At 35.6% G+C, this 115343-nt stretch carries 106 protein-coding genes, 4 pseudogenes, 3 riboswitches and 1 other annotated feature (2 of these 114 running past the window's edge); of the genes and pseudogenes, 21 read left to right on the top strand and 89 right to left on the bottom strand.

The features are described 5' to 3' along the window. From accD to ACYQ73_RS06580, 5 genes are all read right to left on the bottom strand, one after another. Positions 1 to 142, bottom strand: partial view of an acetyl-CoA carboxylase, carboxyltransferase subunit beta gene (gene accD, locus ACYQ73_RS06560; protein WP_460011733.1) — the 5' end (the start) only. Its footprint begins 707 nt before the window's first position; 142 of the gene's 849 nt are visible here — the first part of the coding sequence; it begins with the start codon at positions 140 to 142; its stop codon lies beyond the left edge, outside the window. 35 nt (positions 143 to 177) lie between these two features. Beyond that, positions 178 to 381, bottom strand: coding sequence for a hypothetical protein (locus ACYQ73_RS06565; protein WP_460011734.1), 204 nt, complete (start codon positions 379 to 381; stop codon positions 178 to 180). A 98-nt stretch (positions 382 to 479) separates the two neighbouring features. Next, positions 480 to 800, bottom strand: coding sequence for a FadR/GntR family transcriptional regulator (locus tag ACYQ73_RS06570; protein WP_460011735.1), 321 nt, complete (start codon positions 798 to 800; stop codon positions 480 to 482). Positions 801 to 1388: 588 nt separating this feature from the next. After that, the gene (locus ACYQ73_RS06575) at positions 1389 to 2258 is read right to left on the bottom strand and encodes a PhzF family phenazine biosynthesis protein (RefSeq protein WP_460011736.1); all 870 of its coding nucleotides are present in this window, start codon (positions 2256 to 2258) and stop codon (positions 1389 to 1391) included. Positions 2259 to 2288: 30 nt separating this feature from the next. Continuing rightward, the gene (locus tag ACYQ73_RS06580; protein WP_460011737.1) at positions 2289 to 3335 is read right to left on the bottom strand and encodes an ornithine cyclodeaminase family protein; all 1047 of its coding nucleotides are present in this window, start codon (positions 3333 to 3335) and stop codon (positions 2289 to 2291) included. A 140-nt stretch (positions 3336 to 3475) separates the two neighbouring features. Between ACYQ73_RS06580 and ACYQ73_RS06585 the strand changes: the two genes are divergently transcribed. The 3 genes and pseudogenes from ACYQ73_RS06585 to ACYQ73_RS06595 all read left to right on the top strand — a co-directional run bounded on the left by ACYQ73_RS06585 (position 3476) and on the right by ACYQ73_RS06595 (position 6109). Further along, the gene (locus tag ACYQ73_RS06585; protein WP_460011738.1) at positions 3476 to 4927 is read left to right on the top strand and encodes an aminotransferase-like domain-containing protein; all 1452 of its coding nucleotides are present in this window, start codon (positions 3476 to 3478) and stop codon (positions 4925 to 4927) included. 620 nt (positions 4928 to 5547) lie between these two features. Then, positions 5548 to 5879, top strand: a pseudogene (locus tag ACYQ73_RS06590) (site-specific integrase). A 53-nt stretch (positions 5880 to 5932) separates the two neighbouring features. Then, a complete protein-coding gene (locus tag ACYQ73_RS06595; RefSeq protein WP_460011739.1) occupies positions 5933 to 6109 on the top strand; it encodes a tyrosine-type recombinase/integrase in 177 nt (58 codons plus the stop codon). A 222-nt stretch (positions 6110 to 6331) separates the two neighbouring features. On the opposite strand, the gene ACYQ73_RS06600 is transcribed toward ACYQ73_RS06595, so the two are convergent. Next, a complete protein-coding gene (locus ACYQ73_RS06600; protein ID WP_460011740.1) occupies positions 6332 to 7387 on the bottom strand; it encodes an ankyrin repeat domain-containing protein in 1056 nt (351 codons plus the stop codon). A gap of 430 nt (positions 7388 to 7817) precedes the next feature. Here ACYQ73_RS06600 and ACYQ73_RS06605 point away from each other — a divergent pair, with 430 nt between their 5' ends. After that, positions 7818 to 8288, top strand: a complete 471-nt coding sequence (locus ACYQ73_RS06605; protein WP_460011741.1) for a hypothetical protein — start codon at positions 7818 to 7820, stop codon at positions 8286 to 8288. A gap of 265 nt (positions 8289 to 8553) precedes the next feature. On the opposite strand, the gene ACYQ73_RS06610 is transcribed toward ACYQ73_RS06605, so the two are convergent. The 4 genes from ACYQ73_RS06610 to ACYQ73_RS06625 form a co-directional block, all read right to left on the bottom strand. Next, positions 8554 to 8733: a hypothetical protein gene (locus ACYQ73_RS06610; RefSeq protein ID WP_460011742.1), complete on the bottom strand. Its 180-nt coding sequence runs from the start codon at positions 8731 to 8733 to the stop codon at positions 8554 to 8556. 301 nt (positions 8734 to 9034) lie between these two features. Next, the gene (bluB, locus tag ACYQ73_RS06615; protein WP_460011743.1) at positions 9035 to 9676 is read right to left on the bottom strand and encodes a 5,6-dimethylbenzimidazole synthase; all 642 of its coding nucleotides are present in this window, start codon (positions 9674 to 9676) and stop codon (positions 9035 to 9037) included. Between the two features lie 1152 nt (positions 9677 to 10828). Continuing rightward, the gene (locus tag ACYQ73_RS06620; protein ID WP_460011744.1) at positions 10829 to 13135 is read right to left on the bottom strand and encodes a glycoside hydrolase; all 2307 of its coding nucleotides are present in this window, start codon (positions 13133 to 13135) and stop codon (positions 10829 to 10831) included. 910 nt (positions 13136 to 14045) lie between these two features. Next, complete coding sequence (locus ACYQ73_RS06625; protein ID WP_460011745.1) at positions 14046 to 14999, bottom strand: DUF1266 domain-containing protein; 954 nt, start codon at positions 14997 to 14999, stop codon at positions 14046 to 14048. 803 nt (positions 15000 to 15802) lie between these two features. On the opposite strand from ACYQ73_RS06625, the gene ACYQ73_RS06630 reads away from it, so the two are divergent. Next, the gene (locus ACYQ73_RS06630; protein ID WP_460011746.1) at positions 15803 to 16078 is read left to right on the top strand and encodes a YqhV family protein; all 276 of its coding nucleotides are present in this window, start codon (positions 15803 to 15805) and stop codon (positions 16076 to 16078) included. A 1787-nt stretch (positions 16079 to 17865) separates the two neighbouring features. Here ACYQ73_RS06630 and ACYQ73_RS06635 read toward each other — a convergent pair. The 4 genes from ACYQ73_RS06635 to ACYQ73_RS06650 form a co-directional block, all read right to left on the bottom strand. Beyond that, on the bottom strand, positions 17866 to 20022 hold the full coding sequence (locus ACYQ73_RS06635; protein ID WP_460011747.1) for an ATP-dependent helicase: 2157 nt from the start codon (positions 20020 to 20022) through the stop codon (positions 17866 to 17868). A gap of 395 nt (positions 20023 to 20417) precedes the next feature. After that, positions 20418 to 20915, bottom strand: a complete 498-nt coding sequence (locus ACYQ73_RS06640; RefSeq protein WP_460011748.1) for a DinB family protein — start codon at positions 20913 to 20915, stop codon at positions 20418 to 20420. Positions 20916 to 21422: 507 nt separating this feature from the next. Further along, positions 21423 to 21767, bottom strand: a complete 345-nt coding sequence (locus ACYQ73_RS06645; protein WP_460011749.1) for a hypothetical protein — start codon at positions 21765 to 21767, stop codon at positions 21423 to 21425. A 610-nt stretch (positions 21768 to 22377) separates the two neighbouring features. Continuing rightward, positions 22378 to 23553: a PepSY-associated TM helix domain-containing protein gene (locus ACYQ73_RS06650; protein WP_460011750.1), complete on the bottom strand. Its 1176-nt coding sequence runs from the start codon at positions 23551 to 23553 to the stop codon at positions 22378 to 22380. Positions 23554 to 23976: 423 nt separating this feature from the next. Between ACYQ73_RS06650 and ACYQ73_RS06655 the strand changes: the two genes are divergently transcribed. Both ACYQ73_RS06655 and ACYQ73_RS06660 read left to right on the top strand, forming a co-directional pair. Beyond that, on the top strand, positions 23977 to 24090 hold the full coding sequence (locus ACYQ73_RS06655) for a YjcZ family sporulation protein (protein ID WP_460012310.1): 114 nt from the start codon (positions 23977 to 23979) through the stop codon (positions 24088 to 24090). A 225-nt stretch (positions 24091 to 24315) separates the two neighbouring features. Then, the gene (locus ACYQ73_RS06660) at positions 24316 to 24423 is read left to right on the top strand and encodes a YjcZ family sporulation protein (protein ID WP_376070299.1); all 108 of its coding nucleotides are present in this window, start codon (positions 24316 to 24318) and stop codon (positions 24421 to 24423) included. 256 nt (positions 24424 to 24679) lie between these two features. Here the strand turns inward: ACYQ73_RS06660 and ACYQ73_RS06665 are convergent, their stop codons facing one another. After that, a complete protein-coding gene (locus ACYQ73_RS06665) occupies positions 24680 to 25285 on the bottom strand; it encodes an undecaprenyl-diphosphatase (RefSeq protein WP_460011751.1) in 606 nt (201 codons plus the stop codon). Positions 25286 to 25609: 324 nt separating this feature from the next. Further along, the gene (locus ACYQ73_RS06670) at positions 25610 to 26032 is read right to left on the bottom strand and encodes a hypothetical protein (RefSeq protein ID WP_460011752.1); all 423 of its coding nucleotides are present in this window, start codon (positions 26030 to 26032) and stop codon (positions 25610 to 25612) included. Between the two features lie 347 nt (positions 26033 to 26379). On the opposite strand from ACYQ73_RS06670, the gene ACYQ73_RS06675 reads away from it, so the two are divergent. Next, a complete protein-coding gene (locus ACYQ73_RS06675; protein ID WP_460011753.1) occupies positions 26380 to 26628 on the top strand; it encodes a hypothetical protein in 249 nt (82 codons plus the stop codon). A 671-nt stretch (positions 26629 to 27299) separates the two neighbouring features. Here the strand turns inward: ACYQ73_RS06675 and ACYQ73_RS06680 are convergent. The 7 genes from ACYQ73_RS06680 to ACYQ73_RS06710 form a co-directional block, all read right to left on the bottom strand. Then, positions 27300 to 28553, bottom strand: a complete 1254-nt coding sequence (locus tag ACYQ73_RS06680; protein ID WP_460011754.1) for an ATP-grasp domain-containing protein — start codon at positions 28551 to 28553, stop codon at positions 27300 to 27302. A 14-nt stretch (positions 28554 to 28567) separates the two neighbouring features. Continuing rightward, entirely contained in the window at positions 28568 to 29812 is a 1245-nt protein-coding gene (locus tag ACYQ73_RS06685; RefSeq protein ID WP_460011755.1) for an MFS transporter, read from the bottom strand. 222 nt (positions 29813 to 30034) lie between these two features. Next, positions 30035 to 30199: a hypothetical protein gene (locus ACYQ73_RS06690; protein WP_460011756.1), complete on the bottom strand. Its 165-nt coding sequence runs from the start codon at positions 30197 to 30199 to the stop codon at positions 30035 to 30037. 20 nt (positions 30200 to 30219) lie between these two features. Beyond that, the gene (locus tag ACYQ73_RS06695; RefSeq protein WP_460011757.1) at positions 30220 to 31038 is read right to left on the bottom strand and encodes an SPL family radical SAM protein; all 819 of its coding nucleotides are present in this window, start codon (positions 31036 to 31038) and stop codon (positions 30220 to 30222) included. A 31-nt stretch (positions 31039 to 31069) separates the two neighbouring features. Beyond that, entirely contained in the window at positions 31070 to 31603 is a 534-nt protein-coding gene (gene adaB, locus ACYQ73_RS06700; protein ID WP_460011758.1) for a methylated-DNA--[protein]-cysteine S-methyltransferase, read from the bottom strand. Continuing rightward, complete coding sequence (gene adaA / locus ACYQ73_RS06705; RefSeq protein ID WP_460011759.1) at positions 31587 to 32225, bottom strand: bifunctional transcriptional activator/DNA repair enzyme AdaA; 639 nt, start codon at positions 32223 to 32225, stop codon at positions 31587 to 31589. The genes adaB and adaA overlap by 17 nt, the downstream gene beginning before the upstream one ends. 241 nt (positions 32226 to 32466) lie before the next feature. Beyond that, positions 32467 to 33180: a 2OG-Fe(II) oxygenase gene (locus ACYQ73_RS06710; RefSeq protein ID WP_460011760.1), complete on the bottom strand. Its 714-nt coding sequence runs from the start codon at positions 33178 to 33180 to the stop codon at positions 32467 to 32469. 166 nt (positions 33181 to 33346) lie between these two features. Here ACYQ73_RS06710 and ACYQ73_RS06715 point away from each other — a divergent pair, with 166 nt between their 5' ends. Continuing rightward, entirely contained in the window at positions 33347 to 34258 is a 912-nt protein-coding gene (locus tag ACYQ73_RS06715) for a DNA glycosylase (protein WP_460011761.1), read from the top strand. Positions 34259 to 34576: 318 nt separating this feature from the next. Here ACYQ73_RS06715 and ACYQ73_RS06720 read toward each other — a convergent pair whose 3' ends face one another. Continuing rightward, positions 34577 to 36049, bottom strand: coding sequence for an aldehyde dehydrogenase family protein (locus ACYQ73_RS06720; RefSeq protein ID WP_460011762.1), 1473 nt, complete (start codon positions 36047 to 36049; stop codon positions 34577 to 34579). 605 nt (positions 36050 to 36654) lie between these two features. Between ACYQ73_RS06720 and ACYQ73_RS06725 the strand changes: the two genes are divergently transcribed. Both ACYQ73_RS06725 and ACYQ73_RS06730 read left to right on the top strand, forming a co-directional pair. Then, the gene (locus tag ACYQ73_RS06725) at positions 36655 to 38073 is read left to right on the top strand and encodes a VanZ family protein (protein ID WP_460012311.1); all 1419 of its coding nucleotides are present in this window, start codon (positions 36655 to 36657) and stop codon (positions 38071 to 38073) included. 579 nt (positions 38074 to 38652) lie between these two features. After that, positions 38653 to 39251, top strand: a pseudogene (locus ACYQ73_RS06730) (IS3 family transposase); the annotation flags it as partial. A gap of 158 nt (positions 39252 to 39409) precedes the next feature. On the opposite strand, the gene ACYQ73_RS06735 reads toward ACYQ73_RS06730, so the two are convergent. Continuing rightward, positions 39410 to 40099: a DUF6060 domain-containing protein gene (locus tag ACYQ73_RS06735; protein WP_460011763.1), complete on the bottom strand. Its 690-nt coding sequence runs from the start codon at positions 40097 to 40099 to the stop codon at positions 39410 to 39412. 82 nt (positions 40100 to 40181) lie between these two features. Here ACYQ73_RS06735 and ACYQ73_RS06740 point away from each other — a divergent pair, with 82 nt between their 5' ends. Then, the gene (locus tag ACYQ73_RS06740) at positions 40182 to 40625 is read left to right on the top strand and encodes a hypothetical protein (protein ID WP_460011764.1); all 444 of its coding nucleotides are present in this window, start codon (positions 40182 to 40184) and stop codon (positions 40623 to 40625) included. A gap of 476 nt (positions 40626 to 41101) precedes the next feature. Here ACYQ73_RS06740 and ACYQ73_RS06745 read toward each other — a convergent pair whose 3' ends face one another. The 9 genes and pseudogenes from ACYQ73_RS06745 to ACYQ73_RS06785 all read right to left on the bottom strand — a co-directional run bounded on the left by ACYQ73_RS06745 (position 41102) and on the right by ACYQ73_RS06785 (position 49513). Next, on the bottom strand, positions 41102 to 41995 hold the full coding sequence (locus tag ACYQ73_RS06745) for a cation diffusion facilitator family transporter (RefSeq protein WP_460011765.1): 894 nt from the start codon (positions 41993 to 41995) through the stop codon (positions 41102 to 41104). A 521-nt stretch (positions 41996 to 42516) separates the two neighbouring features. Beyond that, positions 42517 to 43320 carry an arsenite methyltransferase gene (locus ACYQ73_RS06750; RefSeq protein ID WP_460011766.1) on the bottom strand — a complete coding sequence of 268 codons (804 nt, stop codon included), beginning with the start codon at positions 43318 to 43320 and terminating at the stop codon, positions 42517 to 42519. Between the two features lie 14 nt (positions 43321 to 43334). After that, positions 43335 to 43616 (bottom strand): Fe-S cluster assembly protein HesB, encoded by a 282-nt coding sequence (locus ACYQ73_RS06755; RefSeq protein ID WP_460011767.1) that lies wholly within the window; start codon positions 43614 to 43616, stop codon positions 43335 to 43337. Then, positions 43613 to 45382, bottom strand: coding sequence for an arsenical pump-driving ATPase (gene arsA, locus ACYQ73_RS06760; RefSeq protein WP_460011768.1), 1770 nt, complete (start codon positions 45380 to 45382; stop codon positions 43613 to 43615). Before arsA ends, ACYQ73_RS06755 begins: the two co-directional genes overlap by 4 nt. A 1-nt stretch (position 45383) precedes the next feature. Beyond that, positions 45384 to 45743: an arsenite efflux transporter metallochaperone ArsD gene (gene arsD, locus ACYQ73_RS06765; RefSeq protein WP_460011769.1), complete on the bottom strand. Its 360-nt coding sequence runs from the start codon at positions 45741 to 45743 to the stop codon at positions 45384 to 45386. Position 45744: 1 nt separating this feature from the next. After that, positions 45745 to 46164, bottom strand: a pseudogene (gene arsC / locus ACYQ73_RS06770) (arsenate reductase (thioredoxin)). 12 nt (positions 46165 to 46176) lie between these two features. Continuing rightward, a complete protein-coding gene (gene arsB / locus ACYQ73_RS06775) occupies positions 46177 to 47235 on the bottom strand; it encodes an ACR3 family arsenite efflux transporter (RefSeq protein ID WP_460011770.1) in 1059 nt (352 codons plus the stop codon). Then, positions 47235 to 47555 (bottom strand): ArsR/SmtB family transcription factor, encoded by a 321-nt coding sequence (locus ACYQ73_RS06780; protein WP_460011771.1) that lies wholly within the window; start codon positions 47553 to 47555, stop codon positions 47235 to 47237. Before ACYQ73_RS06780 ends, arsB begins: the two co-directional genes overlap by 1 nt. 296 nt (positions 47556 to 47851) lie before the next feature. Beyond that, positions 47852 to 49513 (bottom strand): hypothetical protein, encoded by a 1662-nt coding sequence (locus ACYQ73_RS06785; RefSeq protein WP_460011772.1) that lies wholly within the window; start codon positions 49511 to 49513, stop codon positions 47852 to 47854. Positions 49514 to 50153: 640 nt separating this feature from the next. On the opposite strand from ACYQ73_RS06785, the gene ACYQ73_RS06790 reads away from it, so the two are divergent. Then, positions 50154 to 51104, top strand: coding sequence for a LysR family transcriptional regulator (locus tag ACYQ73_RS06790; RefSeq protein ID WP_460011773.1), 951 nt, complete (start codon positions 50154 to 50156; stop codon positions 51102 to 51104). A 100-nt stretch (positions 51105 to 51204) separates the two neighbouring features. Here ACYQ73_RS06790 and ACYQ73_RS06795 read toward each other — a convergent pair whose 3' ends face one another. From ACYQ73_RS06795 to ACYQ73_RS06845, 11 genes are all read right to left on the bottom strand, one after another. Then, entirely contained in the window at positions 51205 to 52710 is a 1506-nt protein-coding gene (locus tag ACYQ73_RS06795) for a succinate CoA transferase (RefSeq protein ID WP_460011774.1), read from the bottom strand. A 32-nt stretch (positions 52711 to 52742) separates the two neighbouring features. Next, the gene (locus tag ACYQ73_RS06800) at positions 52743 to 53378 is read right to left on the bottom strand and encodes an HD domain-containing protein (RefSeq protein ID WP_460011775.1); all 636 of its coding nucleotides are present in this window, start codon (positions 53376 to 53378) and stop codon (positions 52743 to 52745) included. A 446-nt stretch (positions 53379 to 53824) separates the two neighbouring features. After that, positions 53825 to 54889, bottom strand: coding sequence for an enoyl-CoA hydratase/isomerase family protein (locus tag ACYQ73_RS06805; protein WP_460011776.1), 1065 nt, complete (start codon positions 54887 to 54889; stop codon positions 53825 to 53827). Positions 54890 to 54902: 13 nt separating this feature from the next. Next, positions 54903 to 55688, bottom strand: a complete 786-nt coding sequence (locus ACYQ73_RS06810) for an enoyl-CoA hydratase-related protein (RefSeq protein WP_460011777.1) — start codon at positions 55686 to 55688, stop codon at positions 54903 to 54905. 27 nt (positions 55689 to 55715) lie between these two features. Then, positions 55716 to 57374: an acyl-CoA dehydrogenase family protein gene (locus tag ACYQ73_RS06815; RefSeq protein ID WP_460011778.1), complete on the bottom strand. Its 1659-nt coding sequence runs from the start codon at positions 57372 to 57374 to the stop codon at positions 55716 to 55718. A 36-nt stretch (positions 57375 to 57410) separates the two neighbouring features. Then, the gene (gene prpB, locus ACYQ73_RS06820) at positions 57411 to 58325 is read right to left on the bottom strand and encodes a methylisocitrate lyase (protein ID WP_460011779.1); all 915 of its coding nucleotides are present in this window, start codon (positions 58323 to 58325) and stop codon (positions 57411 to 57413) included. Between the two features lie 76 nt (positions 58326 to 58401). Further along, the gene (locus ACYQ73_RS06825) at positions 58402 to 59835 is read right to left on the bottom strand and encodes a bifunctional 2-methylcitrate dehydratase/aconitate hydratase (protein WP_460011780.1); all 1434 of its coding nucleotides are present in this window, start codon (positions 59833 to 59835) and stop codon (positions 58402 to 58404) included. A gap of 98 nt (positions 59836 to 59933) precedes the next feature. Further along, complete coding sequence (gene mmgD / locus ACYQ73_RS06830) at positions 59934 to 61055, bottom strand: citrate synthase (RefSeq protein ID WP_460011781.1); 1122 nt, start codon at positions 61053 to 61055, stop codon at positions 59934 to 59936. A 192-nt stretch (positions 61056 to 61247) separates the two neighbouring features. Next, a riboswitch (cobalamin riboswitch) is annotated at positions 61248 to 61442 on the bottom strand. 879 nt (positions 61443 to 62321) lie between these two features. Continuing rightward, positions 62322 to 62603: a hypothetical protein gene (locus ACYQ73_RS06835; protein ID WP_460012312.1), complete on the bottom strand. Its 282-nt coding sequence runs from the start codon at positions 62601 to 62603 to the stop codon at positions 62322 to 62324. A gap of 10 nt (positions 62604 to 62613) precedes the next feature. Then, complete coding sequence (locus tag ACYQ73_RS06840; protein ID WP_460011782.1) at positions 62614 to 63003, bottom strand: SHOCT-like domain-containing protein; 390 nt, start codon at positions 63001 to 63003, stop codon at positions 62614 to 62616. Between the two features lie 13 nt (positions 63004 to 63016). Next, a complete protein-coding gene (locus ACYQ73_RS06845; protein ID WP_018393054.1) occupies positions 63017 to 63382 on the bottom strand; it encodes a DUF2089 domain-containing protein in 366 nt (121 codons plus the stop codon). A gap of 198 nt (positions 63383 to 63580) precedes the next feature. Between ACYQ73_RS06845 and ACYQ73_RS06850 the strand changes: the two genes are divergently transcribed. Both ACYQ73_RS06850 and ACYQ73_RS06855 read left to right on the top strand, forming a co-directional pair. Next, positions 63581 to 63826 carry a hypothetical protein gene (locus ACYQ73_RS06850; protein ID WP_460011783.1) on the top strand — a complete coding sequence of 82 codons (246 nt, stop codon included), beginning with the start codon at positions 63581 to 63583 and terminating at the stop codon, positions 63824 to 63826. 68 nt (positions 63827 to 63894) lie between these two features. Continuing rightward, complete coding sequence (locus ACYQ73_RS06855) at positions 63895 to 64809, top strand: C40 family peptidase (protein ID WP_460011784.1); 915 nt, start codon at positions 63895 to 63897, stop codon at positions 64807 to 64809. Positions 64810 to 65081: 272 nt separating this feature from the next. Here ACYQ73_RS06855 and ACYQ73_RS06860 read toward each other — a convergent pair whose 3' ends face one another. The 5 genes from ACYQ73_RS06860 to nikA all read right to left on the bottom strand — a co-directional run bounded on the left by ACYQ73_RS06860 (position 65082) and on the right by nikA (position 70119). Continuing rightward, positions 65082 to 65882, bottom strand: coding sequence for an ABC transporter ATP-binding protein (locus ACYQ73_RS06860; RefSeq protein WP_460011785.1), 801 nt, complete (start codon positions 65880 to 65882; stop codon positions 65082 to 65084). 12 nt (positions 65883 to 65894) lie between these two features. Then, positions 65895 to 66668, bottom strand: coding sequence for an ABC transporter ATP-binding protein (locus tag ACYQ73_RS06865; RefSeq protein ID WP_460011786.1), 774 nt, complete (start codon positions 66666 to 66668; stop codon positions 65895 to 65897). A gap of 10 nt (positions 66669 to 66678) precedes the next feature. After that, the gene (locus tag ACYQ73_RS06870) at positions 66679 to 67479 is read right to left on the bottom strand and encodes an ABC transporter permease subunit (RefSeq protein WP_460011787.1); all 801 of its coding nucleotides are present in this window, start codon (positions 67477 to 67479) and stop codon (positions 66679 to 66681) included. A 1-nt stretch (position 67480) separates the two neighbouring features. Then, positions 67481 to 68434 carry a nickel ABC transporter permease gene (gene nikB, locus ACYQ73_RS06875; RefSeq protein ID WP_460011788.1) on the bottom strand — a complete coding sequence of 318 codons (954 nt, stop codon included), beginning with the start codon at positions 68432 to 68434 and terminating at the stop codon, positions 67481 to 67483. A 71-nt stretch (positions 68435 to 68505) separates the two neighbouring features. Beyond that, complete coding sequence (gene nikA, locus ACYQ73_RS06880) at positions 68506 to 70119, bottom strand: nickel ABC transporter substrate-binding protein (RefSeq protein ID WP_460011789.1); 1614 nt, start codon at positions 70117 to 70119, stop codon at positions 68506 to 68508. 149 nt (positions 70120 to 70268) lie between these two features. Further along, a riboswitch (cobalamin riboswitch) is annotated at positions 70269 to 70461 on the bottom strand. 293 nt (positions 70462 to 70754) lie between these two features. Here nikA and ACYQ73_RS06885 point away from each other — a divergent pair. Beyond that, on the top strand, positions 70755 to 70880 hold the full coding sequence (locus ACYQ73_RS06885) for a hypothetical protein (RefSeq protein WP_460011790.1): 126 nt from the start codon (positions 70755 to 70757) through the stop codon (positions 70878 to 70880). Positions 70881 to 71197: 317 nt separating this feature from the next. On the opposite strand, the gene ACYQ73_RS06890 is transcribed toward ACYQ73_RS06885, so the two are convergent. Both ACYQ73_RS06890 and ACYQ73_RS06895 read right to left on the bottom strand, forming a co-directional pair. Beyond that, complete coding sequence (locus ACYQ73_RS06890) at positions 71198 to 71320, bottom strand: NUDIX domain-containing protein (protein ID WP_460011791.1); 123 nt, start codon at positions 71318 to 71320, stop codon at positions 71198 to 71200. Between the two features lie 49 nt (positions 71321 to 71369). Next, a complete protein-coding gene (locus ACYQ73_RS06895) occupies positions 71370 to 73178 on the bottom strand; it encodes a M3 family oligoendopeptidase (RefSeq protein ID WP_460011792.1) in 1809 nt (602 codons plus the stop codon). Positions 73179 to 73645: 467 nt separating this feature from the next. Here ACYQ73_RS06895 and ACYQ73_RS06900 point away from each other — a divergent pair, with 467 nt between their 5' ends. Further along, the gene (locus tag ACYQ73_RS06900) at positions 73646 to 73762 is read left to right on the top strand and encodes a YjcZ family sporulation protein (protein ID WP_132362314.1); all 117 of its coding nucleotides are present in this window, start codon (positions 73646 to 73648) and stop codon (positions 73760 to 73762) included. A 476-nt stretch (positions 73763 to 74238) separates the two neighbouring features. On the opposite strand, the gene ACYQ73_RS06905 is transcribed toward ACYQ73_RS06900, so the two are convergent. The 26 genes and pseudogenes from ACYQ73_RS06905 to ACYQ73_RS07030 form a co-directional block, all read right to left on the bottom strand. Next, a complete protein-coding gene (locus ACYQ73_RS06905; protein WP_460011793.1) occupies positions 74239 to 74928 on the bottom strand; it encodes a Dph6-related ATP pyrophosphatase in 690 nt (229 codons plus the stop codon). A 120-nt stretch (positions 74929 to 75048) separates the two neighbouring features. Continuing rightward, the gene (locus tag ACYQ73_RS06910) at positions 75049 to 78219 is read right to left on the bottom strand and encodes an ATP-binding cassette domain-containing protein (protein WP_460011794.1); all 3171 of its coding nucleotides are present in this window, start codon (positions 78217 to 78219) and stop codon (positions 75049 to 75051) included. Positions 78220 to 78547: 328 nt separating this feature from the next. Continuing rightward, entirely contained in the window at positions 78548 to 78964 is a 417-nt protein-coding gene (locus ACYQ73_RS06915) for an SRPBCC family protein (protein ID WP_427110614.1), read from the bottom strand. Beyond that, a complete protein-coding gene (locus ACYQ73_RS06920; protein WP_460011795.1) occupies positions 78961 to 79287 on the bottom strand; it encodes an ArsR/SmtB family transcription factor in 327 nt (108 codons plus the stop codon). The genes ACYQ73_RS06915 and ACYQ73_RS06920 overlap by 4 nt, the downstream gene beginning before the upstream one ends. 550 nt (positions 79288 to 79837) lie before the next feature. Beyond that, entirely contained in the window at positions 79838 to 80368 is a 531-nt protein-coding gene (locus ACYQ73_RS06925) for a hypothetical protein (RefSeq protein WP_460011796.1), read from the bottom strand. A gap of 123 nt (positions 80369 to 80491) precedes the next feature. Next, positions 80492 to 81199, bottom strand: coding sequence for a WGR domain-containing protein (locus ACYQ73_RS06930; RefSeq protein WP_460011797.1), 708 nt, complete (start codon positions 81197 to 81199; stop codon positions 80492 to 80494). 264 nt (positions 81200 to 81463) lie between these two features. After that, entirely contained in the window at positions 81464 to 81658 is a 195-nt protein-coding gene (locus ACYQ73_RS06935; RefSeq protein ID WP_460011798.1) for a hypothetical protein, read from the bottom strand. Positions 81659 to 81923: 265 nt separating this feature from the next. Further along, a complete protein-coding gene (locus ACYQ73_RS06940) occupies positions 81924 to 82556 on the bottom strand; it encodes a type 1 glutamine amidotransferase family protein (protein ID WP_460011799.1) in 633 nt (210 codons plus the stop codon). A 74-nt stretch (positions 82557 to 82630) separates the two neighbouring features. Further along, positions 82631 to 83593, bottom strand: coding sequence for a helix-turn-helix transcriptional regulator (locus tag ACYQ73_RS06945; RefSeq protein WP_460011800.1), 963 nt, complete (start codon positions 83591 to 83593; stop codon positions 82631 to 82633). A gap of 63 nt (positions 83594 to 83656) precedes the next feature. Further along, positions 83657 to 83800 (bottom strand): annotated as a pseudogene (locus ACYQ73_RS06950) (helix-turn-helix domain-containing protein); the annotation flags it as partial. Between the two features lie 118 nt (positions 83801 to 83918). Further along, complete coding sequence (locus tag ACYQ73_RS06955) at positions 83919 to 85583, bottom strand: Imm51 family immunity protein (protein WP_460011801.1); 1665 nt, start codon at positions 85581 to 85583, stop codon at positions 83919 to 83921. Positions 85584 to 85597: 14 nt separating this feature from the next. Beyond that, positions 85598 to 85822, bottom strand: a complete 225-nt coding sequence (locus ACYQ73_RS06960; RefSeq protein ID WP_460011802.1) for a hypothetical protein — start codon at positions 85820 to 85822, stop codon at positions 85598 to 85600. A gap of 332 nt (positions 85823 to 86154) precedes the next feature. Further along, a complete protein-coding gene (locus tag ACYQ73_RS06965) occupies positions 86155 to 87459 on the bottom strand; it encodes a hypothetical protein (RefSeq protein ID WP_460011803.1) in 1305 nt (434 codons plus the stop codon). A gap of 617 nt (positions 87460 to 88076) precedes the next feature. Further along, positions 88077 to 88229, bottom strand: a complete 153-nt coding sequence (locus ACYQ73_RS06970) for a hypothetical protein (RefSeq protein ID WP_460011804.1) — start codon at positions 88227 to 88229, stop codon at positions 88077 to 88079. Beyond that, the gene (locus tag ACYQ73_RS06975) at positions 88226 to 88654 is read right to left on the bottom strand and encodes a hypothetical protein (RefSeq protein WP_460011805.1); all 429 of its coding nucleotides are present in this window, start codon (positions 88652 to 88654) and stop codon (positions 88226 to 88228) included. The genes ACYQ73_RS06970 and ACYQ73_RS06975 overlap by 4 nt, the downstream gene beginning before the upstream one ends. A gap of 281 nt (positions 88655 to 88935) precedes the next feature. After that, positions 88936 to 90618: a DUF6138 family protein gene (locus tag ACYQ73_RS06980; RefSeq protein WP_460011806.1), complete on the bottom strand. Its 1683-nt coding sequence runs from the start codon at positions 90616 to 90618 to the stop codon at positions 88936 to 88938. Positions 90619 to 91015: 397 nt separating this feature from the next. Further along, positions 91016 to 91537: a CbrC family protein gene (locus tag ACYQ73_RS06985; protein ID WP_460011807.1), complete on the bottom strand. Its 522-nt coding sequence runs from the start codon at positions 91535 to 91537 to the stop codon at positions 91016 to 91018. A 67-nt stretch (positions 91538 to 91604) separates the two neighbouring features. Continuing rightward, on the bottom strand, positions 91605 to 91847 hold the full coding sequence (locus tag ACYQ73_RS06990) for a hypothetical protein (RefSeq protein ID WP_460011808.1): 243 nt from the start codon (positions 91845 to 91847) through the stop codon (positions 91605 to 91607). Between the two features lie 34 nt (positions 91848 to 91881). Next, complete coding sequence (locus ACYQ73_RS06995; protein ID WP_460011809.1) at positions 91882 to 92265, bottom strand: hypothetical protein; 384 nt, start codon at positions 92263 to 92265, stop codon at positions 91882 to 91884. A 434-nt stretch (positions 92266 to 92699) separates the two neighbouring features. Then, positions 92700 to 94136: a proline--tRNA ligase gene (gene proS / locus ACYQ73_RS07000; protein ID WP_460011810.1), complete on the bottom strand. Its 1437-nt coding sequence runs from the start codon at positions 94134 to 94136 to the stop codon at positions 92700 to 92702. Positions 94137 to 94200: 64 nt separating this feature from the next. Next, positions 94201 to 94420: a binding site (T-box leader), on the bottom strand. Between the two features lie 232 nt (positions 94421 to 94652). Continuing rightward, on the bottom strand, positions 94653 to 96356 hold the full coding sequence (locus ACYQ73_RS07005; protein ID WP_460011811.1) for a putative bifunctional diguanylate cyclase/phosphodiesterase: 1704 nt from the start codon (positions 96354 to 96356) through the stop codon (positions 94653 to 94655). Positions 96357 to 96740: 384 nt separating this feature from the next. Continuing rightward, positions 96741 to 96911 carry a transcriptional regulator gene (locus tag ACYQ73_RS07010; RefSeq protein ID WP_460011812.1) on the bottom strand — a complete coding sequence of 57 codons (171 nt, stop codon included), beginning with the start codon at positions 96909 to 96911 and terminating at the stop codon, positions 96741 to 96743. Positions 96912 to 97171: 260 nt separating this feature from the next. Then, positions 97172 to 97321 carry a hypothetical protein gene (locus tag ACYQ73_RS07015; protein WP_049665318.1) on the bottom strand — a complete coding sequence of 50 codons (150 nt, stop codon included), beginning with the start codon at positions 97319 to 97321 and terminating at the stop codon, positions 97172 to 97174. A gap of 175 nt (positions 97322 to 97496) precedes the next feature. After that, entirely contained in the window at positions 97497 to 98027 is a 531-nt protein-coding gene (locus ACYQ73_RS07020; protein WP_460011813.1) for a hypothetical protein, read from the bottom strand. 310 nt (positions 98028 to 98337) lie between these two features. Continuing rightward, positions 98338 to 98850 (bottom strand): DinB family protein, encoded by a 513-nt coding sequence (locus ACYQ73_RS07025; protein ID WP_460011814.1) that lies wholly within the window; start codon positions 98848 to 98850, stop codon positions 98338 to 98340. Between the two features lie 69 nt (positions 98851 to 98919). Beyond that, complete coding sequence (locus ACYQ73_RS07030) at positions 98920 to 100032, bottom strand: Gfo/Idh/MocA family protein (protein ID WP_460011815.1); 1113 nt, start codon at positions 100030 to 100032, stop codon at positions 98920 to 98922. A 244-nt stretch (positions 100033 to 100276) separates the two neighbouring features. Between ACYQ73_RS07030 and ACYQ73_RS07035 the strand changes: the two genes are divergently transcribed. Next, positions 100277 to 101146: a LysR family transcriptional regulator gene (locus ACYQ73_RS07035; protein WP_460011816.1), complete on the top strand. Its 870-nt coding sequence runs from the start codon at positions 100277 to 100279 to the stop codon at positions 101144 to 101146. A 60-nt stretch (positions 101147 to 101206) separates the two neighbouring features. Here the strand turns inward: ACYQ73_RS07035 and ACYQ73_RS07040 are convergent, their stop codons facing one another. Both ACYQ73_RS07040 and ACYQ73_RS07045 read right to left on the bottom strand, forming a co-directional pair. Then, entirely contained in the window at positions 101207 to 102184 is a 978-nt protein-coding gene (locus ACYQ73_RS07040; protein WP_460011817.1) for a tyrosine recombinase XerC, read from the bottom strand. 349 nt (positions 102185 to 102533) lie between these two features. Beyond that, on the bottom strand, positions 102534 to 102947 hold the full coding sequence (locus tag ACYQ73_RS07045) for a hypothetical protein (RefSeq protein ID WP_460011818.1): 414 nt from the start codon (positions 102945 to 102947) through the stop codon (positions 102534 to 102536). Between the two features lie 174 nt (positions 102948 to 103121). On the opposite strand from ACYQ73_RS07045, the gene ACYQ73_RS07050 reads away from it, so the two are divergent. The 3 genes from ACYQ73_RS07050 to ACYQ73_RS07060 all read left to right on the top strand — a co-directional run bounded on the left by ACYQ73_RS07050 (position 103122) and on the right by ACYQ73_RS07060 (position 106447). Then, entirely contained in the window at positions 103122 to 104612 is a 1491-nt protein-coding gene (locus ACYQ73_RS07050; protein ID WP_460011819.1) for a circularly permuted type 2 ATP-grasp protein, read from the top strand. Further along, positions 104566 to 105531 (top strand): alpha-E domain-containing protein, encoded by a 966-nt coding sequence (locus ACYQ73_RS07055; protein ID WP_460011820.1) that lies wholly within the window; start codon positions 104566 to 104568, stop codon positions 105529 to 105531. The genes ACYQ73_RS07050 and ACYQ73_RS07055 overlap by 47 nt, the downstream gene beginning before the upstream one ends. A gap of 61 nt (positions 105532 to 105592) precedes the next feature. Next, the gene (locus ACYQ73_RS07060; protein ID WP_460011821.1) at positions 105593 to 106447 is read left to right on the top strand and encodes a transglutaminase family protein; all 855 of its coding nucleotides are present in this window, start codon (positions 105593 to 105595) and stop codon (positions 106445 to 106447) included. A 232-nt stretch (positions 106448 to 106679) separates the two neighbouring features. Here ACYQ73_RS07060 and bioF read toward each other — a convergent pair whose 3' ends face one another. From bioF to speD, 9 genes are all read right to left on the bottom strand, one after another. Continuing rightward, a complete protein-coding gene (bioF, locus tag ACYQ73_RS07065; RefSeq protein ID WP_460011822.1) occupies positions 106680 to 107849 on the bottom strand; it encodes an 8-amino-7-oxononanoate synthase in 1170 nt (389 codons plus the stop codon). A gap of 3 nt (positions 107850 to 107852) precedes the next feature. Beyond that, positions 107853 to 108584 (bottom strand): 6-carboxyhexanoate--CoA ligase, encoded by a 732-nt coding sequence (gene bioW / locus ACYQ73_RS07070; RefSeq protein ID WP_460011823.1) that lies wholly within the window; start codon positions 108582 to 108584, stop codon positions 107853 to 107855. Further along, positions 108565 to 109068 carry a hypothetical protein gene (locus ACYQ73_RS07075; RefSeq protein ID WP_460011824.1) on the bottom strand — a complete coding sequence of 168 codons (504 nt, stop codon included), beginning with the start codon at positions 109066 to 109068 and terminating at the stop codon, positions 108565 to 108567. The genes bioW and ACYQ73_RS07075 overlap by 20 nt, the downstream gene beginning before the upstream one ends. Before the next feature lie 720 nt (positions 109069 to 109788). Then, positions 109789 to 110517, bottom strand: coding sequence for a 7-carboxy-7-deazaguanine synthase QueE (queE, locus tag ACYQ73_RS07080; protein WP_460011825.1), 729 nt, complete (start codon positions 110515 to 110517; stop codon positions 109789 to 109791). Further along, the gene (gene queD, locus ACYQ73_RS07085) at positions 110510 to 110983 is read right to left on the bottom strand and encodes a 6-carboxytetrahydropterin synthase QueD (RefSeq protein WP_460011826.1); all 474 of its coding nucleotides are present in this window, start codon (positions 110981 to 110983) and stop codon (positions 110510 to 110512) included. The genes queE and queD overlap by 8 nt, the downstream gene beginning before the upstream one ends. Positions 110984 to 110986: 3 nt before the next feature. Then, positions 110987 to 111646, bottom strand: coding sequence for a 7-cyano-7-deazaguanine synthase QueC (gene queC / locus ACYQ73_RS07090; RefSeq protein ID WP_460011827.1), 660 nt, complete (start codon positions 111644 to 111646; stop codon positions 110987 to 110989). Between the two features lie 266 nt (positions 111647 to 111912). Further along, a riboswitch (PreQ1 riboswitch) is annotated at positions 111913 to 111959 on the bottom strand. A 155-nt stretch (positions 111960 to 112114) separates the two neighbouring features. Then, positions 112115 to 113989, bottom strand: a complete 1875-nt coding sequence (locus ACYQ73_RS07095; RefSeq protein ID WP_460011828.1) for a leucine-rich repeat domain-containing protein — start codon at positions 113987 to 113989, stop codon at positions 112115 to 112117. A gap of 336 nt (positions 113990 to 114325) precedes the next feature. After that, the gene (gene speE, locus ACYQ73_RS07100) at positions 114326 to 115180 is read right to left on the bottom strand and encodes a polyamine aminopropyltransferase (protein ID WP_460011829.1); all 855 of its coding nucleotides are present in this window, start codon (positions 115178 to 115180) and stop codon (positions 114326 to 114328) included. Next, positions 115180 to 115343, bottom strand: the final stretch of a protein-coding gene (gene speD, locus ACYQ73_RS07105) for an adenosylmethionine decarboxylase (protein ID WP_460011830.1). It continues 271 nt past the right edge of the window; 164 of the gene's 435 nt are visible here — the last part of the coding sequence; the start codon falls outside the window, past its right edge — the gene reads right to left on this strand; it ends in the stop codon at positions 115180 to 115182. Before speD ends, speE begins: the two co-directional genes overlap by 1 nt.

Raw genomic sequence — 115343 nt, forward strand, 5'->3', positions numbered from 1 at the left:
TTGTACACACTTTATGATTTTTTTCTAATTCCTTTGTTAACTGAATGTGACGACATTCTGGACATTTTGTCATAAGTCCTTTTGGAAATCCCTTTTCTTGTCCGTCCTCTTTCTTTTTACTAAATAAGTTACGTACTGCCATGTTTTACACCTCCTATGTTTGTCTAAATGCCTTGTTCAGCATTTATGTAAGTAAGCTTTTAATACTTCTTTTTCATAGCCAAGCTGCATCAATTTCAACATAGTTTGAATGATTAATTTTTCTTCTTCTGTTGAGTTTCGATTTAAACGGTCACCGGCATAAACTGCTAATTGAAACCAGACTTTTAGTAAAAAACGATTTCTGACGTGATGATTATTTCTCGTAAAACATCCAGACAATTAATCGTACCTCTATCTCTAGCTTTACAAAAAAACTGTCCCTCACAGGTAGTGTTCGCAGATTCACTGTACAACTTATAACGCGAATGGCTTCCATTTCATGGATTTGTCGCGTTAATTCGACATCCTTTTTTTGATTTTTCATCTTCTAATATAAATATCGACAATATTTCTACGAGCCGATGCTTTTGTGTAGAAGCTAGAAACGTACCTTCCCCATGTCTCGTTTCAATAAGACCTAACAACTCTAAACTTCGCAATGCCTCTCTCACAGAGGATCGCTCGACACCTAGACGTTCTGAAAGGACTCGTTCGGAAGGTAACTTTTCACCAGCCTGTATTTTTTCTATTTTAATAAGTTGTCGTAATTGTTGGACGATATCTAAAAACACTTTCTTTTGTTCGGTTTTTTTATCCATACGATCAACTCCTCGGTCAATCTATTCGCCTTGGAATAATTATTGCTGTCGCTTTCCTTTCGCGCAGATAAACAATGCATCCAAAGGCTTTATCTTTATTCAGTATCTTCATTCAGTAGGTGTTTGGATACCTACTAAAAAGAAACAAAATCCACCACCTTCAGATGATGGCGTCTCTTACTGAATGAATTCAAAAGTGGTCTGGCCACTTTTGGAGTTGGCTTTATCTTACAAAATAATTATTTGAAAGTAAAGAAAAAACTGCATAAAAATTTATGCAGTTTCTAAAATTCCCTTCAATTTCATATTCTTTTCGTCGTTTGTGTATGTTTTACTTTCACTTGAGGTCTACCAAAGCGTTGCAACATATCCATTCAAAAAAAACCCCATTTCTGTACCGTTTATCTTCTTCACAATCTCTAACAATATAACATATATATTCATTTTTGGAAGTCTTACTCCATTAAATGGTCCGTTTGCGGGGAAATATTATATTACCTTAAGAAAAAAACAGCCATACTAGATGTAACATAACACCTAATCCGGCTATGTTATTATTTCAATTTATTAGAAATTTATATTCTACAATTATATTTCAACCTCTGTTTCAGACAAATTCAATGCTTTTCCGCCTACCTTTACCTCAATAATTTCTTTCCCTTGAGTGGTTAACGCTATAACTATTTCTGAAGGTTTTTTCATAGAGTAACCTTGCTCAACAGATATATTAATAACATGTTCAGGTTTGATTTTACCATATTTATATAGATAACATGAAAGGGCACCATTGGATGTACCAGTTGCAGATTCTTCTGGAATTCCATATAAAGGTGCAAAATTTCTACAGTGGGCATTTGAACCCTTTAGTGATTCAAGGGTAAAAATATGATAACCAATGGTATTATATTTACTGCTGATATTTGTTACTTTTTCAAAATCTGGCTTTATAGAATTTAATATATCTAAGTTTCTAATCGGTACAAGTATATCCCTAAGGCCAGTAGATACAATTTGCACTGGTAGATCCCCGAACATTTCATCTATAGTAATATTTAAGGAATCTGCAATTACCTCCTTGTCTATTATTTCATAATAGCTTGGAGCATTTTGATCCATCATAATTGATAGGTCTTCCATTACTTCTACATTTAAAATTCCAGCCTTTGTTTCTTGAGAATATTTTCCTGGTTTAATATATCCTTGGCTTGAAAGTGTATAGAACGCTGCTATCGTTGCATGGCCACAAAGATCAACCTCTTCATTAGGTGTAAAAAATCTAACCTTGAAGTCAGCAAGGTCTGACCACATGACAAAAGCAGTCTCACTAAAACCGATGATACCTGCTATTTTTTTCATGTCCTCTTCTGATAGATAATCAGCGCTAAGTACTACTCCGGCAGGGTTCCCTCCCTCAATGGATTTTGCAAATGAATTTAATGTATAAACTTTTATCTTCATAATGTGATCCCTCCAAATTGTATATCGATTTTATATTTGCACGATTGTCCCAATATTCATTTCTTCTGCTTTTGATACAATATATTTTGAAACTGCAAGATCCTGCAATGCTATGCCAGTACTATCAAAAATCGTAATTTCTTCATCACTTGTACGTCCTTTCGCATTTCCAAGTATGAATTGTCCGATTTCAGTCAAATTGTTTTTGCCTAATATACCAGCCCTTATAGCACTTTGTGTTTCTCCGACTGTCGATGCTTGTGTAATATCATCTACATATACAGAAGCTACCTCAAAGATTTTTTCATCTATTTCCTGTTTTCCAGTCATGTCTGCCCCCACACAGCTGAAATGTATGCCTGGCTTAATCCACTCCTTAAAAATCAGTGGTTTTTGCGAAGGCGTTATTGTAATTACTGCATCGGTTTCTTCCAAAGCTTTCACTGGATTTTCTACAGCTACAAACTGAACTGACTCAATTCTTTGTTTCCAGCTCTTATTATAAGTATCTTTGATATCATTTTTGATTTTTTCTAGTTCCGTCTTTATTGAATACTGTAATTTTGATGCATTTTCATATTTTACGGGGTCATATATATATACCTTGGTTATTGTCTGAACTTGAGATAGAGTGGCTGCTATTTGAAAAATCGCCTGAACTCCTGTACCTATAATCATTAGTGTTTTTGAATCTTGTTTTGATAGGTGTTTCACGCCTATTGAACCTGCTGCTCCAGTACGCATTCCTGTTAAATAACTTGCGTTGATCATTGCCGTAGGAAATCCATTCTTCAAATCAAATAACATATTCAGCCCTGTTATAGCTGGAAGTCCTTGATTTTTATTATCACCAAACCATGAAACGAGTTTTAATCCAAACACATCTTCTTCATTAAGCATCCCTGATTTAATATCCATTTCTGCCCTACCCTCAAAAATCACCTCGGATACCATGGAGAATAGTCTCGCCTGATTGTTGGCTTTAAGCGCATAGGCTTTTTCTACACATGCTACTGTATTCTTGATATCAAGAATGTTCTTAACATCAGTATCACTTAGAATTCTTATTGGTACCATAGTTATCATTCTCCTTTAAAATTTCAATATCTGTTAATGTAATTGTATTTGAACAACAACAAAAAGTATCCAACCATTCTTGGTTGTTATTTAACCAACCAAATGATAAAGTACAAGTACTATGATTTTGGAGGAATTTCATGTTAGATATCAACTGGAGACCTGATAGAAATAATCCTACTCGATTGAATTTACAGATTGTTAACTTCATAAAGGACAAAATAGCAACTGGAGAATGGCCGGTTGGTTTCAAATTGCCAAGTCAGCGGACACTTTCTGAAATTTTCAGTGTAAACAGAAGTACCGTAGTATCCGCCCTTGAAGAGCTGGCAGCTGAAGGCCTTATTAGCGGTAATGCTGGTGGTGGTACAAAAGTAATAAACAATACATGGACATTAATGTCCATTAATCAATCACATAATTGGCTTCCCTATATATCTTCGGGATTACATCAAACAAATCAAAATATAATGCAGCAGATCAATCAGGCTGAATTCCAACCTGATATCATCCGAATGGGGTCCTGCGAACCTTCCCCTGAATTAATACCTAACAAAATGATTCAGGGCGTACTAAAAAAACTGTCTAAGTCTACGGGATCGCTGGGTTATGAAGAACCAAAAGGAAATATCCATCTAAGAAGAGAGGTATGCACATACCTAAAAACAATAGGAATAGAAGCTGATCCATCCTCAGTTTTGATTACCTCTGGTGTTTTGCAGGCACTGCAGCTTATTTCCCTTGGCCTTTTGCACACGAACTCAGTAGTATATGTTGAAAAGCCATCCTACCTATACTCTCTTAGAACCTTTCAATCCTTAGGAATGCAGCTTTCGGGAATTAAGCTGGATGAAGAAGGCATAGAAATAAAAGAATTGATTGATCGACATGGGCGGAGAAAAGGAGCAATGCTTTTTACAATACCTACTTTTCAAAATCCTACCGGAAGCGTCATGTCACTTGAAAGAAGAAAAACGCTTGTTGATGCGTGTGATAGGGAACGTTTGCCTATTATCGAGGATGATGTATATAGGGAGCTTTGGTTTGATGAACAACCTCCACAGCCAATAAAGGCATTTGATAACAATGGACTTGTATTATACACTGGTGGGATATCGAAGAATTTAAGTCCTGGTCTTAGGATTGGATGGATTGTTGGATCAGAAAAAGTCATTGAAAGATTGGCAGATATAAAAATGCAAACTGATTATGGAACCAGCTCACTCTCCCAGAGTGTAACCACAGAACTATTCTCTAGTGGTCTTTATTATCAGCATAACGATATAATGAGGAAAAATGTTAAGCTCCGAAGAGATGTTGCTCTTGAAGCATTAAAGAAATATTTTACCGGCATCGGTACATGGAACATCCCTAGGGGCGGATATTTCATCTGGCTTAAGTTAAATGAAGGTATATCCATGTACCAGCTTTTTACTAAAGCCTTAAGTCGGAAAATACTTGTTCACCCTGGAGATTTGTATGAGTTTCACTCTGATCAATATTTAAGAATTTCTTATTCTTATGCATCCTTAAATGAAATTGACTATGGAATTAAAACTCTCTCAGAATTGGTAGCAGAACAAATTTTTTAAGTTTTATTTATATAGAGATTTAAATATTGTAGATAATTATAAAAATGAATATTGAATTACCACTGTATGAGATTCGAAAGCATCATCAACTCCTCTAGTTCCTGAAGTTTTGAATCATTAATTTCTTTAATGTTGCTACCAACTAATTTGACTAAACTATCCACAAAATCATTTCATGATAATAAAAAAGTTGATAAGGAGAAATACTCCATATCAACTTTTTATCTTTTGTTAAGATATAGTATCAACCAGCTTATTTGTTCACTCTTATGAATATTGGACAAATCTACATTAAACGATAATTAGCATTATTTAAACGAATAATCCCCTTTTGAACGATAAATTATAGGAACCATCCGATAATTAGAAAGTTGTGACCAAGGTATTTATATTATGTAAACTAAAATTATTTGGCGTGGAGGAGGGCCTTGATTCATCAACTACCCATAATATCTGTACTTTTCGACTTGTAATTCTGAAGTTCCTTATAATTTTCATGTGAACGATAACTCTCCTTTTTTACGATAATGGGATGATTTTGTACAGATAATAATTATTGTTTAATACGATATCTGGAGGTTTTATATTTGCAACTACATGCTGCCATTGATGAATTTGTTTTGTATATCGAGATTGAAAAAAATTACTCGGTTAATACAGTCACTAGTTATGAATACGATTTACAACTCTTCTTAACCTTTTATCGGATCATGGCTGTTCAACCTGTTTAAACGAGATCACCAAGACCCAAGTACGTCGCTTTATCCAATATCTATTAGGATCATTAAAACAAAAACCTCGTTCGGTGAACCGAAAAATCTCTTCCTTAAAATCGTTCACCAAATATTGTTTAATTGAACGATACCTTGCTAATGATTTTACGCACGGGATTGAATCGCCAAAGACCGATGATAAACTTCCTGTCTATATGACATTAACGGATCTAAAGTAGCTATTGGCTATTTAGAACGCGACCAATCACGTTTTTCGATGCGAAATGAGCTAATGTTTAAATTGTTAGCAACAACAGGTCTGAGACGATCTGAACTCGTTTCATTTACCTGGGAACAAGTTGATTTGGTAAATGAAACAATTCGAATTGATGGAAAAGGGAAAAAAGAACGGATATTGCCCCTTCATCCACACTTAATGCCGCTTCTGGTATCCTATAAAGCTTCTTAAAGAGCATATCAAATTTATCCATTAGAACCAGTTTTCCTAAATAAAAATCGTAAAGCATTAGATCCGCCTGGGTTACATGTAATCTTTAAAGATGTGTTTAACCCACCTACCCGCTTCACACTACATCACTTACGGCATACTATCCCCTTTTTTTAGCCGTTAAGTGCTTAGAAAAGGGAATAGTATTGTTTATAAAATTGCTTATTGGATTCGTTAAATATGTTAGCGCTTATATTCGGGCTGTTCTAAAATAATCGGATTCGGATTGCTAAGTACCCATTGCACTGCCAACTCGCAAAGTCTCGCAGGTTCCTCATCTCCATCGCCTTTGTGAAGTTCTTTCGCTAAAGTGATAGACTCCTGAAGTACAGCGGGATGTAATGGTGTACCTAAGCTAAAGTAATGGTTCAAACTTTTGAGCATTTTACGAAAATCATTATCCCAGTTGATGCCGCCGTTATCTAAAATTTCGTATGAGACTTTACCAGTAATACGAATGACCTCTCCTTGTACAGTTTGCGCATGTCCTTGCGAAGGAATTAGTAAATTCCAAAGTTCATTATGTTGCGCCTGCCAGCCCTTTGTAGATACTGTTATTGGAGACGTACCATCATGCGTTTTTCGCTTCTCTACTGGTGGAACATCAAATAGCTCATAAAGACGGGAAAGTGCCTCATCCGTTTCGTTCAAATATTCTTTATTAAAACCTTCTCTGTGAAATTCAAAGTCTTTTCCAATTCGCTTAATAGAATTTTTCATTTCCGGCGTTACAGCTATACCCGCGCTCAGAAAAATCTCAGAAACTTCTACTAGATCAACAATATTTATATTTCTACATACTGCTAAAGCTTTGTCCAAAGGCGTCTCATTCATCATATTTACCGCGCTAATATTTGCGCCTTTAGAAATCAATGTGCGCACCGCATTTGGTTTAAAAAAAGCAGCCGCAGCAAATAAAGGTGTTTCGTTTTGATAATCCAAGGCTTCTATATCTGCACCTAACTCAAGAAGCAATTCAATATTCCCCCGCCAACTTTTTGCCTGATTATGTAAAGCTGAACTTTTGTAATTGTCTCTCGCATTTATATTTGCCCCCTGTTCCACGAGCCAGCGAACCAATTCATCCGGTACATTGAAAAAACTTAAGGCTGTTGTTTTACTATAACCACCATATGCATCTAGCTCGCACTTTGTAAATACCTCTTGTAATGCCGCAATATCACCTGCTTCAATTAGTTCATTAAAATTTTTCGGTAACGTTTTTCTCTTCCTCACCAAATGTATTTTCACTCCTTACATTAGATTATTGAATATAGTTCATCATGTCATTTACCATATATATCAATCTATATTCTACCATGTTATAATTTCTTTGCTAAGAGAGTTTACAGAAAAGAGGTTACACTTATGCAACCATTTTGGGAAAATGACTATAAAGAAGATGGGTATTACGCTTTTGGTAATCCAAAATAAAGTAAAAGGTCGTTTAAACATTCGTGTTTTTTTCCTCCTCTCGGCGAGAAAGCTTTAGAGTAATTACGCTTATGACAGTATCCGTGACTCCAAGTAGGAATATGATTCATATAACTCTAACGGGCAGTATAACGTGGTATAATTTGTACGTAATAGTGATGAGGTGATCGCTTATATGGGAAACACAATAACTTTATGTGACAATTGTAATGAAAAAATTGTTGAGTCACTCTCTATGTCCAATGGCGCCACTAATGTGCTTCTCGATGTACTAGCATTAAGTGGGTCAGACATAGCATTAACAACTAGAGAGAAAGAGTTTATCGTTTGGTTGAATCAAAGAGATCAATCAGTTGTAGGGATTGGAACTGTGGGTTTTAGCATTAGTGAGATGCCTTGGACGAAAAGAGATTTTATCGAGCTAAAGAGATTTTTGTTGTCAGTTATTGATGGTGCAATTAATAAGTGTAGATGGGAAGATTTAAATTACACCCCAAATGAGTACATGGTAGTAAGGATTTTAAATCATTTATGTTTATTAATAACTAATTTTCATGAAGAATTTGTAGATGAGAGTTATTACACTTACTGGGTTACAGACGAGTCAGATGAGGAACCTACAATACCTATTGGTTTCCCAAAATGTTCGAACCATAAAGTTCTTCTATCTTGTCATGGTTGCCTATTATGCAATAATGGCATGTAGTCTTACGCTAACAGGCACGATAGTTCATTCAGGTAAAAGAAAAAGAAGGGGCTAATTGACCCTATATCGAGATTCAGTAACACGTACCGTTGCCCATCTCGATCACTCTCACAGCACACAATAAAAGTATTTCGCGTTTCCTGACTTTGCATAATCTAGGGTGAACACCTCATTGATTTTCTACAACTATAAATGTTCATAAGAAAAGCCAAGAAACGTTAATTTAACAACATTTCGTGGCTTTTTGGTGTGTTTCCAAACTATTTTATCCGACTTTAGATTGAATTTTTTTAGTGTTCTTTTTTAATCCCGTTGCAACCCCAATCATACAAAATGTTATTGCAAGAGAAGAACAATCGAAAATGCCTAGCATAACTAAATCATAAGTAAAAATGATAATAGCAAGAACTGCGATAGTGTAAAAAAAGTAAAGTAATAATTTCATAAGAAATACCTCATATATTAATATAATCCTACAGATTGTAACATTATTCCTTTTTTTGTTTCTATATCAGTCAAATAATTTCTAAACAAGTTCCAAAACGTCGTTTAGAAAGCTTTCTTCGTAGAGTCACCAAAGTCTGATTCGGGAACGTTATTAGGTTTATTTATGTATAAGTTATAAATCCTTGTTGCACTAAAGCCTCCGTTACTTTAAGTACATTGCTTTACAATCTTTAAGGAAGAATTAGCTTTTTTTGTGTTTCCAAACTACCCATAACGCACCCTGATAGATTAATAAGTTTTTAGTTTTGTCCCCATTTATTTTCAAAAATAAGATGTTCTAAAGAACGCCTTTTTTCCCAATTAGCTAACTCTAAAATGGGCTTTTCCGGGTAATTTTCAGTATAACCGATTGATATAAGAGCAATGGGATCGATGTGTGGTGGTATTTCTAAAATGTCTCTAATATCATTCTTTTTATAAAAACTTACCCACCCCATTCCAAGTCCTTCAGCACAAGCTGCTAACCACATATTTTGAATAGCACAAGCTGTTGATAATATATCTGTTTCAGGAATTGAATTTCGTCCTAATACATGGGAACCTCCTCTTGTAGGGTCACATGTAACACAAATAGTCATAGGAGCTTCTTTTAAACCCTCAATTTTTAAATCAAGGAATTTCATTTTTTTCTCCCCATCATAATGAACAGCTAATGCTCTGCTTTCTTTTTCTGCTGCCCAAGCCAATTTTTCTTTAATTTCGTCAGTGGAAATCAAAATAAAGTTCCAAGGTTGCATAAATCCTACTGAAGGTGCATGATGAGCTGCATTTAATATTCTATGTATAATGTTTTCAGGGATAGGAGTTGATAAAAAACTTCGTATATCTCTCCTATTATAAATAACTTTATAAATAGACTCTCTTTCTTCATTAGAAAACATAAATTTCTCCCCTTTTCTTTACAAAAATATTTATTTTTAATATTAACTAATTTTTCATTATTCTGCCACGTAAGTTGAAGTAAAAATACACCAAAAAGCGTGGTTTGGGTATGTTTGTCCTTATCGTTGTATCCGCATAAATCTGACTTCACCTCTTCTTACTTCGGATTAACATTCGTCAAATCGATTACCACATTTCCTTTTAGTTTCATATATGGATAATGGCATCATTAATAATAGACCGGTTTAAAGACACCTTTTGCAGATTTCACAATTGCCTTTGGCTGCTGAATCGATAGTCGTTCTAATAGCCAACGAAGCTCTTGCTGTGAGAAAGTTCATACTTCAGCATGTTATCAATTTAATGTATAAAAATGAACGAAGGATATAATTCATTAAATATTTCTATGGGATAGGAATAATTGATTGGGATGAATTATTTATTTTCCGGATTTGGCTTAATTCAGATGTAACGAAGTTTATTCGTGGAAAATGTAACAGTTTTTCAATTACATCTAACGCCGAATCTAAATCTTCATCAAAATGCGCTTTTTATACTAGAAATTCAGATTCCATCTATACTAGTATTTCTGCAATCCATCCTAGATGTTCACAAATCTATTTTACAATGTAATTCATATGTTTATTAGCAAAATCCTTTCCTTTTAACTCATAAAGTAATGGATCTTCTGGTGATTTTCCTTTAGCATATTCACAAAGTACAGCCATTTGCATCACTTACGGCATACAATCCCCTTTTCTTAGCCGTTAAGTGCTTAGAAAAGGGGATTGTATTGTTTATAAAAATGCTTATTGGATTCGTTAAAAATGTTAGCGCTTATATTCGGGCTGTTATAAAATAATCGGATTCGGATTGCTAAGTACCCATTGCACTGCCAACTCGCATAGTCTCGCAGGTTCCTCATCTCCATCGCCTTTGTGAAGTTCTTTCGCTAAAGTGATAGACTCCTGAAGTGCAGCGGGGTGTAATGGCGTACCGACAGCCCTTTATTCCTCGATTCTTTTCAATGAACCCCGCAATGGATAAGCTACTTCTATGTCTTTTTGTAAACTATTCCTTAGCGTTTGGATATAGCCTCATGAAGATTATCTCAAGGAAAATTATTAGCAGTTTAACTATTGCGAATTTGCTTATTTTTCCGGTGAATAGATAGTATTACTATTTCCATCAATAATTAACACTGATTTTCCTGGTATTGTCTTGCCTTGATAGTTAAATTCATCTTCTGAAAAATTTGCGACTACTCTTAATGCTTCACCATATTCAGTCATTTGAACGAGTCTATCATCTGATATAATTTTAAAATCTGTCATTTCTTTCGTTATTGCTTTTTTGCTAAAATTTGACCATACCTTTGAATGCCTTACAATTGTTTCTTTATGTTTTTCCCACTCATGTTTATCTATATGATATAAAGGAGGAACATTATAAAGTATCTCATACAACATTCTATTTGTTATTTCGTCTTTAAATTTTAAGGTTCCCCATCCCCACCAATGAGTTGTGATCACTGAATCGTTGTAAACCAACTTATACAATGGGATCGTGTAGTTTGAATCCAAAAATAACTTCTTGTACTTATCCTTTAGTGGTATTTGTTTAGAAAACATTTCGGGAACTCCACTATTACTCGAATAGTATCTCCCTACGTAGTACTCACTTTGTTTGTTTTTTGCCATATCCTCGTCCATCCAAGAAAATGATGGCGTTTCTATTCCATGTGCAAAGGCAATAGATTTGCTAGCAAAATCATTTCCGCCCTCAGTTCCTACTACCATATCCCATTCTTTTTGCAGATACTCCATTCTCTTAATCCTAGCCTGGATATCTTCCTTTTCAGTAGTAATATGTTCTGGCGAATAGTCATCGAAGATTTCTCCAGTGCCATCTGTGTCTAAAAACCATGAGTTAAATGCTAAGCCAGTATTTAAAATCGAAGTTACTCTTTCTTTTACACTAGGCATTGCAAGCGTCGGATTCAACTTTCTACCTGCACCTTGGAATCCTTCAATCTTTTCTCCATTTTTATTTGTTACAGTTGCATTCTCGTAAAGTGAAGCATCCTTAAACTTAGCAGTTTCCCACTTCTCTTTACCTGGTTCATGGATTGAATGATATGAATCATAGGTACCAAATAGATAGCCGAATTCTTCTCCATCTTTTACTAACTCAGGTTTAATGAATCCTTCCTGCCAATCATCCAAGCCGATCCACATATTTTCTAGCCCAGAATCCTTCATGTCCTTTATCACATCTACAGTATTAGCATCTGCCCACTTCTTTATTGGGTCAACTACATCTCCAAGTATGCTTTTTAATAATCTCTTATTTAGGTCAATTAATTCAACGGGATTTAATTTTTCTATTCCTTTGTTTAACAGCCTCTGAGTATCTTTATCTGTTTCAGTAAATACTTCCGGATTATAGAATTCATTTAGTTGCATTACTGCACTTAAGGATTTTATTATTCTTTTCTTATTGTATTTATCTACATAATCTAAGCTTTTTAAATCTTCAAAAGCTGATGAAAGCTCTGATCCATCCTCAACATTAGTAGTTAATAGCCCCTGAATCCATAATTTCAGTTTTTCGGGAAAAATGTCTCTCAGCTTTGCCCATTTAATATTTTCTTCTGAAATCACAGTTCTGTCCCAAAAATAAGCATGAGGTGCTCCATAAAGCTTTTCAATATTACTATTTTCTTTAGCCTTATCCGCCAAGCTTTTGAAGTCCCCCTGTTCAATCAAATAATTTTTATAGGTTTTTGCAACATCTACTGGATTTTTTTTCGTTAAATATATTCTGAAACCATATTCCTTCTCTTTATTAATAGTTGGAAACTCATGATTAAAAGTAAACTCAATATCGTTTTCTGTATTATAAACAATTTCACTATTATAAGGGTTTTTAATTATATATACTAGTGAAAACCCACTTTTATCAACTGCAAAAAATTGCATAGATAAAGCCTCAATTACCTTCATTTTTTCTTCACTTAAGTAATTTTTCCAAATTGAATCATTGCTTGGAATATACTTCCCTTGATTTAATGGGAGCATATATCCGTCACCTTTCACTTTTGGCCATGCAAACATGTTGTCTTCATCCTTGCTGGATTTTATGGTTACATCAACATACTTATCTTTTTTTTCGATATCAACATTAATTCCCTGTTCTGAATAGGTCCAGCTAATGTTATCTCCACTGTCTTTTAAATTTGAAACTTTCATTTTCCCCAATGGTTCAGATAATTTCTCAGTAATTCCATTGGATTCCACCTCAAGCGCAAGTGTCTCAGGATCCACACTAAAGTTAAAGTCTAAATTATTTATTTGTGGCTTACTCTCTATACCTGTATTAATTTTTTCTTTCTTACATCCCGTAAGAACGCTTGTTAATATTGCAGCAATTAACATGATTGATAGAATTTTTTTCATGTAACACACCTCCATACCTAGTGTAATATCGGTTTGTTACACGAATGTCACAAAAAAAATCTAACTTATTATTTTTTAATTCAAAAAAAAGGCAAGCCCAAATCCTTAGTAGCAAGCTCCTTATTAGAAATCTCGTCAATCAGATTTTGGTTGACCGTCACATCTTCCCTCATTCAGGGTCAGTTTAACTCAGTGACCCCTTTTATAATTTCTATTCTCAGATAAAGAATAAAGACCCAGTTCCAAAAGCCACTTCAATTATTTCCGATATGTAAAAATATTGATTGCCATTAAATTTAACTTCTGCGTTACAATCCTTGACCCTTATTACCTTTACACCTAACTCTTCTAGCGCTTCTCTGCTGCATCTGTTGGCTTAGGTTAGATTATTGTCTGACAATTGGAAGTGCAATTAATTGTTACGATGAATATTTTATTCGTCTTAAGGAGAATCTAGATTAAACGATAATTAGTATTATTTAAACGAATAATTCCCTTTTGAACGATAAATTATAGGAAGCTTTTAATAATAAGAAAGTAGTGACCAAGGTATTTATATTATGTAAACTAAAATTATTTGGCGTGGAGGAGGGCTTGAATACGTCAACTCGCCATAATTGTATATGGACAAGAATTTCCAGACAAAATATTCTCTACTTTTTGGACAAGAATGTCCATACCATTTTGTGAATTGTACTCTTTTGTACTTTTTAAAAGGATAATAAGATGTTGATTTAGAATAATGTTTGATTAAAATAGAACTACAAACGTTGATTTATCTGTTGATTTATATATAGAAGAAAAACTCACATTTTGAAAAAAGATTGTTCAAAATGTGAGTTAAACTTGTTATTAGATAGTTATTTTTTATAAATGAGTTTAATTTCACTGATTTCTGAATAGCACCTTTTTACCAGTCTTTTTTCAATGGAAGATGAAAGTCTAAGCTATAAGGGCCGTTTTTTAATTTTAATAACATTTCATGAATATCTTTGCGTTCTCTTGCATCATTCGTTTTTCCATTCAAGTCCTGTTTAGACCAAAAACTATATCCAAGCAAGTAGCTTTGCCCCATATCATCAAAACTCGAATAAACTCTTTGCAGTATTTCTGCAGCTTGTAAACATAGATCCAATGCTTCTTCTTTCGTATAGATGCCTGAAATATAGCACATGGAAGCTACATGTATAAGTCTAACTAAATCCCAAGCAAAAACCCCTTTATCGCCCATTTTTTCTTTTATAACATGACACAATTCATATCTAAATGGGTCTGCTACTTCTTTGGATTTTTTTAATTCTTCTATGTACTGTACATTCGTCTTGCCGGAAAATAATAATTCCATAACTTCATCTGCTTCTTCTCTAGATTCAATTCCCCAATCTGCTGCTATAATAGAAAATTGCTCTTCTTTAGCCCCTTCGGTAGGAACCACTCCGCCAAACAGTCCCAAATCCCTCCAAGATGCTACAGCAAAAATAGCATACGCCGCATTAAACCATTTAATTGTCTCACTTGTTTCTTTATTGCTTAATAGTGGCCTCCATTCTTGATCCAACAATTTTTCAAGCTTTTCTACATCCGTGCCTAGTAAAGATTTCGTTAAATCTAATCTCCATTCTTCTCCAATGGAATTTTTAAATAATATAACAATGCTTTTTTCGCTTAATCTGTAAGGCTCTGCGATGAAAATATTAATTATATTCTCGAAGTTTACTTTTTCGCTAATGAAGTTTTCTTTCTCACTAATACTTGGGTTGTGAAAATAGAAACCGTCATTGTAGGCGATAAAAATGATAGGTTTCCTAAAAAATCTTCTTCGCTCTAATTTAAATATCTCTTTGCTGATTACACTGGTTACCAATTCGTCATCTCCTTTTAAACTTGTTCACAAAAATCAATTGTATTTGGATCGGTTTCTATTTGTAATCAATGTTGGTATTCTAAATTACTAAATAAATAAACATTTCGTTTTAATTTATTGCTAAAAGATTCCTAACTGTTGTTACAGAAGTATCAATGGTTTATACAAAAACATCACCCGCTTATACAAAGTGAATTTCCTGAAAATATTTTATATGGATATTCTCGACCTTATTATACAAAATATAGACATTCTTGTCTCTGAATTTAAACAAGAATGTCCATATTAAAAAAATGCCATTATGTAGAATATTTATTTTCTGGACATTCTTGTCCACATACGACATGCAATTGGGAAGTTCCTTATAATTTTCATGGGAACGATAACTCTCCTTTTTTACGATGATTTAAAAGCTGAGAAAATATAATTTTCAAATCATAATTAGGTTCTCATTCACGGATAAATTCTTTGGAATCATTTTTCGGTTCAATTGAGATATTTGTAAAGCTTGCATCTTTTATAAGTACTATCTTTCCCATAAATCTTTAGGATTTTATTATATGCACCTATACTATCTCCTTTTAAAAACAGAAAATGGATTAATAAAACTGATTCTATTAATAAATTCTTTGAACTTTTAATTAGAAAATCACTTATTAAATTAATACTATAAAGCATAATATAACAAGAATATTTGATACGAATCATACATATATTGATTTTAATATTTCATTAAAACAGAAATCTATAATTATCCTAATGATGGAATAATAATATAAGCGAAAATTTTCTATAAAGATAGGATGATGACAATTATTGAAAAATCGGTTCTTGCTATGGTTATTTTACGCGTATTGTCTGGAAGTATTGAAGTAAGTGCTGGATTGTTGATGCTAAAGTTTAATAGTTTAGAAAAAGCATTCTATATTAATACAATGCTTGCTTTGGTTGGTCCAACAGTTTTAATCGTAACGACTGCAATTGCATTATTTGGACTAGCTGATAAAATTCCTGTGACGAGAATCATTTGCCTATTTACGGGAATTACACTTATTATTATTAGCTCACATATTAAGTAATAATAAAGTATTCCTAAAATAATAATAAAATTCTTCAAAAAGACATTATTATAATAGGTAGAGCTTATAGATTATGATTTTCCTATTAATGTTTCTTTGCAGTTACTAGAAATTCTACTTTGCTGTAGCGTTTGACGACGCTGCGTTTTTTTATGTATAAGTAACCTTTATCTGCACAAAATTATATTGAGTGTATCGCACGCACTTATTCGGTTGTGGCGTTGGTTGACCGTCACAACCTCCCTCATTCAGGGTCACCTTAACTCAGTGACCCTTTTATAATTTCTATTCTCAGATTGTTTATTAACATTACACTGCATCAGGTAGTTTTCTACTTGAAAAAAGAATGAATCTTTAAAGCAACTTCTTTCGACTTAACATCGATCGACAACATTTTTTCGACCTCTATCTTTGTTTTTGTCAGTGTACTCTTCATCTTCCCAGTTCCATAATCCCCTTCAAGAATATCTCCTTACTTTGTGAAACATCAGTAATAACCCAACAATCTTAGTGAAGTACTAGTATTTTTAGTAAAATAAGTAGCGATAGTTCTTCGGTCAAGACTACACGATTTTTGAGAAAAACAGCCTTTATTAGATCTTTGGTTTTACAGATAATATTCGTGTTTTACTAAATTAACGAAGTATCAAGCTGATGGACGAATAGCATTTTTGTTATTAAAACACGAACGATTTAAGTATTTTAAAGTATGATAGTACGTTAGTTGCCATCGGTTAGAATTTTTGCAAACAATCGTCTCTAACTATATATATCACTTTAATCCTCTTTCTTTCTAAACGATGCTTCTGAAGGATATTTGCTTTTGTTTTAATGTTCTATTTTAGGTTTAAGAGATTTATGTTTCATTATTCATATTGCTAATAGTAATATAAAATCTGCAGCCAAAATAATTACATTTCCAATAAGCCGAATTTTCTAAGTATAGCAACAATCTGTACGAAAAGAACATTTCTCAAAGAAGGGAAAACTGCTTCATATTTTCAGAAAGTTAATATAATATTTGCTACGTACGTAAGTATTACTTATATGAAGATTTTTTAATATTTGGCAAATATACTGTAAACGATTATTAGCACAATTTGTATGAATAATCCCCTTTTGAACGATAAATTATAGGAACCATCCGATAAAAAATTTATGAATAAGATATTTATATTATGTAAACTAAACCAATAGAATTGTATAAAAAATTAGACATTTAGTTTAAAAATAACGCTATGAGGCGTATCGAGATTCCGTTACACGTACCATTGCCCATCTCGATCGCTCTCACAGCGCACAATAAAAGCTACGGAAGAAACTTATAAAGATAGTAATTTTCAGCAACAGGTGTTTTTGCAATCTTTAATTTACAAATAGTTCGGTATTTTAGAACAATTCTAAAAGTTCTGCTATGTAACATAACTAAAGAGAAATATTACTGAGGCTCCCTATTAAAACAAAATCCTTCAAATCTTAAACAATTGAGCATTGTATATAGTATCTTCTATTTATAGCTATGCCAACTTATTAGTCCCGATATTTATCGCTTGTTGATTTAAGTTCGTTACGGTTTTAACTCCTCCAAGTACTAAATGAACGCCATCAGGTTCAAAATTTTCCAGATGATTAATCGCTTCGGAATGCCAATCAATTAATGTGGGAAACAAATATTTTCATTTGGCGGGAAGAACATGATGATCAATGGTTTATTTCCCCATTAAGGAACCACTATAAAATAGTACTACAATAAAAGCGTATTCGAAAATTTCTCGAATACGCTTCATTTAATCTTCCATCGTTTCTAAATAGCCTTGTTGTAAACATGTATCCGTCAAAAACTTCTTAAGCCCCGTAGCAAATGACAATTCAATCGTGCTACTCGTAACGGCTAATATTTCCCCTTCTCCAAAGATCACATGATTTACTTTTGAGCCAACGATTAACGCTGACTCGGTTGTAATCGTCCGTTCATTACGGTATCGCTTCAGTGCTTTACTCGGACTTTTCGGCGCTTTAATTAGCAATTCCTGGGGTGTGACGATTTGTTTTAACGCCTTCATGAAAATCGATGGCACTACACTTGTTTTAAAGCGCTTGCTATACGAAATTAATTCCAAATGGCGAATCGCACGCGTGATACCGACATAAAAGAGTCGCGTTTCTTCCTCGATTTCTTCTTCTGCCTCACTAGGTAAAATCCCCTCAATTAAGTCAATCAAATACACACGGTCAAATTCCAAGCCTTTTGAACTGTGCAATGTTGTCAGTGTTATTGCATTCAAGTCATTTTTTATATGAGACGATCGAGCTAAATTTTCAAGCTGCTTCAAACGACCCGCAAAATCGGTCATCGTCGGCGTATGACGAGCAATTATACCAAGTACATCCACAATATCTAGTAAATTTTCATAATTAAAACCGAGTTCCTCACTCATTTTCTTTAAGGTACGCTCATAACCAAAGTCATAACGGATATGCTTTAGCATGGCTGTAGGCGTCGTTTTATCAAATTGTATGCTATCATACGTTTTGCGAATTCGCTTAATATACTCAGGTTGATAATCCTTTAACTCAACATGCTCTAACAACTGTGTGAATACACAGCCATCCTCCTGCACTTTCTGTAGTGCCTTCAATTGCGTTGGTGTAATATAAGCATTCATTTTTCTAAAAACTTTTTCAAATACCGTAATATTTTTTGTATTGTACGCTAGACGCATGAAGTTCATAATATCCTCCACGACCCAATGCGTGAAAAAGCGAATTGTGGAATCTTTCATATAGAAAGGCAAACCTGCTCTGTCAAACGCGTCCATAAGCGGAATGGCTGATGTATTATTTCGATATAAAATAGCCGTTGAGCCGCGATTAGACAGATTTTTCAACTGGTCCACTAAATATTTGGCCTGTAAATTGTAATTCTCTAGGGTTTTAAACGAGATTGGCTCTGCTGCAGGGTTTTCCGTAAACATTTGTTTGTTATAACGCTTTTTATTTCGCTGAATGAATATATTGGCTGGCTCTACAATCGTTGCAGATGAACGATAGTTTTGCGTCATAAGTAAAACATGCGCCTCCGGATATATCTTTCGGAAATTCAACAAATAATCTGGCTCTGCACCGCGCCAGCTATAAATGGCCTGATCCTCATCTGCAACGACGCATAAATTTTGATGGACTGCGACGAGCTTCGCGATGATCGCATGTTGAACTGGCGATGTATCCTGACTTTCATCCGTTAAATAATAATCGTAGCGACGTTGGTACTGCGCCAAAACCTCTCGATTTTTCGTGAAAATATCATTCGCCATTAATAGCATATCATCAAAATCAATTAACAAACGGTCACTACCTGTGCGTTTATATTCCTCATAACGCTTTAAAATCTCGACTTTTCTTGGTACCTTTACTTCTACACTTGCCCATTCCTGTTCAGGCAGCATTTTATTTTTGATAAACGTTATGTACGTTAGTAACTCGTCTAACTGATCTTCGGTAATTTTTGAGCCATTTAATTGTTCAAAAATCTCGCGAAGCACTCGTTTTTTTGAAACAACACCAGGCTTATCCGATTCTTCAATGACCCCGTAAGAAATGCCCTGACGTTCAAGTGTCTGCCGCACAACTTGAAATGCTAAACTATGAATCGTCGAAAAATCAACCGGTGGCAAATGCGGAAAAAACTTTGCAAAACGTGCCTTCATATCATTTGCCGATGCCTTACTAAACGTGACAGCCTTTATGCGAGAAGGATTCACACCAAGCGCCTCAATCATATAGCCAATACGCATAATAATCGTCGTCGTTTTTCCTGAACCGGGAGATGCCAATAGTAACAGTGGGCCATTCGTTTGCAACACCGCCTGCGTCTGCACATCATTTAGACGTACGCCAAGTGAACGCTCCTTTTCCTCAAAATACGCTTTTTGCGCTACATTCATATCAATCGCTCCGTTCTAAAAAATCTACACTGTATTATACCAAATGATGAGGATTCATCCGAGGAAAGCCGCACAATATTAAGGCGAAGAAAGAATAAAGGTAAGCGTCAAATAGCGCCCACCTGTTGTTTAGGGGACGCTACTGTAATTTAAATCATTAAAGATAGTCAGAATCCTCTCTGATCTGAGCATGAGCGTATCTAACGCCGCGGTGTCCTGCAAATTGATTAATGGTAGTTGCTCTAGCATATTGAATAGCTATTTTACAATCCAATATGGATCAAAGTTGTTTTTTTGATATAACTGTCCAAGGTACTTAAAAGTGGCATACATCTGTATTAAATATGAGATTTTATACATAAGTCCATTACATTTATCGGATCAAGATACTTAGTTCATTGGGCTTCCTCGTCGGCCGAGGGACCGTAGATGCCCGGCACCGGAATATCAAGTAGGCGCAAGTATACCCCGAGCTGCGCCCTGTGGTGGACCATGTGGTTTAATCCGAAGGTGCGTAACGCAATTGCTCGTGGCTCACGGCGGATGATATGGTCACCGTGGCGCAGCGTCCATTCCTCACCGAGCGTTTTCTCGTCACATTCAGCTAGCAAATTTTTCAATTTGCCGAGGTTTGCGTCAAACTCATCCAGAATGTCAGATTGTTTTTCCAAAGACTGCCGTCGCAGCGGCACGGTCGAAAGATCAAACTCAGGGTACTGAAGAATTGCAATTTGCCAGTTCAGCAAGTTAATCAGGTGCGTGGCCAGCTCGCCAAGCGTCATTGATTTTTCATGTGGTCTCCATGACATATGCTTATGGGGTAAGCGTTCCAGAATGCAACGCGTAGTAGCCAATTCATGCGTTGCGTCACCGACGATCAATCGTTTAACCATAAATGCCTCTCCTCCTTATGGTTAGCATACTATAAATTCCATTCGAGTAGAAAGCTCTCAGGTTAACGGACTATGATATTGAGCTATTTCACCCTAACTTAAGTACAATCACTTTTTTCTCAGCCATTCCAGCTATTTATTAAAACAAATTCGACCATTGTTCTATTTTGTAAATTCCTGTTCTTAAATCTTATGTATTTATTCTTTAATAAACATGTATCGTGATTCAGTAACAACCAGCTAAGTTTATCTCTCTTAGGAATAATTTTTATAAATATTGGACAAATCTACATTAAACGAATAATTTCCTTTTGCATGATAAATTATAGGAACCATCCGATAATTAGAATGTAGTGACCAAGGTATCAATATTATGTAAACTAAAATTATTTTGCGGGAGGAGGCCTGGATCGTAAAATACTCATATGTACATGGACATATTGTATATGGTCAAGAAATATCAAAAAGCATAAGCTTTTTACGCCTACGCTTTTCCAAAAAATAATGTTAAGATAACGTTGTTATTCTTTTACAAGCTATTTTTGCTGCTGGAATTTGAACACCAGCACCAAGTGCTGCATCTACTGATTCTCCCCAAGAACCACTACTAGCCTTTATTTCTTTCCCTGCTGTCAAAACTCCCTCTGCTACAATTTCAACACAATCATAATAGTCTGGATTAGGATTACTTTCAAGATACTGTGCAGCTAATTCGTCTGCTTTCTTTTGTATTGAAAGTCGACCTTGTTCAGCCAATGAACTAAAAACACTCTCAGCTTGCCCACCAAAATGTACTATTTCGTCGTTAATGTCTTGACCAGTACGATGTATTTCTCCCATTTCAGATGACATATATAGTCCTCCAAATCCTTGAAATTTGAACTTTTTAAGTTCACAAATATTTTATCCAACTGAGATTGATCTTATCCATCGACAACTATTTCTTATTGTTTAATGACTTTTAGGTTGTCTGTAGATTCATGTCCACGTACAATATGTACTTTGATGTCAAAAAAGCTTAGACTTTAATGTCTTCTTTTATTCCTCAATTAAAATTGTTAATCTTCTTTTTTAGCTGATAATTCTCACGAATGTTTTTAATTGAATTTACTAATTTTCACAATAACGCTATAAAGTGAATCGAGATTGAGTAACACATACAGTTGCCCATCTAAATCGCTCTCACAGCGCATAATAAAAGCCATCCGTGTTTTACGGATGACATGGAATTAAAATTTAAATGAGATCTGGTTTTATTCAATAAGATTGTGGTTCTCTCAAATGTTTTTACTATAATAAATAAGAAGAATCCATTTTAAAATGGATTCTTCTTATTCAAATGTGCAGTTTAGTTTTTTTAGAAAAATTGAAATATCGTATGCTTCTATATCTTCTTTTAAGAAAGTGTATATATTTTCTTATATACTTGTATTAATCTAATGAAAGTTCCCTATATATGTGTTTATGCTACGGCTCTCGAATCGATTTTCTGTTTCCGTTTGTTCTTGTTTCTTTTCTTATACCACCACATATAGACTCCAGTGAACATCAGTATAGTTGGAGTAAGACCACCGATAGCATACAAAATTTTAGTAAATAAACCACCAAAACTACCGGTATGTAATGGTAGGTGCCATGTTTGATATATAAGCCCACTTTTTACATGTGGATCTAGCTTGCCCACTACTTTTCCGCTATACTGATCTAACCATACTTTTACATTTCCATTGCCTGGATCATATGAATTGCTAATACGAAATTCCACTGCGCCTTCTTGGTTTCCACTTTCCACCTTTTTGGGCATTCTAACTTGCATAAGTGTTCCCTGAGGTACTTCTTTTTCAGCCATACTGAACAATTCATCAAGTGGAAGCTTACCACTCGGAAGGGCTTTTGAAATAAGCTGCTCTTCTGGAGGCATCACCTTTGCTTTTGCACCAAACCAACCAAAAATCATGTCATCATACGCAAAAAGTGCTCCTGTTAATGAAACAACCAATAAAAACGGAATGGAAACTCCACCAATGACTTTATGTAGATCATATTGCCGTACATAACGGTTGGCATTACGTCTTACAATAAACCCACGTGCCCATTTTTTAATCCCTGGCCACCATAAATATAATCCTGATAATGTAATGAAAAAGAAAATAAATCCAATCATACCGATGATTTGCTCACCATTGAAATCTTTTAACAGCAACTTTTCATGAAACTCCATTATTTGGTTAAATATTGCTTTATCCCCTAATGTTCCATTTATGTATCCTGTTCCTGGATCTACAAATATGTTTAGTTGTTCTTCTCCTTCTTTAAGGCGGAATAAATAAACTCCTTGAGCTTTAGGTTCACTTGGCGTGTATACCCGATCAATTTGACCTTTTGGATGTGCTTCTGAAACAACCTGCAAGGCTTCCTGGTACGTAACTTTTTTACCTTCCGTTATTTTATACAAATTAGGATGCAGCATCCCGTTTAATTCAGGTTCAAAGACTAGCAAACTTCCTGTTAAGCCAATGAGCACTATAAAAACCCCTGCTATCATACTAAGCCATAAATGAATTTTTGAGATGATTCTACGTGTTTTAATAAAAATGCCTTCTTTCCAAAAGTAATATGAAATTATGATTGTAGTCAATAATATAAAAGAGAATGATTATCATTGTCAATGAAAAATATTAAAAATATGCTAATATATTTTTAAAATTTATATTTATTAGTTATAAATGTTCAAATAACCAATTGTTGATTTGGTAAATTAGTATTAACATATGCGTTTTCATTAGGTTGGATATACTTAGTCAACAAAATCGTTCTCTTAGTACATTCCTTTTTCTTCAAGTTATAGTTTATATAGATTTACGGAAATTAATTTTTTTGTTAGGTGATATTGACCTTTCTAACTTTGGTGAGCCATTGCTATCTATTCGATTTTGTAAAAGGTCAAATGCTTTAAGGACTAGCTTTAAATCGAACTTTTGAAATGTTACATTTTACATAGAAAAAAAACCATACCCGATTGGATATGGCCTATTCCTTTTGTTAACATTATTTTTAACCTATCATCCTTTTTTTAGACGGCTCATTATACAAAGGCAATAACGGCTCAACATTCGTTCTAATTGTCTTTCTATTTATTCTTTTAATCGTTGTCGGCGCTACTTTCATGTATTAATCTAAAGAGCCTTAGTTAGTACCACTTACAAATAGCGAGAATAATATATAAAGCTTATTTAGCCTTATATGACCATTCATTAATGGTCATTTTTACAAGAGTGACTTTTTTTCATTAAAACTCATGATAAAATCGAAAAAATTTTTAAAAAATTAAGTAGATGATTATCGCAATCCAAATTGTAAATTTTACATATTATAAATTATAGAAAGGAGGGTAATCATTATGTCTGAATATTATGGTAGTGGCACAGGTTCAGCATTTGCGTTAATTGTTGTTCTATTCATTCTTTTAATTATTGTCGGCGCTACTTTCATGACTAAAGGTTATTAATACCTAACACCGCCTCTAATGCTCATAACTATTGTAAGGTAATACTAATAAAACCTTTCACCTTCAAATAAGTACTAAGGGTCACAATCCTCCGGTGACCCTTTTAATATTCTCCTCTTTTAATGTCATACTCAATCTCCTAAGACATAATAAAAAGCCACACTTAATGTGACTTTGTTTATAGTTCCCTTTATTATCTTTAATTGTATCTATTTCTTTTTAACACAACTCATTGTCAGCTTTTGTGTTTATCTATCTAAACTTTAGATTTTTTAGCTTCATGAAATTTGTTAGTGATTACTTTTTCAATGGATTCGTATTTAGTAATTACGGTTGTTATTATTGTTAATTTTGGAACTGTAAAGTACATTATTACAGCAGAAGTAATACCAATAAAAGCACCAACAAGAACATCTAATGGGTAATGAACTCCCACCCAAATACGTGAAACTCCAACTAATACCGCTAACAAAACCCAGACAATCCATTTTCCTTTTTTAAACAACCAAAATGACATACAGAATGAAAAAAATAATATGGTATGATCGCTAGGAAAAGAATTATTTATTGCTTTATCTATTAACTGATTAGTATTTGAAAGTACCGCAAATGGTTGTTGATTAAAATGCAATAATCCTGCTAATTTTCCAATAATCTCAGCCAAGATGAAAGCCATACCTGCGCTAATGAGCATTACTTTGTTTTCACTATTTTTAGTAAACCAGTACAATATAACAAAAATAGCTAAGCATAAAACAGTATATTCAGCAATAATAATCATTGGTAAATTGGTGAATGGCAACTCTTTCCCTAGATTATTAATTATTCTGAATAAGTTAATATTTATTTCCGATATATTCAATATACTCTCTCTCCCTTGATCTTTATATATCTAGGATAAGAAAAGAGATATCAATGAACCATCGTTTAAGATGACATAAAAGAGTATAATCTAACATTATTGTCACTTTGACACAAAATTTAGCTAATGAACTTTAGGGCAAGCGTCTTTTATTCTAGAATTTGTTCTATCCATTCCTGCTCCCCTCTCTAAATTTAAGCATTGAAAAGGATACAATCGTATTGCAAGCTAAACTAAATTTTCTTTCACATAACTTTTACTTGGTTGTAATGTCTGCTAAATAATTCAAAAAGTTTAGGATAGAACGATGTTACTGACAACATTCTATTTTTTATTACGAATAACTACTTTTTCTTCTTCTCTTTCCCATTTAATTTGAATAGGTACACTATTAGGAAGGGCATCACACGGTCCACCGCAGTTTACATGAATTTCAAATTCCTCTTGATTTTTAAATTCGCCATCGCCAAATGTTGGGTTGTGTGAAGATTCATATATTTCATATTTAAAATTTAATGGTTTATTCCCTTCTCCAATATAAGAGATGATATAGTTCCTGTTGCTATCCATTTCGCTTACCATTTTTACATACCAATTATCACTTTTTCCTTCAAAATATTGTTTTTTAAATTCTGACTGACTTGTTTTTTTTTCATTTATACAAGCACCAAGTATCATCATTAATACAAGACATCCAACCAGCAATAAAATTTTCTTAATGTCTACTCCAAAAGAATGGCTATTCATAATTGGCCTTCACCCTTCCTGATGAGAGAAATAAGTACTATTAATGGCTCTGTGCTGTATGAAAAGCAGCTTTGCAATAAGGTCAACTAAATATTTTCTTTCGTTCTACTTACTGTAAAAATTTCTATTTCAAATGAATAACTACATTTCTTTATTTATATGTCAAGCATACGTCGTTTAAAATCCCAAAACAGAAAGTTAACACAATGTTTTCAACTTATGTATGTATATCTACAACAGCTATTTAACTTTTTAGAACGCTACTAAACACGTTTTTCTATACGAAATGAGATACAACAGGTCTTAGACGATCTGAACTCGTTTCATTAACCTGGGAACAAGTTGATATGGTTAATGAAACGATTCAAATTGATGGAAAAGGTGAAAAAGAACGTATATTGCCCCTTCATGCACACTTCATCCCGCTTCTGGTATCCTATAAAACTTTTTTAAGAGCATATCAAATTTATCAATTAGAACCTGTTTTCCTAAATAAATATCGTAAAGCATTAGATCCGCTGTTGAAAAAAGCAGGCCTCTCACCTACCCGCTTCACGCTACATACTCATGTTGAGTTTGAACAGAAAAAGAAGTAATTGATTCTTTTTGAATATAAATAAGAGCTAATTACCCAATTATGGGTAGTTAGCTCTTATGAAAATTTCGTTACCGTTAAAATGTGTGGGATAATTTAGGTTGATAATGAATAGTTGTTAACTGCGGTAGCAAAGGATAATTTAAACTTGTTGAAAGTATTGTAGATCCTCCTAGTTGAAGTTTCTTAAAGAGTGCGTCATTAATAATTTAATCGTTTCACGAGGAATCCCCACTATATCGTTACTTGTACAACGGCTATAGATTTACTACTTAATAAAGTCAACATAAAAGTGATACGTCCTTCTTCGGTCAATAAAGCAACGATTTTTAAAAAAACAAACTTTATTATTTACGTTTAGATAACTTTCAAATACAATATTCGTGTTTTGTTCAAACAATAACGGATTCAGCCGATGGAAGAATAGCACTTTTAGGATTTAAACACGAACGATTTAAGTGGTTTTATTTGAAATGGTTCGTTAATTAGCTTTTGGTATATAAACAATCGTCTCTAACAAGGGACTTTCAAGGATACTTAACTTTGTTTAATGATCACTTTTATGATGGTGACGATTTATATTTCGCTTATTCCCATTACTAATCGTTAACTGCAAGAATGAGTTAAATTGTCCTTTATCTTGACATAGACCCGTCATGTGCAATATTCATTTTAAAATATTTTGTTAAAGGAAGGTTTCCATTCTGACAAATCCTGATAAACAAACGTTATATTGTCACATATTTTATCTGCAACTTCGTACATATGATTTATATCATTAGCCGTAAATAATATATATCCTTTGCGCCCTGTGCTGTCAACAATAGTTGGTATGGTATCGCCCTCTTTTACTAATAGATCAATTAATACGATCTCGGATATGTTAGCTAACCCTTCATACTTGATTTCTTTTAAGCAACCTGGTTTTGGTATCAAGCTTAATGACATAGCTTGACATTTTGAAGGTATACATCTAAATTCATCTATCGTCTTAGTAGCTAACGCATCATAATAGTATCCAAATTGAGATATGCCGGTTGTAAGTTCTACCATTTTCCAAATGTTGCCTCCGCCAATCCTGACTTGAGACTCTATGATTATTGGCTTCTTTTGTTTGTCTAACTTTACCTCTGTATGAGTAATGCCGTTTTCCAGATGCATATCGTCCAAAAATAGCATTACTTTCTCCATGATTAATTTTTTTTGAGATTCGTCTATAGGTGCCGGCATAATAGTATAGTTTATTAAAAACGTATCTTCTTTAAATATTTCAGCTGATACAGCTAGTATAGAATGTTTTTTGTTATAAGAAATGGCTTCGACCGTATAAACTACGTCACCTTCTACGTACTCTTCCACTAAAACAGGTAGTTGAATACCGTTATCTTTAATAAATCGTTCTACGTCATCTCCTATGACTAGCTTAGATACTCCTATACTACCTGCGCCAATCGGGGGCTTTATTATAATACTATCTTTTTTCTTCAAAAATTCATCAATGTCTTTTATGTTGTTGCTAACGATCGATTCTATCGAAAAGTCTTTGCCTGCTAGAATTTCACGCATCATGTCTTTGTTGCGGGTTATCATATTAGCATTGTAAGAAAATCCTTTAGCATTAAAAATCTTCGCAATTATGGAAGCCGTATCCAATGCTGCTTCGTTGAAAGATACAACCACATCAAACGGTTTCTCTTTGTACAATTCTTCAGCATAGTACACACACGTGGGTATGTTTGTTGTGTCTATTTCTTTTTGATAGAAACACTTATCTAAGATCGTTCCATCGAAATAGATGTGTTTAGTGTAAGACCCTATATACGAAACAGTATATCCCCTGTCTAAAGCATCTTGTATAGGCTTTGTCCATCCTCCTATAAATAAAATATGTGGTGTATTTTCAGTTCCTTTTGATATCTTGTACATAATAAACATCTCCTCTAAATTGAACTCGTATATTCAATGTTGTTTCCTTTTGATATGCCTCGCCTTAACAATACTATTAAACACAATGTTGTTCCGAACCCCCCTATAAATAACGTAGTTTGAAGCCCAAATTTAGAAACTAAAAATGCACTAGCAAAACTTCCTAATGCCCAAGCTCCCCAATTAAGGGTACGCTGTACAGCATTTACTCTGCCTAGCATGTGACTTGGTGAAGCAAGTTGTCGTATAGTTGCAGCATAAGGGCCAAATACACCTTCTCCCATTCCATGTAGGATACTTGCGGCTACAATACCGTAAACGGTCCCCAAATATCCCATTATCGGTATAAAGGACAGACCGATAACGGATACAGTAGCGCTATAAATAAGCATTTTTGTATTATTAATTTGTTGAGCTTTTTTTACGAGTATCGAATTGCCTATTAAAAATCCGACTGCTGCCGAACCTACAACAAAGCCTATTTCGAGTTCAGATAGACCCATTACCTTATAAAGGAATATTACTAAAATGCTATTTAGTATGTATTTAAAAAAACCGTAAACAGCGCCACAGCTTACAATTGGTTCCAATACAGGGTGGCTTTTAAAATATATCAAACCTTCATATATGTTTTTATATATCGATTTTATATGTACGTTTTTTAAAGAGCCTTCTGTATGCGGTTTAAACCTTGAAATAAGTAATACACACAAAAAACAAACAAAATACGTTACTGCGTCAACAGTGAATAAGCCTGTTAATCCAACTAGAGTAATAACGATTCCTGCTAACATAGGACCAATTACAATAGAAAGAGACTCTGAAAGGGCTAGTTGAGCATTTCCTTTTTTTAAGTTGTCTTTATCTGTTACTATTTCAGGTAAGAAAGAAGGAATTGCAATGTTGTAAAACGTGGTGAATATTCCGTTTAAAAACATGAGACACACCAATAAAGGGAACGTTATTATATTTGTTACAGTCAGTATGAATACTGATAAAAATAAAACGCCTTGACATATACTACAAATTAACAAAACCTTTTTTCTATGAAGGATGTCTATCAAAGCACCGGCTACTAATCCGAAAATTAGGTAGGGGATGAATACAATCCCACGAAGCATTGCAGCATTCGCCTCACTTGTTTCTAGCACCTCTAATGCAAAAAGAGGCAAAGCTACTACTGTAAACTGGGTACCTAACAAACTTATAGACTGTCCTAGCCAAAGCTTGTGGAAATTAAAATGTTTGTTATTTTTCATAATACACCTCCATTAATTCTTATTTATAAAATGTTGATTCAATATCATAATATTTCGAAATTTCATCATGCGTTTTATACATTTTCATTATCCCTCTTATCTTTTCTTTTTCTTCCATCTTACATATTTCAGACATGTAAACTGCACATGGCCTGAAATATGCTGGGATAGCCGTCTGTTCATCGGCAAAAAACACGCCATGGTTAACGTATCCACCTTTTGCTATAGCTCTAACGCTGAGGGACAATCTACTTTTCTATATAATTTACTCGGTCGATCCCCACCAAAAATACCCGGAGTATCACTTTGATAGGGATGCATATCGGTACCCAATAGGGTGAGTGCCTTTTTTCTATTTTCAGCACTTTTTTTATTATCCTTATACAATACATTCACTTCCTATTTTTTTACGGTCCAAATCCAGCCTGGCTCACATAAACGTGATTTTCCGGAAAGACTTCAATAAATCTGTTATATACTTTTTTAATTACATGTGGTCCATACCATTCTTCTAAACCAAGTTGGGCATATTTTTTCTCAATACCAAGTTTTCTTGTGCGTTTTCCACCACTGCCATCGCCCATGAAATAGTCATCAATACATATCCGATCGACGAACGGCTTCAATTTCTCTGGAAAATATTCCCCACTCGGTAAAATGGGGGCTATAGTAGCTTGGGTCGGTATTCCCGCAGCCACTAATTTTTCCAATGTCTTAAAACGCGCCTGGATTGGGGGTGCCTTTGGCGTAAAATGTTTACGTATCGTTTCCGAATCTGTCTCAATAGTCATACTTACCCGAACTTTATCTTTAAAATGTTGCAGCAAATCGATATCTCGACTTACAAGTGGGCTTCTAGTTTGTACTAATAGGAAGTCAGGAGGATCTTCTACCATAACTTCTAGTAAAGATCTCGTCACTTTTTCCTTATGCTCTATTGGTTGATACGGGTCTGTACTTGATGACATAAAAATAGTTACATTCCCTTTGGCTTTGGCGCGATGGAGCTCCTTTTTTAATAAATTCGCAGCGCCGTTTTTAACATCAACCCAATCTCCCCATTCTCCTTCTCGAAAAAGAGATACAGGCATTTCGCGTACATAACAATAGGAACACCCAAATGAACAACCTGTATAAGGGTTTAGTGAATGAGTATATCCAGAAAGAAAGCCAGTCCCTTTATTCAGAATGGTTTTCGGACTTTTATAGCATAATTCACATTTCATGACGGAACCTCCATTCATTGTAGGGCAATAATTACTCATTGCTAGATGAAACTCGCTTTTCCAAATCCAGAAGTAGTGTCTTCATTTCTAATCCGCCCCGATAGCCTGTTAATGAGCCATTCTTTCCTATTACACGATGGCACGGTACAGTAATTAATACCGGATTAGCCCCAATAGCCGCTCCTACAGCACGAACAGCTGCTGGTTTATTGATATCATTTGCAATGTCGGAATAGGATGACGTCTGTCCATAAGGAATATCACAAAGTGCATTCCAGACGGCTAGCTGAAATTGCGTGCCTACGTACTCAAATGAAACAGTAAAGGTTTTCCGATTTCCTTCTAGATACTGAGTGATTTCAACGACATACGGTTCAAGCTTTTCATCATCTTCAACAAGAGGACTTCCTGGAAAGCGTCTGTTAGCCCATTCGAATAATTCCTCGAATGGTTTGTTTTGTGAACCTACAAACACAAGCCCCTTTGTAGTTGAAGCAATATAAAAATTCCAATTCTTAAATTTTAGTAAAGACCAATAAAGGATTGGTTTATTCTTTGTTTCCATTGTACTTTTCCTCCATTTTACTCATTTGACGAAATTGTGCTGGTGTCTGTCCAGTTTTCTTTTTAAATAAAGTAATAAAATAGGGCGCGTTAGCCATACCCACACATATGGCGATATCTCCAATCGCTTTATTTGTCTGAATCAAATACTTTTTAGCCGCGTGTACTCTAACTTGTTGTATATACTCAACCGGCGTAATGCCTTTAATCTTTTTAAATGTTCGATGCATATGATAGGGACTCCCGTGACAAATAGTTGCTAATGATTCGAGCGTTAATTTTTCTGTGAAATTTTTATCAATGTATTCGGTAATTAAATCAACCCACTCGCTATCAGGCAGATTTTCATTAGTGGGCTTGCACCGTTTACAAGGGCGAAAATTTGCGCGTAGGGCTTGTTCTGCGTTTGAAAAAATGCATACATTTTCTTTTTTCGGAACGCGAGATTTACAGGATGGTTTACAGAATATCCCTGTCGACTTTACAGCGTAGAAAAATTGATTATTATACGCTGTATCATTATTTATAATTGCTTGCCACTTTTCATCTGTTATCATTTCTACATCATTCGAAATTCTATGATCATGGCTTTCTTTATGTCCGTTATTGATACTATCTGGCATTTATCTCACCTCTCCTTACAATATACTCCCTACAAAATCCGAATGTACAATTCTGGGAATGGAATAGCAAGATATTGAAGTTATTTTTTTATCCCGCATTAACGGGCTGTAAGACTCCCACCTCAAAACTTAGAAAAATCGGAGCAGTTTAGGTGGGAGATGAACAGCCCGTAAAGGCCCGATTGGTTTAACTAATGATCAGTGGGGGATGAAGAAAACCCCCACTGATCAAAGTTTCACTTTATTTAGAATCGTGAAAAATGATTCCAAGACCGTATCGTTCACCAGAAGTAACCGTGCTTACTCCGTGACGAACCGTATTTTTGTAATATCCTTTTTTACCTAGAACAGGTCTATGGTTCGTAGGAAAGATCAGCGCACTGCCTTGTTCTAAAGTAATTACATATCCCCTACTCTGAGCACGTGGAATTTGTTCCACTAATAGAGATTCTCCACCATAAAAGTCTTTATCTCGTTGATTTAAGACAAATACTACTTGAAACGGGAAAAATATGTCGCCATATAAATCTTGATGCAAACAATTAAACCCGCCTGTTTCATATTTTAATAGTAAAGGTGTCGGTCTAGTTTGTTTATATTCTTCACAGGTGTTCAAAAAATCTTGAAGATGATCTGGAAACTGTTCGGTTTTCTTTAAATAACCCAACCATCGGTTAGCTGTTTTTGCTAATTCCGGATAAAAGGACTCTCTTAAACTTTGGATGATTTCAGGTAATGGATAGGAAAAATATTTGTACTCCCCATTCCCAAAGCGATATCTCGTCATATTGATTGTCGTTCTGTAGGACTCTTCCTCACAATACGATTCTATGAAGAATTCACATTCCTCTTTTGTTAAAATCGCTGGAAGCTTTGCAAATCCTTGCTCATCTAATTCATTTTGAATGGAATCCCAATTTAAGTTCTCGACACGTGTTTTTATATCTTGGACCATTTTTATCCACCCCTTTAGCATTCTTGATAATTAACACTATAACCTCATCAATAGAAAAAAATAAGGTGTTTAGAATGTAATAGCAAGATAACAAAATTAGTAAAGATTATTATGTGATAAAGTAAAATTACAATAGAAAATCGTAATAAGGTGAGGAGAATGAAAAGTGACATGGCAAGAAATCAATGATGATATTGTAATTACATTACCTGATAATTTCGACATGAATGCAAACCTAGGCTATCTAACAAGGGAAAAAAATGAATGCATGTATGAAATAGAGAACGATATAATGACAAAAGTTATAGCCATTTGGGAAATTCGGTCCTTAGTACAGGTAAGCATAATCAATAATAAACAAATGGTTGTTCAATTTCTAAATGATTCTAGACCTATTGAAAAGTGGAAACGGGAAGAGATTGTAAAATATATTCATGAGTGGTTTGATCTTGATAACGATTTAACGCCATTTTATGAAATGGCAAAAGCAGACCCATTACTTAAAATGCCTGCCCAAAAATTCTATGGATTGCGAGTTATCGGCATTCCCGATTTATTTGAAGCTTTATGTTGGGGAGTTTTAGGGCAACAAATTAACTTAGCCTTCGCGTACTCCTTAAAGAGGCAATTTGTAGAAGGATTTGGCGAGTCCATCGAATGGAATGGTAAAAAGTATTGGGTGTTCCCATCGTACGAACGAATTGCCCAGTTAACACCAAACGACCTAGCAGATATTAAAATGACGGTAAAAAAAAGTGAATATATTATTGGAATTGCTAAATTAATGGCAAGTGGAGAATTATCGAGGGAAAAATTAATGAAGATGAACTATAAAGATGCTGAAAAAAACTTAATTAAAATACGAGGAATCGGTCCTTGGACAGCCAATTATGTTCTAATGCGTTGCCTCAGGTTCCAGACAGCTTTTCCAATCGATGATGTGGGTCTTATTAATTCGATAAAAATATTACGTAATATGGACCGAAAGCCTACGAAAGAGGAAATCTTAGAAATATCGTTACCTTGGAAAAACTGGGAATCATACGCTACCTTTTATTTATGGCGTGTCCTTTACTGAATAATTACAACTTATAGCGGAATATACTCAATAAAAAGAATTATCGAGCGGTTCGGACCATCCATCGGACACGTACTGATCACCAGAATGACCGGCAATCTGTGGAGGTGGAAGCTTATCTCGGTGCGGTCGTCGTGTGCTGTGAGGGATAGAGTCACGAAAGGAGATTTCTCGATGGGAGCATCGAGATAACCTGAAGACGAGCCGTTCGAATTGTACAACGTCGAGCACCATCAGGATAATCCAGATAGTTCTGATACATTAGTGTATATAAAAGAAGTAAGGGAACAAGCATCTTGCTTCTTCCCTTACACTAGTTTAAAACGGATATTTTCTTGTTTCTTTTTGAATAGAAACCCATTTCATCGTTGTAAACTCTTCAAGTGTCCACTCGCCACCAAATCGTCCAATGCCAGAAAATTTCTCTCCACCAAAAGGAAGAGTTGGTTCAACGTTCACCGGCTGATCATTAACATGTGCCGTACCACTCTCGATTTCTCTTGCAATTTTTTCTCCTCGTTCTATATCAGAAGTAAAAACAGCTGCACCTAATCCATACTCTGTATCATTCGCCGCATCTATAGCCTCCTGCTCTGTATCGAATGGAATAATCAGAGCAACAGGTCCGAAAATTTCATTTTGAGCGATTGTCATCTTATTCGTAACATCTGTCAGGATAAAAGGAGTAAGAACATTCCCTACTCGTTTTCCTTCTAACGCAAAATTTGCCCCCTCTTTTTTCGCAGTGTCTACAAGTTTTAGAATTCTCTCAATTTGTTTTTCGTTAATAATAGGTCCAATAATTGTAGACGGATTCTTTGGATCACCATAAGGGAGCTCTGATACTCTTTTCACAAATGCTTTTGTGAAATCATCGTACAAACTACGATGAACGAATAAACGATTAATACTCATACAAACTTGTCCTTGGTGAATAAACTTTCCAAATACAGCTGCATCCACTGCTTGTTTAATATCCGCATCTTCTAAAATAATACATGGACTATTTCCCCCTAATTCAAGGGATACTTTTTTTAGGTTTTTCCCAGCAATAGATCCTATATGGCGACCTACTGGAGATGATCCTGTAAAGGATACAACCTGCGGAATTGGATGTTCAATAAGGTAATCACCAATTTCCATGATGTCCGTAATGATCACATTAAGAACACCTTTTGGAAGGCCGGCTAACTCGAATAATTTTGCGATAATAGCTCCCCCTGAAATAGCTGTTCGTAAATCCGGTTTGTGTACAACAGCATTTCCGATAGCAATTGCTGGAGCAATGGTACGTAACGATAGAAAGAATGGGAAGTTAAATGGGCTGATCACACTAACAACCCCTGCTGGTTCACGATATACATAGTTCACCTTACCGGGAATAACCTCAGAAGGCATCGTACGAACCCCCATTCGATTTGGGAAGGTCATAGCCTCTTTTAAAATACTTATAGTTAATTGAATTTCAAAATTTGCTTTAACAAAAGAACTTCCGACTTCACGTGTTAATATATCCATGAATTCATCTTTATTCTTTTGTAAGATATTAATTACATTTTCAAATACCTTTACTTTTTCTTCAGCTGAGGTACTTGCCCACTGTTTTTGTGCGATTTTCGCCACCTGATAAGCCTCGTCGATGTCCTCTTTTGTTGCAAGAGAGACCTCTGTTATTACACTATTATCAAACGGATCGTAAATAGTACCAACATTACTAGACTTACCTTCTTTCCATACACCATTAATGAATTGTTTGTTAATTTCATTGAACAACTTTGTTTTAATTTTCATTTCTATTCTCCCCTTTTTTAGTATAAATAGTTAGACTATGTTGATAAAATTCGAGAGCTTAATAAGTTATTCACGTTAAAAGTAACACTCTTTGTATAAAAGAAGTAGAGTCAATTTTATTCTTCCTGGGTAAACGGGACATCTTTGTGTCCTTTTACATAGTAATTGTACTTTTCAACTTGCAATTGCGAAATTCCCGTGTGAACGATAACGCTCATTTTTTACGATAATGGGATGATTTTGTACAGAAGAGCTATTAGATTGTTCGGTTGTTGCTGTCACTGCCACTGCCACTTGTTCAACGTCTGTAGCTGTTCCTTCCGATACTGAGTCAACGGTCTCTATTGATTCATAAAATTTATGAGCTCCCTAGTCTTTCCTTTATTGATGATTTAAAGCGCAAGAAAGCATAGCAAGTTCTTAAGAAATTCTTCATAAATAACCTACCTAATTATTAATAATTTCCATTTACAATAACAAAGGTCGACAATATTACCTAAAATTAAGCCAAAGGAATTAATAGTAATGAAATATTAAATGGTCTCTTTTTTCGTGTAGACCGAAAAATATCAAAATAAATAAGTTAGGAGAGTCTCATCTTGGGAATGACAGAGATTTTTAGTAATGTTCGGTATTTTATGTTGCCGGTATTAATGATTATTGGAATAGAGTTTATACTTATCGCACTATATTATTTCTTTTATTATAGAAAACAGCCGTTAGATCGAAAAAAACAGTTTCATATAAAGAAGCTTGTTCTTGGTGCAGTCTTTATCGGATATATTATTTTTGTGTTGGAGTTAACTATTTTTGGTCGTGGCACTTCCCATTACCTGCAGATGAACCTTCAGCCGTTTAGTGGTTATATTGATGCGTGGAAAAAATACTCTTTACGTGATCTTCAAAATTGTATTTTTAATATCTTAATGTTTGTTCCGCTAGGTGTTTTTTTACCTTTAATGAACTCTAAATTCAAAAATTTTAAGTGGCTTCTTCTTGTAGTTATAAGTGCTACGTTATCAATAGAAACATATCAGACACTTTCAGGAGCCGGGATTTTTGAGCTTGATGATTTAATGAACAACTCATTGGGTGGTATTATTGGATACCAGTTATACAGACTAGGGGCTTCCATTGCGCATCACAAAAAAGTAAAAATAAAAAGTCTAGTCGGAAACCTTGCCATACCTCTATTGATGGGTTTGATTTTTGTTGGGATGAATATTGTCTACGCCCAACAGGAGTTTGGTCATCTAGCAATAAACGCCTATACAAAATCGAATATGTCAGATGTGCATGTATCAACTTCACTGGAATTAAGCTCATTACCTACAGTTGCCCCAGTATATAGGAAAACCATTAAAAATGATGGAGTTGAAGCCCTATTGCAACAGAAATTAGGATTATCAGAGTTGAATGAACATGTCTATAGAGGTGATCGTGAGATTCTATTGGAAAACAAAGCAGGGTCCCAATACACGTTGTTTATAGGTTCAGAGGGAGACTGGTCATTAAGAGAGAATAATTATACGCCAGGGCAAACTTCTTTTTCAGGGGACTTAATGGTTGACAAGGCAAAAGCAATGATGGACGAATTTGCCATACTACCTCAAGATGCTGAAATGACGGTATTGGAGACTGGGGAATTTGAATGGAATCTTCAGGATAGTACTAATTTAAACACTGATTATTGGACTGGAGATATAATGCTTGATCTTAAACAAGATGGTAGTGTTTCTTCGTTAGCATATAATTTACATAAGAATCAATTTAAACGAGAAGTGAACATACTGTCTCCTGCGGAAGTGTATGAGCGAATAAAAAATGGGGAATTTCCCCAAATAAAATATAATGCACTGGTCAATGAGGAAGATCTTGTTATAAAACAAGGAGATCAACTTGATATAGATTTAATCGAGCTTTCGTATATGTACGATACGAAAGACTTCTATCAGCCAATATATAGAGTTTCCGGAAAGTATAATGGAAATGATTGGTTTACCTTAATTCAGGCAAGACGGTAGCAACGCTTAATATAAAGCATTACACATGCCCTTTTCTTATGTAACTACCATGGCTCTTACAATGTTCTATTAAAACGTGTCATGACATTGCCAAAGTATCCTTTGGCTAGAATACAATCGTGTGACAGCACACTAGAATTTGAGCGTTAACTAGAAGCGCTAACTAATCATAAATATTATTATTATAAATCTATACCTCATATATGAAATAAGGTGAAGGTTTATATCTCACACCGTCTTAAAACAATCTTCAATCATAAAACTTCCTAAAATCAGAACCACCAGTATAATGAAGTGACTCCTAAAAGTTTGACACGGTTATTTCATTAGGCAGCGGTTTGGGCATGAGTCTGATATTGTATCGGGCTCATGCCTTTTAAATTTTGCCTTAATTCTTTTTGTATTGTATTACGTTATATATTTTCTAATTATAGAGATTTGCGGTAGCCCCTTTACTTCCTTCACCCTTGTACTGGATAGGATACACTAAGTTAGACAGATTCTATAAGGGCTAGTACACTATAATGACTAACCTAAAGGAGCGTGTTTTATGTTACGTCAACGTCGAACTTTTACAGCCGGCGAATTAGTCGCATCATGAAACAGCTAGGCCTTGTCTCGAACTACACGGCCGCCTATTTTAAACCGCAGAAAAATCGTAGTAATGAAGCACCAGTAGCCAATGTGCTAAATCCTGAATTTGAACAAGAAAAAGAATTAGTCAGTGATTTAACATACGTACGGGTCGGGAAAAAATGGCACTATGTATGCTTATTTGTCGACCTCTTTAATCGTGAAATTGTCGGTGCAAGTGCTGGACCGAATAAAGATGCGGCGCTTGTCTATAAAGCGCTAAGTAGTATTAAAGGGGACTTAACAAATATGCAACTTTTTCATACAGATCGAGGTTCAGAGATTGATAATAAACTAATGACCGAAGCAACTGAAACGTTTGGAATCCAACGTTCACTAAGTGCGAAAGGATGTCCGTATGATAATGCCGTCGCAGAAGCTACATACAAGAGTTTCAAAGTTGAATTTGTCTATCAACGTATTTTCTTAACCATGGAACAGCTTGAGCTTGAACTGTAGATTTTGTGAATTGGTTCAACAATATTCACATTCACCAAACTCTTGGTTATCTTACACAAGCTCAATTTAAAAAGCTGTATATATAAATGCCATCGAAGAACGGCTTTACATGGAGTGGCGGGCATGATAGGCAGAGCCAGTTCTATGAAGCTGGTTCCTTGGCGTAATTTTATGATACTATAAATATAGGTAAATAAAAACTGCTATGGAACATTATTCTATAGCAGTTTTTAAATAAATATATTTATTTCCTCACTGTATATACAAAGTAGAATTCTCCATCTGCGCTACCATTTGAAAGTACTTTTGGTGCGTCTGCAGTAGCATTCTTTGTATCTAACAAACCATCCCAGTTAGAGTACCTAGATAATTTACCCCATACTCGGTTCATATAAGGCTTGAAAGCCACATAACCTTTTTCGCCATTTTTTAGCCCTTCAAAACTAAACGTAGTAGATCTTGTAGCAGTGTTTGTCCATGTAAACCCTGCATTTGCTTTGATAGCATCTTTTTCAGCTGTTAGGCCGACGCTGTAAGATGCTGATACAGATGCTGAAACACTTTCACGAACAGAACATTTAGGTGTAGTACAACTAATATTAGCTGTAACTTTTTGTACTGGTCCATCGACAACTGAACGAGCAGTACTTACAAATTTATAATATTCATAATAATCTCTTAAAGGAGCAATATCTACTAGTTGGGAATCATTCATTGGAGGTTCTGCTTCGTTAATAACGTTAATTTCTGAAGGTGAAGTTTCTGTCTCTGTCTTTAGAGGTACCACATAAGCATCTAAGCTTTCATCAAAGATTGCTTCCTCTTGCGATAGGTCGAGAGTAACATTTTCTTCAGCGGAAGCATTAGATAAACCTAAACTTAGTCCAATACCTACAATCAATAAACCAAAGATATTTCTAAAAACTTTTTTCATTATTAACATCATCTCCTTTTTTTTATTTCATAAACATAACATACTAATATTTACAAATAATCAAACAAATAGAGGAATTTGTATGTCAAAAAGATTTATTACCATTTTCGGTTTCATCTTTCTTGTTTTTATCTTTATTGGAATATACGTATTTTTTATGCAAAAGCCCAATCTACAAATTAAAGAATTTGGTACTGGTTCAGGAGATTATGAAGTCATTGCGTTTAAAATCGATAACAAAGGCCCAAAGGATTTAATAATAAAAGAAATTTCCATTGATAATAAAAATATTAATGAAGATACAAGAATTATTAAATATACAGATGAAATAGTTATCACAGAAGATTTTAATAATCCGGATTTAATTGAGGTTAAAGATTTCAAGTTGGAAGGAAAAAGTTTATTTGGTAGTGAAAAAAAACCTAATAATTATGCTTTATTAATTCGTTACAAATCAACAAAAAACAACTTAAAAATAAAATATCAATATAACAATAAGGAATATTATCAAGATTTAATTCAATAACATTTTACTTGCTTTTTTGAGAACCATGCGACATTTTTTGGGAGTTATAGGAAGAAAAATAGCTGATTATTGCTTATATTTGATACTCGATTAACTACGACAACTATTTATATTAGAAGTTTTTGGCTACTGTCAGCATGCTATTCATGAGTGGGAAGCGGTTAACTTTGAGGGTTGTATGCAAGACAGTAGTACCTTATTATAAAGCATACACTCAAGCCCTTTTCTGCTTTTTATACTAGTCGATACAACTTTAAATAATTAAGAATGTATTTTTTTTACAAAAAAGAGGCTGGGACAAATGTGTTTCAGCCAACAAAAATACCGAACTATCCAATGAAACTCTCATGAAGTGTTTCGGAATAGTTCGGTTTTTCTATTTATCGTGTTTTGTTCATTTAGAGATTATTCGGCTTTATGAAGGAACCATTTAGTTATGTCCCAGCCCCTTTTTGTAAGTTTCGTTTGATTAAGTTCTATTCTATATAGTAAGGATTTACATGAATAAGGACTTCCCCTACATCTGGGTATTTATTTAATATTTCATTTTTTATATCACGAGCTATATCATGGCCTTGTTTAATTGTTAAATCATGATTAAGTGAAAGACGCACGTCTAGAATCTTATAGTGACCGTGTTCTCTTGCACGGATTTTGTCTATTCGTTTTACTTGATAAAACTCATGAATAGTAGCTTCATAACCGTCTAAAAGATACTGATCCACGCTTTTTTCCATTAAAATATCAACAGAAGGTCTAACTAATTCCATTGCGATTCTAAAAACAAAATAAGCTACTAAAGCACTTGCGATAGCGTCCGCGTATAACAAAAATGTCCATCCAATTGCATTGCCTATAATCGCTAAGAGGACTCCAATAAATGCTGCAAGGGAAGCAATAATATCACCTTTATGATCATAAGCAATCGCTATTATAGCCTTACTATTCCACTTTTTCCCCTGTTTTATGGAGTATCTATATAATATTTCTTTCGCTATGTAAGAAATTATGGCTACAATCAAAGCACTGTACTGTGGTACACCGGGTTTATCAAAAAATGCTAAAATTGCTTCTACGAATATATATAGTGAAACTAATATTAAAATAATTCCAACGATCGCTTCACTAATCACCTCTGCCTTACCATGCCCAAAGGGATGATCCTTATCGGGTGGTTTATTAGAGATACCTACAACTGCTAGCACAGCAATCGAAGCTACTACATCTGCCCCAGAGTGAATTCCGTCTGCAAATACAGCCTCACTATCTCCAAAAAGGCCAAAGAAGATTTTACCTATCATTAGAATTAGGTTGGATACAAGTGCAATCCATGCAACTTTTTTGCTAATTTGTTCTCTCTCACTAACCATTTGTTTCTCCTCCGATTAAGAGTTTTATCACTAAAAATGAGCGAAGAAATTCTCCTCAAATACCCTTAACCTTCTTCCTTCAATCAATACTCAACTATGATATCAAACGAATATCGAGTGGGTCTACAACAACCTTTTTTACCATCACTAAATAAATTTAGAGCGTAAAAATAAGTTGCCTCAGACCAAATTAGTAACTCGTACTTAATGTGATTTTCTCTTTCGGAATATCCTTCAAATGGATTCTTCATAACGGTGTAATTGCAAACATAGTATGATAGATTTTTAATTGGGATATATTAAATTTCGCGGAATTGTAAGTATGGATAGAAATATCAACTATTAACAAGAAAAATGAAATTCCAACCTCTTATTTATCGAACAGCCACGGCGGACCTTATGTAACGTTAAGTATTTTCATCAATAAATCCTTCTTCTCTATAAATCTTTAAATATAAGCACTCTCTTATATATTATGTATTTTTTACGTCTAGCATTAAGCTAGACGTAAATTAATCCTTCTATTTCACCGCTTGAATAATAGCTGAGACAATATAATTTTCTAAATCATAATTAGGTTCCCATTCACGAATAAATTCTTTTGAATCATCTTTTGGTTCAATTGAGATATGTGTAAAGCCTGCATCCTTTAAAAGTGCTTCATATTCTTTAATCGTAATAGCACCAGAGATACATCCGGAATATAAATTCATATCTGTTAAATAACTTTCTGGTAAGGCTGCTGTTAATACAACATCTGAAATCGCTAAACGACCACCTGCTTTTAAAATACGGTAGGCTTCTTTAAATACTTGTTGTTTGTTTGGCGATAGATTGATCACACAATTTGAAATGATTATATCAGCTGTATGATTCGCAACAGGCATATGTTCAATTTCACCTAAACGAAATTCTACATTTTCAAAGCCTGTTTTTTCTGCGTTACGGCGTGCCTTTGAGATCATTTCAGGTGTCATATCAATGCCAATTACTTGACCCTCTTTCCCTACCTTTGGTGCAGCTAAGAAACAATCGAAGCCACCACCAGAACCTAAATCGACAACAGTTTCTCCATGCTTCAAATCCGCGATAGCTTGTGGATTGCCACAGCTAAGCCCCATATTGGCTCCGTCAGGAATAGAAGCCAGTTCTTCTTTTGTATAGCCCATTTTTTGCGAAATTTCCTCAATGGAAATATTTTGATCCTCATTCGGATTACAGCAGCTAGTAGCTGGTGTACAGCATCCTTGTGTGCTGTTTAATTTCAAGGCTACTTTTGCATAATTTTCACGTACATTCGCACGAATATCGTCTTCTCTTTTCATGATAAAATCACCTCTTAGCAAGATTTTGGTGAATATCCTACTAACACTAAACCTAGTTCACCATTCTCTTCTTCTGCATGAATTGTGACTTCTGTTAATTGATTTGCAATATCAGGATGAATAGCAACTTCGATCCCTTCAATTGTCTCTACAGCATCTTCATTTGTTGGTGCTTCTAAGCCCACACCTAAATTAACGCCACAGCATCCTGGAATGCCGAAGAAACGCAGTGTTTTAACCTCTGAATCTGCTATTACTTGTTCTAAGTAATTTTTACCTTCTGGACTCATTTTCATTTGATTTTCTCTCCTTTAAGTTCATGTAAACCTTTAGTTCCTACTGGTGGTGTTTTTACCCATGGGATTGCCACGAATTGATTGTTGCTGATGGATTTGATTTCTTCTAACCATTTTGTTTCAGCTTGTTGCTTTTGTATTAATGTAGGACTAGTTGTTTCAATAGATGAAAATGTCTGATTGACAACCCACCAATCAACGGATAATCCAGCACGTTGTAAATCTTCCTGTAAACGTGTTGCTTCAAAAACAGGTGTTGCTTCAGGAAGTGTTACGATTGCTACACTTGTATAACTCGCATCACGTAATCGTGGTAACAGGTTTGAAACAGCTGGAGGGATGTCACCTTGCGAACGGCTTATTTCACGATGATAAGCCTCTGTCGCATCTAATAACAACAACGTATGGCCAGTTGGTGCTGTATCAATAATAATGACTTCATCTTGGTGATTTTCTACAACATAGGCAAATGCACGAAATACGGCAATTTCCTCTGTACAAGGAGAAGCTAAGTCTTCTTTGACAAATGCTAAGCCTTCTTCATTCATTGTTTCACTTGCTTTTGCAAGCACTTCTGCCTCATAATTTGCAATTTCTACTTTTGGATCAATACGACTTACCGTTACATTTTTAACTTTGTCATCACCGAACGTCCAATTTAAATGCGCCGCTGGATCAGTCGTAGTTAAATGTACGTGCTTGCCTTCTTCTGCTAAGCGTAGGGCGATATACGAAGCGACCGTTGTTTTGCCAACACCACCTTTACCCATTGTAAAAATAATCTTCGGTTTACGTTCTAAATAATCGGCAATCATTTCTTCTACTTCAGGGACCGTCATACCTTTGTCTGCTTCATTTTCATGTGTGATATCTTGATCTGTCATCCATGCTTGCATACGCTCCATACTTGATAATGAGTATGGTACAAACGGTAAGTAGTATTGTTCAAATTGCTTTAACTCTTTAGGGATCAACTCTAAGGCTGCTGTTTGGCGTGTAATGAATGCTTTTTCCACTGCATCCATAGAATTAAGATTTTTCATATAACCATTAACTAGTAAAATCTGATTTTGAATGCCGATTTCAAACAGTTCATGAGAAGCACGTGTTGCCTCTTTTAATGGGTTTACGTCTGGACGTGTCACAAGCATTAGTGTCGTTTGATTAGCGTTTTTTAATCGTTCAACAGCCTCTTTATAGATTTCACGTTGCGGCTCTAGTCCTTTTAATGGACCTAAGCAAGAAGTACCAGTAGTGTTGTCATCTAAAAACGTAGACCATGCTGAAGGCAGCTGTAACAAACGTAACGTATGTCCTGTTGGTGCCGTATCAAATACAACGGTATCAAAATTTTCAATTACTGAAGTATCAGTCAATAGTGTAGCAAATTCATTAAAGGCAGCAATTTCAACTGTACAAGCACCTGAAAGTTGCTCCTCCATATTTTGTAGCACCACATCAGGCAGTTTCCCACGGTACGGACCAACCATTTGCTCTTTGTAATGTTGTGCTGCCTGTTCTGGATCTAAATTTAATGCAAATAAATTATCGATACCATCTATTTTAGTCGGGGTATTAGAAAGCGTTTGACCGAAAATATCTTGTAAATTGGATGCGGGATCTGTACTAATTATCAGCACCTTTTTACCTTCATTTGCAATGGCTATTGATAAGCTACAAGCAACTGATGTTTTTCCAACACCCCCCTTCCCCGTGAAAAACAAGAACGGGGTATCAGGGAAATGACTTCTTGTAAAGCGTTCCATTTTACGCATCTCCTTTTAGTGATAGGCGTACTTTTGGTTTTTGTAATAGTTCTTCTTCTGAAAGTCCTGACCACTGTGAAAATTGTTCATTTGTAGGATACTTTCCTTTACAAAGTAACTCCCCATCTACAAATGTTGCAGGCAATGCATCCATTCCTTCTGACATTAGAAGCTGATTGATGGCTTCATTTTCTACAAAGGCATTTGGTTCGTTTGTTAAATTAAATCGTTCTGCTTCTATATCTGTTTTCTTTAAATTATTCATTACAAATGACATACGTAATAACTCTGGATCAATAGAAGGTCCACATAAGCCCGTAGAACAACACATTGCTGGTTCATAAATATGAATTATTTTCATTTTATTTCGACTCCTCTGCTACAAATTGTTCAAGACATTTTTCCAATAGCATCACGTACGTTTTGGAAAACTGTCTATTTCTCTTCTTCTGTACCTGTTGCCTTTGCTGGATCTTCAAATCCCCAATGCTCACGACGAACGTTAGGTGGTGTCATCGGACATTTATCTGCGGCATCTCCGCAAAGAGTAACGACTAGTGTTACATTGTTAAATGTCTCAAAATCAATTAGATCAGATGTATGATTCGAAATATCAACTCCTTCCTCTGCCATAGCTTTGATCGTATTCAGATTTAATCCATGTGCTTCAATGCCAGCACTTTAACTGTCCGATCAGTAGGCAATAATTTCCTTGCCCATCCTTCAGCCATTTGACTACGGCAAGAGTTCCCTGTACATAAGAAATAAAGTGTGTTTGTCATTAAAAAGGACTCCTATAATTTAATGGTTTTAAAATATTTCTTCTGCCAACGTAAGGCAACCCACACAAGTCCAATGAGTACCGGTACTTCAACAAGTGGACCAATAACAGTGGCAAAAGCTACTCCACTATGAAGTCCAAAAACGCCTACAGCTACAGCAATGGCTAACTCAAAGTTGTTGCTAGCAGCTGTAAACGACAGGGCTGCTGTGACAGGATAAGATGCACCTGCTTTACGAGAAGAAAAGAATGAAACAGCAAACATCACAACAAAGTAAATGAATAATGGGACAGCGATTCGTACAACATCGAGTGGTAGTTCGACTAATTTTTCACCCTTTAATGCAAACATCATCACAATGGTGAACAGTAGTGCAATTAAAGTAAGTGGTGAAATCTTGGGTAAGAACCTTTCCTCATACCACTGCTTTCCTTTTGTTTTGATACCTATCAATCGTGTTAGGAATCCAGCTGCAAATGGTATTCCTAAGTAAATAAGAACACTTTTCGTAATTTCCCACATGGAAATGGACACATTAAAATTCTCTAAACCAAACCAACCAGGTAATACATTTAAGAAAAGGTAAGCAAAAATTGAATATGTTAAGATCTGAAAAATGGAGTTAAATGCAACTAGACCAGCTACATATTCTCGATCTCCACGAGCTAAATCATTCCACACGATAACCATCGCAATACATCGAGCTAAGCCAATCATAATAAGTCCAGCCATGTACTCTGGATAATCACGTAAGAAGATGATCGCTAAAAAGAACATTAAGAATGGTCCAAGTAACCAGTTTTGAAAAAGTGATAGTAAAAGCACCTTCCAATCCTTAAATACTCGCCACATTTCCTCATACTTAACTTTCGCTAAAGGTGGATACATCATCACAATTAACCCTATAGCAATCGGTATGGATGTTGTACCAACCGACATGGATTCTAGTGCTTCACCAATATTGGGCATTGTTATACTTAATAAAACGCCAATACCCATCGCAACAAAAATCCAAAGAGTAAGGTAGCGATCTAAAAACGAAAGCTGTTTTGTTAAAGAATCATTACCCATTAATTTTCCTCCCTTATAGGTGTACAGTCAGTGCCACAAGTGCATCCCTTTACAGGCTCAATTTGTTCTAAGATACCTTTCATAAGTAGCGTTTGATCCTCCACTAAACGATAATGTTTCCAAGTCCCTACTTTTCGTTCAGTAATAATGCCTGCCTCCTTTAATTTTCTTAGATGTTGACTAACTGCTGGCTGTGAAATTCCTAGAACATCCACAAAATCACATACACAAACCTCCCCATTCTTCATACATGCAAGTAATTTAATGCGGTTCAAGTCAGCTGCAGCTTTTAATTGTTTTTCAATTAGTGTATTTTCCATATGTCTGATCTCCTTATATAATCATTTGCTTATATATTATTTAAAATAAAAACACCCAACCAATTACAGGTGATTAAATTTTTATATAATTATAAACTTATATTATGCTTGTTAAATAATAATTGCAATAGATTTTTCATTCAAAAAAAAATTCCAAGGCTGCCTTTTTCTTCGAAAGAGATAAGAGCATGTTTTGAACAATATATTTTCAAAACATGCTCTTTATATTTGTTCCTACAACGAGGCTGTTTTTGATTTTGCTTAATAGTATTGGACCATATCGAGTAAGAAGTTGATTAAAACTTAGAAATATTATTGTATCCTTCAATGATATCCCCAAATCCTTGGTCGATGAGAAGGTTCGCTACCGATTGAAGAATTTCTTGTTTACTTTCCACGAGATATTGTGCTTTTGAGCGAATGAGTTGATCAAACATTTCACTTCGTTCTTCTCCAACAGCTTCCAAAAACTGTTGAGATTTCAGTAAATCTCCTAACGTCAAGAGAGGATAATCAATTCCTTCAAAAGTGAAATCACCATTCACTTGATACCACACATCCCCGTTCTCTCGCAACCATTTTTCTCCGATGTTTTCAATACCCCATCTCATATTTCTGGCTACGTCTAAATAGGATTCTTCTTTTGTTTGTTGATAGGATTCTAGTAAGAAATTCATTTCTCCTAAAGCATGATTTAACGATGTATGTGTCTTCTTTGTCTGCTGGGGAGAATAATAATCGGTCACAAGGTAACCACCTTTTGGCACTTCGATTACGTTTCCGTTTTTCGTCTGATCGACCAAAAAGTCTGCATAGGTGATGGTCGAGGTTTTGAGCTCTTTGATGTCAAGCATGTCCCCTGTTTTTTTTAGAAATAGCGCGACATTCTCGTTATGCCTAGTATCGGTATAGGGAGCTTGGATTCCGTAATCTTTTTTCAACCACGTACTTGTATACTCCGTTTCCCATAACCCTTTTTTATCTCCTTGAAATATAAATAAGTTCGCAACAGAATTTAATAGCAAATCGTAGAAGTATCGCTCCTGTGTGGTTTCATAGTAATTTAATGCTTTTTTATCTTGGACCCTCACTAGGTTTCGCCCATATCCTAATTTTGTTTCAGGTTCGATCGACCATGGGAGTTTTGTATAAGGCCCTTCTGCTGTATACCATTTGTTCATTTCTTTGTATTGTTTAGTACTTTGACTTATCCATTCATTGAGCGCTTCTTCTTTTTTAAACAGAGGCTCTTGTGACACTAACACCCAGTTTTCAGATAAATCATTCCCCTCTGATTGCAGTGGGAGAGTTACAGTAAGGCCATTATCATCATTCATTATTTTCATGTCCTTATTTTCACTCGTCAATTCCCGGACCACACTCTTGTCCCCGTTCTCATAGTTGGTGATCAGTTCTTTCGATATGTAGTTGCGGCTTATCATCATATTGGTCACTAAATTTTCGTGTTCCTTTACTTTTAACAGGCCAATTGGGTATGTGGTTGGGTCTACACCGTATACATGATCGTGCTCATGTTGAATTTCCTGTCGTTCGAAATCTGTTAAATCATACTTTATATTTCCGTTGATTGGGTACGATATTGAGGCACTATAACCTTTGCTGCTTTTGTTTTGTAATTGAGTGAAAATGAAGAAATCGCCATTATCGATTTCTCGTACAGTGACCTTGATAGAACCCATGTTTTCCCCATCTTCAAATAAATTATAGACAGTTGATTGATCCGTTGAACGAATATATGATGTATTCGAACTTTTGGTTTTTTGTAGTAGTAAACCATTGGCTTCCAAATGTAGTTGTGTGGAGTTTGGTAATTCTAGTGAAACGCTCTCAACAGGTTCAATTTCTTTATTTTCATTTTCTTTTAAAGAACATGAAGTCAAGATCATGACCGTTAACACGAGACATAAAATGCTGATCCAAATTTTTATTTTAATCAAATTTCCCCTCCAAAATTGTAGCAATTCTTCTAAATAAAGTTACCCAAATTATACCAGGATAAAATAAGAAAAACAATTTTTCGTACATAACTAGTTAACATAAATATAATTTTAAGAAATAACTAAAGAACTAACCTATTAGAGGAATGGGTGGCTATTTGCAGTTTTTACTCGTTATTTAACCTAAGCACAAACTATATGTAACGCTAAAATCCCTATCTATAAGAAGTGGTCTGCATTGGTTGATTTGTAGTGGCTTTTCCGCTTCATGTGCTGCTATCACTTATTCGAAAAATACCATTAGTAAAAAAGACAGAGACTAACCTCCACCTTTCCTTCACTTATTTGTGAATTCTAATTCCTCATCGGATTCTTGGACATCTTCAAAATCATGAATTACTACATCTAGAGGTTTACTTACTATCAGGTAAAGAAACAACTCCTAACACTTCTAATGTATTAACTCATCTCCCAAATCTTACAAAACCAATTATAAGTTTCTTTGTAACATTGAAATAGAAGCTGTTGGTTCTTTAATAACTAGCTAAAATTTGATTTTATTTCTCAGGGGATTTATACGGTTCTCTATTTGAATAATGATATAATAGTAAGAAATAATTTTATTAAAGAAGGTACGTATATGGAGATACGACAGCTTGAATACTTTTTAGTACTGTGTAATGAGCTTCATTTTACAAAGGCTGCCGAAAAATTGAATATTTCTCAACCGACGCTTAGCCATCAAATTAAAGTATTGGAAAATGAACTGGGCATTCCACTATTCGATCGTCTAGGGAAAAAAATAGCGATTACAGATGCTGGTAAAATATTGCATGAACAATGTACTCATATTTTCCGCGCAATTGATAATACAAGCAATCAGATAATTGAACTGAAAGAATTAAAAGCAGGGAAATTAGTGATTGGTACTTTACCTGGTGAATTAACAAATTTAGTGTCGGACTATTTGTTAGACTTTCATCTTGACTATCCAGATTTACAAATCTGCATCAATAGCTCGGATGATTTATTAAAACAGTTTAAAGACAATAAAATCGATTTTGCGATGTCCTATAAACAAGAGTACTTCGATTATGAGGAAGAACAGCTTCAGATCATCCCATTGTTTACTGAAGAACTACTATTCGTTGCTCATAACGATCATCCACTACTTGCCTCTAAAAAAATAGCCTTACAAGATGTTTTAGAGCTTCCGCTTATATTATTTCCACCTATCCATCAATGTAGGAAAGTAATTGATAGTGCAGCTCGCAAAGAAAAGCTTCATGTGAAACCTAAAATAGAGACAGCTAGTGTTCAAGCCATTTTTAATCTAGTTGAACAAAATGTCGGGGCAACAATTATTTCGAAAACACTGTGCAACCTCTATAAAACGAATACTATTTGTGAGCGACCGATCTATGCGCCACCATTAACGCGAGAAATTGTACTTCTTTATAGAAAAGATAAATTCATTAATTTTGCGGCGAAAGCTTTTATTCGTTTAATGGTTGAGGGACTTGAAGAAGCTGGCTTTTCAATTTCAGAAAAGAGTCGACAACTAATTCAATCATTATTAAAATCTCAATAAACAAAACAATAAGAAATCCACTAATCACAGCAATACTTTGGCCGTAATTAGTGGATTCTATTTTTCTAATGACTAAGCACTATGCCTAGTTATCATTTCCTTATTTTTTCATTGTCTTAGCTTTCGCTAGATGAACATGCCAAGACAGCGCCTCTTCTAATACGTGAGGTGTGTGATGATGACCAGTCTTTTCTACAGCAGCATTATAATATGCCCACAATTGCGGACGATAATCAGGGTGTGCGCAATTATTAATTAATAGAGGCACCCGTTCTTTTGGTGCTAAACCACGTAAATCAGCTACCCCGAACTCTGTAACAACGACGTCCACATCATGCTCTGTATGGTCTACATGAGATACCATAGGGACAATACTTGAAATATTACCACCCTTTGCATAGGATTTTGTGACGAATATTCCTAATCGAGCATTACGAGCGAAATCACCGGAACCTCCAATGCCATTCATCATTTTAGAGCCTGAAACATGTGTCGAATTTACATTTCCATAAATATCAACCTCAAGTGCTGTATTAACGGAAATTAATCCTAAACGTCGAATAATCTCTGGATGATTGGATATTTCTTGCGGTCGTAAAATTAAACAATCTCTATAGTTTTCTAGCTGACGATAAACTTGCTCACCACGTTCCTGTGAAAGTGTAATAGACGTACCGGAAGCGGATTTCACTTTTCCTGCATCTATTAATTCAAATACGGCGTCCTGTAACACCTCTGAATATATTTCTAAATCCTCAAACTCTGATTCTAGAAAACCATTTAAAACCGCATTTGCTACGGATCCTACGCCTGATTGGATAGGTGCTAATGTTTTTGTTAAACGACCAGCCTTAACTTCATCACGTAAAAAATTGAGTAAATGCTCGGCCATTTTAGCGGTTTCCTCATCTGGCTGTACAATTGTTGATGGAGCATCCGTTTTTTCAGATAGCACTATGCCACGTACCTTACTAATATCTAACGGGATACCAATAGTTCCAATTCGCTCCCCTGCACTATTTAAAGGAATAGGACTTCTCTTCCCTTGTACATCAGGAATATAAATATCATGAATTCCCTCTAAAGAGTCAGGATGCGAAACATTTAGTTCAATAATAATTTCATTAGCCATTTGCATAATAATTGGAGAGTTTCCAACAGAAGTTGTTGGTATCAGCAAGCCATCTTCGGTAATTGCAGTAGCTTCAATTATAGCAAAGTCAATAGGTCCTACAATTCCTTGACGAATTAACTCTGCATTATGTGAAACATGCGCATCCGTGTACAGTATTTCTCCATTATTAATCATACGACGAATAGCTGGATCACCTTGATAGGGTGCTCGCTTTCGAATAATACCAGCTTCAGCCATCTGTTGATCTACCTCTGGACCAAGTGAGGCTCCTGTATAAACATCAACTTGGAATTTTTCCTCTTTAGCTTTTTCTACAAGCGCTAGTGGTACTATTTTTGCATCGCCTGCCCTTGTAAAGCCACTCATTCCTAATAACATCCCATCTTTTATCCAAGTGGCTGCTTCTTGAGCAGATACAACACTATTTTGTAAGGCAACGTGACGAATTTTCTTATGTGCTAGTTTTAACATACTATATGAATCCCCTTATCTACTATCGATTTTTATTCAGACCAAGGTGAGTGCAAGACGCAATCACAAAAGTTCTTAGATTTATAATTTGGAATGAACAATGCACAAACATCAGATTTTATATTGCCAAATGTCGTTTCGGGTTTATGTTTGAATCCCTCAAAAAATGCTGGCAAAATATTTTGTTTAAACTGGTTACGCGGGAAAGCATTGATAATTTCATTTCGTTCTTCATTCGTCAAATCATGATAACCGTCTCCCATTACATCAAGGCCTACTCCGGCATACAGCAATGCAACTTCATTTTCTTTATGCTCAGCAACACCGATCGTAGTATGTAGTGCGATGGCATCCCAAACAAGTTGTATTGAGTCATCATCAATATGATGGTGAGCTAGAAATTGACGTGCTGCATTTGCGCCATCTACCTCAAAGCGTTTATCTACGCTACTATATTGTTTTGTTAAACCTAAATCATGAAACAGAGCACTTACATAGAGCAGCTCTTCATCATATGTTCTCTGTGCTTTTTTACCTTGAAGTGCCCCAAACATATAAACACGATTTGAGTGATTCCATAGCAATTCAGAACCATGTTCTTTTAATATATCCTGAGCTTCTATTGCCAAACGGCTGTCAGGAATTTTAATGCCCGCAATATTTGTCATCAGTAGTACCTCCCTTATTTAAAGTAGCAACTATTGCTTATAAAGAATTATAAGAATCGATTTTCTATATATCAATTCTATAATTTCTATGATAACCATAGATTTTATCTATGATCTTTCATTTAATAGATACTTACTTAAATCTTTTCGGCAAGTAAAACATGAGATAATAAGATATATAACTTGTCTTAAATGATCTGATGGGAAAAGATCTATTATGAAAAAGTTGCCGTTAACATACCTCAACCGTTCTTTCCTTTTAAACAAACTCACCTAGTAAAAGTAACCTTCGATTTTAATTTCGAAATTGGTTGAAAAAAGGAATAAGAAATTGTTACGTATTCTAGACAGACAAATTTTTTTAAGAAATAACTACGAACAAGAAACCATCTACCTATTAAATAGTAGATGGTTTCCGTGTTTATTGATATTATATTTAATCGTTCTTACTTCGTTACTGTCTCATTGTTATCTTGAAAGAACTTTTTCATCTCGTCATCTGTAAATTCAGCTAATGATTTATAGGTATACTGTGGATTTCGATCTTTATCAATGACGACAGAACGTACACCTTCAAAGAAATCGTTATGTTTTAAAAAGTTTTTAGCCAAGATTAAATCAGTCGCAAAGCATTCTTCTAATGTTTTATGTCGCGCATCTATAAGCCGCTTTAACGTAATTTTTAACGATGATGGAGATTTCGACAGAAGTAACTGCTTTGTTTCATGTGAAAATTTACTTGGGTCATTGTCTAAGGACTCTACTATCTCTTCCGCTGTGAATTTTGAGAAGTGTTGATCTATTTCATTTTGAATGCTGGCAAGTTTACTGTTTCCAAATGTTTTACTTGAATATGTCTCAATTAATTGCTTTAAAGCAGTATTCGTTTCCTGTGCATGCCAGTCTGTCTGTTCAACGCGTCCAAGAAATTTTTGTAGATTATCGCTCGTCATATAGCTATCAGCAGCATTGGCAAAGAGCACGTCCGCAGCTTGGATGACAGATGCGGTTAAAGCTAAATAGTATCCTACATAGCCTGGTGCTTTGTTTAGGAAATAGGCAGCTCCAACATCTGGAAAGAAGCCAATATTCATTTCTGGCATAGCCCATTTTGTCCGTTCAGTAACGATTCGGTGACTAGCCCCATAGGTTAAACCGACTCCACCTCCCATGACAATGCCATCGAGGCAGGCAATAATCGGTTTAGGATAGTGATAGATAGCCATATCTACTTGATATTCTTCTTCGAAAAAGACTTCGGCATTTTTTGAAGCTACCTGACTGGAGCGAGCCTCATAGAGTGTTTTAATATCGCCGCCAGCACAAAATCCTTTCTCACCAGCGCCTCTTAGGATGATTAGGTGAATTTGATCATTGGCTTGCCATTCCTTCAATTTCTCTCCGATGGGCTTTAGCATTTCAGTTGAAAGTGAGTTTAAAGCTTTTGGTCGATTCAGCGTAATGACGGCTGCTCCACCGTCACTGACCGAAAATATTACTTCGTTTTCCATATTGGACCCTCCCTTAAGAATGTTTAAAGTTTGGCTGTCTTTTTTCAATAAACGCCTGGACGCCTTCTTTAGCATCCTCTGTTAAAAATAGCTCAGCAAAACGTATTCGTTCAAGTTCCAATCCTTTTTGAAGATGATCTTTCCTGCCCTGAATTATACATTCAATTGTACGGGATACACTTGTCATACTTTTACCATCAACAAAGGATTGAGCAACAGCTTTTGCAGTTGGTAGAAGTTCCTCAGGTTCTGTCACCATTTGAATAATACCTAGATGTTGGGCTTCATCGGCACTTAATTGTTTGCTTGTTAAAATTAATTGTAGAGCCTTTGCTTGACTCGTCATTCTGCTAAGTCGTTGTGTGCCTCCAAATGTTGGAAGTAGCCCGAGTTTTAATTCTGGTAAGCCAACAATGGCATTACTAGAAGCGATTCTAAAGTGGCAGCCTAACGCTAGCTCTAGTCCACCTCCGAGTGCTGGACCATTAATGGCAGCAATAACAGGCTTTTTCATGGCTTCAATTTCATCACATAGAGCTTGTCCTGCCTTGGCCATTTGCAGTGCTCTTTCCTGTTGCCCAAAGGCAGAAACAAATTCCTTAATATCTGCACCAGCGGCAAAAAATCGCCCGGAGCCTGTAATAATGATGACGTTTGTTTCTTCGTCCTCTGCTAGCTCTTTGAAAATAAAACGAAGATTTTCAATAGATGCGGATGACAAAGTATTTGCTGGTGGATGATCTAAATGAATGGTTGTGATGGAACCTTCTTTGCTTACATTTGCAAATGTATCGACCATAATCGTTTTCCTCCTGTTTTATGAGAATTAGCTAATAGACTTTGGTTTGTTGATGATCATTCTCGCAATCTCTCTCTTCTTCATAAAGAGATTCTGATGTAGCGGGATGTTTAAGTGTTGAATATCATCCAGCCATGTTTTTCGTATTTGCTCATTTGTTTCAGCAGCAGAAATAATGTCAATTGTACTTTTTTCTATTTTACGATAGCCTTCCTGGCACAATATTTCGGTCATCAAGTTTTTCGTTTTTTCATGTGCTGCCTTTTCCAATCTCAGCAAAGAGGATTCCATAATATAAACATCTTTTGCCATATCAGCCAACAGACGCATGTATTCCTGCTCTTGCTCCAGCTTAATCTGTGCATTTGCAATGACATCAATGGCTACTTGTATTAAGTACTTGGAAAGCTGGATGTATTGGTGATTGCTTTCTGCGGGTTGATAAGCTACTGAAATTTTATCTGTAGAAGCTGTTTGCGCTTGCTTTTTATATAACATTTTTGCGATTGTTAAACGATTGATTTCATTCGTTCCTTCAAAAATACGGCTAATTCTTGCGTCACGATATAAACGTTCTACCTCGTAAACCTGCATATAGCCATATCCGCCATGTATTTGTACAGCTTCATCTACAATTTTTCCAAGTGCTTCTGAGCAATTGACTTTATTGATTGCGCATTCTATAGCGAAATCGGCTATTTTTTGAACTATTGACTCTTTACTAGCTAACTTAATGACATCATCCAATTCACCAGCTGTTCGGTATGCAGCACTTTCTGCACCGTAAATTAAGATCGCCATGTCAGCAAGTTTTTCCTGTATCATTGTAAAATCAACAATTGGTTTTTGAAATTGTTTCCGTTCTTTACCGTAATTCACGGCTAATTGTAGTGCCTGTTTGGAAGTTCCAATGTTTGAAAAAGCTAGCTTTAGACGCGCCATATTCAATATATTCATGGCAACCTTATGTCCTTTTCCGACTTTGCCAAGAACATTGTCACGCGGTACTTCAACGTTCTCTAAAATAAGTGTAGCCGTCGAAGACCCTTTAATGCCCATCTTCTCTTCTTCTTGCCCCACAGATACCCCTGTAAAGGTACGTTCTACAATGAAAGCAGTCATTCCCTCGTTTGTTTTCGCAAAAACAACAAAGATATCTGCTAGCTGAGCATTGGTAATCCATTGCTTTTCACCGTTTAATACCCATGCTGTGCCACCCTCATTCAAAATCGCATTTGTTTTTGGACGTAAGGCATCTGAACCCGCTTCTGGCTCCGTCAGGGCATAGGCTCCAATCCATTCACCTGAGGCCAGCTTTGGTAAGTACCTCAGCTTTTGTGACTCATCCCCAAAATAGACATAGGGCAATGTGCCAACTCCTGCATGAATATTGTAGGATACGCTAAAGGAGCTCCCATAACCCATCCTTTCTGCAACTAGCCCTGATATTTTTTTATTGAGTTCAAGACCCCCATAGGCTTCAGGGATTTCAATGGCAAGTAAACCAAGGTCACCTGCTTTTTGAAATAATTGACGAGTGACATCATATTGATGCTGCTCAATAGCTGAAATATTAGGTGAAACATCCTGTTTAATGAACAGCTCTGCAGTTTTTGCTATGAGTTTTTCCTCATCCTGAAAGTCCTCAGGTGTAAAGATCGTCATTTTGTTTTCTAGTTTATCCATACTAGCCCTCCTTGAAAGAAAGAGGAGAAAAGCAAATTACTTTATTTCCTCTTTAGGTAAGACGGTTTTCGTCAACTCACTATCTAAATCTTCGAATTTATAATAAGAGATTGATTCATATAACTCACTTCTAGTTTGCATATCCTCGATAGCTTCTTTTTGAGTCCCTGTATTTTTTATTAAGTCAAACACTCGTTCATATGCTTTGGCTGCTACTCTCATGGATGTAACGGGATAAATAACCATCGAATAGCCCATTTTTTCGAACTCCTTAGCCGTATAATACGGTGTTTGTCCAAATTCAGTCATATTGGCTAATAAAGGAGCATCTAACTCACTTGCAAATTGTTTAAACTCTTTTTCTGATTGTAGAGCCTCTGGGAAAATAGCATCCGCTCCGGCTGCTACATAGGCTTTGGCTCTATTGATAGTCTGTTCTAAACCTTCTACAGACCTTGCATCAGTTCGGGCAACAATAACTAAAGTAGGTGCTATTTGTTTAATCATTTTTATTTTTTGTATCATTTCCTCTTGGGAGACGAGTGTTTTACCATTCAAATGACCACATTTTTTAGGAAGATTTTGATCCTCAAGCTGTACAGCGGCCACCCCTGCCTCTACCATTTCACGAGCTGTGCGAGCAACGTTTAATACACCACCAAAGCCAGTATCGATATCCACTAGAATTGGTAAATTAGTAGCTCGGATAATATCGCTAGCACGCTGAGCAACCTCATTTGAATAAATCATTCCTAAATCAGGTAAGCCTCTACTTGCAGTGTAGGCAGCTCCAGAAAGATATAATGCCTCAAAGCCAACTTTTTTAGCCATTAAACCAGCCATTGCATCATGAGCTCCTGGTATTTGTAAAATGGTTGAACGAGTTATGAGAGCTCGAAACTGTTGTGCCATTTGTTTTTGTGAAATTGCTTCGTTCACAATCCACGCCATCTATAAAAACCTCCCAATAATCAATTATGCTGCACAAAGAACTTTTTTCTGATTCCGTGCCATCTGCGGAATGAATTTAAACGAATAAATCTACAAATTCATGAACATAGCTATTTTCGACAAGCTCTTTATCAGCACAAATCTGATTAATTTTATTGAATTGTTTTTGAGAATAATGTGTACCAATGTTTTGCTGGAATTTATCAATGATTTGAGGGAATGCTTCCTCACGACGGAATCGATGTCCTAATGGATATTCACACTCAACTAGCTCTGATGATGTGCCATCTTTGTAATAAACTTGTACAGCATTGGCAATCGAGCGTTTTTCCGGGTCTAAGTAATCCATTGTATATTGTGTTTTTTCAACGACCACCATTTTATTTCTCAAGTCATCGATACGTGGATCTACGGCCACATCATCTTCATAGTGGTCTGCTGTAATGTCGCCATAGATGAGACCAATTGCTATAATGTATTGAATACAGTGATCACGATCAGCTGGGTTATTGAGAGGTCCCTCTTTATCGATGATGCGAATGGCAGATTCATGTGTAGTAATTTCAATTTTTTCAATTTCATTTAATCGATTTTTCACTTCATGATGTAAATGCACTGCGCATTCCGCGGCGGTTTGTGCATGAAACTCGGCTGGATAAGAAACTTTGAATAAAACATTTTCCATGACATAAGATGCAAGTGGTCTCGCAAGTTTTAATTCTTGTTTATTAAAGAGAACGTCTTGGAATCCCCAGCCAGGTGCTGAAAGGGCAGTTGCATAACCCATTTCGCCTTTCACAGCCATCATAGCTATTTGCACTGCCCTACTTGTTGCATCTCCAGCAGCCCATGATTTTCTTGAACCAGTATTAGGTGCATGTCGATATGTTCGTAAGCTCGAATTATCAATCCAAGCATTTGACAACGCATTGATAATTTCTTGATGAGAGCCACCTAATGCCTTTGTCACAACGGCTGTTGTCGCAATTTTGACAAACAGAACATGATCTAAACCTACACGATTTAAGCTATTTTCTAGTGCTAGAATGCCTTGTATTTCATGGGCTTGTATCATCATTTCTAAAACGTCTTTCATTTTAAGAGGCTCTTTACCCTCTGCAATACGTACGCGACTCAAATAATCTGCAACAGCTAATATCCCACCTAAATTATCTGATGGATGTCCCCATTCAGCCGCAAGCCAAGTATCGTTATAATCCAACCAACGAATCATACAACCGATATTGAAGGCGCCTCTAACTGGATCAAGAACATAGGAAGTTCCTGGAACACGTGTGCCATTAGGGACGACTGTATCTGGTACTACTGGACCAAGAAGTTTCGTACACTCAGGATACTGTAAGGCTAAAATGCCACAACCCAAAGTATCCAATAAAACATAACGTGCTGTTTCGTATGCTTCTTCACTTGTAATCGTTGTATTTAATACGTAATCGGCAATATCAGTTAGTAATTGATCTGTTTTAGAAATTTCATTTGTTTTAATCATCTATATCTTCCTTTCATTGTATAATTTTGCCATACTAGTATACTGATGGACATTGGTCAGAATGCCCATCAGCTCTATGGTGAGTTGTTAAAACTTGATTATACTGATAATTCTTCAAGGTTATGACGCTCGCCAATATAATTGACACGAGGTCTAAATAATCTATTATTATCATGCTGCTCTATCACATGAGCACATAAGCCAATCGTTCGTGAGCCAAAGAAGATTGGTGTAAATATTTCAATCGGCAAACCAAGCATGTAGTACACTGGTGCCGCATAATAATCTAAATTTGGGTATAATCCTTTTTCCTGTACCATCACTTTTTCGCCAGCTTCACACATGTGATATAAACGGTCATCCCCTTGCTCCAAACATAATTTGTGCAAAGCCTCTTTCATAATTTGCGCTCTTGGGTCCATCTTTTTCATATATACACGATGGCCAAAGCCCATAATCTTTTCTTTATTTAGTAGTTTATTTTTCAGCAATGTCTCAAAGCCTTCTACTGTTTTGGCTTCAAGAAGCATATACATCACTGCCTCGTTTGCCCCACCATGTAAATTACCTTTCAATGATGCGACAGCCCCAGTTAAAGCACCATACAAATCAGAATGTGTAGAGGCAATCACACGAGCTGTAAACGTTGAATTTGGCATCTCATGTTCACTATATAAAACGAGTGACTGATCAAAGATTTCTTCTTCTAACGCAGTTGGTTTTCTGCCAGAAATCATGTAATAAAAATTAGCACTATAGGAAAGCTGGCTATCAGGCTCCACGACGTCTTGACCATTTAATACTCGATAGCTATTCGCTACGATGTTTGGCATGCCACCTAAAAGTCTATATGCTCGCATCAAATTCATTTCAGTAGAACGATTATTGATTTGCTCATCATAGCCTGCTAAAACAGAAATTCCTGTTCTAAGTCCATCCATAGCATGTGTCCCATTAGGCAATAACTTGAAAATTTGAAATATCTCCTGTGGAACCTCGTAATTAAATTTCAACTTGTCCTGTAAGTCATTTCGTTGCTCGGTAATTGGTATTTCCCCATGTAACAATAAGTAGACAATGTCTAAATACGAATATCTCTGTGATAATTCAATCAAATCATACCCTCGAATAACAATTTGACTTCCTACAGTGTCTAAAAAAGATAGCTTTGTTTCAGCGGCAATGATTCCATCGAGACCTGGTGAATAATTTAACTCCATTCATTACAACCCCTTTGTTTAATTATTCTTGTAAGCGTTACCATTCAAACACGAAAGAACAACAAAAAAACAACTTCTACCCCTTTAGAAGTTGTTAATCTACAAAAGCATGACAGAGCAAAAAAACAGTGAATTTACATGAATTCACAAAGATCATGCAGTAGCTAACACCTCCCTATCCTCGTAGGTCAATTGATGCTTACCTTAGTGGCAGGTCTCCTGACTTATGATCAACGCTACAATAACACCTTCCCATTTTGACAAACAAAACAGTGGCCTTGTTATCGAACTCCTAAATACAGTTGCGGGACAGTGTTGGACTCTCACCAACTTCCCTTTTAATCAAATGGAATCCAATCCATTTGAACCACCAAAATTCAGCATATTCAATTTGTCTATTCACCTTAACATAGAGTTTTCAAAACAATCAATATAGTTGAAATTTAGAGAAGCCTGATCATAAAAAGCTATTTTTCGTTTTTCAAGAACTATCCTACATTTTTTAGCACTATTTCGTACAAAAAAGATTGTTAATGGATATCAACAAAGCCATTTTCAAAGCTTGTAAAAAGAAAAGAGGCTTCTTATTTAGTAAATGCTAATACTTATTGCAAACCAATTATAAGCACCGAATCGACAATTCCTGTGGGAAACGATGACAAGAAGATACTCTTTCAACATCGTTCGGATACGTTAGATTGGGGGATTATCTGGGGGCTTGATGGAACTAAACGAAACTTTAGAGGAAGTTGCAAGCCGTGAAAGAAGTAACTCGTGGACATTGAGGATAAATCGAGGGATTTACATAGCTATTTTACATATGACTAATTTAATAATAATTCAAAAAAGTGTTGCATAAACTTTTCTATCAAATTATATGTAATCATTCGTTTTCTTTAAATAACAAAGAGCATGTTTTTGATAAAAAACATGCTCTTTTTATTCACGCTTGAGTATAATTAAACCCTCATCCCAATTTGAGAAAGTTTCCACTAAATCATACATGATTGCAAATCGTGGGAATAAATAGATAGGTTATTTATTCTTTCGTTTGATTAAATTTACATTTCTATAGTGGCGATTTATGAAGTATCAAGGATTGTGATCGATTCGCCAAAATAATAATACTTGCTATAACACGTTCTAAATTAGAGCCGATTATGCTCGTCTGTGAATTTTAAAATGAAATAACTTTATTGATTTTCTCGATATTGTAAGCAAGAAAATTAGGCTTTTTACTTCAAAATGCTAATAAGGAGTTGTAAATTATAGTTTAACCTTAACCTCAGTACCGTCTTTAGCTTTGACATCGACTAGCACGATTCCCTTATAATTTTTCAGTTCCTTGACAATAGGCTTTAGCGCTTCTTTGTCAATTAGCGGAAAGGTAAAGTTCAGTTTTTTTCTTTCGAAGTGCTCTTTTGTCCATTTGTTTGCTTTTTGCTGAACAAATTTTGAAGACAAAATTGAAATAACAATGTTTAACATAGCGTATGGAACTGGAATGGTAAACCGAACGTCTTTAGCTTTCACTTTTACATACATCATAAGCAAATCACTATTCAATAATGACCGAAACGGTATCCCCGTTAGCCGATTTAATATCAACAATTTGGCCATCTAATTCATTTTCGATTGCTTCGATAATAAGGTTTATGTCTATATCTTTAACGTATTTTTCCGATTGAGGGATACTCGCTGCGATGCTGTGTCCAGCCATTAATACAACCTTGACAAGCTTTAAAGGCAAATTGACCGTGACGTTATCATTTTCGGCTGATACAACACGAATTTTTAAAGTTTTATCTAAATATTTAGTCGGTGTTTCTAAAAGGTTTTCCTCTGTTTCTGCTTTCTCTTTTAATACTTGAATTAGTTCCGATGCCTTATCTGCATCAATCTTACCTTCTTGAACCATTGTTAACACTCTTGAGATTTCCTCTTTCATAATAAATTCCTCCTTATTCTTCTTTTAAGAGTTTAATGGCTTCTTCTGGTGTGATTTCGCCATTTTCCAACATAGTGACAACTTTTTTCTCGTCTACTTCATTTTTCTTCTTCTGCACATAGCCAAGGGATGAAATGATGTCTGTTAGCTTTCCTCGAACTGTTGGATACGAAATCCCCAGTTCCTTTTCAACTTCTTTGATATTCCCTCTGCATGTTAAAAATACTTCCACAAAATGAAGCTGATCCTTTGATAAGGATGCCAGCTTAGATAATTCAAACTCATTTTCAATCGTCGTGTGACAATGAGAGCACTGTAACTTTGTAATTTTCAATGTTTTACTGCAGACAGGACAATTTGTGATTACTTTATAAGCCATAGTTAAGTCCTTTCCTTTTAATTGATTTGATTATATAACAAATAATTAAAAATGTGAACAATAAAATTAATTTTTATAACACCTAAAATCAATAATGTTAATTCGATATTCAATATTATTGATTATCCGCATTCTTCGACTAGAAAAACTCCAACTCTTGAGTATGCGATCTGACATAAAACGTGATGCTTATAAAGCATGACAGATGAAAATGCAAGCAAGCTAATAGTGGTAATAGCAACAATTATTGAGAAAACCTTCAACATATATAACGGTTTGTCTGTTGGATTAAACATCCAAATCAACACTTTAACCCCTTTTCATCCAATTATTCTAACTATTTTTAGTAAAATTGCCCATGATTGTTGCAGAAGTTTTACACAGTTAAAATTAAGGTTTCAATTTTGCTGTTTAAGGGGAATCGGTAATATTAATGAAAAATAACTCATGCCTGTTTCATGCTATTCTTACTTTATTCAATTGCGAAAGCTTTTTGAAAGGAGTAGGTTTAATTGAAGAAAAGATGGTTATTACCGATTTTCGCATCGTTTATGTTCTTCACAGGTGTGGGTGTGCATGATGCAAAAGCGGCAACGATAGCAGATTTAACAAGTACAGCAAAAGCATATATAGGTGTTCCTTATCAATATGGAGGAACAGATATTAAGACAGGTATAGACTGTTCAGCATATACACAAATTGTTTTTTCTAAGTTAGGGATTTCACTACAACGTACATCTACAGCTCAATATCAGCAAGGTACTTCGATTACTAAAAATCAGTTGAAGACTGGGGATCTTGTATTTTTTAATACTTCGGGGAGCGGTGTTTCCCATGTTGGCATATACATAGGTGACAGCAATTTTATTTCAGCTACTACAAGTTCTGGGGTTAAAATCGATAAAATTAATGATCCTTATTACTGGGGATCTCGTTACGTAGGGGCAAAACGCATTGCAAACTTCACTGAAAATGATTTGGGAGAAGTAAAAGGCACTGAAGTGGACTTTAGCGTATATGCATCGCGTGGAGAGGTAGCTCTTAAACTGGCAAATCAATTACATTTAGATACTAGTAATACCAATTCAAGTTTTCCTGATGTAGGCCCATCGTCTAAATATGCAGGTGCTGCGGAAGCACTAAAAAAACTTGGTGTTTTTACGGGTGATGTAAACGGAAAATTCAATGCAGGTTCTCCTATAACACGTGGTCAATTATCGAAAGTTTTAGTGGAAGCATTCCATTTAAAACAACAAGGGACAGCGTTACAATTTGTTGATGTTCCAAGTTCGCATTGGGCTTACAATTATGTAGCCATCCTCTCTTCCAATAAAATTACGATTGGTAAAGGTAACAATATGTTCGGCGTGGAAGACAATGTCACACTAGTACAATTAGATACCTTCCTCCAACGATTAGCTCAATAACTTAAAGAAAAGGTGTTTCATCTATGGATGAGATGCCTTTTTTCGTTCTTTTGCTTCTAGGCAATATCATTTCACACTCCCCCATACTTTCAATCACTAGACGTATAAATAAGCCAGTACTAATTGTACTGACTTAAAAATTATTTAGGTTGTTTGATCTGGAACAAATAGCGTTAAGATAAATACGATGATGGTTAAGATTGTCTTGAAACAATAGGTATCTCTGACCCCAAAATGGCAGCAAGTGTGCGAATAGTTGCTGCCGTAATAGTTTACGTATTTTTGATAGTTCTTTCTCGAGGATGCGATGGCAAAATAGCATTGTATAGTTCTAGAGATGCGGGATGCTTGTATGCTCCATCTTTCCCAATCTCCTCAACTAGCTGACCCTGTTGCATCACGAGGATTCGGTCTGACATAAAACGTGTTGCTTGTAAGTCATGAGAGATGAAAATGTAAGCAAGTTGCATGTCTTTTTGAAGTGTTTGTAGCAATTGTATAATATGCTTCTGCAAAATCATATCAAGACTATTAATGGCTTCATCCAATACAATCAATTTCGGATTTAAAGCAAGAGCTCTGGCGATGTTGACACGTTGCTGTTGCCCACCACTAAGTTGCGAAGGATAGTTTTGAGCAATTGTACTTTCTAACTCCACGCAGTCTAGTAATTCTCTTACTTTTTGTTGTCTCTCTGTTTTGCTGAAACGTTCGAAATTAAGGAGAGGTTCTTCTACTATTTCAAAAATCGTCTGCTTCGGATTAAATGAATGATAACTATTTTGAAAGACAGCCTGTAAATCTCTACGTATTATTTTTTTGTGTTTACTTGTTGTTTCGTAAAGATTGATACCTTGAAATAGAACCTCTCCTTTAGTTGGTCGTTCAATTCCTAAAATAATGCGACTTAATGTACTTTTGCCTGAACCACTTTGACCGACGATTCCTAAACATTCACCTTCCTGAAGTGAAAATGTAACATTTTGTAATACAGGAGCTTCCTGTCCTCGTTTGAACATGAATGGTTTGTGAGCAAAATGCATCTCTATATTGTTCACTTCTAGCAGCGTCATATTTTTTCACCTCTAAAACATTATTCTTGATTGTAAAAGTTTTTTTGTATAGGGATGCTGAGGCGCATCAAAAAAATCATAGACATTTGCGTGCTCAATAATCTCTCCTTGATACATCACGGCCACATCGTCAGCTAGTTCAGCAATAACACCTATATCATGCGTCACAAGAATAATAGCGGCCTCCGTTTCCGAGCGAATACGATTAAATAGTGTTAATACTTGTTTTTGATTGACTGTGTCAAGAGCTGTCGTTGGTTCATCTGCAATATATAAAGAAGCTTGTATCGCCAATGACAAAGCAATCATTACTCGCTGTAGCATCCCGCCACTTAATTGGAAAGGATAATAGTGCAAAAGCTGCTCTGGATTGGGTAAGTTGACTTTATACATGGCATCAAGGGCAATCTGTCTCATTTCTTTTTTAGTCATCACAAAATGAGCTTTTAATGATTCTCGAAAATGACTTTCGATTGTTTGAATACGATCAAAAGCTGTAGATGGATTTTGCATAATCATAGACAGATGCCTTCCGCGATACGTTCTCAATTTAGCGGCTGATATGTTCAATAAATTTTCTTGTTGGTAAATGATTTGGCCTTGTGTGATCTGTGCCGAAGCCGGTAATGATTGCATGATGGCTCGACAAAGCATTGTCTTTCCACTACCACTTTCCCCTATAATCCCTAAGACACGCCCTTTATAGGCTGTTATATTGATAGAGGTTACTATATTTTTCTCACCGATTTTTACCGTTAAGTCTTGCACTTCTAAAACTTTCTCCATAATTACCCCTTTACTGGTCAAGCTTCTTAAAACTACTTGCCAAATGATTCAATAATAGCACAACAAGGACGATGGCAAGTCCAGGATAAAGCATTAATTCAGGATGTTGGCGGATGTATTGCTTTCCTTCATTCACCATCATCCCCCATTCAGGGATGGGGGCCTGCACGCCAAGTCCAATAAATGAAAAGCCTGCAATTTCTAAAATAACCTTTCCTATATCTAATACGACAATTGTTACGATAGGTGGCAGTAAATTGGGGATATAATGGCGTAAGATTAATTTGATTCCAGAAGTGCCACTGATTCGTGCTGCTTGAATAAAATCTTTTTCATTCATCCCAATAAACAAACTTCTTATCAATCTTGAATAATAAATAAGCTGTGTAATAATAAGCGCGATTAACACATTTTTTAAGCTAGGACCTAATAAACCTAAAAGTCCAAATGCAAGGACAAGTGTAGGAAAAGCTAATAAAATATCACATATTCGAATAAATAAGAAATCTATCATCCCTCTTTTTAGCGCAACAAATGCACCTAGTAAGATCGCTAAAAGAATGGCTACTATTTGAATGACGAGCGCTGATCCTAAAGAATAGCGAATGCCTAAAAGCAATCGTGAGAAAACATCTCTTCCTAAATGATCTGTACCTAACGGATAGTCCCATGTTGGACTTAAAAATTTCTTTGATATATCGACTGCTAAAGGGTCATGGGGCATTAAAATTGGCGCAAACAGCCCTAACAAACCAATGACCAGCAGTATCGTTAGACTAAATAATCTTCGTTCTTTATGTAATAGGCTCACTTCAATCTCTCCTGTCCTTCATCATCAGATGAGGATCCAATAGACGATGCAATACATCTGTGCATAAATTTGCAAGCACATAGATGACTGCAATAATCAATACATAGCATTGTACAACCGGGTAATCCCTGTTAATAATGGATTCTATTAAATACCTCCCGAGTCCTGGCCAACTAAAAACCTGCTCCACAATTACTGCACCACCTAGTAAATTACCAAGCGTCATACCTAACACAGTAGATAGCGGAATAACAGCATTTCTCAAAACATGGCGTACAAGGATCACAGAGTTTTTTAATCCTCTTAGCTGCGCGTATTGAACATAATGCTGTTGTAATTCTTCAATGATGGCTGTACGGATAAACTGCACGAACAGTCCAATTGTCTGTAAAGCTAATGCGAGTGCAGGTAAAACTAAATGAGCTAGTGTGCCCTTTCCATTTGTCGGGAAGATCCCTAATTTCAAACTAAATACATATAGTAGTAAAAAACCTAACCAAAAAGTTGGAATGGATACACTCATGATAGTCAATAGTCGAATTATTTTATCGATGATGGAATGCTTATACAAGGCACTTATGATCCCTAATGGCATACTTACTCCTAAAATCAACACAAATGCAGCAACAGCTAATTCAATGGTTGCAGGTAATTTAGCGAATAGCTCATGTGCCACGGGCAATTTACTAACAAAAGATGTCCCAAAATCTAAATGCAAAACGCCTTTTATCCATAGCAAATATTGAATAAAAAAAGATTTGTCTGTTCCAAGTTCTTCACGCAATGCTTGAATGGCTTCTGCTGTTGGCGCAACTCTCGCCAATCTAAGAATGACCTCAGCGGGCTCTACTGGAACGAAACGAATAAATACAAAGGTCAAGATGGATACGCCCAATAATACAAACGGCAATGTTAAAATTCTTTTTAAACAAAACATCCATGTCGATTCATACATGCTGTCACTTCCTACTCAATCCTATGATAAAGAGAGAGCTGTCTTTAATCGACATACTCTCTCTTTTACAATTATTTTTCTTTTTCCATTTGTGCATATGGAATATCATATTCAGATGCACGTGGAGCAAAATTTTTCATATATGGCTGATAAATCACGTTATTTGTTTCGTAAGATATAGGATAGAATAGTGCTTGGTCATGGAACTTTGTTAAAATATCCGTATAAAGTTGCACTCGCTCTTTTTCATCTGTACCTACTAATAATTGATGAATTTTAGTATCGATTTCTTTGGCATTTGGTAAGCCTAATTTCGCTTCATAGACACCATTAGCGTTTGGTGTAGCTGATTCATTAGCAAAGCTATGTGGATCTGTTGGTGGTCCATTTGTACGCCAGAAATTTATATCGACCTGATTATCCATTAATTTTTGCAAACCTACCATCACATCTGCGCCTTCTAAATTCAATTGTACCCCTATTTTTGCTAGTTCACCTTGCATTAGTTCCGCCATAGGTTTTTGTATCGCATCTGTTGCAATGTAGATTAAATCTAATGTTAGTGGCTGTCCGTTTTTAGAGCGAATTTTTTCACCCTTCTGTAGCGTCCATCCCGCTTCATCTAGCAATTGTTGCGCTTTTTTCGGATTATATAAAATTGGAGCTAAATCAATATTGGCATAAGGCACAGCATCCCAAAATAGTGTATTGGCCACTTTTTCAGTACCATGTGTAATACTGTCAACCATTTGCTCCTTATTGATTGCATATTGAATCGCTTGACGTACCTTTAATTCTACTAACGGACCTGACTGTGTATTAAACAGTAAAGCACGCGTAGACAAAGGTTCAGACGTAGCCGTTTTATATTTCCCACTATCTTTTAAAAACGTATAGTTATCTAAACTAATGATGCCGCGACCATATATTAAATCTAATTCTTCGTTTTCAAAGGCCAACGAAATAGATTCTGAATCAGGGATAATTTTTACTTTTATTTGTTCTACAAGAGGTTTTTCTCCCCAGTAGTTTTCGTTGCGACTAAATAAAGCATATTCATCCTTTTTGTAATCTGTTAATACCCATGGGCCTGTCCCAATAGGCGCTTTAATTGAATCTTGCGTCGCATCACCTTCAGGGAATCCATTATCACCTAAAAAGCGGAAAGGTCTTACAAAGGCAAGTTCGTTTAACACAGGATAATAAGGTTCATCCAATTGCAAACGAATTGTAAAGTCATCCACTTTCACAACCTCTTTAATATGATTGACCATGCCCATCCAAGAATGCATATCACGATTAGCTAAAACTGCATGAAAGTTACGAATCACATTGTCTGCATTAAAAGCCGTTCCATCAGAATACTTGACATCTTTTCTCAAATGGAAAACATAAGACGTTTTATCCTTTGAGATATCCCAACTTTCTGCTAGTTTCGGCGTAATTGTTCCATCATCGTTATATTCAACCAATGATTCATAGACCATTGCTTGTGCTGTCATTTGATTTGGTAAATATGTATGGGGATTTAATGGACCAACATCTAATGGCCATCCAATCGTTATCATTTTTTCGTCTGTCTGTTGTTTCGATGCTGTCTCTTCCTTTTCAGTGCTTGTACAGCCAGTGAGTAAACTGAACATCAAAATAAGTGTGAAAGGAAGTAAATACTTTGTCAATCTCATTTTCTGTCTCCTATCTTTGTTTGTGGTGCACTAAATGGAGAATCTACTGATTGATAGAAGGCATAAAAAAACCTTATTCCAAAAGAATAAGGACAGAATAACTTACTATGAGCAAGCACCCATCCATCTCCCTATCTTTCGTAGATCATCAATGAATCTCCTTACAAGCAGGCATTCTGGCTCATGAATCATGATTTTGCTTCACCTTCCCAAGTAATCACTCAGTGGTAATCGAAACAAAACTCCTCATTTACAGCTGCGGGACAGCATGGGATTTACACCCATTTTCCTTTTAATTGAATGAAAGCTTATTTCACTCAAACTTGTAATGGTTGCTATGAAATTAGTATTAAACATAACATGCTCTAATGTTCGCGTCAATTTTATTTTCTGAATATAATAAAAACCTGCTAGTAATGACTAACACAACAAGGCCAGGTATCTTACTCTGGCCTCGTTTACCTTCTTTTTATGTTTAGTCACGCTTTCTTCAATGAAAACAGCGTATAGATCGTATCAATTTCATGGGATTCTTCCAAAACCCACGAGGATGACGAAAAAATTGATTATACAAATGATTTAACGAGTGTTGGTACTTCTCCTTACCCTAAAAAAGAGTTTTTACAAATAATTTTATGCTTATTAAAGATAAGGAGAGAAATGTTACCCTACTATTAGTGATAGGTTGGAATAGTGACCAAACAAAAATGAATGCAGTGGGCTTTAATGCTTCAACAGGAGAATACATTAAGCCTAATTAAGTTTAATTCCTTATTCTGAGCTAACAAGGCCTTTAGTGAAATAAGGAGGATCGAAATCAATCTTTTTTTATTCAAAGCGTGATTTCTTATATGTAAAAAAATAAGACTTTTAAATTGATAAATTCAAAATGCACAAACAAAGCCAACTTCTTAGCATACAAGAAATTGGCTTTCGTTTTTTCGAAATTCGCTAAACATGGGATATATATCATTTGGTTGGCGAGACCCCAAACGGTAACCCACATTAATAAAATATGAATTGTTCACCTAATTGTTTATTTTAAATAATAATTGAATGTACATTCTCTACTACTAAGTTATCTGCCATTTGCTTTAATACCGTTAGCTTTTACATCAAAGCCCATTTCCTCGTTCACATCCCTACGAGCTGCATGGATGATGTTTTCACCATATTCAATACGTCCACCGGGAAAGTTCACCCACTAATGTCAGTAGGTTTATTTTCTTTTATTAAAGATTTCGTCATCTTTAAATAATGATACATTCACTACTTAATTTGATAAATTCATCCACATCGTTAATGCATAATTCAATTCCTTTTTTCCAAAAAGTTTCCGAAGTGATATCTTCACCTAAATGTTTCATCACTAAATCTTCTGTGCACATACTCCCTGAATCGCGAAGCAAATCTAAATAACATCTTTCGAATTCTTTACCTTCTTCTTTTGCCTTTGCAAATAAACTCAATGCAAACAAATATCCGAATGAATATGGAAAATTATAAAAAGGAGATTGTGTAATATAATAATGTGGTGTCCATATCCATGAATGCACTGAAGGATTATCAAGAGAACCATCATATCCTTCATCTATTGCTTCTTGCATAATTTCGTTTAAGCGTGAGGATGAAACAATTCCTTCTTTACGTTCTTCATAAAATTTCTTTTCAAATAAAAACCTAGAATGAATATTCATGAAATTCATGACACTACGCTTTAATTTCTCATCAAGTAAAAATAATTTTTCATTAGTAGATTTAGCTTTTTGCATTGCCGCATCTAATATAATCATCTCTGAAAATGTTGAAGCAGTTTCAGCAATGCTCATTGGATATTGTTTATTCATTCCATTAATAGATTTCATTGCATCGTTATGGAAGGCATGTCCTAATTCATGCGCAAGTGTTAATACATCTGTAATTGTACCGCCAAATGTCATGAAAACTCTTGATTCTTTCGAAAGTGGAAAACCTGAACAAAATGCAACAGCTGACTTATTTGCACGATCTTCAGCTTCTATCCACCCTTCACTAAATGCCTTTCTAGAGAAATTTTCTAATTCTGTACCGAATTCACTGAAATGCTCCAATATAAAATTAACAGCATCTTCGTATTTAATTTTTTGTTTTTTTGTTGTAATAGGTGCCCAAAAGTTAAATGATTGCATCTTTTTATAGCCATTTAGTTTTGCTTTTTGATTTAGGTAGTCAGTGAAGGGTTTTTTAAATTTATTTACTACAGACCACATCGCATGAAGCGTTTCCTCCTTCATCCGATTTTTAATTAAAGATTCTTGTATTACATTATCCAGGCCACGCTTCTTGTAAACTTGTAATCGAAAGCCTGCAATATGATTTAATATTTTCGCGAATAGTTCTTCATTCTCTTTCCATGTATCTTCTAAAGCAATATGGGCTTCTTTACGAACATCTGCATTAGGATGTGAACGTAAGTTGATAGCTTGTCCTACGGATAAATTTTTTTGTTCTCCATTTATTTGAACTTTAATCGTAATAGTATTCATAAAAGAATTATAAAATTGCCCCCAAGCATGATATCCATCTACCATGAGGTCTGATATTAAATTTTGTTCTCCATCTGAAAGGATTGTCTCACCGTTTTCACGCCATTCATTCAGTATAAACTTAAAGTTTGCTAAAACATCAGTATTCAGTAGACCTTGCCACAAATGGTAATCAATTTTCACCAGAGTATTTTTCACTTTTTTCAATGCAGATTCAAAACGTGTATTTATGCTCGTAATTTTTCCTTGTAGAATTATAGCATCCTGATCTTTTGGATTTTGAGCAAGAAGGCAGGTTATAAAAGAATTTGCTTGAGAAATATTAGTTCGAATGTCTCCTATGTATTCAACTAAAACCGCAACATTAATTGATTCATTTATTGTTTGTGGAACATTAAAGGAATTTGTTTTTTCTTCAAATTCAGAAATTTCTTTTTCTAAATATCTTATATGGTCATGTAATTGAGATGATTTACTTCCACCTTGGAACAGACTATCTAAGTTCCATACTTGGCTATACTTTGTTTCGCCCAATTATTTCTCCCCCTTTAAATTTAACTATTCAGCAATAATCAAACATACATTCCCATCTTATCACATCATGGAACATTAGTGAGTGTTATTTAACAATCTTGTGCAATTGCTTCAGTATATTGTTAATTTACTAATATAACCAAAATCAAATGGTCAATATATACGTTACTTCCCTCTTTGGCATAGTTAAGGTATAAAGAAAGGCAGGTTTAGGTATGCGCGTGTTAATACGCAAAATCAGTCGTTATCACTTCAGTTTGATGCAATTGTCGAAGTACAAAGCATTCATTGAAATCATGGAAGATTTTGAAGCAAAAGATATTCTTTTAGTATTCCTGCAAGATAAAATTGACAGAACAACTGCTATGGGAAGGTTTTTTTAAAATTTATATTCAATGAGTAGATAAATATCGCAGTTCCTTTTAACAACTATTCATATTATAGATTGTAGAAAGGAGGTAATAACTATGTCTGAATATTGCGGTAGCGGTAGTGGTTATGGTACTGGTTCAGCATTTGCGCTAATCGTTGTGCTATTTATTCTATTGATTATTGTCGGCACTAGCTTCATCGGATTCTATTAATACCCAATACCGCCATCTATCCCATAATTTTTAGGATAATATAAAGTTATCCTTTCCCTTCGAATATTTACTAAGGGTCACAATCCTCCGGTGGCCCTTTTAATATAAATCAAAGTTTAGTATTGAGTCGCATCTAAAGAAGCACTGAGTGTCGTTTTTGTGCCAGAAGAAAACTCCTTATTCACATTCTATTATTGGCAAATGAAATGGTCGTGTTTTATTTAATTAGCGACGTTTTCAGCTGATGGTGGAATGGCATTTCTACTACTTATGTTCGTTATTAATACGGATGATAACGAAGAAACCTTATTGATCCCCAACTACATATAGTTAGTCCAACATTGAAACATTCTTTGCAAGCAGACAAAAAAATAACATGAGACCCCATCTAAAATAGATAGATGATGTCCCATGTTATTTTCTGTTTTTTATTCCGCTATCAACTATACTCTTTTGCACGTATCTGCAAGATTTAGTTAATGATCTAGTTCTAAAGGCAAAAAAGCATATTCTCCATTTCTAATAATCGCACATTTACGAACAGAAATAGGTTGTTTGAAAATTGGTCCACCTAATACTGTAGTATGGAACTCTCCACCTTCTCCGCAAGGGTCAACACCCCGAGCTTCAAGCTCCTTTATGTATTCAAGGGTTAACGTCCGCCCTAAATCTTCCTCGCGCATACCCAAGGATAAATTAACAGTTACAATGATTGTAACAAATCCTAGGTTTATGAACTCTTCAACAGCATCACGATGATCCATCTCCCATAAAGGCATGCCTAGCTTTAACCCAACATTTTTCGTAACCTTGTCATGCCAGCAGCCATGTTCAGGCATATCTAAGTCTCCTGTTACTAACACTTCTGCCCCTTGATTTTTAGCTTTTTCTAAAAGGCGCATAAATACTTTTTCATAGTCTGTCCAGCTGGCTGCTGCAGTATAAACAGGTAAACCTATAGATTTCGCTTGAGCATGTATGAGTTCCGGAGGCATTCCGTGAGATCTGGAACGCTCTCCTTCTTCCTCCAACATGACGATTAATCCAAGCGCTTCTCCAACCTTCATTGCTTTAAATAAAGCTAAGACACTATCCTTTCCTCCGCTAAAAGAAGCTATAAATTTATGCCCTCGAGCATTATTTTTCCAATCCATTAATTGTGCCATGCATTTCTTTCCCCTTTAATTTCTAATGACTATTTTATAAGCTCCTCCTCAGAATATCATAAAAACTCATTTGCAATTTTATTATTGCAAATGAGTCTATCTGAAGTAGCTTTCCTTATTCTAATTGTTTTGCTCTAGGCATTGATAAATTGCCATCATATCTCGTTTATTCAATTCACGAATACGGTTGAAAATTGGAATTTCTGCGACAGCCTCCGTGATTAAGCTTTCTTCCACAACGTCACTTACTTTGCCAGTTAACCATGTTTGCACGTCTACACCCTCGACAATTTCCTTACGTCCTTCATCATTGATACCACTTGCAGAGCAACTAACACATGGTACGGATAATTTATAGACGCCATCATGGAGATTATCTTCTGAAATGACTTTCTTTCCATTACAGAATGGACATTTATGACTTGCTTTAATTTTATTAATTTGTGTCACAATTTTCTTGTAGCCAAATGCTTCATAGACGTACGTTAGTTTTTTGTATTTTCCATTAGTGAAATATTGATCAATGATGGTTTCTCTCGTTTCGTTTATGTTGGCAAAATCACAAATTGTAATTAGATTTTTGCTGCTTATTGCTTCGATATTGTCTTTAATTTTGTCCCAGAATGGTAAAACATTATTTAGTACTATTTCATAACCAGCAAAGCTTGCTAGATCTAATTCAAGCATTTTCAACGATACTTGTGTTTCTCTAGGAAGTAAGGAGACATCTTCCGTAAGAGTCATATCGCCGCCTACAATTGCTTTTAGTTTTTCAAGCTCTGGTAAGTTCCCTACAGTTTTTATGACCTGATCGATAGGTTGATGAATTAGCTCGCGAATATCAGTGTCTCCAAACGTTAGTTTTTTCTTATGGTTTAGCACAGCTCCTTGACAAATTGGACAGGCAATCATTTCTTTTGATTCTTTCATTTGCTCTTTAATAATTGATTTCGAAATAACGATATAACGTCCAAGGATAAAATTAAAACCTTCCCATTTTTTTGAGGACTTACTTGCTTTATCATAAAATGATTTTTCCCAATAACCATATAGGAAGGTATGTCTTTCTTCCTCTGTCATCTCATTGTAGCTTTTACTAATATCTTGACCCAGTTCATTCTGAATCTCATCAAAAAGGAATTGCAATTTCGGATATTGATAATATTTTAATACTTCCATCACGTCTGGATGTAATAAGCCATTCCAAAATAGCACTGTTTTGTCTTGTATGACGATATCGAAATCAAATTTTTCAATTTGCAGGCGACCTGAACAGCTAGGGCAATGATTTTCTTGGCTGAAGAAATCGAAGCTTCTTGTATCTTTATTCGTCGGATGTGCAGCCACGATATGGTTGATCAGTCCACCGATTTCATATAAAAAACTATACTGACTATACAAGTGTCTTTCTAGATCAATGGCAACGACGGGTGCGATTGTTGCGGATTCATACTCCCCATAAATTAAACGGGCCATTGATGACAAGCTTTTTAAAATACCGCCTTTATAAATATTTTCGGCATTTTTAAAATAGCTAATATGATTGTCTTCTAAGTAATGAATACCATTTTTTGAAGCTAGTGTTGACGATATATGCAATGAAGCATCACTATTTGTACTGTTATGCTGATTGAAATAATCATCATGACTAACAACATCAAGATGTCGAACAGGTTCCTGCTGTCTCTCCCCAAAATCAACGATAAAATCAGAGTTGTCTATCATATAGGCATTATGTTCAATCATCATAATAGAGACGGATTCATCTTGTAGAATGTCCCTAACACTATCAATGAATTGATTTAAAATATTTTGAGATAAACCTTTTGAAGGCTCATCAAAAATAAACAAAGTATGGGGGTTTCTTGCGTTCGAAAACAGCTCAGAAACTAAATGAACACATTGAAATTCACCTGTCGATAAAGATTGTGTTTTTCTTTCCAACGTTAAATAACCAAGCCCAAGTTTGATTAGTAAACTTAAGCGTTTATGAGCGATATCTTCATTTGGAAGCTCCTCAATAATGTCTTCAATGGAACGTTGGAAAATATCGTCAATGTCGTCACTGTATTTCGTCATTTTCTTTTTAATATCAAGAAACGTTGCAACAGTTGATCGGCTAGTTATCGATTGGTTGCGATCTTGTCCTACCATGACCAGTTTATCTTTTGGATATCGTTTTAAGAAATCCTTAGAAATACACTCATTGACAAGGGTCGATTTCCCGCAGCCAGACTCACCTGTAACGGTTACTAGTCTATTTTTAGGAATGTGAATGTCAGCCATTTCAATATTACGACAGTAAAGATCATGAAATTGATAATAGTCTGTAGGTATTGTCCGATTTCGTTCACAATGGATTGGCTCTGGACGTGGTGATTCTTCGACGATTCTGCCGCCGTATTTCCCACTGCCTGGCCCGAAGAATAGTTGCTCATCCGCTGTATCGAGCACCGTATCAGAATGATCAATAAGCCAAATTTGGTTTTTATAGCCCAATTGTTTAATCTGTTCCAAAATTTTCAACAGCGTTTGGTGATCAAGACCAACAGAAATTTCATCAATAATAATCACGGTATTTTCACTAGCGGCCATAAATTCTGCCAAGTACAGTCGAGTTAATTCTCCTCCAGACAAGGTACCCATGATCCGATTTAAAGTTAAATAACCAATGTTCATATCGATAATATTTTTAAGAATATGTTGTCTCTCTTCACTAATATTTAATTCCTCTGAAAGGGAGTAAATCGCCTCAATATTTAAATTGTTAATATCCGAAATACTAAGTGGTTGATTCCATATTTCTAGTTTATACTGCTCAACTTCCGGACTATATCGCTTGCCCTCACACTTTTTGCATTCGACATTTTTAGTTGTTCCACGTCCTTTACATGCAGGACACCAGCCTAATGTATTATTAAAGGAAAAAACCTCTGGCGAAAGATCAAACTTATCTGCAAGCTTTTCACGAACCTCTTTAAAAACACCTGTATGGGTTCCGACCGTTGAACGTGGATTAGTAGAAATTGATGATTTCCCGAGAAAAAGGACTAAAGGCATCTCTTCCATCTTAATGGCACTGAAATTCGTTTCCATAATAATAGGAAACAAATACTGATATTCAGCCTTTGGCAATAATGAAACGAGACGCTTCTTAGATTCTTCACCAATTGTTTGACAAAATGTAGTTTTGCCAGAGCCGGACAATCCAGCAATTCCTAAAGATTGATCTTCCGACAAGTCGACATCTAATCGGTTTATATTGTTAGCAATTAATTGATTTATTTTCATCGGATATTCTCTCCATTCCATCTAGTATTGTCATGTTAGCACAACTACAACTGGATTGTTATGTTTATGACATGCCATCAATTATGCCTCGGCATAATTGCGTCCGGAATCGGCTTTGTGCAAGCACAAAGTACTCCTTTCCGATTCCGTGACATCCGCCGGAGGCTTTAACTTCTTTCAGCCTTTGCTGAAAGAAGTTAAAAAAATGACGCTTTCCGTGTTCCGAAAGCGTCCAATTGTTGAAGAACAGTTTATTTTATTCATTTCCTATTTGATACCTGCTTTTGATCTTACTAAAAGCAGGTATCAAGATGAAGAAATCATATTTTTACAGTTCTGCTAACACTTTTTCAAGCTGATTACCATTGTTAATCCAAGCGTATTTAGCTCCTTCGATTGCTCCTTGACGAGCTTTCGTTGCTTCACTGAATCCGCTTTGATCAAGATGTAAATGTGTAGTTCCATCTGAACCTTCTGTCAACGTCCATGTCACAGTAGTTGTTTCTCCGGCACTTGCCCAAGTGTAAGATAATGTATGAGGTTCTTCCACTTTGAGCACCTCGCAATTGACAATTCCATCCCACCATTCATTTGGCTCAGCTCGGAATTGGAATTTATGTCCTACGATTGGTTTAAAGTCATTTTTCCATATCCATTTTGCAAGAGTGTCTGAATCCGTTAATGCGTTCCAAACTTTCTCAATTGAACTTGTAAATTGATAATCTAAAGATACATCTGCTGTCATTTTTCTTCCTCCAATAAAAGATTTAATATAGCCATTCTTTCTTTCCAGAATCCTTCGTAATACGATACCCAATCTTGAATTTCCTTCAACGGACCGGCATTCAACCGATACCTCGTTTCTCTACCAACCCTTCGAGCAATTACGAGATCGGCATCTTTAAGGATAGCCAAATGCTTAGAAACTGCTGTACGCCCCATTTGAAATTGAGACGTTAATTCGTGAAGAGGTAATTCTTCCGCATCCGCCAACAAGCGTATTAATTGGCGTCTTGTTGGATCAGCAATAGCAGCATAAACATCACGCTCTTGAGTCTTGTCGCTCAAAATCCCCCTCCCCCTTATTAATCGGACACTAAATAGTGTCTTAATTATATGACACCATCTAGTGTCCAGTCAATTTTTATTTTGAGATATTTGCATTCGTTTTATTCTTCTATCATTAATACAAATAAAATTTACTGAGCTTGTCCTCCACCGCGTACTTGTATTCAGGATGCTTTTTTAAAAAATCTAATGTATTAAATTCAAATATTAAAAATAAGCTTGGACATATCAGTACTTCTTTGGATTGCTTGCTTTTGTTTTATACTCCTGTCCAAACTACCTCTACTTGAAAAAGAAGTATCTACTTTGACGTCCGCGTTTATGGACATGAAAGTAGATACTTCTTTTCCTTTTTTATAGCCTTTATTCCGTGTGGTATTATTTTCCCTTTTCACTTCTAGTATGCCTGCTGCATTTCCGCAAGAATGCTACAAGAAGTATATTATGTCTCTTCTTTCACTCTTTTATAGATGGTACAACTTTATTTCAAATCTACATCATTTCTTTTTTTATATTCTCTGTTTTAGATTTCTTCTTTTCAAATTAAGATCTAGCTTTCATGAGAAATATTATATACCTCAAAATTTTCGTCAAAGTATACAACCAAAAGCTGGTCGCTATAATTTACATCCAGAGAAAAATCAAAAACACAGTCGAGATGATGCTGTTGATTCGCACTAATCCGAATACATCTCGGTTGCAACACATCGATTAATGCTTCGTTTGTTATTTCCTCAACAGTTACCATACTGAGAGTCTCTAACAAATATTTTTCATATTCTTCATCTTCATCAATTACTTCCGTCACATATTGAATAAAATAAGTAATCACTGTATCATTATGACAATTAGCTAAAAGTGTAGACTTTGCTTTTTGATACATTTCAGGAATATGCTCAAGAAATTTTTGTACAATTGCTTGATTATCACCATTTAAAAAGCCCTCAAAAATATCAAGGCTTGTTTCAATCTCTTTACCAGCCAGTGTAATTGTAAAATCTTCAAAAAGCCCTTTATCAACAGGCACGTCTAATTCTCCAAATAATGTAGTGTGAAATTGATAATTTTTCAATGGAATCATCTACTCTCCTTATAAAAAAGAAAAATTTGCAGCCATTCATTGCGAATCGAACAGCTCAGCATCTCGTTCCTCTAAATACTGGTCAATCGTGCTATAATCAGTCTATTTCTTGTTGACTTCAATTTAAAACGCAAGTAAATCATTATACATTGTCTGCTGTGTTTCCGTTAATTGTCCATCAGAATTCATGATAGCAAAACGCTTCAATGCTAATAGTGCGTTCTTCTTCAAAGCTGGATCTAGTTTCCCAGTAATTTTAATTTGACCAAAGGCTGTTGCATAGGTAATCATGTCACTTTGCATCATATCCATTTCATGCTCTTTTGCCATATCACGCACAGCTTTTTCATCCAATGTGTCAACTGATATATAATGCATTCCCCATATATTCTCTATTAAATGCTTCGGGAAAGTAACAAAGTCAATGATGTGCTTCTTTTTTATAACTTCTTCCATTTCATAAAGTGTATCAAACCCTTCATCACTACCAAAAGGTGCTTCTTCATCACCACAATCATAATAAAATTCTTCTGCGAAATGAGCGACATAACGTGGGTGTGACGTTTTTGGATGTGGACCATATTCCCCTATATCAAAGTAAAGACAATTATCAAAATCAAATGTAGGAATTTCTTGATACCCTTTTTTTATTTTACTGGCAATTAACTTTTGGGCTTCTTTTTCACACATTTCTTGTGACTCAAATTCTTTCATTTCATACTTCCCAATCGTTCCATTTTTTCCGTAATGCACACATATTGTCATCCCGAAATAATCAATTGTCCAAAATTTATTTGATTTTTCGTCTTGATATATAAAAGCTTTTTTCATCTAACTGTACATCCTTTCCAGTGTTGTCTTTATTTCAAACTTTCGTAATACTGTTACACACTCTTTTATGGAAGCAAAGCTGTTTTTAATCCATTCACCAAAATGCTTCTTACTATCGCATAATCATTAAAATCACGCTATATCAATTAATACTTTGAGAAATATTCCTTGTATGGATGAAAGCACGCAATTTGTTGGGAATGTATAAGTCGTCTCACCCTTATTGGGGAAATAAAGCCATTCGAAACGGGTGGCTTTTTACTATTATCTTTTTAGAAAAGAATGCATACCTACTATGAGTGTAACAATAGGGAAAACAAACCATAGCGAACTTCTTTCAAAAATATATTTAAATTCTGGTATAAATACAAGATTCTTAGAGATATACATAAACATAAAAAAAGAACTTATTAATAAAATAGATTCTGGAACATTTATAACTTTCTTCTTTTTCTCCATTAATAGTACCCTCCTTTTTGTTATATTCTCCATCTATTAAATGAAAATGTAAATATAACATAAAATCCACTAATATATGGTACAATAAATTTAATCATAAAAACAATACTAAAAAGCCCAACTTCACCGTTAATTAATAGAGAAATTGGGCTTTTTCATTACTCCATAAGCATTTTTAAGTTAAATTCAAAAACCATGCTTTGACATTGTCTAAAGCATGGTAAATATTTAAACTAATATAAATCTGCTAAGTTGATTTTTTAGCTCAGCTATTTATTGAATTCATTAACCGGAAGAAGTATTCAGGTTTATGAGTCTTATTTAGGTTATACCATGAATGTAATGTGTCAGGTGCAAATACATCTAATTTTTTCAGTACTTCCATTGCAAATTCCAGAGGAGCTATTCCTGATGCAGTAACTAAATTCGCATCAGATACCGCAGATCCCAACTCATAGAACTTTTCTCCTTTATAGTTAGGACATACCATTTTAGTATATTCTAAATTATTACTTGTATGCTTTCTAGTATCTAAGTATCCCATATTCGCAAGGGCCTCAGTTGCACCACAAATTGCAGCAACAATAGTCCCAAGCTTTAAAGCTTGGCCAATTCTTTCCAAGATAGGTTGATGAATTTCTTCGCTCCAAGTAGTCCCTCCTGGTAAAATTAAAAGATCTTTACTCTCAAGAGTACATTCATCTAAGGAAATATCTGGTTTTATGCTCAGTCCTCCCATAGTTGTAATCATTTCTTTATTAGCTCCTACTGTAACTACTTTTAAAGGTGCTAAATCTTTTTTGAAATATCTTCCTGAGTTTAGTTCAGCAATTAAATACCCATATTCCCAGTCCGACATTGTATTAAATACATATAGAAAAACTTTTTTTGTTTGCATCCAATAACACTCCAATCACAATTGATATAGCTATTATAATATAACTTCCCTGACAGTTAACGTCAGGGAAGTTATCATACTTGATGAAATTTTATTAATTCCGACAGAACTTCAATAAGTCTTTTCTTAAGACTTATTGGCTCAATAACTTTAATAGATTTATTGTACGGTAAAAGTAAATAAGGTACATATGTATGTATCATATCTTTTTCAAGAAGAAAAACTGCTTGATTCGAAGTCCGTTCTTGTAAATAATGTCCTAAAAACCAATGTTGGCAAATATCAGCCAATACACTTTTATCCCCATTAATAACCAAAGAAATAATCCCTTCCTTATCTTCTATAGTTGGAAGAAGATTTTTTATAAAAAAGTCACGTGCTGAAAAATTTTCTGGCCGGTTAAACTTATTTTCGGTTAGCATTAGATTTTCAATTCGATCTACTCTAAAACTACGGATATCATTCCTAAGATGACAAAATCCAATCACATACCACTTATTATTCCAATAAATAATTCTGTACGGATCAACCAATCTATATTTTGATTGATCTTCGCCACTTTTATGGTAAAGAATTTTTAAAGAGTATCCGTTAGCTACGGCCTGCTCCAACTCCTTCAAGAAAGGTTCCATAGAGAGGGAACTTAATCGACTTATTACTTCAAGACTGGTCAAATGTTGGTTTATCTTTTTTTCCTGCTCTTGATTTGAATATTTGCTTAGCTTTGAAATAGCCCTATTTAGTGCTTCACCACCATAATATCCAGCTTCTTCTGCAAAAACAGCAGCATGATAAAGTGAAGTTTGCTCCTCAAAATCAAAAAAAAGAGGAGCCTCAATAAAATTGTTCAATAAAGTGTATCCACCGTTATGTCCTGGTTCTGAAATTATAGGTACGCCACTTGTTGAAATTGTATCAATATAACGATACACAGTCCTTATATTCATCTCTAACTTTTCTGAAATTTGTTTTGCAGTAATTTTTTCACCTGAACGAAGCATCCATAGAATTGCTAACATATTGTCAATTTTAGGCATATAATTCCACCTCTATATGGAATTTATTTCCTATTATATATTTCCGATTTTTGGTATAACTCATCAACTGTTCCTTTCCGATAGCTTTCTATATAATGAGGCCCTAGACACATTTGTAATTTCACAAATTTGATTTACTGTCATATCTCCCTCTTTATAAAGCTTTACTGCATAATTCATTCCTACATGATTTTTATGGTACTTTTTAGTAAAAAACCCCTCTATAAAAGCCTTTATAATATAGAGTATTGCGTAGATCATCGTAACAGTTATTTTAAACATAACTCACTACCATGCATGTTCCTTAATGCGTCTTCAATATTCATTAATCCAATATCGCCCTAGAAAATAAATCATGTATCTTTTCATCATTTTCACACGCTTGTTTAAATCCAACAGCGAATCGCAACAATGCGTCCTTTTCGCTGGCATATGCACAGAACATATCTGCTTCTGGGTCGAAACGTACAATGCCTTCTAGCTCTGGTAACTTCTCTTGCAAATACACATCCGCAAGCGAGCACCAATCGTAGCCGTTACCTTGGAATCCTTCGTCTGCCCGTGTTTCAAACAATTCCTGTTTATAAATGCCTACTTCTAACAGGAATGAAATATTTCCATTATCATGTTCAAGCCAACTAAAAGGTTTTAGTTCTTCATTCACCATTTGAGCATGTAGACTAGCTAGCTTATCCGCTGTAAAACTTAATATCCCCTCTTGACTTACAATTTCCCCCTGCTTTATGCGTTCATTTAACCAACTTGAAACAAAGTCTGGGGCATATCCTCCTGTACTGAAACCTTGTGCAAGTGCAATGATATTCTTGTAATCCGCTAAATATTGAGCTTGAGTCACCTTCGAATTAGCACCCGTGTACAACCAAAATTGGATATCATACATCAGCATGGATATCTCGTCTGCATGTAAAGCAAAATAGCCTTTGTCCGCTACAATTTGCGTACAAATACCTCGAATAAATGCTTCTATCCGATTTCCCTCTCCAGCTTTCTCACATAACGACTGTAACAAAGGAGAGAAGGGTACATGTTTCACCATATCCAAATCGTCAAGTTTATCTTGTTCTGATGTATCGAATACTCCCTCATTCACCAACCCGACAATAAAAGTCGCAAAGTTCGGCGCAAGGAAAGTAATATAGTAATCTGCCTCTTGGTCTACATGTACAACAGCAGGTTCACCATCTGCACCACATGCACGATAATCAAGCATAATGACATCATGACCTGCTGACGGGCAATCGGCTATGACAACGCCAATATTTGGGTAGCCCCAATCTTCCAACATAAAACTGCTTCCCAAACTACCACACAAACTATTTGCCTTTTCGCGACCAATGCCCATAATTCCTGTAATCGCCACATGATCTTCTGCCCAAGAAGTCGGCATAGCCGTTGGAAAACAAGTGTTTACTGGTATACCGCCGTTCTGTTGTTGCATAAACCAAATATAATCTGCTGGCAATTTATAGCCAAGTTCCTCTTCTATAGAAGCAATCATTTCAGTAGTGGGGGATACTTCTACATAATTTTTATCCGCATAATCGCTTTTTTCCCAAAATTGACTGAAATCACGCTCATGAAAAGGTACAAGCTTGATATCATCTAGCGCTTCCGCTGACTTTTTCATAGTATTCCGACAGGCTACTATATACTCTTCAGTTCTAGTATCAAACTGTAATTCCTTCGCTTTTTCAAATGCAGCCAGTGCTTCTTGCCATTCCTGGATATAGAAATAAGCATAGCCAACACGCCAATGCCAATCCGCATCTAGTTGCCCCTGTTTTTTTACTGTGCATAACTGGGACAACGCTTCATGATAACGCCCTAAATTATTAAGCGCACGACCATAATGACCTACTATTTCATAATCTCGCTCTGGCTTAGACAATTGTTCAATCGCTTCTACAATTTTTTCATGTTGATTTTCTTCATACCATTTTTCTAACATATTCAATAATTTTTTTTGCATAATCCAACTCCCTCTCAATCTTGTAATTCAGCTAAACAAGTATCTTGTATTTCTTCTGATGTTTGGCTAACAATAATGCCTTCCTCATGAATCACTAAATCAATCAATTCTTTTGCTTCCTTTAAAGAACATCCTGATAAGTCTATCAATTCTTTCATAAAAGGCAGATAATAACGTTTTGCAAATTTTTCTCTATATTTATCAGAATCTATTGTTGTGTTGCCAATCGGATAAAACATACTTTCACTTCCTTAGATATTAAAAAAATTATAAAACAAAAAACATTTGTTCTTGTTCGACCTATTATTCTATAAATCTCTAAAGTGAACCGTTAGCTGTAAGTGAGTTTCATTTTCATAAATAGATGATATTAAGTATTCGTAGTAATCTTCTTTACTATCTTCAACAAGAGTTAGATCTACATTGTAAAATCTAACTCTTGTTCCTACCCAAATCTTTTCTTCATCTCAGATGTTTAATTAAAGGAATCCATATAGATGTTTCCATCGTGACACCTCTAGCATACATAGGATGTTGATAAATATAGTTTCGTCGAATTTGCCTATAAAAACTACCAGTACAGTGGCTGTTGAGTATCCCAGAAGATCCAGCGGTACGATTCACGTATTGAACTTGTGCTAATCTCATACGGACTTGGCTCTGTACTAGTCAAATCAAGTATATGTAGCATTCCATTGTATGTACCGACAAGCAATATTGTCTCGTCAGAGTTTAATGCCATGCCACTGATTGTCCCAGATACGAAGTAACGCCAAAGTTCATTCCCCTCCAAATCAATCTTTCGTAAATAACCATATGCGTCACCCATAATGTTGCCCCCTTGCACTGCAACACCGGCATATACACGCATACTTTCATCTATTGAAAGGGGTTCTTCATTATTGTCCGGTTCAAGATCATGGAGTGCAATACCTAGCGTACATCCATTGTAAAAATGACATGCATTGAACCAAACATGCTCATCATCGGCACTGAACAAGCTGTAATGGGGATAACTCGACATCGGTTCAAATGAGCGCATAACATAATTTTCCATATCTAACAACAAATGATCGCTGTCTTGACTTCCATAAGCCAGCCATCCGCCGCTTCGCGAAACAGCTCCATGCGGCATCGCTAAACTTGCTGTCAAGTCATCATCTTCCTCAGCCCACTCCCTTATACTTTCCACTGACGGGTGCAACAAGAGGGGACCTGATTCCTCAATCAAATAGATACCATCATGCGACACCACCAACAACTTCGTGCCATCAGCGAATGGAATGACATCTGCGCTTCGATAGCTTTCTGGCTGTAAGGTCTCAATGTCGGGGTATTTTCCGCGCAATTGGTCGATGATTGTCGCCCATGTGTATGTAGCTAGCAGAGCGCCGTTTAACTCTCGATCAGGCTCTCGTACAATACGAACTCCTTGCTCATCCATCAAAGCAATGTCGCGCCCATCCGCAGAACAACTTGCCGCTCGTACATGCTCGATACGGTTTGCTTCGTGTTTATCCATCACATAGACAGTGCGTGATAAATCTTCATTTTGCGCTGCAACGAGTAATGCACTATCACGTAGAAACGCAATTGGATAAACTGCTCGCATCAGTTGGCTGTGCGTTTCCTGAAATGGCCAAGAAGCAGCTGGAAACTGTTCACGGAGCGTTTCCAGTTCTTTTGTTCTATTCGCCTGTTTAATAAACTTGTACACTTGCGAAGCTAATTGTCCACGTGAATCTTCAGACGGCTCCTCTCCTGGTGCTTCCCAGTTGCTTTCTAATCCTCTGCGCACGTAGGCATTAATCTCACTTGCATAACGTAACCCCTCATCTCGCCATTTCTGGGATAATTGTAAAGTATCATTTGTCATTGTAGTAGTCTCCTTATTAATTAACTAATCTGATCATGTTTTACGGTTTCCACATTATTCTGAACGCATCCTAACCGAAGCCAACTATCCGGCTAATGACCATCCCATTAAAATCAAAGTCAGATGCCCCAGTGCTAAGGAGCATAAGCGTTGATCTTCAGAAATATTTTCATATAAAAGATGCCCCTCGGAAATAGTGATTGCCTTAGAACTTGCTTTCATAGTTCAATCGTGTCAATGTATATAACAGGTTATAAACTTGGTTCAATAATTGAAAGATATTTCTCGAATTTTTGTGGGAACTGTAATGTCATAAAACGAGCTCCTCGATTCAAGTTAAGTCTATTATAGAACGAATGTTCCTGTTTAAGCTAGTCTAAAATACAAAAGGAGATGTCTGAAAAACTCTTTTGAGACATCTCCTTTGCGACGAGGATAGTAACAATTTGCTTTTGACACTTCTCTTTCGCGCAAAAAGCATCACCTCCTGCGATTACTCGTCGCAGAAAACAACTATTGTAACTACCGCATGAGCCGTGTTTTCCAGTACCAGAAGGACAGTGAAAGGTACAATGGTTCTTGGCGAATATTTTAGATACATGATTGAGGCTCTTTTTCTAAAAGATAGAAGATGCCAAGTCGCGTCCATCACTCAAGTCAAGAGCCCGTAGTCCCAATGCAGCAAACGCTACACTCCAACCATCACTGACAAGTACACCTTCTTTCTCTAAATCAAGCCACAAACTATGCCCTAGATTGCCGGGTATCACTGTGCGCCTGCGGAGTGAAACATCTGCATTCCTTCAACATTGGGTAAATCGCCTCGTTCGTAACTTTCCTTCATTTCCAAAACAAAAATGTTAACTCGGCCCGTCACAAGGAAACCAACAATCAGCCTTACATCATCGGATGCATAGGCGGCTAGGTCAGAGTGACTAGTCTGTTCAATGATTGTTTCGTAAATTTGCTTACTGGTGCGATCCTGAAGCATCTCTATCTTCTTTCGATCCGCCACCAACATACTGTCAATGATAGCTGTCAGATCGCCATGTGCAGCCATCCATTGTGAATCAAACGGATCGGCATCCCGCTGATCCAGGTATTGATCAATGACATCAGTATTGCCATATTTCGGATTGACTTTATAGGTGGACAACAAATCGATCCAAGCAGTTGTCTGATTAATATCTAACAATAAAATCCTCCTCTTTCTTGATTATTCTCCAACTCGAAGGTGGTGAACAAATCTGATTTTTTATCAAAAGCAACTGCGATTTTAACTATCTTGCAGCTCTTTTGCCCTCTATTTAAGCAATGCTTTAATATCATCTATTTTCATCTGAAACATGACAGCTAATAAAAATGACATTTTAGCTAGCATCTCCTCAACATTGCACTTCCTACTTTACAGAGAAGTCCTGTCTTTTAAAGAACTAAGGAAAGGAAAGGAAAGGAAAGGAAAGCTAAGCTAAGCAATTAGTAATCTTCCATCCAACCTACTAATTTTTCTAGCATTTCTTGGATTGGCGCTGATTCTTTTTCAATGCGCTGTGCTAGATTTTCCATACTACCAAAAATTTGATATAACACATAGCTACGTTGGTAATCTTCTTTGTTCTCCAGTTGATGTATCAATTCAGCTAGCAATTCCAGTTTATCAACTTGAATTCCTTTTAACTGCTCGAGCTCCCCCTCATTTGCGCTAAGTAAAATGTCAATCAGTACAGGCATCCGTTCCACTGATAGATCGTGCATGTTAAGAAAAGCTTCCGCATAGTTATTTTGTACAAGTTGGTGCTCTGAATCAACAAGTGACATATAGCTTTGCACAAGGGGAAAATAAGCATCGCTATAAAGCCCTAAACCAAATACAGCATATGTTCCAGGCATAGCGGATAGCTCGCTAGGCTCCACGTCCTCATACCATGCATATTCCTCCATTGCCACTTTTGCATAGTCGGCAATCAATGGGAACAGGTTTGGATACGTAAGGCAATTTGCAAAAAATTGATGCAGCTCAGTTTTCGCAAGGCCTTGAATCGGTAAATAGTTTTCTTCCTGACTCTCTAACTGTAAGCTATAGCCTTTGACAAAGCCCGCTTGTAACAAATCGATGATATAATGCAACGCTTCACGATAGGCTTCTTCTTCCTCAACAATGATGTGAATTGAAATGAATTTTTGAATATCATTGGCTGCTCCTTGAAAGCGCGCACTTTTCCTTCTATGTTCAAAATGATCACTGCCCTTTTGTAAATAATCCTCCGCCTTTTGTGAGCCAAGTTGCTGCGCCAATTCAAGATATTGCTTACGTGTATCAGGTTCTTTAGATCCGATTTGTAAGGCGATATAAACGAAGAACTTTAGCTCCTGCTGCTTAGGTCTTGCCGCTGAGTTTAGTATCCATTTCGTTTCATATTGTCCTGTCTCCTCAAAATAAACCGATAAAATATACTCCTCTGCCCAATCTTTAAATGCCAATGTATAATCATATTTCCACTGGTTTAAGCGTTCTTCATTCCCGCTATACTTCTCCAATAACCGTTGCACTAATGGCTCGATATCAGCTACGCTCTGATGGAAAAAATGTGGATTGACTAGGCAACGAGCAAAGAAAAATCCATCTTTCTTAGCAGGACATACAGGTAAATCAGCCATCACTTTTGTTTCAATAAAAGTAGCTAACGTTTGTTTCGCCAATGTGAATTTGTCGTTATTTAGTAGCTCTTTTTGATAGCAAACCGCACGCCCCTCATGCTCAAATTCCAATTTAAGTTGAAGGCGATAATCAAAAAGCTTCGCATGATATTCATCGGATTGAAAAACCGTATCCATTTTGGTACATAAAGCGGAAAATAATTCTTCTATTTGGTTGATATCTGTGATCTCTTGCATGTAATCGCCCGCTGCTACCTTATAAGCATCATCATGCCAACTAAATGGCTCGTATGTATACATCGAAATCGTTCCATAATGAGGGGTTCCCCATTGTAATTTATTCAATTTTTCTGATGTCCATTTCACCTTTACATAATGATGAACCCCTATATGGAGCCGGCTCCAGTCCTTCGTTTTACTAATTCGGTCATTTTCCTGCTGATAAAAGCGCTCTAACTGCTGCCATACATCCGCCAAAAACTGTTCTATATACTGTGACAAATTTCATTTCCCCCCATTTGATTGTTTTAATATAGAATTCCATTATTATTGTTATATCAGTAGTTGTCTCCGCGACACACAAAAGGACAATCGGAATTTCTTCATTATCAAACTACAAGTATCTAATTTTTGCACCAAAACCACGACGACCATCCTAGTATTCGTACACATCAATATCCATCAATTCATCACAAGACGGCAAAGTCAGTGCTCCTATTGTCATGACATGAGTTCCTTCAATATATCCTCAAAACGTTCACGATATGGCGATAAAATCCGCATAAATTTCGGGTTGGTGAAGTCATTCAAATGGACAATCAACTAACTAGTGTAGTAGCTCTGGTACATGTTCTTCAGAGCCACGGTCAACTCCTTTCGTATTTTACCAATATAGATTTTAATCAAAGTCGGAATACAGAATGTATTGCTGACATTCTAAGCATTGAAATAGATAACCTTGATGCGAGCCATTATTACGCAAAGTAGCGGCTAGCTCTTCTTTGGAATGACCATTAAAATGTTCAAACTCCTCCGTAATGCCCATCTCCACGAGCTCTTGCCAGCCAACATAGACAATAAATGCGCAATAATCCGTGCAATGGGCTACCCAATCATTTCCTTGCCAACTAATATATCCGGGTGTGCGATGCAACACTTCATCTGTATAGTCATCATTCTTCACTAGCTCGGAATTTAATAAATCCTGTTGAAATTGACCATCAAATTTTTGTGCAGCCAGCCCACTATGAATACAGCTTGGACAAAGATATTCCACCTCTTCAATCGCATAAATGCCTTTTGTACAATAAATGTCCACTTCTTGCTCACAGCAATCGCAAACAACTAATTCACCCGTTTTAAAAATATTCGCTTGTATTGGATTCGGCATATATTTAAATGTTGGTAATGGTATTTTCAACTCTGCTTCCTCCTGAATGTCACGTGGCAATAATGGCTTCACATTTTGTGGATTGTCAATCCAATATTTAATCGCGCCGTATCTGATCTTTTTTATTGCGTAAATCCATGACGGATGTAAAAATTTTGTATGCCTCTTCATACATTTGCAACATGCAAAAAATTTCGACGAGCATGCGCAAATTCACCTCTGTTGGCTCCGCTTTTTGAACTTGCTCCCTTATCTTATGCATGGCGTTAATTGCTTTGGCATTCTTTGCGTCAAACGTCTTTCTTTGCTCTTGCCATTGTGCAATAAGATTTTCTGTCATTTCTTATCCACCTTTCTCCATACGATGTAATGATTTAGAAAATCTCCCCCTCACCACTCACATCAAAAAAACCGACTCCATGCTTTTTTGCAAGCTCCTTCATCGTACTATTTGCTTCATCCGCTACAGACCAGGCAAAAGCTGTGTAAATCATGGCATAACCAATACTATATTCAGTCAAACGACTCTCTAACTCGTCCTCTTCATCCTCATCCAATAATTCCTCATCCACCAGATTCATATTGGGGAATTGTTCCACCATTTCCTGGTACCATTTTTGTAATGCTAGTGTTGTAACTGTTATTGTTGCGTAATCATGTGGTTCAGCCCATTTTGTTTGTTCATCATACCATTGCAAAAATGTTTCTTTATTGTTTGGAGCTTGTTCTTTATCAAAGACCATTAAATCATAACTCATCGTTTTCACCCTCCATAAAAAAAGAATATATGTTCCGTTTTTTTATTCTAGCATACTAGTATTTTTTTGAAAACATAGAAAAAATCGAGATAAAAACACTGCATTTCGAGCTGGAAATGCAGTGGAAAACGAGTCGTAAACAAAAACAGAATTGAAAGAATATACACAGTATGAGTATAGAGGACATCACAGAAGTTGTATTACGAGCCATTCAAGCACAAATAGCACTTGTCGATAATATGACCACTATCATCAAGGAAACTAATAAACAGCCTATCGTTCAGACGAAATCGAAACAATTTGAACAAGTATACAAGACTAAACAACAAGAGTTAGAAAAAATAACAGCCGTCACAGATAATCTGTATATAGATTGGAAATATGAAGATATTACAAAAGCTGAATACTTACGTATAAAAGCGAGATTTGACAACTTAGTATGCTTGAGCAAACCAAACTGTATGCTTTGCTTCATTTCCACAGCAAATACAAGCAGTTTTCGTAGTTGGTGGGTTAAATGGAATGTTACGAGAAGTATATTTTGTCTCTTCTTTCACTTTTTCCTCGCAGGCATCAGCTCCACACCATCCAGCAAGAACCCAACCAGGAATAGATCCGTTTTCCTTGGAAATGTTAATATGCTGCTGTAAATCTTTCAGTGTACCGATATTTGTATGGGCGTTTTCATCACGGAATTTACGTGCTTTATCGAATAAACGACTTTGCATTGTTGTCAGTTCTTCTTCAATTGCTACAACAATGTCGTTCAGGTCAATGGATTGCTTGTCATCTTCATCTCGTGCTTTTAACAATGCCTGGTTTTTCTCTAAGTCACGTGGACCTAATTCAACTCGAACTGGTACTCCTTTTAATTCCCATTCATTAAATTTGAAGCCAGGTGATTGGTCCGAATCATCTAGACGTACTCGAATTCCTTTCTTCTTAAGGATTACGAAGATGTCGTCTAGTTTTTCCATAATTTCAGGATTCTTTTTCCATGGACCTACAGGGATTAAGACAACTTGGGTCGGTGCAATTCTTGGTGGTAAAATTAGACCCTGCTCATCACCATGAACCATAATGACTGAACCTATTAAACGTGTCGAAGTCCCCCAAGATGTTGTGTGTACATATTCATGCTGATTAGCTTTGTTTAAATATTTAATATCAAAGGCTTCAGCGAATTTTGTCCCTAAATAGTGAGAGGTACCAGCTTGTACGGCCTTTCCATTTTTCATCATTGCTTCAATAGAAAATGTATCAACTGCTCCTGCAAAACGTTCAGAAGGTGTTTTTTGTCCATCATAGACAGGAATGGCAAGTAATCCCTCTACTACCTCTTTATAGATAGCTAACATTTGCATCGTTTCTTGACGTGCATCTTCTTCATCAATATGTGCTGTATGCCCCTCTTGCCACAAAAACTCAGATGTTCGAATGAACGGAAGAGTTTTCTTTTCCCAACGAAAAACATTTGCCCATTGATTAATTAAAACCGGCAAATCACGGTAGCTTTTAATCCAATTAGAATAGAGATGTCCTATCATCGTTTCAGAAGTTGGACGAAGTGCTAAACGTTCTTCTAATTTCTCGCCGGCTGCCTCCGTTACCCAAGGTAGCTCAGGTGAGAAACCTTCGATATGATCTTTTTCTTTTTGGAAGAAAGATTCAGGGATTAACATCGGGAAATAAGCGTTGCGATGGCCTGTTTCTTTAAAACGACGGTCCATCTCTTCTTGAATATGTTCCCAAATTTCATAGCCGTCTGGTTTAAAAGCGATACAGCCGCGAACTGGTGTATAATCCATTAAATCTGCCTTTTGGATCGTCTCGATGTACCATTTTGAAAAATCGTTTTGTTGTGTTGTCATTTTTTATCCTCCATTTCTGTAACTTTACCTTCTGAAAAAATAAAAAGCACAAAGCTGTCCTACAAATAAGGACGTCTTTGTGCCGACTAAACGTGGTACCACCTTGAATTTAGTTTTAAGAAAACCTTAAAACCCTCTAACGTTTTGTAACGAAAACGACTCGGTTATGTTTGCATAACATCTCCGTGGTAGGTTTCAGATAAGAAGCGGTGATATAGCTCTCAGCAATTGCTATATTCTCTGTTTCACTATTCTTACTTACTTGGTCACATCAACAATTTATATTTTATATAACTTTAGCAAAACAGTAGAATAATTTCAAATATTTCATTAAATACAATTATTTTTCGGGAAATATCAGAAAATTGACTTTACTTCCCTGTCTAGCCAAAAAGAGAAAACAGTAAAACTCGCTACACCGTTCCTCTTTCGTTGTAAAGTTGCTTTTCATAATAAAATAACCTTAAACACATAGAGGATCTTGTCCTAAATTAAGGTCAAGATCCTCCATATTGTCTACATGTAACTTTCTACTATCAGTTTAGTAAAGTCTGCTACCGATAATGGCTTACTGAAATAATAGCCCTGTACGTACTCGCAGCCATGTTCACGTAGCACGTTTAATTCTGCCTCTTCCTCGACACCTTCAGCTACTACTTGCAGATTTAAGGCATGCGCTAGAGAGATCATAGCTGAAATCATAGCAATGCCTGATTTTTCAGGTACAATATTACGAACGAATGCACGATCAATTTTCAAAACATCTACTGGGAAAGTCTTTAAATAATTTAACGATGAATAACCAGTTCCGAAATCATCTAATGAAATCGTAATACCAAGTGCTCTTAATTGCTTGATTGTATTAATTAAGTCTTCTGTATAATCCAACATACTCATCTCAGTAATTTCAATTTCTAAGAAGTGCGGATCTAATTTAGTTTCCGTAATAACTTCGTGTACCATCTCGACAAAACCTGTTGTACTAATATGAATCGGAGAAATGTTCACGGCAACACGTAAGTTTGAATTATGTACTTCATTCCAAGTGCGTGCCTGGGCAGATGCTTTTCTTAACACCCATACCCCTATATCATTTATGAGTCCACATTGCTCAGCAAATGGAATAAAGCGATCCGGTGGCATATGACCTAGGTCAGGGTCGTGCCAACGAAGTAATGCTTCCATGCCAATCACTGTATTCGTTTTTAAATTGATTTTAGGCTGATAATGTAATTCTAAAACATCTGTTTTTAGAGCTTGATGTAATTTTGTTTCAAGTAATAACCATTTATCATTGACCTCCTCCATATTTGGACGATATAAGCGATATTGATTACCACGTAAAGATTTTGCAGCATACATGGCGATATCTGCATTTTTCAATAATTCCTCAGGAGAGTTCGCATGATCTGGGAAAATACTAATTCCAATACTAATACTTGCGTAAAATTCATACGAATCAACAACAAAACTCTCATTAAAGACGTTGATTATCTCCTCAGCCTTGTCCTCAATACAGTCAACGTCGTTTAGTATAATAACAAATTCATCACTGTTGTGGCGGTAAATAGAATTTGATGTATAATCAACGTTACGTAGACGATTCGCCATTTCTACTAAGAACATATCCCCGATGATATGACCAAGTCCATCGTTAATGTTTTTAAAACGATTTACATCAATGAAAAATAACGCAAACTTCTCTCCTGTACGTCGAGATTGATGGAATTCATTTTCCAAACGTTGTTCTAACTTACGACGATTTGGTAGTCCTGTTAATTCATCATGATAGGCAATATGAGTTATCTTTTTTATATCTTTTTGAGCGGTAATATCTACCCTTATAGCAATATATTGATATGGTTTACCATTGTCATCAAGAAAAGGAAAAATCGTTGTCTTCACCCAGTAAAGGCTGCCATCCTTCGCTCGATTGCACACCTCGCCATTCCACATTTCACCCTTGCCTATAGTTTTCCACATCTCTCTAAAGAATGATCTTGGATGGAAACCTGAATTGAGTAAACGGTGATCCTGCCCTAATAATTCTTCTCGAGTATATTTAGATATTTTGCAAAAATGATCATTAACAAACGTAATTTTCCCTGTTCGATCTGTAATTGCTACAATGATTGAACTATTCATTACTGAAAAAATATCTTGTAATTCTTTCAAACTATAGTTAACTTGATTGATACTATTAGGCATGATATTCATCATTTTCATTCTCCGTTCATTAGAAGGGTTTGGTACTTTTGTTTTATATTTCTACGAGGTATAAAGTTATGGGATATCGCCCTTTTTTATGTAATTACATTATAGTCTTAGAAAAGAGGTTAATTCAACCTAAATATCTAAACATTCAAATCTATATTTGAGGATATTCAATAAAAGTGACACAAAAAACAAGGTCTTTTAACATACTAAAAATGCTTGTGTTTAAATACTTTAATTACCTTAGTGCTATCTATATGCTATGTTTAGCCTATTTATCTTTAGAAATACGAATTTTCTGTAATTTCTAGATACTTGAATAATTACTTCATTTATGCTAGAAAGCAAAAAGCCTTACTGTCACATATGGGCAGTAAAGCTTTTTATAAACTAAGAGACTTCATATTCTATTTGACCTCCCAATGTTTTGGCTCGTTCATTGTAAGCATCTAATTGCTCTTGTGATAAGTTTAAAATATAGTAGTGAAAATTTATTGGCTCTAAACCATGTTTCTCACATACTTGTCGATAAAAATCATAGCCTTCTCGATAATCTGCCATCCTAATAACTTCCTTTCATTTGTGTAGCTTTGTTATAATATTCTAATTGCTCTTGCGATAATTGATTGACATATCTTGTTCTATAACAGAATTTTATTTTCGTTAATAATATATAACAGATGATTTGCTATGTCAATGAATTTTCTGATATTTCTTTCAAGTATACGAAAGCCCAGTCCATCTAAATTAGTATGGCTGGGCTTTTCATAAAATATTCACGTCGGCGTCCGTCATAACCACATCCTTTAATCATAAAACTGTTAAATTCCTAATTGTTTGGCTTGCATATTATAAGCTGAAAGTTGTTGCTGTGATAACTGAAGCAAATAGTAGCGGAATGAAATTGGCTCAAGACCATAGCGCTCACACATCTCACAATAAAATTCATAACCATCACGATACTTTGACATTAGAATTCCTCCTCGAATTAAACTGTTTTATAACAGTTGTGATTATTTTTATTTAATATATAACAGATGGTTTATTTCGTCAAGCATTTCAAAAAAAGTTTGATTAAAAACATGACAAAAGCCATTGTTTTGAAAAAAGATCGTTCAAAACAATGGCTCTCGTTATAATAAAATATTAAAGAATTTTGGGAAGTAACTCTACTTTTACCTTTAGTTTTATATCTACAGGAGGCTCTTCCTCTTCTACAACGCAATAGATAACATAAGCTCCTTCGGGTAATCCCTCAAATACATGGTCAAAACCTTCATTACTTTTTAAAACACCATCTAGAACTTTTGTTTCTTTATCTACATTTCGAATTTTGTAAATAAAGCTCTCAGTACCAGTGTTTGTTAAAGATATTTTAAATGGTACATTTCCATCATAAGTAAAATATGATTGACTTTCACCTATCGGAGACGTTATCTCTTCATCAATCTCAATTGGGTGAGTGGTTCTTATTGATTCTGGGCCTTTCTCCTTTTGAGTGATATCTGCGACAATAGGTTGATCGTCTTTCTCCTTATGACTGGTATCCAAAACAACAGTTTCATCATTTTTTGCAACCTTTGACGCTGCATCAGAAGACGTTTCTTTTGTTTTAGTTGCACACCCTGATAAGAGTATAATAGAAGTACATATACTAACTAACTTATAAATTCTCATAACTTCTCCTATCTAAAACTAGTAAATAATGATAATTATACCATAAAGCGCATAAAAAAGAAGGAAAGGCTCTTTGCTCTTTCCTTCTTTTTTATGTGTCTAATTTCTCAATCTCTTTATGTTGATTACGAGAAATTAGACCTTTCACCATATATTTTTCAATAGTCGGATAATCATTCTAGGAATAAAAATTATGATGTTCCAAATTATATCAAATGCGATTGAATTTTTTATTTCAATTAGAATTTCTTTAATATAATGTCGTGCTTTTCTTTTGTTTCATTCTTTGTATTCAGTCTCCGGCGGTTCATTAGTGCTCAACTTTGATGAATGCTTTGATTTCTTTTATTTGTTCAATATGTCGTTGTTCATGAATATAAACTAGTTCTACCCATTGATCGAGGGGTAATTCACCAAGAACAGGATGTTTAAAGGATTTTTCTGTTAATATGGATGGATCTTCAATTGTCTCAAGGAAAGTTGTAAATTTCTTTCTAGAATCATTTAGGAACTCAATGATTTGCTGAACTGTCAAAAAGTCTTTAGCTGGTTCAAGAAATTCTGGTGCTTGAACTTTCGTTGTTCTATCTAATATAAGATGAACATTTTTACGTTCCGTTTGCTGACTATCTTCTTGTTTTAATCCCCACGCAATCACTCTTATAAAAGATGCCTCCGTTAAAGTTAAGTGATGGCACACCTGGGCGATACTCCAACAATCCGCATCAGGCTTAGCATTGAATTGACTATCACTCAATAATTTAATTTCCTCAACTAAGCTTTCTCTTGTTTCACATAGATGATCGTTTATTAATTGATTCATAGGTATCTCCTCCACTAACGTTTTTTACTCCCTTTTCTGTATATGTTTTATACAATGTAAAGTATTCTTTTATATTTGCTTTATCAATATTCGTTTACCAGTCTTTGCAGATTTTCGAACTACATCTAACAATCGATGCAGTTTGACAGCGTCATTAAAATCCGGAATTTGCTTACTGCTCTCAACAATATCTTTTGCCAACATCGTATAAGCTTGATTCACAAAGCTTATCGCGTCATTATTTAGTTCTGATGGAATTTTTACTTCTTCATATAAAGCATCTTTAGAGTCAAATAAATTATTTGGATGTATCATTTTTTCAATGATTAGGTTACCAAATTGGACATGGCCATAAGAATTTTTCTGTGTTAAGCGAAATGCTCCCTTTTCGCCCCTAATTTCTAATTGAAAAGCAGGATAAACTCCACCTTGGACATGTACAGATGCTGAAGTACCATTCATGAGCGTCCCCTGTATTAATATTTGATCAGCTGTATTTTTTTCTGTTGACTGGCCTGTTTCTTGTAAGAACGCTTCGGTATAATGGACATTCATTGTAGCGGATAGTTCTTTAAAATCACCTAAAATATAACAGAGTACATCTAGTGAATGCCCGCCGTTAATGGAAAGAAGGGTTGCTCCATTATCTTCGTGTAAAAGATAACGGCTTTTTTCATCTGTTATTCCACCTTTACCTTGTGTTGCAACTTGCATAGTACAGGAAATTACCTTACCGATATCCCCTTGGTGAATTGCTTGTTTTAAATAATTAACTTCTGGAGATTGCCTTCCTTGTAATCCAATTGCATGATGAATATTTCTTTCTTCTGCCAATTGAGCCATTTTTTCTGCTTGCTTCGTATTAATAGCTAGTGGCCATTCACAATAAATATGTTTATTTTCTTCTAATACTGCCAGCACAGCATCATAATGATGAGGGACTTTGATACTTACAACTACTAAGTCAACATCTTTCGATTGCGCTAATTCCTTATAGTTTGTAAAAGCATAAGGAGCATTAAGAATTTTAGCACTTTCTTTGGCAGTAACCATATTGGAAGTTCCGATTGCTGTTATTTTGTAAAAGGGATTGTTCTTTAGTGCTGGAATATGTGTTTGACTTGCCCATTGATTATTCAAGGATCCACCTATAATTCCTACATTTATAATTCTATTTTCCATTAAAAATTCCTCCAAAACATTATCATTACTATTATTAACAGGCAGTAATGTATCTGTAGCGATGAATCGACGGCTACAAGACTCCCACCTCAAAACTTAGCGTGTGAAGACTAGTTAGGAATGAAAAAACCCCACTGATAAAAGTTTCTCTATCTCCTTATACAAAGTATAATGAAAACAAGACATCATTTTAAATGTTAATTCATGTTGGTCTTATCACTTTTTTTGATGGATGTGAAAAGAATTGGATATTGAAAATATGAAAGCATTTGTGTCAGTTGCAGAATTGAAAAGTATATCTGCTGCTGCTGCTAAATTGAATCACCTACAATCAAATATGACGGCAAAAATTAAAAAGATTGAAAACCATTATAATCAAGAATTATTTATTAGAAATTCTAAAGGTGTAACACTAACGAAAGATGGAGAAGAATTATATCATCAATTTAAGAGAATATTATTTCTTTGGGAAGAAACAGAAAATATGATGAAAAAACACGAGGAAAAACTCCGAGTTGGAACGATGATTTCAATGGGAGGAACTCAAATATCACAAGCTTTAAATGCACTTTATCAAACATACCCTAATTTATCGGTAACTTTAAAAACAGGTTCAACAGAGTATATAGAAAATCAAATTTTTCTAGGGAAAATTGATCTAGCATATACGATTGGCTCATTAAAAAATAATAATATTAAGTATAAAAAAGTAGCTATTGAAGAAATGGTTATTATAGGTCAAGGTATTAATCGGAATACAATATTCGAGGATTATATGAGTGAAAAAAACTTTCTTGTGCTATCTGATAACTGTTTGTATCTTTCGATTTTACGAAATATATGTATGAAGTTAGATATTACGCAGGGAGAAATAATTGAAGTAGGAGATCCAGAAACTTTATTACAATTTGCCACGATGGGCATGGGAATTACTTTAATTTCTAAACGTATAGCAAGACGATACAACATTGAACAATACTTAGATGTACCATCACCATTTAGATTCGTTGATTTATATTTAATTACTCGTTTAAATCACGAATTTACGCCAATTGAAAGACAGTTTATTGAGCTTACAAACTCTATTGATGAAATGAAAGCTACTAACAGATAATCGTACCAAAAAGCCGAGTCCTACAAATGTAAGGATCATCGGCTTCTTTAGTTGGCTATTTTATTCAATGAAATGCTCTCTAGTACGAACAATATTGAACGGATTATTTTCGAGTACATGTTGCAGCTCTTCATCTTCAATATGAGTATAGATTTGTGTCGTTGCAACACTTGAATGCCCAAGTATATGCTGGAGACTTCGAATATCTGCCCCTGATTTATACATCATTGTTGCGGAAGTATGACGTAACTTATGTGGCGTCAGTCGTTCTTTTTGAAGTCCGGATTGCTGATTAATTTGTTTAACGATTTTTGCAACGGTTTGACGAGTAAAGCGTGTTCCTTTTTGTGAGACGAAAAGAGGCTCTTCTCCTTCACCTTTATATACTGTCTTTCCGCTATTTTCATAGTCTGCAAGTGCCTGGATGCAGCTATCATTCAAATAAACGGTCCGCTCTTTATTCCCTTTACCAACAACCGTTAAGTAGCGCCCTTGTATAGATGACCTATTTAGCTGACAAAGCTCTGTCACACGAATTCCTAAATTCAAGAAAAACATCATCATACAATAATTCCTCGGTGAAGCACGATTTGGCTGGATGCCATCGATAAATTGCGTCGCTTCCTCGATGTTCATATAGATAGGTTTTTTCCGTCCTATTTTTGGCGTTTCTAATTCATCTGCCGGATTTTCCTCTAGTAGACGTCGTTTCCCTTTTAAATATTTAAAAAATGATTTTAACGTTGCTACTTTACGCGCTCTCGCAGATGCTGAATTCCCTCGCTGCACCTCGCAATATTCCATAAATAAATAAAGATCCTCTAGTGTCATTTCACGAATTTCTTCTATTGAAATAGTAGAAATATCTATTTTCGTTAAATCTGAACTATCATGATCATTCTGAATTGCTAGGTAGAAACGGAAGAATAATGTCAAATCATATTCATATTCTTTTCTTGTGCGATGAGACTTCCCTTTAATCGTCGTTAAATAGACGAGGAAATCTCTCATTATTTTAGGAAGCTTCGTCTTTTCCATAAAATCACCTCTATTTTCTCTATTTTACCACGAAAAAACGTTCCCAAATATAAATTTGGGAACGTTATGGTGAAAAATATGCTCCTTTTTATATTTCGGAACAAACGTTCTGTTTATGGACGAAAAAAAAGATGATTCCCTTTTGAAAGAAAATCACCTTTTTTTAAAAGTATTTATGAAAGTTTCACTTTTTAGGTATAAAACACGAAAAAAATGAATATTTAAATCTAGTGAGTCAAATGCTCTGAGACGATTCGAAAAATAAAAAGATGGGCAACTGTACGTGTCGATTCTTCTCATAACACGCATGGGATTATTTGTATTTTTGTCGATTTCGGTATGAAAAACGTTACTTTACAAAAATACTATACGTCCCATCTACCTGTTTTGTTAGAGACCAGTTTGTTGATAGCATATGTTGAAGCTTAGCGATAGCTTCCTCATCACAAGTTAAATGCTGGATTCCTGTTTCTAATAATTGATAATCCTTACCTTCTTCTAATTGGAAACGAAGATACAGTAAACGTTGAATGCCTGGCAAAGTTACATATTTGATACGGTAGTTACCATGCAGAGCGTTCAACAATAATTGTTCCCCTTCTTGATAAAGTGCCATTGTTTCGGAAAATTCATAGTTTGGTACTTTTTCCTGCCAAACTGATACATCCCCTGTTTGCAATGTACGCACAATCTCCTCATCAGTAAAATCTAATTTTGAAAGCTTGTCTAGCTCATAAGCTTGCATTAAATTAATGATTGTCATTTTATTAGCTCCTTTTATATGTATTTATCTTCATTCCTCTAAAAGTGATGAGATGAATGCAGATGTGGTTCCATTTCAATTGGTAACCATTAACTACAATTACGCCAAGGCGAAATTGATTCTTACTAAGTGTATCACGTTTTCTTTACTACTTAAATTCGGAGGGCGATCCATATGATGAAGTTCTATGAATCTGGTATGTTTTTTGATGAGATGTTCGAAGGTAATCAACCGAAGCCTCATTATCGGTCTTTCCACCATAAGCTCAATGCTTTCACTAAGGAACAATTAGATGAAAAATATCAGCAAGCACAATCAACATTCCTTAAACAAGGCATAACATTTACCGTGTATGGTGCACAAGGTGGAACAGAGCGGACAATGCCCTTTGATTTTATACCTATTATTATTCCATATGATCAGTGGGAAGTAATTGAAGCTGGTATGAAACAGCGTGTAAAAGCCTTAAATTGTTTTTTACACGATGTCTACCATGAACAGTCTATTTTTGAGGATGGGCTTATTCCAAAACAGCTCGTTGAAAACAATCCGTATTATTATAAAGAAATGTTTGGTGTAAAAGTACCTATTGATAATCATATTTTTTTAGCAGGTATAGACTTGATTCGTGATGAAAATGGCGTTTATTACGTGTTAGAAGATAATTTACGCAATCCTTCAGGGATATCCTATGTTTTTCAAAATCGATCTGTGATGAAGGAAGTGTATCCTGAATTTTTCTCTAAACATACGATCCAGTCACTCGATAAACAAATGGCCTTTATGAAGAAGGCACTACTTGCTCATCGGCCACCTTCTATGAAACCAGAGAGAGAGCCTAAAGCTGTTCTCTTAACAGCAGGCATGTATAATTCGGCCTATTACGATCATGTTTTTTTAGCACAACAGCTCAATATTCAGCTTGTTGAAGGGCGTGATTTAATTGTCCGAGATAAAAAAGTGTACATGAAGACAATCTACGGTTTAGAGCAAATTGATATTATTTATCGCCGAATTGACGATGATTTCTTAGATCCTGCTGTTTTTCGTGAGGATTCTTTACTTGGAGTTCCTCATATTATGGCTGCTTATAAGGCTGGAAATATTGCTATTTTAAATGCTGTTGGTAATGGTGTTGCTGATGATAAAGCGATGTATGCCTATGTACCAGATATGATTCGCTACTATTTGAAAGAGGAGCCTATTTTACGTAATGTGGAGACTTATCATCTAGCTGATGATAGACAGCGAGCTTGGGTTCTTAAACATATGAGAGAGCTTGTCATAAAAAATGTTAGTGCCTCTGGTGGCTATGATATGCTAATTGGTCCGCATGCGAGTGATGAAGAAATGGCCATTTTTAAAGAAAAGATTTTGGAAAATCCGTATCAATACATTGCACAACCAACTATTTGTCTGTCTAGAGCACCAGCTTTCCAGGATGGGAGATTTTATCCTTGTCATGTCGATTTGCGTGTTTATGTAATGAAGGGCGAGGATATGTATGTGCTTCCTGGAGGTTTATCGCGTGTAGCATTAAAAGAAGGATCTTTAGTTGTGAATTCTTCCCAAGGCGGAGGAGCAAAAGATACATGGATATTAAAGGAGGAATTGCAGTATGCTAAGTCGAGTAGCCGATGCACTATACTGGATGGCACGATATAGTGAACGATCACAAACGAATGCACATATATTACAAGTACAGCTGTTGAATATGTTGGAGCAATCTGGCAAAGAAAATGAATACATCGATCATTGGGAAGCGGTGTTGAATATTTGTGCCTCGAAGGAAGAATACTTGTCCTTTTATGAGTCGATTCGAGTCAATCCACTTATCGAATATCTACTCTTTTCTAATAATAACAGCAACGCCCTCCATGCTACTATATGTGCGGTTCGAGAAAACGCCCGTGTAACGCGAGATAGCATACCCATTGAGCTTTGGGAATTGCAAAATGCCTTTTATTTATCATTACAGCAAGAAATGTTGGAACGTGAAAGACCAATTCCACTAATCGTTCTTAACTCCTTTTTACAAAATGTTCGCAAGACTTCTTTGACGGTAACGGGGCTTATCGAAGGCTCGATGGATCGAGATTTACCTTTTTATTTCATGCAAGTCGGGAAATGGTTAGAACGTGTAGAAAAGACGATTCGTATGGCTTTAATTATACTGGAGCAACATAAGGAAATAGCCATCTCTTTAATAGAAGCGGACGGATCGTTTTTACTCGATTTATCGGAGGCGACGGAGTCTTATTTGCGTAAGCATCGCCAAACCAATTTACTTTATGTTATTCAATATTTATTACAGGATAAGCATTTCCCACGTTCAGTGATGTTTTGCTTAGAAAAATTAGAAGAAGCATTTATTTGTTTAGAAAACGATCCTCTATCAGCAAGATTTTTAGAACTTCATACGCCATTAAAAAGTTTGTTATTTGCTGTGATGAATGTAGATTTATGGAATATTACCTTAGAGGAAACTATTTTATTGATGGAGGAAAGATTGTGTCAATGTATTGATTTTGGCAATACATTTGCAACAATTTATCATTTATATGAACCCAGCGTACAACCTTGAAAGGAATCAACCACAGCTCCCTATCAACAAGCAAGTCAGTAATCTAAAGGAAGCGGACACAATGAAATTTGAAATTCAACATACTAATATTTTTCAATATGAGTCTGAAGTCGATCAAAGCCTAAATACAATCCGCTTAAAGCCAAGGGGCGATGAGCGTCAGCGCTTATTATCCTATCGAATTGCCATTACTCCGTCATCTTTAACGCGTGAGCATACTGATATATGGGGCAATACAGTTGGCACATTTTATATACCTGAGCAGCATCAAGAGCTAGAAATTCAGACGACCTCTATTGTTAGCATTCAACGTGCACCATTTATTCATCGCATTCAATATTCACCAGAAATGCAGACCATTTTTCACTCGAAACTGTTTTATGAGCATTATTTGCCCTATTTAAAGTTTACACATTTTACGTATATGACAGAAAATCAGTTAGAGGAAGTTTATCACGCCATTGGTCATGCTGAAAATCCTGTACTATTTTCATTAAATTTAATGCAATATTTATACTCGACTTTTGAATACGTTCCTGGTGCAACCGATGTTACGACAACTGCAAGCGAAGCCTTTTCCCTTAAGCGAGGTGTTTGTCAGGATTTCACACATGTCATGCTTGCGGTGCTAAGAGCTAAAGGAATTCCAGCGCGCTATGTGAGCGGTTATTTATACGTCGATGAAAATTCAGCCTTGGTCGGTGATATTGCAACGCACGCCTGGGTAGAAGTCATGATACCAGGAATCGGCTGGATTGGTCTCGATCCAACTAATAATGTAGAAGTATTAGAAAATCACATTATTTTATGCATTGGCCGTGATTATTCTGATATAAGTCCTGTTGAAGGTGTTTATTCAGGTGGCAAGCATGATTTAACAGTTAAAGTGAGCGTCAAAGCATTGAATCATTTATAGTAAAACGTACAATGGTATAAATTAAACCCCTAATTTTTCTACGTTAAGCAGAAGATCAGGGGTTTATTAAGATCTATTGTTTTCAGATTTTAATCTTCAATTTTGCAATTGTCCAACAACAATTTAGCGATTAAACATCTTTTCCATATTATTAAGTGCTATAAAAAGGTTTAATAACTATAATAATCTTTCAAAAGAGTTGATCTCGGCATCATTCTTTATTATATAAGGATTATACAATACCCATTTCTTTTCCTATTTTCTTGATTTTATCTATGACTATATTGAGCTGCTCCATTGTATGTGTAGCCATCACTGTAATCCGCAACCGGCTTGACCCTTTTGGCACAGTTGGTGGTCGAATCGCTGGAATAAAGACACCTTCATCCATAAGTTTCTCAGAAAATTGCATAGCTTCATGGGAATCACCAATAAGAAGAGATATAATGGGCGTTTCCCCTTCCTTAACTTCAAAACCCGATTCCTGCAATTTTAAACGTAAATATTTAGCATTATTCAGCAATTGTTCCCTTCGTTCGGGCTCATTTTGAATAATGGAAATTCCTTCTCGCGCTGCTTCAATCGCACTTGGAGATAAACCTGTTTGGAAAATAAATGATCTAGCGCTATTAAGTAAATAGTTCTTTGCAATTACCGACGTCGCCACAAAACCACCTTCTGCACCAATCGCTTTACTCAACGTGCCTACTGTAAAATCAATCTCATCTTTTAGTCCAAAATAATCAGCAGTACCACGACCATCACTTCCTAAGACACCTGTCGCATGCGCATCATCAATCATTATGTAAGCATTGTATTTCTTTGCTAGCGCAACGATTTCGGGAAGTGGAGCAATATCCCCATCCATACTAAAGACGCCATCTGTCACAATTAACTTCTTTCCATCTCCATGTGATTGCCTTAATTTATGCTCTAAATCCACCATATCCGCATGTTCATAAACAATTGTTTTTGCTTGACTAAGTCGACAACCATCTATAATACTCGCATGATTCCACGCATCAGAAAATATCATATCCCCTATCTTCATCACACTCGAAATCACACCAATGTTCGCTAAATAACCACTGCTGAAAACAATGGCAGCTTCCGTTTTTTTAAAATCGGCAATTTCAGATTCAAGCTGTTCATGAATGACGAAATTTCCGGTTGTTAATCTCGAACCACCAGCTCCTGTACCGTATGTACTAATACCTTCAGATGCTTTCTTTATTAATCGAAAATCTGTTGCAAGACCTAAATAGTTATTAGATGAAAAAAGCAAGAATTTCTTACCATTCATGATGATCTCGCTCTCATTGCCATTTGAAAACGAACGTAACTTCCTTGTCAATCCTTTCTCTTCTATTAATTGTAGTTCCCTTTGAAACCAATGATCCATTTTTTAATCCCCCCTAATGAGAACCGGTACGCTTTCTAAATAGTTTATAAAAGATTCTAGTTCAACTTCATCTGACACAAAATAAATACGCCCCCCGCTCTCACAGCCTTCCCTTTTTAACGGTGTAATTCTGACATAACCAATGGCACGATTACTTACATATCCAGTCACGTAATCTGGATCATCAGACCAACATAATTCTGCAATTGTAAACGGAGAATTTGCCACTTTCGATGCCAGAGCCAACGCTTCACGGACACGCTCATTAAGGTCCCCATTAGCGTCTTGCCAATCGATTCGTGATACACGCACACCCTTTTGCCCCCGATCGTCAAGCCGTAATCCAGTTTTACTATTTAGGATGATTGCCCCACGGAGGTTTTGATTACTACTAAGTTGATGAAAAGCAACATTCAGTGCATGTTCCGAAATACCTAAGGAGCTTAGTATCTTTCTTGCTTCACTATGGGCCTTTTCAATTGAAGCCGCCCCAACTGTCGTAATTTCTAAGGGTGGTATATACTGTATTTGATCACGCGCAATTTTTTCAACGGTAATTTGAATAAAGTCAGCATCTCCACGTGAATGATTACTTGCTTTGTTCAATAACTGTTTTACAATTGGCTCTATCTGAGATTTACTACCTATCCGTTCACCACCAGATATATGCTTTTCCCCTAGTTCAGGGCTTCTTTCAGCCGCACGCATTCGTATGCTATAACACGTTTTTAACATGATTATTACCTGCTACTTTCCTATTAATTGTTTGTAACATTTTCGTTAGAGGATAAACACTAACCGCTGTGATTACCATGCCTGGAATAGCCAAAACTAATAACGGTAAAAATGGAGTCCCTAACGTAAAAGCCAAACCAAATCTAGCAATCGTTGTCCCAATTGGGCCTGCCAAAACAAGTACCGGAATTGAAGTCCCAAATAAAACAATGAGTAAGCCTACAGTCAATCGAAAAATTAAGGAGATCTCCACATTTAAAATTGAGTGTATACCTAGTAAAAATAAGATTAAACTTGCAATGATGCCTGCTAGAAAATATCGCTTAAATCCAAATACCGCTGCAATCGCAACTGCGATGGGTGCTGATAATTGAAATTCAGACCCAGGAAAACCTGTTGGGATTTTAAACATGCCTGTAACGATAATAAGACAAGCTAACAATGAAATTTGGGCAAGATCATATGTAGAAAACTTTCGAATCATTTTATTCCTCCATCTTAAATAAGTAGCACATAATTAACCTGTAATAACTTTATTTTCTCCTATTCTCCTTGAATTTGTGTTAACTTAATTTAATAATAAGTTAACACAAATGCGGATTGGATAGTAGATAAAATGGTAGGATTTTTTATTATTTGTGTAAATACGGTTTTGTTAATGTTCACTAAGTGAAGGTCGTGTTCCTCTGACTAGAGAATTGCGGCTTGCTTTTTTAGATTCTGCACCGCCACGAGCACCCTTGCACTTGGCTTCGTAGTTCAGATATATATTCTATTGATTACATCCTGCTGGGCGCATAAAAAAAGTATAGGCCAAATTAGCCTATACTTTTTTTATGATCTTTTCCCTATAATCGTTGAAATAAATATGGACAAAAATGCTTGTTTAACCAAGTACATTTTTGATTTCCTTTGTATATTACCACTTTATAGGGAGTGGCGAGCATAATAGTCTTGATCGGTTAGCCAGCCTTTGATATTGCTGAGTTCTAGGCTATCGAATCATACTACGAGTAGAAACTCCGATTCACGCACTTGTATAGAAAAGTAGTTGATCAGCGAAAGTGTACATGTTTAGACTAGCAAAAATGTACATTGTTATTTTGACATTTACATCCCTTTCGATTTGAAAGTTTACAGCATGTATATGATGGAAGCTTAAAATGAATAATGATAAAACTATACAATTTCTTGTAATGGCACACTATACGCCTCTTTTATTCCCCCAAACAAGCGCATGCAACTGTGGCAGTACTTTAACATCTCTTAATTCCTCATCGTTAACCACTCTATCAATCAGCGCATGATATTTATCTAATAAATGTAGTATTAATCGTGAATTGTCAGTCGTTGTGAGATCATCATTACCGACTTGGAGATAAAAAGGAATCATTGGATATCGTTGGTGAATTTGTTTAGCATAATCGTAATCTTCTTGATTAAAAACGACTATTTTAAGAGATATATGGTGATTACTATTTCGATTTTTAAGTTTTTCGAAAATATCAGAGAGCACCGAATAGTCTGTGGACATTCCAGAACTAGGTGGCTTTGGTGAGATTGTCAGTTCATCAATCTCATACATCCATTTTTGCCACCTACTTCCCTGTGTTTCCACCCCGACCTTTATGTCGTTTTCTTTTAAAATCGCAATGAGTTCTTCCAAATTTTGATAGAGTGCAGGATTGCCACCTGAAATCGTGACAAATGAAAAGCCAATGCCTCCAAGACGTTTCAACTCAGACCAAATCTCTTCCGCTGTCATTTGGACAATAAGATGCTTTCCGCTGCCATCCCACGTAAACGCTGAATCGCACCAAGAACAGGCATAATCACAGCCGGCAGTTCTCACAAACATGGTCTTCTGGCCAACGACCATTCCCTCACCTTGAATCGTCGGTCCAAAAATCTCGATAACAGGTACCTTACTCAACTTCCATCCACTCCCGTCTCGCTTCTGCATAGCTTGTCGGGGTTTCATATAGTCTAATAAACTCTACACGCGCACCATTATATCCGTGCTCATCAAGCAAGGCATCAGCCAACTTTTCGTAAATCCAAACAACAATGTTCTCTGCCGTCGTATTCATGGGCGGAAGTGTTTCATTTAAATAACGGTGATCCAAATGAATCTCTATTTTTTGTTTCCATATTGCTTTTATATCGCCGAAATCAATCATCAAACCGCGTTCATCTGTGTATCCACTCAGTCCTAATACTACGCGATACGTATGACCGTGCAGGTTTTTACATTTCCCTTCATAATTATGTAAATGATGAGCAGCATCGAAGGTAAATTCTTTGCTTACGAGAACACGCTTTGCATGATAGTTCAATTGATTTCTTTGAATATCTTCATCTATTTTTTGAAGCTTATCGACGATTTTAAAATCTGACATGCCTTAAGACTCCTTCCTGTAGCTCAAATATTCATCAAGCCCTTTTTTTCGCAGTTTACATGCAGGGCATTCACCACAGCCATCTGCTATTACACCGTTATAGCAAGTCAACGTTCTTTCCCGAATAAATTCAAGTGCCCCAAATTGATCAGCAAGCTCCCATGTCTGTGCCTTATTCAGCCACATCAACGGTGTATCAATCACAAAAGATTCATCCATCGATAAATTTAACGTTACATTCAAGGATTTAATAAAAACATCTCGGCAATCCGGATATCCGCTAAAATCCGTTTCACAAACGCCCGTTACAATATGCTTAGCTCCTACTTGACTCGCTAAAACGCCCGCAAATGAAAGAAAGAGAAGATTGCGGCCAGGTACAAAAGTCGAAGGAAGCTCACCATTATCTCCGTCTTCTACCTTTATGTCTTGTCGTGTCAACGCATTCGGAGCAAGCTGATTCAGGAGTGACATATCTAGAATGTGATGCTTGACCCCTAGCTCCCTTGCTATCTCCTTCGCACATTCAATTTCAAGACGATGCCTTTGACCATAATTAAAAGTTACTGCCTCAACCTCTTCAAAACGTTCTTTTGCCCAAAACAAACAGGTTGTACTGTCCTGTCCGCCACTAAATACAACAATTGCCTTTTCCTGCTTCATCTATAAAAACTCCCTTATATCGAAAAACAGCACTCTAAGCAAAGAGCTGCTTTCTTCTTATTTTTTCAACGAATATTTGTGTGCCTTGGTTACCCATAAAGTTCAATCCTTCAATCCATTTTCACGGCTTCGGCAAGACATAAAAAAACCTCCTTGTAAAATGTTTCCCAACACTTTTCAAGAGAGGCATTACCAATCATTCTATTAAAACATAAGTAAAAACATAAAAAAAAGCCACGTCCGATATGGACATGGCATATTGTCATGTTTCCATAGTTTTTTATAGAGGGTATTTGCTATGAACCTCTCCCGTTCTAGTCCGGGCATTCTTTTCTTCAATATAATACAAAAAATAGTATAAAACGTCAATCGGATTTTTCTTCTTTGGAAAAACCACTGTTATATTTCCCTATATTTTAGCAGTACATTAAACACTTTGCTGAGATTAAATTCGGATATATATTTATCTCAATAAATCACTATTCCATTGTCTAGAACAGATTTATTTTGCACCTGATTCCCTAAAATATATAGCTTTTTCAAATTAGGCAAATTCACTAATGGCTCTACATTTGAAATAGCGTTATTTTCTAAATGAAGCACCTCGATTTGTTGCCAATTTCCCATAAAACTTAACGATTGTAGTGAACTATCTTGTATAGTAAATGAACGCAGAGCTGACAAGCCAGCAAAGTAAGGCATAACCTTATCAACTTCATGCACCCAGTCACCTTTACCAATTCGAAAGGATACATTATTCAAAGTCAAATGTTCCAATATGTTGTTGTTAAATGAATTTTGACTATTAATTTGAAATCTACACTCATTACAATTTACCGTTTTTACATGCTGTAAATTGAATAATTCACTCGTCTCTTCAAAAAAAGTTGTTTCATTTAAATTTATTGTTTGCAAATTTGATAGACGATTTAAAGAACGAATGCCTGTAAAATCGCCAGACTCCATCGCTGTAAGTTGTTCTAGCTTTGGGTATTTCAGTAAATCTGCTCCATTCAAATACGACTGTGCCCCACTTATCTCAACAGTCAAATCTTTTAGAGCAGGTGCCTCTAACTTGGATAAGAAAGTATTTTTTAATTCCGCTTTTTTTAAATGAGGTGCTACAATTGATGCTATTTGGCCACTATAACCAGTTATCGATAAATCGGTCAGTGAAGTCAGGCTGTTCACAATATCAAGCAAATCTAATTTATAAAGAGAAGCTAAACGCAGCTTGGTCAATGAAGACTTATTTCTAAGGCGTTCTAAATTTGTAATATCCATATTTTCAAGATCAAGCGATTGCAAGTTAGGCATGTTTTGTATAAAATCAAGCGTTTTTAAATTTTTTACCGCTGTAAGTTTCAATTCTTGTAATTGATTCAGTGAATAGAACGAGCTAAAATCAGTCGCCTCACTATAATCTATTGTTAACGACTCTAGATCAGTAAATGAAGACAACCACTTTAAATCATTGGCAAATCTTAAAGACAATGATGTTAATCGCAGTTGATTCAGAAGAGCGAAGTCTGTAACCGTCTCGGTGTAATACGAAATTTCAAGTGATTGAAGATTAGGAAACTCTAATAATAATGCAAGTTCATCATTACTTCGAATTTGAATAGAGAGCTCTACAACATTAGACTTATCGCTGAAATATTCAGCAATTTTACTAAATGATTCATTAAAGCGACCTGTATAGCTTTTTAAACCTTCTAGATGTCGGAAGCTTACATTTTCACTTTGTGATATTTCATAATCGCCCATCAAATTCAATGCCGTCAGACCAGTAAAGGCTTCAAAATCTTTTTGTTCGATTTTTTGTGTATTTAATAACTTATCCATAATGATATAGTTAGAAATTTTGGCTTGCTTATTTGTAAACGGATCGTCAAGGCTGTAATCAAAATGCCACTGATCTTCAGAATAGTATGCCTTTAAATAACGGATACTTGCGATTTCTTCTTTAGTCGGCATTGCTCCACCTTTATCAAAAATATCTTTTAAAAAGAATAAAAGAACTTCGCTTTCAGGCATTTTTCGAACAGGTATGTCCTCACGGTTACCATATTCTGTTTGATTGCCGCTCAAAAGAAAATAGCCAAGGAATGCACAAAGGATGACAATCGGTATTATTAAAAGCGCTTTTAAATTCGTTTTTGGATGTGTATCTTTATTCGCAGAAGTTGTACCATAATAATTATTAATCGTCTGATCAACATAATAAACTTTATTCTCTTTCAACATTATTTCAGTTTCACAAAAAGGACATTTGAATGATTGTCCCTCTCTATATTCAATTTTCCCATTACAATTCGGACAATTTAATTTAATGATTTCCACTGGCAATCCCCTCTCCAGCTCTACTTTTAATTAAGCTTAGTTGTCCGAAAAATAATTGTCAATATTTCTATTAAATACTAATTATCTTCCACCTTAAGACCTACAAAAAAAAGTCGCCCATAAGGCGACTTTTTTTGTGTTTATTCACTTTTTTATACAATAAGTTTAAACTTCTGGTTTACTATTACTTGTGATACGGTTCTACGTAATAAGGATGAGTGAGGTTATTATGCGGAACTCAAATATAAATCTACCGAAGACTCAACTTCCTTCGCAACAAGCTCCACAAAGTCCCTATAATCCTCTGTCGTAAGAGTAAATTTCTACGTTTAAAGTTTATTCATCACGATTAAGAGCTTCTTTTACAAATGTAGGGAGGGCGAATGCACCAACGTGTAAATCTGTATTGTAATATTTCGTTTTTAGAGCAAATTTGTCCCAAGTATCTACTTGAATATCTTTAATTGGATGTAATGCTTTTGAAGCAAATCCGAATAGCCAGTGTCCCGATGGATATGTTGGCATATGGAATTGATATACGCTTGCGATTGGGAATATACCTTTAATTTTTTTATGTGCTTTACGCATGTTTTCTGCATACTCCGCGAAGTATGGTGACTCGTGTTGGTTAATTAGAATTCCTTTTTCATTTAATACACGGTAACATTCTTTATAGAAAGCTGTTGTAAATAAACCTTCACCGACAGAAATTGGATCAGTAGAATCTACTAATATTAAATCGAATGATTGATCAGCTACGTTTTGAACGTATGCTAAGCCATCATCGAAAATCATTTCCATGCGTGGGTCTTCTTCGACACCAGCAGCTGTAATTGGTAGATATTTCTGGCTTAAACGGAATACTAACTCATCGATTTCAACCATTACTACTTTTTCTACTGATTTATATCGTAGTACTTCACGAGCCGTACCACCATCACCACCACCAATAATTAATACTTTTTTTATATTTGGATTGGTAGCGAATGCTGGGTGCGTAATCATATCATGATAAACGAACTCATCTTTTTCATTCACCATCATCAAACCGTCTAATGTGAAGAAAGTACCAAACTCTTCACTTTTATAAAAATCGATTTTTTGGAACGGAGATTGTTCACTATGAATTTCTTCGTTGTATCCGATTGAAAATTTACAGTTATTGCTCCATTGTTCTGTATACCATTTCATTAAATCACGTCCTCTAATATTTCTTGTTTCACAAGAATTGTATCAATTTCTTGTTCTGCAAATTGACGAATTTTATCTGCCATTCCACGAGGTACTTCAAATGATTCTGTCTTTTTCGCCTGCAGTTTTTGTTCTAAATATTCCGCTGCTTTCCAAGGACTTA

The organism is Lysinibacillus sp. CTST325 (genome assembly GCF_054665055.1).

Excerpts from the sequence above, each read along its gene's own strand:
- ACYQ73_RS06710 (WP_460011760.1), bottom strand. The coding sequence starts at position 33,180 with ATGGTCCAAGATATAAAAACACGTGTCGAGAACTTAAATTGGGATTCC.
- ACYQ73_RS06925 (WP_460011796.1), bottom strand. The coding sequence starts at position 80,368 with ATGATTCCATTGAAAAATTATCAATTTCACACTACATTATTTGGAGAA.
- ACYQ73_RS06735 (WP_460011763.1), bottom strand. The coding sequence starts at position 40,099 with ATGAAAAAAGTTTTTAGAAATATCTTTGGTTTATTGATTGTAGGTATT.
- ACYQ73_RS06680 (WP_460011754.1), bottom strand. The coding sequence starts at position 28,553 with ATGTACAAGATATCAAAAGGAACTGAAAATACACCACATATTTTATTT.
- adaA (WP_460011759.1), bottom strand. The coding sequence starts at position 32,225 with ATGCCAGATAGTATCAATAACGGACATAAAGAAAGCCATGATCATAGA.
- ACYQ73_RS06990 (WP_460011808.1), bottom strand. The coding sequence starts at position 91,847 with ATGACAGAAAATCTTATTGCACAATGGCAAGAGCAAAGAAAGACGTTT.
- ACYQ73_RS06900 (WP_132362314.1), top strand. The coding sequence starts at position 73,646 with ATGTCTGAATATTGCGGTAGCGGTAGTGGTTATGGTACTGGTTCAGCA.
- ACYQ73_RS06805 (WP_460011776.1), bottom strand. The coding sequence starts at position 54,889 with ATGGAAAACGAAGTAATATTTTCGGTCAGTGACGGTGGAGCAGCCGTC.
- ACYQ73_RS06945 (WP_460011800.1), bottom strand. The coding sequence starts at position 83,593 with ATGCCTAAAATTGACAATATGTTAGCAATTCTATGGATGCTTCGTTCA.
- ACYQ73_RS06570 (WP_460011735.1), bottom strand. The coding sequence starts at position 800 with ATGGATAAAAAAACCGAACAAAAGAAAGTGTTTTTAGATATCGTCCAA.
- ACYQ73_RS06695 (WP_460011757.1), bottom strand. The coding sequence starts at position 31,038 with ATGAAATGTGAATTATGCTATAAAAGTCCGAAAACCATTCTGAATAAA.
- ACYQ73_RS06800 (WP_460011775.1), bottom strand. The coding sequence starts at position 53,378 with ATGACAAATATTGCGGGCATTAAAATTCCTGACAGCCGTTTGGCAATA.
- ACYQ73_RS06995 (WP_460011809.1), bottom strand. The coding sequence starts at position 92,265 with ATGAGTTATGATTTAATGGTCTTTGATAAAGAACAAGCTCCAAACAAT.
- ACYQ73_RS06815 (WP_460011778.1), bottom strand. The coding sequence starts at position 57,374 with ATGGATAAACTAGAAAACAAAATGACGATCTTTACACCTGAGGACTTT.
- mmgD (WP_460011781.1), bottom strand. The coding sequence starts at position 61,055 with ATGGAGTTAAATTATTCACCAGGTCTCGATGGAATCATTGCCGCTGAA.
- ACYQ73_RS06620 (WP_460011744.1), bottom strand. The coding sequence starts at position 13,135 with ATGAAAAAAATTCTATCAATCATGTTAATTGCTGCAATATTAACAAGC.
- ACYQ73_RS07015 (WP_049665318.1), bottom strand. The coding sequence starts at position 97,321 with ATGTCAAAGTATCGTGATGGTTATGAATTTTATTGTGAGATGTGTGAG.
- ACYQ73_RS06645 (WP_460011749.1), bottom strand. The coding sequence starts at position 21,767 with ATGTCATCTGAAATGGGAGAAATACATCGTACTGGTCAAGACATTAAC.
- ACYQ73_RS06745 (WP_460011765.1), bottom strand. The coding sequence starts at position 41,995 with ATGGTTAGTGAGAGAGAACAAATTAGCAAAAAAGTTGCATGGATTGCA.
- ACYQ73_RS06840 (WP_460011782.1), bottom strand. The coding sequence starts at position 63,003 with ATGAAAGAGGAAATCTCAAGAGTGTTAACAATGGTTCAAGAAGGTAAG.
- ACYQ73_RS06640 (WP_460011748.1), bottom strand. The coding sequence starts at position 20,915 with ATGGTTAAACGATTGATCGTCGGTGACGCAACGCATGAATTGGCTACT.
- ACYQ73_RS06935 (WP_460011798.1), bottom strand. The coding sequence starts at position 81,658 with ATGGAGAAAAAGAAGAAAGTTATAAATGTTCCAGAATCTATTTTATTA.
- ACYQ73_RS06825 (WP_460011780.1), bottom strand. The coding sequence starts at position 59,835 with ATGATTAAAACAAATGAAATTTCTAAAACAGATCAATTACTAACTGAT.
- ACYQ73_RS06675 (WP_460011753.1), top strand. The coding sequence starts at position 26,380 with ATGGTTAATGAAACGATTCAAATTGATGGAAAAGGTGAAAAAGAACGT.
- arsB (WP_460011770.1), bottom strand. The coding sequence starts at position 47,235 with ATGGGTAATGATTCTTTAACAAAACAGCTTTCGTTTTTAGATCGCTAC.
- ACYQ73_RS06720 (WP_460011762.1), bottom strand. The coding sequence starts at position 36,049 with ATGAAAATTAAAACAAAGTTGTTCAATGAAATTAACAAACAATTCATT.
- ACYQ73_RS07020 (WP_460011813.1), bottom strand. The coding sequence starts at position 98,027 with ATGAGAATTTATAAGTTAGTTAGTATATGTACTTCTATTATACTCTTA.
- ACYQ73_RS06955 (WP_460011801.1), bottom strand. The coding sequence starts at position 85,583 with ATGCAAAAAAAATTATTGAATATGTTAGAAAAATGGTATGAAGAAAAT.
- ACYQ73_RS06670 (WP_460011752.1), bottom strand. The coding sequence starts at position 26,032 with ATGAATAGCCATTCTTTTGGAGTAGACATTAAGAAAATTTTATTGCTG.
- ACYQ73_RS06885 (WP_460011790.1), top strand. The coding sequence starts at position 70,755 with ATGCTTATTAAAGATAAGGAGAGAAATGTTACCCTACTATTAGTGATA.
- ACYQ73_RS06930 (WP_460011797.1), bottom strand. The coding sequence starts at position 81,199 with ATGAAAAAAGCTTTTATATATCAAGACGAAAAATCAAATAAATTTTGG.
- bioW (WP_460011823.1), bottom strand. The coding sequence starts at position 108,584 with ATGTTAAAAACGTGTTATAGCATACGAATGCGTGCGGCTGAAAGAAGC.
- ACYQ73_RS06635 (WP_460011747.1), bottom strand. The coding sequence starts at position 20,022 with ATGAATGTAGCGCAAAAAGCGTATTTTGAGGAAAAGGAGCGTTCACTT.
- adaB (WP_460011758.1), bottom strand. The coding sequence starts at position 31,603 with ATGGAAACAAAGAATAAACCAATCCTTTATTGGTCTTTACTAAAATTT.
- ACYQ73_RS07030 (WP_460011815.1), bottom strand. The coding sequence starts at position 100,032 with ATGGAAAATAGAATTATAAATGTAGGAATTATAGGTGGATCCTTGAAT.
- ACYQ73_RS06595 (WP_460011739.1), top strand. The coding sequence starts at position 5,933 with ATGTTTAAATTGTTAGCAACAACAGGTCTGAGACGATCTGAACTCGTT.
- ACYQ73_RS06790 (WP_460011773.1), top strand. The coding sequence starts at position 50,154 with ATGGAGATACGACAGCTTGAATACTTTTTAGTACTGTGTAATGAGCTT.
- ACYQ73_RS07010 (WP_460011812.1), bottom strand. The coding sequence starts at position 96,911 with ATGGCAGATTATCGAGAAGGCTATGATTTTTATCGACAAGTATGTGAG.
- ACYQ73_RS06850 (WP_460011783.1), top strand. The coding sequence starts at position 63,581 with ATGACAGATGAAAATGCAAGCAAGCTAATAGTGGTAATAGCAACAATT.
- queD (WP_460011826.1), bottom strand. The coding sequence starts at position 110,983 with ATGTCAGATTTTAAAATCGTCGATAAGCTTCAAAAAATAGATGAAGAT.
- speE (WP_460011829.1), bottom strand. The coding sequence starts at position 115,180 with ATGAAATGGTATACAGAACAATGGAGCAATAACTGTAAATTTTCAATC.
- ACYQ73_RS06845 (WP_018393054.1), bottom strand. The coding sequence starts at position 63,382 with ATGGCTTATAAAGTAATCACAAATTGTCCTGTCTGCAGTAAAACATTG.
- ACYQ73_RS06835 (WP_460012312.1), bottom strand. The coding sequence starts at position 62,603 with ATGATGTATGTAAAAGTGAAAGCTAAAGACGTTCGGTTTACCATTCCA.
- proS (WP_460011810.1), bottom strand. The coding sequence starts at position 94,136 with ATGACAACACAACAAAACGATTTTTCAAAATGGTACATCGAGACGATC.
- ACYQ73_RS07060 (WP_460011821.1), top strand. The coding sequence starts at position 105,593 with ATGAAATTTGAAATTCAACATACTAATATTTTTCAATATGAGTCTGAA.
- ACYQ73_RS06795 (WP_460011774.1), bottom strand. The coding sequence starts at position 52,710 with ATGTTAAAACTAGCACATAAGAAAATTCGTCACGTTGCCTTACAAAAT.
- ACYQ73_RS06580 (WP_460011737.1), bottom strand. The coding sequence starts at position 3,335 with ATGGTACCAATAAGAATTCTAAGTGATACTGATGTTAAGAACATTCTT.
- ACYQ73_RS06780 (WP_460011771.1), bottom strand. The coding sequence starts at position 47,555 with ATGGAAAATACACTAATTGAAAAACAATTAAAAGCTGCAGCTGACTTG.
- ACYQ73_RS06910 (WP_460011794.1), bottom strand. The coding sequence starts at position 78,219 with ATGAAAATAAATCAATTAATTGCTAACAATATAAACCGATTAGATGTC.
- ACYQ73_RS06755 (WP_460011767.1), bottom strand. The coding sequence starts at position 43,616 with ATGAAAATGAGTCCAGAAGGTAAAAATTACTTAGAACAAGTAATAGCA.
- ACYQ73_RS06630 (WP_460011746.1), top strand. The coding sequence starts at position 15,803 with ATGATGACAATTATTGAAAAATCGGTTCTTGCTATGGTTATTTTACGC.
- nikA (WP_460011789.1), bottom strand. The coding sequence starts at position 70,119 with ATGAGATTGACAAAGTATTTACTTCCTTTCACACTTATTTTGATGTTC.
- ACYQ73_RS06585 (WP_460011738.1), top strand. The coding sequence starts at position 3,476 with ATGTTAGATATCAACTGGAGACCTGATAGAAATAATCCTACTCGATTG.
- arsD (WP_460011769.1), bottom strand. The coding sequence starts at position 45,743 with ATGAAAATAATTCATATTTATGAACCAGCAATGTGTTGTTCTACGGGC.
- bioF (WP_460011822.1), bottom strand. The coding sequence starts at position 107,849 with ATGGATCATTGGTTTCAAAGGGAACTACAATTAATAGAAGAGAAAGGA.
- ACYQ73_RS06605 (WP_460011741.1), top strand. The coding sequence starts at position 7,818 with ATGTCCAATGGCGCCACTAATGTGCTTCTCGATGTACTAGCATTAAGT.
- ACYQ73_RS06960 (WP_460011802.1), bottom strand. The coding sequence starts at position 85,822 with ATGTTTTATCCGATTGGCAACACAACAATAGATTCTGATAAATATAGA.
- ACYQ73_RS06725 (WP_460012311.1), top strand. The coding sequence starts at position 36,655 with ATGACAGAGATTTTTAGTAATGTTCGGTATTTTATGTTGCCGGTATTA.
- ACYQ73_RS06865 (WP_460011786.1), bottom strand. The coding sequence starts at position 66,668 with ATGGAGAAAGTTTTAGAAGTGCAAGACTTAACGGTAAAAATCGGTGAG.
- ACYQ73_RS07045 (WP_460011818.1), bottom strand. The coding sequence starts at position 102,947 with ATGACAATCATTAATTTAATGCAAGCTTATGAGCTAGACAAGCTTTCA.
- ACYQ73_RS06940 (WP_460011799.1), bottom strand. The coding sequence starts at position 82,556 with ATGCAAACAAAAAAAGTTTTTCTATATGTATTTAATACAATGTCGGAC.
- ACYQ73_RS06740 (WP_460011764.1), top strand. The coding sequence starts at position 40,182 with ATGTCAAAAAGATTTATTACCATTTTCGGTTTCATCTTTCTTGTTTTT.
- ACYQ73_RS06660 (WP_376070299.1), top strand. The coding sequence starts at position 24,316 with ATGTCTGAATATTATGGTAGTGGCACAGGTTCAGCATTTGCGTTAATT.
- ACYQ73_RS07055 (WP_460011820.1), top strand. The coding sequence starts at position 104,566 with ATGCTAAGTCGAGTAGCCGATGCACTATACTGGATGGCACGATATAGT.
- ACYQ73_RS07025 (WP_460011814.1), bottom strand. The coding sequence starts at position 98,850 with ATGAATCAATTAATAAACGATCATCTATGTGAAACAAGAGAAAGCTTA.
- nikB (WP_460011788.1), bottom strand. The coding sequence starts at position 68,434 with ATGTATGAATCGACATGGATGTTTTGTTTAAAAAGAATTTTAACATTG.
- ACYQ73_RS07050 (WP_460011819.1), top strand. The coding sequence starts at position 103,122 with ATGATGAAGTTCTATGAATCTGGTATGTTTTTTGATGAGATGTTCGAA.
- prpB (WP_460011779.1), bottom strand. The coding sequence starts at position 58,325 with ATGGCGTGGATTGTGAACGAAGCAATTTCACAAAAACAAATGGCACAA.
- ACYQ73_RS06685 (WP_460011755.1), bottom strand. The coding sequence starts at position 29,812 with ATGAAAAATAACAAACATTTTAATTTCCACAAGCTTTGGCTAGGACAG.
- queC (WP_460011827.1), bottom strand. The coding sequence starts at position 111,646 with ATGAAGCAGGAAAAGGCAATTGTTGTATTTAGTGGCGGACAGGACAGT.
- ACYQ73_RS06575 (WP_460011736.1), bottom strand. The coding sequence starts at position 2,258 with ATGAAGATAAAAGTTTATACATTAAATTCATTTGCAAAATCCATTGAG.
- bluB (WP_460011743.1), bottom strand. The coding sequence starts at position 9,676 with ATGTTTTCTAATGAAGAAAGAGAGTCTATTTATAAAGTTATTTATAAT.
- ACYQ73_RS06860 (WP_460011785.1), bottom strand. The coding sequence starts at position 65,882 with ATGACGCTGCTAGAAGTGAACAATATAGAGATGCATTTTGCTCACAAA.
- ACYQ73_RS07075 (WP_460011824.1), bottom strand. The coding sequence starts at position 109,068 with ATGATTCGAAAGTTTTCTACATATGATCTTGCCCAAATTTCATTGTTA.
- ACYQ73_RS06610 (WP_460011742.1), bottom strand. The coding sequence starts at position 8,733 with ATGAAATTATTACTTTACTTTTTTTACACTATCGCAGTTCTTGCTATT.
- arsA (WP_460011768.1), bottom strand. The coding sequence starts at position 45,382 with ATGGAACGCTTTACAAGAAGTCATTTCCCTGATACCCCGTTCTTGTTT.
- ACYQ73_RS06750 (WP_460011766.1), bottom strand. The coding sequence starts at position 43,320 with ATGAAAAGAGAAGACGATATTCGTGCGAATGTACGTGAAAATTATGCA.
- ACYQ73_RS06905 (WP_460011793.1), bottom strand. The coding sequence starts at position 74,928 with ATGGCACAATTAATGGATTGGAAAAATAATGCTCGAGGGCATAAATTT.
- ACYQ73_RS07040 (WP_460011817.1), bottom strand. The coding sequence starts at position 102,184 with ATGGAAAAGACGAAGCTTCCTAAAATAATGAGAGATTTCCTCGTCTAT.
- ACYQ73_RS06915 (WP_427110614.1), bottom strand. The coding sequence starts at position 78,964 with ATGACAGCAGATGTATCTTTAGATTATCAATTTACAAGTTCAATTGAG.
- ACYQ73_RS07005 (WP_460011811.1), bottom strand. The coding sequence starts at position 96,356 with ATGATGAATATCATGCCTAATAGTATCAATCAAGTTAACTATAGTTTG.
- ACYQ73_RS06965 (WP_460011803.1), bottom strand. The coding sequence starts at position 87,459 with ATGACAAATGATACTTTACAATTATCCCAGAAATGGCGAGATGAGGGG.
- ACYQ73_RS06810 (WP_460011777.1), bottom strand. The coding sequence starts at position 55,688 with ATGGTCGATACATTTGCAAATGTAAGCAAAGAAGGTTCCATCACAACC.